This window comes from Haloferax sp. AS1, assembly GCF_014530665.1.
Lineage (GTDB): Archaea > Halobacteriota > Halobacteria > Halobacteriales > Haloferacaceae > Haloferax > Haloferax volcanii.
In genome coordinates, this window is record NZ_SPSA01000002.1 from 418,539 (window position 1) to 511,640 (window position 93,102).

Annotated in this window: 69 protein-coding genes and 6 pseudogenes; 46 read left to right on the forward strand and 29 right to left on the reverse strand. The window is 57.7% G+C overall.

What is annotated here, in order from left to right; translation table 11 throughout:
• A pseudogene (locus tag E4P24_RS19390) lies at positions 1 to 98 on the forward strand (SWIM zinc finger family protein); the annotation flags it as partial.
• A gap of 36 nt (positions 99 to 134) precedes the next feature.
• Here the strand turns inward: E4P24_RS19390 and E4P24_RS16645 are convergent.
• Together E4P24_RS16645 and E4P24_RS16650 are read right to left on the reverse strand one after the other, a co-directional pair.
• The gene (locus E4P24_RS16645) at positions 135 to 320 is read right to left on the reverse strand and encodes a hypothetical protein (RefSeq protein WP_188148837.1); all 186 of its coding nucleotides are present in this window, start codon (positions 318 to 320) and stop codon (positions 135 to 137) included.
• Between the two features lie 319 nt (positions 321 to 639).
• Positions 640 to 924 carry a PadR family transcriptional regulator gene (locus tag E4P24_RS16650; RefSeq protein WP_188148838.1) on the reverse strand — a complete coding sequence of 95 codons (285 nt, stop codon included), beginning with the start codon at positions 922 to 924 and terminating at the stop codon, positions 640 to 642.
• A gap of 1,152 nt (positions 925 to 2,076) precedes the next feature.
• Here E4P24_RS16650 and E4P24_RS16655 point away from each other — a divergent pair.
• The 6 genes from E4P24_RS16655 (at position 2,077) to E4P24_RS16680 (ending at position 5,490) form a co-directional block, all read left to right on the forward strand.
• The gene (locus E4P24_RS16655) at positions 2,077 to 2,568 is read left to right on the forward strand and encodes a hypothetical protein (protein ID WP_188148839.1); all 492 of its coding nucleotides are present in this window, start codon (positions 2,077 to 2,079) and stop codon (positions 2,566 to 2,568) included.
• Between the two features lie 16 nt (positions 2,569 to 2,584).
• Entirely contained in the window at positions 2,585 to 2,845 is a 261-nt protein-coding gene (locus tag E4P24_RS16660) for a hypothetical protein (protein ID WP_115891864.1), read from the forward strand.
• Between the two features lie 328 nt (positions 2,846 to 3,173).
• On the forward strand, positions 3,174 to 3,569 hold the full coding sequence (locus tag E4P24_RS16665; RefSeq protein ID WP_188148840.1) for a hypothetical protein: 396 nt from the start codon (positions 3,174 to 3,176) through the stop codon (positions 3,567 to 3,569).
• Between the two features lie 98 nt (positions 3,570 to 3,667).
• The gene (locus tag E4P24_RS16670; RefSeq protein ID WP_188148841.1) at positions 3,668 to 4,006 is read left to right on the forward strand and encodes a hypothetical protein; all 339 of its coding nucleotides are present in this window, start codon (positions 3,668 to 3,670) and stop codon (positions 4,004 to 4,006) included.
• 77 nt (positions 4,007 to 4,083) lie between these two features.
• A complete protein-coding gene (locus E4P24_RS16675) occupies positions 4,084 to 5,013 on the forward strand; it encodes an ArdC-like ssDNA-binding domain-containing protein (protein ID WP_188148842.1) in 930 nt (309 codons plus the stop codon).
• Positions 5,014 to 5,082: 69 nt separating this feature from the next.
• Positions 5,083 to 5,490, forward strand: coding sequence for an SWIM zinc finger family protein (locus E4P24_RS16680; protein ID WP_188148843.1), 408 nt, complete (start codon positions 5,083 to 5,085; stop codon positions 5,488 to 5,490).
• 37 nt (positions 5,491 to 5,527) lie between these two features.
• Here E4P24_RS16680 and E4P24_RS19395 read toward each other — a convergent pair whose 3' ends face one another.
• Entirely contained in the window at positions 5,528 to 5,710 is a 183-nt protein-coding gene (locus tag E4P24_RS19395; RefSeq protein WP_345776378.1) for a hypothetical protein, read from the reverse strand.
• 107 nt (positions 5,711 to 5,817) lie between these two features.
• Between E4P24_RS19395 and E4P24_RS16685 the strand changes: the two genes are divergently transcribed.
• From E4P24_RS16685 to E4P24_RS16735, 11 genes are all read left to right on the forward strand, one after another.
• Positions 5,818 to 6,423 carry a TetR/AcrR family transcriptional regulator gene (locus E4P24_RS16685; RefSeq protein ID WP_188148844.1) on the forward strand — a complete coding sequence of 202 codons (606 nt, stop codon included), beginning with the start codon at positions 5,818 to 5,820 and terminating at the stop codon, positions 6,421 to 6,423.
• A 396-nt stretch (positions 6,424 to 6,819) separates the two neighbouring features.
• On the forward strand, positions 6,820 to 7,596 hold the full coding sequence (locus tag E4P24_RS16690; protein WP_188148845.1) for an SDR family NAD(P)-dependent oxidoreductase: 777 nt from the start codon (positions 6,820 to 6,822) through the stop codon (positions 7,594 to 7,596).
• 135 nt (positions 7,597 to 7,731) lie between these two features.
• Complete coding sequence (locus E4P24_RS16695; protein ID WP_188148846.1) at positions 7,732 to 8,358, forward strand: DUF2269 domain-containing protein; 627 nt, start codon at positions 7,732 to 7,734, stop codon at positions 8,356 to 8,358.
• Positions 8,359 to 8,593: 235 nt separating this feature from the next.
• Complete coding sequence (locus E4P24_RS16700; protein ID WP_188148847.1) at positions 8,594 to 9,658, forward strand: PAS domain-containing sensor histidine kinase; 1,065 nt, start codon at positions 8,594 to 8,596, stop codon at positions 9,656 to 9,658.
• A 273-nt stretch (positions 9,659 to 9,931) separates the two neighbouring features.
• On the forward strand, positions 9,932 to 10,942 hold the full coding sequence (locus E4P24_RS16705; RefSeq protein WP_188148848.1) for an ATP-binding cassette domain-containing protein: 1,011 nt from the start codon (positions 9,932 to 9,934) through the stop codon (positions 10,940 to 10,942).
• On the forward strand, positions 10,939 to 11,826 hold the full coding sequence (locus tag E4P24_RS16710) for an ABC transporter permease (RefSeq protein WP_188148849.1): 888 nt from the start codon (positions 10,939 to 10,941) through the stop codon (positions 11,824 to 11,826). The genes E4P24_RS16705 and E4P24_RS16710 overlap by 4 nt, the downstream gene beginning before the upstream one ends.
• A 60-nt stretch (positions 11,827 to 11,886) precedes the next feature.
• Entirely contained in the window at positions 11,887 to 12,777 is an 891-nt protein-coding gene (locus tag E4P24_RS16715) for an SDR family NAD(P)-dependent oxidoreductase (RefSeq protein ID WP_223174078.1), read from the forward strand.
• 10 nt (positions 12,778 to 12,787) lie between these two features.
• Positions 12,788 to 13,456 (forward strand): NAD(P)-dependent oxidoreductase, encoded by a 669-nt coding sequence (locus E4P24_RS16720; RefSeq protein ID WP_223174079.1) that lies wholly within the window; start codon positions 12,788 to 12,790, stop codon positions 13,454 to 13,456.
• Between the two features lie 469 nt (positions 13,457 to 13,925).
• Entirely contained in the window at positions 13,926 to 15,554 is a 1,629-nt protein-coding gene (locus E4P24_RS16725; protein WP_223174080.1) for a COG1361 S-layer family protein, read from the forward strand.
• Positions 15,555 to 15,558: 4 nt separating this feature from the next.
• Entirely contained in the window at positions 15,559 to 18,087 is a 2,529-nt protein-coding gene (locus E4P24_RS16730) for an RND family transporter (protein WP_188148851.1), read from the forward strand.
• A gap of 239 nt (positions 18,088 to 18,326) precedes the next feature.
• Positions 18,327 to 18,980 (forward strand): bifunctional 4-hydroxy-2-oxoglutarate aldolase/2-dehydro-3-deoxy-phosphogluconate aldolase, encoded by a 654-nt coding sequence (locus E4P24_RS16735; protein WP_188148852.1) that lies wholly within the window; start codon positions 18,327 to 18,329, stop codon positions 18,978 to 18,980.
• Positions 18,981 to 19,027: 47 nt separating this feature from the next.
• Here E4P24_RS16735 and E4P24_RS16740 read toward each other — a convergent pair whose 3' ends face one another.
• The 10 genes from E4P24_RS16740 to dgoD (E4P24_RS16785) form a co-directional block, all read right to left on the reverse strand.
• Positions 19,028 to 19,888 carry an SMP-30/gluconolactonase/LRE family protein gene (locus E4P24_RS16740; protein ID WP_188148853.1) on the reverse strand — a complete coding sequence of 287 codons (861 nt, stop codon included), beginning with the start codon at positions 19,886 to 19,888 and terminating at the stop codon, positions 19,028 to 19,030.
• A 42-nt stretch (positions 19,889 to 19,930) separates the two neighbouring features.
• Entirely contained in the window at positions 19,931 to 20,887 is a 957-nt protein-coding gene (gene kdgK1, locus E4P24_RS16745; RefSeq protein ID WP_188148854.1) for a bifunctional 2-dehydro-3-deoxygluconokinase/2-dehydro-3-deoxygalactonokinase, read from the reverse strand.
• A gap of 106 nt (positions 20,888 to 20,993) precedes the next feature.
• Positions 20,994 to 25,286 (reverse strand): glycoside hydrolase family 2 TIM barrel-domain containing protein, encoded by a 4,293-nt coding sequence (locus tag E4P24_RS16750; RefSeq protein ID WP_188148855.1) that lies wholly within the window; start codon positions 25,284 to 25,286, stop codon positions 20,994 to 20,996.
• Between the two features lie 131 nt (positions 25,287 to 25,417).
• Positions 25,418 to 27,442 (reverse strand): beta-galactosidase, encoded by a 2,025-nt coding sequence (locus E4P24_RS16755; RefSeq protein WP_188148856.1) that lies wholly within the window; start codon positions 27,440 to 27,442, stop codon positions 25,418 to 25,420.
• 71 nt (positions 27,443 to 27,513) lie between these two features.
• Positions 27,514 to 28,638, reverse strand: coding sequence for an ABC transporter ATP-binding protein (locus E4P24_RS16760; protein WP_188148857.1), 1,125 nt, complete (start codon positions 28,636 to 28,638; stop codon positions 27,514 to 27,516).
• Between the two features lie 9 nt (positions 28,639 to 28,647).
• Entirely contained in the window at positions 28,648 to 29,484 is an 837-nt protein-coding gene (locus tag E4P24_RS16765; protein ID WP_188148858.1) for a carbohydrate ABC transporter permease, read from the reverse strand.
• Positions 29,484 to 30,503: a carbohydrate ABC transporter permease gene (locus tag E4P24_RS16770; RefSeq protein ID WP_188148859.1), complete on the reverse strand. Its 1,020-nt coding sequence runs from the start codon at positions 30,501 to 30,503 to the stop codon at positions 29,484 to 29,486. Before E4P24_RS16770 ends, E4P24_RS16765 begins: the two co-directional genes overlap by 1 nt.
• A 251-nt stretch (positions 30,504 to 30,754) precedes the next feature.
• A complete protein-coding gene (locus E4P24_RS16775) occupies positions 30,755 to 31,945 on the reverse strand; it encodes an extracellular solute-binding protein (protein WP_223174081.1) in 1,191 nt (396 codons plus the stop codon).
• 304 nt (positions 31,946 to 32,249) lie between these two features.
• Entirely contained in the window at positions 32,250 to 33,065 is an 816-nt protein-coding gene (locus tag E4P24_RS16780) for an SDR family NAD(P)-dependent oxidoreductase (RefSeq protein ID WP_188148861.1), read from the reverse strand.
• Between the two features lie 56 nt (positions 33,066 to 33,121).
• The gene (dgoD, locus tag E4P24_RS16785; RefSeq protein WP_188148862.1) at positions 33,122 to 34,276 is read right to left on the reverse strand and encodes a galactonate dehydratase; all 1,155 of its coding nucleotides are present in this window, start codon (positions 34,274 to 34,276) and stop codon (positions 33,122 to 33,124) included.
• Between the two features lie 315 nt (positions 34,277 to 34,591).
• On the opposite strand from dgoD (E4P24_RS16785), the gene E4P24_RS16790 reads away from it, so the two are divergent.
• Complete coding sequence (locus E4P24_RS16790; RefSeq protein ID WP_188148863.1) at positions 34,592 to 35,686, forward strand: Gfo/Idh/MocA family protein; 1,095 nt, start codon at positions 34,592 to 34,594, stop codon at positions 35,684 to 35,686.
• 26 nt (positions 35,687 to 35,712) lie between these two features.
• On the forward strand, positions 35,713 to 36,435 hold the full coding sequence (locus E4P24_RS16795; RefSeq protein ID WP_223174082.1) for a hydroxypyruvate isomerase family protein: 723 nt from the start codon (positions 35,713 to 35,715) through the stop codon (positions 36,433 to 36,435).
• Between the two features lie 263 nt (positions 36,436 to 36,698).
• On the opposite strand, the gene E4P24_RS16800 is transcribed toward E4P24_RS16795, so the two are convergent.
• The 3 genes from E4P24_RS16800 to dgoD (E4P24_RS16810) form a co-directional block, all read right to left on the reverse strand.
• Positions 36,699 to 39,836 carry a glycoside hydrolase family 2 TIM barrel-domain containing protein gene (locus E4P24_RS16800; protein WP_188148865.1) on the reverse strand — a complete coding sequence of 1,046 codons (3,138 nt, stop codon included), beginning with the start codon at positions 39,834 to 39,836 and terminating at the stop codon, positions 36,699 to 36,701.
• A gap of 609 nt (positions 39,837 to 40,445) precedes the next feature.
• Positions 40,446 to 41,156 (reverse strand): IclR family transcriptional regulator C-terminal domain-containing protein, encoded by a 711-nt coding sequence (locus tag E4P24_RS16805; RefSeq protein ID WP_188148866.1) that lies wholly within the window; start codon positions 41,154 to 41,156, stop codon positions 40,446 to 40,448.
• 58 nt (positions 41,157 to 41,214) lie between these two features.
• Positions 41,215 to 42,348 carry a galactonate dehydratase gene (gene dgoD / locus E4P24_RS16810; RefSeq protein WP_188148867.1) on the reverse strand — a complete coding sequence of 378 codons (1,134 nt, stop codon included), beginning with the start codon at positions 42,346 to 42,348 and terminating at the stop codon, positions 41,215 to 41,217.
• A 628-nt stretch (positions 42,349 to 42,976) separates the two neighbouring features.
• Between dgoD (E4P24_RS16810) and E4P24_RS16815 the strand changes: the two genes are divergently transcribed.
• Positions 42,977 to 44,176 carry a site-specific integrase gene (locus E4P24_RS16815; RefSeq protein ID WP_188148868.1) on the forward strand — a complete coding sequence of 400 codons (1,200 nt, stop codon included), beginning with the start codon at positions 42,977 to 42,979 and terminating at the stop codon, positions 44,174 to 44,176.
• Positions 44,177 to 44,573: 397 nt separating this feature from the next.
• Here E4P24_RS16815 and E4P24_RS16820 read toward each other — a convergent pair whose 3' ends face one another.
• The 7 genes from E4P24_RS16820 to E4P24_RS16850 form a co-directional block, all read right to left on the reverse strand.
• A complete protein-coding gene (locus E4P24_RS16820) occupies positions 44,574 to 44,981 on the reverse strand; it encodes a hypothetical protein (protein ID WP_163489369.1) in 408 nt (135 codons plus the stop codon).
• Positions 44,978 to 45,796 carry a ParA family protein gene (locus E4P24_RS16825; RefSeq protein ID WP_163489368.1) on the reverse strand — a complete coding sequence of 273 codons (819 nt, stop codon included), beginning with the start codon at positions 45,794 to 45,796 and terminating at the stop codon, positions 44,978 to 44,980. Before E4P24_RS16825 ends, E4P24_RS16820 begins: the two co-directional genes overlap by 4 nt.
• Before the next feature lie 357 nt (positions 45,797 to 46,153).
• Positions 46,154 to 49,789 carry an exodeoxyribonuclease V subunit beta gene (locus E4P24_RS16830; RefSeq protein WP_188148869.1) on the reverse strand — a complete coding sequence of 1,212 codons (3,636 nt, stop codon included), beginning with the start codon at positions 49,787 to 49,789 and terminating at the stop codon, positions 46,154 to 46,156.
• Positions 49,782 to 52,838 (reverse strand): PD-(D/E)XK nuclease family protein, encoded by a 3,057-nt coding sequence (locus tag E4P24_RS16835; protein ID WP_188148870.1) that lies wholly within the window; start codon positions 52,836 to 52,838, stop codon positions 49,782 to 49,784. The genes E4P24_RS16830 and E4P24_RS16835 overlap by 8 nt, the downstream gene beginning before the upstream one ends.
• 364 nt (positions 52,839 to 53,202) lie before the next feature.
• Positions 53,203 to 54,501, reverse strand: a complete 1,299-nt coding sequence (locus tag E4P24_RS16840) for a hypothetical protein (RefSeq protein ID WP_163489365.1) — start codon at positions 54,499 to 54,501, stop codon at positions 53,203 to 53,205.
• Position 54,502: 1 nt separating this feature from the next.
• Positions 54,503 to 56,170 (reverse strand): McrB family protein, encoded by a 1,668-nt coding sequence (locus E4P24_RS16845; RefSeq protein WP_163489364.1) that lies wholly within the window; start codon positions 56,168 to 56,170, stop codon positions 54,503 to 54,505.
• Between the two features lie 46 nt (positions 56,171 to 56,216).
• A complete protein-coding gene (locus tag E4P24_RS16850; RefSeq protein ID WP_163489363.1) occupies positions 56,217 to 57,506 on the reverse strand; it encodes a site-specific DNA-methyltransferase in 1,290 nt (429 codons plus the stop codon).
• Positions 57,507 to 57,809: 303 nt separating this feature from the next.
• Here E4P24_RS16850 and E4P24_RS16855 point away from each other — a divergent pair, with 303 nt between their 5' ends.
• Together E4P24_RS16855 and E4P24_RS16860 are read left to right on the forward strand one after the other, a co-directional pair.
• On the forward strand, positions 57,810 to 58,181 hold the full coding sequence (locus E4P24_RS16855; protein WP_163489362.1) for a hypothetical protein: 372 nt from the start codon (positions 57,810 to 57,812) through the stop codon (positions 58,179 to 58,181).
• Positions 58,182 to 58,417: 236 nt separating this feature from the next.
• Positions 58,418 to 59,444 (forward strand): annotated as a pseudogene (locus E4P24_RS16860) (Cdc6/Cdc18 family protein).
• Between the two features lie 157 nt (positions 59,445 to 59,601).
• Here E4P24_RS16860 and E4P24_RS16865 read toward each other — a convergent pair.
• The 4 genes and pseudogenes from E4P24_RS16865 to E4P24_RS16880 all read right to left on the reverse strand — a co-directional run bounded on the left by E4P24_RS16865 (position 59,602) and on the right by E4P24_RS16880 (position 64,803).
• A complete protein-coding gene (locus tag E4P24_RS16865) occupies positions 59,602 to 60,711 on the reverse strand; it encodes a hypothetical protein (RefSeq protein ID WP_188148871.1) in 1,110 nt (369 codons plus the stop codon).
• Between the two features lie 162 nt (positions 60,712 to 60,873).
• Positions 60,874 to 62,100: pseudogene (locus tag E4P24_RS16870) on the reverse strand (RNA-guided endonuclease InsQ/TnpB family protein).
• Positions 62,101 to 62,304: 204 nt separating this feature from the next.
• Positions 62,305 to 63,032: pseudogene (locus tag E4P24_RS16875) on the reverse strand (SOS response-associated peptidase).
• Positions 63,033 to 63,591: 559 nt separating this feature from the next.
• Complete coding sequence (locus E4P24_RS16880) at positions 63,592 to 64,803, reverse strand: orc1/cdc6 family replication initiation protein (RefSeq protein WP_163489360.1); 1,212 nt, start codon at positions 64,801 to 64,803, stop codon at positions 63,592 to 63,594.
• A 557-nt stretch (positions 64,804 to 65,360) separates the two neighbouring features.
• Here E4P24_RS16880 and E4P24_RS16885 point away from each other — a divergent pair.
• The 18 genes and pseudogenes from E4P24_RS16885 to E4P24_RS16965 all read left to right on the forward strand — a co-directional run bounded on the left by E4P24_RS16885 (position 65,361) and on the right by E4P24_RS16965 (position 86,534).
• Positions 65,361 to 65,726 (forward strand): helix-turn-helix domain-containing protein, encoded by a 366-nt coding sequence (locus E4P24_RS16885; protein WP_163489636.1) that lies wholly within the window; start codon positions 65,361 to 65,363, stop codon positions 65,724 to 65,726.
• A gap of 248 nt (positions 65,727 to 65,974) precedes the next feature.
• Positions 65,975 to 66,565 carry an Rrf2 family transcriptional regulator gene (locus E4P24_RS16890; RefSeq protein WP_049921850.1) on the forward strand — a complete coding sequence of 197 codons (591 nt, stop codon included), beginning with the start codon at positions 65,975 to 65,977 and terminating at the stop codon, positions 66,563 to 66,565.
• A 6-nt stretch (positions 66,566 to 66,571) separates the two neighbouring features.
• Complete coding sequence (locus E4P24_RS19400; RefSeq protein WP_082256228.1) at positions 66,572 to 67,051, forward strand: hypothetical protein; 480 nt, start codon at positions 66,572 to 66,574, stop codon at positions 67,049 to 67,051.
• 362 nt (positions 67,052 to 67,413) lie between these two features.
• Positions 67,414 to 67,662: a hypothetical protein gene (locus E4P24_RS16900; protein WP_008094372.1), complete on the forward strand. Its 249-nt coding sequence runs from the start codon at positions 67,414 to 67,416 to the stop codon at positions 67,660 to 67,662.
• 6 nt (positions 67,663 to 67,668) lie between these two features.
• Complete coding sequence (locus E4P24_RS16905; protein WP_004967631.1) at positions 67,669 to 68,082, forward strand: hypothetical protein; 414 nt, start codon at positions 67,669 to 67,671, stop codon at positions 68,080 to 68,082.
• 29 nt (positions 68,083 to 68,111) lie between these two features.
• Positions 68,112 to 69,843 (forward strand): annotated as a pseudogene (locus E4P24_RS16910) (hypothetical protein).
• Complete coding sequence (locus E4P24_RS16915; RefSeq protein WP_188148873.1) at positions 69,840 to 70,712, forward strand: hypothetical protein; 873 nt, start codon at positions 69,840 to 69,842, stop codon at positions 70,710 to 70,712. Before E4P24_RS16910 ends, E4P24_RS16915 begins: the two are co-directional and overlap by 4 nt.
• Positions 70,705 to 71,766, forward strand: coding sequence for a hypothetical protein (locus E4P24_RS16920; protein WP_188148874.1), 1,062 nt, complete (start codon positions 70,705 to 70,707; stop codon positions 71,764 to 71,766). Before E4P24_RS16915 ends, E4P24_RS16920 begins: the two co-directional genes overlap by 8 nt.
• A gap of 2 nt (positions 71,767 to 71,768) precedes the next feature.
• Entirely contained in the window at positions 71,769 to 72,890 is a 1,122-nt protein-coding gene (locus E4P24_RS16925; RefSeq protein WP_188148875.1) for a hypothetical protein, read from the forward strand.
• On the forward strand, positions 72,883 to 75,087 hold the full coding sequence (locus E4P24_RS16930; RefSeq protein WP_188148876.1) for a VirB4 family type IV secretion system protein: 2,205 nt from the start codon (positions 72,883 to 72,885) through the stop codon (positions 75,085 to 75,087). Before E4P24_RS16925 ends, E4P24_RS16930 begins: the two co-directional genes overlap by 8 nt.
• On the forward strand, positions 75,080 to 79,420 hold the full coding sequence (locus tag E4P24_RS16935) for a type IV secretory system conjugative DNA transfer family protein (RefSeq protein ID WP_188148877.1): 4,341 nt from the start codon (positions 75,080 to 75,082) through the stop codon (positions 79,418 to 79,420). The genes E4P24_RS16930 and E4P24_RS16935 overlap by 8 nt, the downstream gene beginning before the upstream one ends.
• 317 nt (positions 79,421 to 79,737) lie before the next feature.
• Complete coding sequence (locus E4P24_RS16940; protein WP_188148878.1) at positions 79,738 to 80,931, forward strand: hypothetical protein; 1,194 nt, start codon at positions 79,738 to 79,740, stop codon at positions 80,929 to 80,931.
• A 414-nt stretch (positions 80,932 to 81,345) separates the two neighbouring features.
• Entirely contained in the window at positions 81,346 to 83,637 is a 2,292-nt protein-coding gene (locus tag E4P24_RS16945; protein ID WP_188148879.1) for an AAA family ATPase, read from the forward strand.
• Positions 83,638 to 83,810: 173 nt separating this feature from the next.
• Complete coding sequence (locus tag E4P24_RS19470; protein ID WP_188148880.1) at positions 83,811 to 84,071, forward strand: DUF4238 domain-containing protein; 261 nt, start codon at positions 83,811 to 83,813, stop codon at positions 84,069 to 84,071.
• Entirely contained in the window at positions 84,025 to 84,942 is a 918-nt protein-coding gene (locus E4P24_RS16955) for a DUF4238 domain-containing protein (protein WP_188148881.1), read from the forward strand. The genes E4P24_RS19470 and E4P24_RS16955 overlap by 47 nt, the downstream gene beginning before the upstream one ends.
• A 312-nt stretch (positions 84,943 to 85,254) precedes the next feature.
• Positions 85,255 to 85,735 (forward strand): annotated as a pseudogene (locus tag E4P24_RS19110) (hypothetical protein); the annotation flags it as partial.
• 138 nt (positions 85,736 to 85,873) lie between these two features.
• On the forward strand, positions 85,874 to 86,062 hold the full coding sequence (locus E4P24_RS16960) for a hypothetical protein (RefSeq protein WP_049908471.1): 189 nt from the start codon (positions 85,874 to 85,876) through the stop codon (positions 86,060 to 86,062).
• A gap of 91 nt (positions 86,063 to 86,153) precedes the next feature.
• Positions 86,154 to 86,534, forward strand: coding sequence for a hypothetical protein (locus tag E4P24_RS16965; protein ID WP_188148882.1), 381 nt, complete (start codon positions 86,154 to 86,156; stop codon positions 86,532 to 86,534).
• A 138-nt stretch (positions 86,535 to 86,672) separates the two neighbouring features.
• Here the strand turns inward: E4P24_RS16965 and E4P24_RS16970 are convergent, their stop codons facing one another.
• Positions 86,673 to 87,440 carry a DUF1889 family protein gene (locus tag E4P24_RS16970; protein WP_188148883.1) on the reverse strand — a complete coding sequence of 256 codons (768 nt, stop codon included), beginning with the start codon at positions 87,438 to 87,440 and terminating at the stop codon, positions 86,673 to 86,675.
• Positions 87,441 to 87,546: 106 nt separating this feature from the next.
• Here E4P24_RS16970 and E4P24_RS16975 point away from each other — a divergent pair, with 106 nt between their 5' ends.
• Positions 87,547 to 88,386, forward strand: coding sequence for a hypothetical protein (locus tag E4P24_RS16975; protein WP_188148884.1), 840 nt, complete (start codon positions 87,547 to 87,549; stop codon positions 88,384 to 88,386).
• A gap of 6 nt (positions 88,387 to 88,392) precedes the next feature.
• Here E4P24_RS16975 and E4P24_RS16980 read toward each other — a convergent pair whose 3' ends face one another.
• The gene (locus E4P24_RS16980; RefSeq protein WP_188148885.1) at positions 88,393 to 88,710 is read right to left on the reverse strand and encodes a hypothetical protein; all 318 of its coding nucleotides are present in this window, start codon (positions 88,708 to 88,710) and stop codon (positions 88,393 to 88,395) included.
• 182 nt (positions 88,711 to 88,892) lie between these two features.
• On the opposite strand from E4P24_RS16980, the gene E4P24_RS16985 reads away from it, so the two are divergent.
• From E4P24_RS16985 to E4P24_RS17000, 4 genes are all read left to right on the forward strand, one after another.
• A complete protein-coding gene (locus tag E4P24_RS16985; protein WP_188148886.1) occupies positions 88,893 to 89,555 on the forward strand; it encodes a DUF6735 family protein in 663 nt (220 codons plus the stop codon).
• Positions 89,556 to 89,628: 73 nt separating this feature from the next.
• On the forward strand, positions 89,629 to 90,045 hold the full coding sequence (locus E4P24_RS16990) for a hypothetical protein (RefSeq protein WP_188148887.1): 417 nt from the start codon (positions 89,629 to 89,631) through the stop codon (positions 90,043 to 90,045).
• A gap of 107 nt (positions 90,046 to 90,152) precedes the next feature.
• On the forward strand, positions 90,153 to 91,178 hold the full coding sequence (locus E4P24_RS16995; RefSeq protein ID WP_188148888.1) for a nitrogen regulation protein NR(II): 1,026 nt from the start codon (positions 90,153 to 90,155) through the stop codon (positions 91,176 to 91,178).
• A 1,171-nt stretch (positions 91,179 to 92,349) separates the two neighbouring features.
• Positions 92,350 to 93,102, forward strand: a 753-nt coding sequence (locus E4P24_RS17000; RefSeq protein ID WP_188148889.1) for a DNA-binding protein, incomplete at its 3' end; no start/stop codon positions are given.

Sequence of the window (93,102 nt, forward strand, 5' to 3'; positions counted from 1 at the left end):
ATGACACACCAGACCTGCCCTGCGAGTGTGAACAACTGTCTGAAGCTCTTCCCTGTTGGAACTGTGTCGACGCTGGGCGGCGTGACCTGTCTGAGTAGTCATTGGTGAGAGTTTCGTACGTCACCAAGTACTCGTCAGTCGTCGGACTGCTGGGACGCAGCGTACGCACCAGCAAACTGCTCGCGCATCTCTCGCCGGAGCAGTTCACTCATGACTTCGTAGACGACCGGCTGCGGGTACTTCTCGAGGAGGCGTTGGACATCGGCCGCACATTTGCTTTTTTCAGTCGCAAAGTTCGCAGTCCATGGTGTACTACTCATACAAGACAGTCACTTGTTGTCTCAGTTAACTGTTTGCCTGGTGAGGATTCCTACTAACGGGCACTGTCTAGTTAAGCCAGTTTGAGGAACGAGCAGGTCGTTGAGTTAGTTGGTCAAGATGCTCGCAGACCTGCTCCCCCACCCTCCGCTCCGTGCTCGCAGCCGCTGCGCGCGCAGCCACGACCTCTGTTACTGGAGAGAACGTGGTCCCGTCTCCGATGGCAAATTGAATCGAGGAAATAGAGAAAAACACCGTTGTGAGATGTCTGAGTGCCAGTTGCTCATCTCGTTTGTAAGTCTCATTCTGATCTGACTCTGGTTATCCTGTGAGTTCGCTGGTATACTGTTGTTCCCAGTCGTCGCGGGCTTCGATTTCTCGGCGACCGCGAGCGGTGATTGCGTAGACGTTCGTTCGGCGGTCTTTTTCGCCCTTGTCGAGGAGACCCTTTTCGACGAGCGTATCGAGGTTGGGATACAGCCGACCGTGGTGGATCTCGGTTTCGTAGTAGTCCTCGAGTTGGTCTTTGATTGCGAGTCCGTGCGGTTCGTCCAAGCCGGCGGTGACGTATAGCAGGTCGCGTTGGAACCCGGTCAAGTCGTACATTTTGCTGTCCGCAGCTAGTTTAAGAATACATATACGTTTGTTGGCCACCGGCCGTGTTTCAGAGTGACTTCGCTGGACGAACGTTTATATCCGAACGTACAGCCACGACGCGGTATGCCGCCCTACCGTGACCGGACCGCTGAATTTCGACCGTATGGCGAAGCGACGCAGGTTCCGGACCCACAGTTGGAGACTGACCATGCCGAGTACGGCGACGGAATCCCGGAGCGTGATTATCCCGCCGGCGGCGAGCGGGACACGGTCATCTGTCAGTCCTGCGAGCGAGCTGTTCCCCCCACTCAGAGCCAGTGTCGATTCTGCCTCGAGCAAGATGTCTCGGTCCCAGACAGCACCTCTGCGCCCCACGAGCAATCACTCCACGGCATCATCTGTCTGCTCGTTCCGTCACAGTCATCGCGGGGTGCACTCGCAAAAGGAACTGCAGCAGCACGATTACTGGAGCGGTCCCACTCGTCTGCTATTGATGAGTGTACACTCATTGCAGCGCTCGAACAGCCGATCGCGGCGCCACTTCGAGCGCGGTGGGGTCACTTCCCGGACGTCGTTCCAGCGACTAGCTCACGGGAGGATGGATTCGTGGCGAAAGCACGGTCAGTCTCGTTGTGGTCCACTTCTCCTTTGACGGAGGGTTCTGCTTCCCGGTGGTACGACGCTGCTGGGACGCAGATTACTCAGGAACCCCGTCGTGAGCAGTTGCTCTCGGACTCGGAGACGTGGGTTGTCCCGGCGATTGCACTTCGGCGAGCGTCTGTTGATATCTCGCCGTCACAATCGTCGTCATCATCGCCAACACGGCAACGGCTCCGCTGTCAGTCCTGTGGTGAGCAAACACCGCATCGGTTCGACTCACGCGACGACAACCCACCCGCAGCGTGGGCTGGAGAGCCTGTCTGGCGGTGTTCCGTGTGTCGAACGCCGCAGTACGGACCTGACCCGGGTGCTTGACGTTGACACGAGTGGCAGGTCATTCCAATGGTACCTGATTGTGAGGGGTTCACCAACCACCTCGGGTGCAACTGTACTCGTGATTTCTGGTGTGTCGTAGTGGGTTGTGTTTGTGTGCGCCGGCGATGGGCGCCGGCGCAGGGGGTCGGACAGACTTCGACTCCTGAGTTGGCGAGGTGACGACGAATGCACCAGGTAATCTACGCTCTCGTGACTGCATCGACAACAGACAAAGCCCTCTCGCGGGCCGCTGACGTATTCGACCAACTGGTGGGTGCTGCCCCGCACGCCGAGGCGGTGTTCGACTACTATGTGACGTTCGATGACGACTCGACAACGGTCGCCGGCAGCGCCCGGTGGGGCAACCTCCCGGTTGCAGTGCCCGTTGGCTCGGAGGACGGCCAAGAACTCCTCGAGCGTGGGTGGCAGGCGACGACACGCGAGTTCGAGCGGAATCTCGAGCGTGTTCGAGAGGGTGTTGACGAACTTGACGCCGCAGCGATTATGCGCGATGAGGACCTCGTCAGGCATGCGTGCCACAATCTCGGGGCGTACCGCGGACCGGCGGTGTACCTCTACGACGAGTTTGCTGACGGGGTTCGGCATCGCGAGCGGCTTGAGCAACTCGTCGGATCGAACGACCATCTGTGGATCGTTCCCGCTGATGTCCATTACTGAGTCGACGCTGTGTCCAATGGTACTCCTGAGTGAGTCGTTTCCTGATCGTGGTATTGCTGTTCGAATCGTCGTCGACGACGCGGCTGATAGCTATCGTGTTGAGTACACTTCACTGTCCGGCGGTGTGGTAACTGACGAGTGGACTATGTTCGGTGGCTCCGTCGGCTACGATGCGTCGGTGTTTGCGACTGACACTGCTGCACATGCGTTTGTCGAGCGCGTTCGAACGACCTCACACGATGATGTCCTCGCGGAGTTAGCAGTAGACACAGAGTAAGTCCTCCTGTGGTGTGTCGAACCGGGCACATATTGGGTTACTACTTCTCAATCTCCACAGGAAGACAGACGAAATGTACTCTCACTCTGCCACTTTCAGATTGTATTCGTGAACTCGCAACCTCACAGTCGGCGGATTACCGAACTCCTATGACAGGGTACCTCATTCAGCTCTATTGCGCGTTCAGAAGGTCTACACTACGGCGTTGTTTTTGCGCCGCCCAAAGGGCGGAGGCGCAGTAACAGATGTTGATTCCAACGTCAGTAGCCGAGTTGTCTCACTCCCCACACCACCCGCTCGTAATACCTGCTCCGGTGGTGAGTAATCGATGAGTCTCGACCGCGTGTTCCGTCACGACGACGCGCTGTTCGAGTTTTTGTGGTGTCCGGTGTGTGGCACGGAAGCGTTCACGCACATTCCCTTTGAGGGAGTGTTCTGTACGGAGTGCAATACTAGCGTGACGTGCCGTGAGTCGCCTGAGTCGCGTGGTTACGATGATGCGGTCATCATCACATTCGACGCGACGACGGCGTGGAATCTCCACGTTGACGAAAAACTTCGCCGGCCGCTTCCCGACGACGAAGCGCAAGTCAAGATTCTCGGTTCTCCCGGTGACTATCACGTCGATTGGTGGGCACCAACCACGACTGAAGACTGGACGCCAGTCGAACGTAACGAGTTCGCTGATGAGTCCGAACCCGAGGAGGTGTCGCATCTCGCATAGCGTCGGTCAAGAGGCCCGTCAGAACTAGCGCGCCGTCGTGATTTTTTGCGCCCGTGATGGGTGCGGGCTGAAGACACAGTCCGTGTGACGTGATTTCCATGAGTCACCAACAAACAGAGTCAGATGTCTCGATCGACCAGATTCCGGTCGACCTCGAAATCGTGCATAGCACCGACCTCTCCCAAGCAGATGTCCCTGAAAAAATCGAGTTGATTACGTGGTCCCTTCTGAGTGAACAACCGCCGACGAACCCGCTCGTCGTGCTCAAAGCCGCTCGCTGGTGGTATATCCACGGCACAGGTGAGTCCGATCCCGTGTACTGCTGGGCGATTGAGTGGGTTCGACACCTCACGACCGGCGAGGCAACTGCGAGCGGCCTGTTCGGCGAGTGTCGACAGTATCTTCGTAGCCTCGAGTGCGAGGACACTGACCAGTAGTTCGCTCCGCCTGTTTTTGTGCGCCCCAGAGGGGTGCGGCGCGTCATAGAGTGACGTGTCACCGTGAACTGAAACCAATGGCAACAACGAGTTCTCCGTCGGTGTCGTTCGACGAGACCGACACGCGACACGATGAGATGCATCGTACGATCGAACAATGGCTTGCAGACCTCGCTGCCGACGTCGACGACGCTCGGGCGAGCGAGCAGTTCCAAGCGTGGCTGGACGTCCAGAGCCGGTTCCACGACTACTCCCACCGCAACACACTCCTCATCACCCACCAGTGCCCTGAGGCGACGAAAGTCGCTGGCTACCGGACGTGGCAAGCGGAGTTCGATCGCCACGTCACGGAGGGCGAGTCGGCCATCTGGATTTGGGCGCCGATCATCACGACCCAATGCCCCGAGTGTGGGAACGCACCGAGCTATCACGAAAACAGCGAGTGTGAGTACGACGAGACGCCGCCCGAAGAGTGGTCGGAGGGCCTCGTGGGCTTCAAGCCCGCGCCCGTCTTCGACATTTCGCAGACCGAGGGCGAGCCACTCCCAGAACTGGATACGGCGGCGACCGGTGAGGCTGACACACTCGTTGAGGATCTCACTAACATCGCGTCGGACCTCGGTGTGACCGTCCGCATCGTCGATCCCGGCGAGTGGCGGCATGGCGAAGCGAAGGGTGTCTGCCAGTCACGAAGTGTCCAAGACCTCACCCCACTCGTTGAAGTGAAGAATCGCCCGAACCGCGCGGACCTCGCGTCGACGATCATCCACGAGTACGCCCACGCGATTCTGCACTTCGACATTACTGACGCAATTGAGCGGGCGAAACGCGAGGTCGAAGCGGAGGCCGTCGCGTACGTCGTTGGTCGCTATCTCGGCTTGGATACGAGTGGGTCGGCGTTCTACCTCGCGGCGTGGCAGGGCGACGAGACAGACGTCCTCCAAGAGCGACTAGGTCGGATTAGCGGGACGGCCGAAGAGATTCTATCGACACTCGACGCGGTCTAACCCCGTCTGCCGTCCGGCGCAGTTTTTTCCATGCGCTCGAAGGGGTGCGCGCATTGCGCGCTGACCACCATGACTCCAGTAATACTAGAGTTCGACCCACCTGTACGCGTCCTCAAGCGGGCGCAGTACGAGGCGTTCGCGTTCGAACTCCTCGACGGCGATGTCCGTGTTCGCAACGAGAGCTATGCCGACCCGACCGCTCACGAGTACCGCGTTCGAATTCGGAATGGCGTGCCCGATTCGTGTTCGTGTCCCGCCGATACAAGCGGTGACGGCCCGTGTAAACATCGGGTTGCGGTCGCGATTCGCCCACGAATACTCGAACTTGCGGTCCAGATGCGTGTCGTTGCTGACGGTGGTAGCCCACCAAACGGCGATGATGACACACCAGACCTGCCCTGCGAGTGTGAACAACTGTCTGAAGCTCTTCCCTGTTGGAACTGTGTCGACGCTGGGTGGCGTGACCTGTCTGAGTAGCCGTTGGTGAGAGTTTCGTACGTCAACCAGTCACTCGTCAGTCGTCAGACTGCTGGGACGCAGCGTACGCACCAGCAAACTGCTCGCGCATCTCTCGACGGAGCAGTTCACTCATGACCTCGTAGACGACCGGCTGAGGATACTTCTCGAGGAGGTGTTGGACATCAGCTGCACATCTGCTTTTTTCAGTCGCAAAGTCCCGACAACAGGAGTGTTCCACAGAGGTAGACTGGTCCAGGGGGACAACCGGAGGTCTCGCTGAACACAGTTTGGTCGGCGATGGAAGGCATCGAAAGCTTCAATACTGGGGGTGAATGTTTATTCACTATGAAAGAAAAACACTCATTTCTAGAGAATCCGAAAGGCACGGAAGAGGAAATCATTCAGGCAACGTTCAACGCGCTCTGTGAATATGGATATGCAAATCTCACGATTGAGCGCATCGGTGAACACTTCGATAAGAGTAATTCCCTCATCTACAAACACTTTGATGACAAAGATGATTTACTCTTGGAATTCCTGTCGTTGATGATCCAAGAGATGAAACAATCGATACCACCTGGAGGAGATGTGGATCCGGCCCCTCGCCTCAAAGCCGTGTTAAACGGTGCATTTAGCGCTGAACAACCAGGAGATGAGGGCGAGTTCAAAAAGGCGATTGTTGAACTTCGAGCTCAAGCAGCGCACGACCAACGGTATCGAGACAAGCTCTCGTCCTACGATGAATTTATGCAACAACGCCTTAAAGAAGTCATCCAAGCCGGTGTTGAGAAGGGTCAATTTCGAGACGTTGACCCTGACGCCGTTAGTTCGTATATCTACACGGTTTTGCATGGGTTCCAAACTTTACGTTCGACATCAGATACAGACATCCCCAAGATGGCCGAGCCTGAGATAGACGCGTATCTCAATAATACACTTTATGCCGAATGAATCTATATCGACAAGTGCCTACCAACTGGGTCGATATAGTCCAGATTAGACCCTTCGATAGTAGCCAAGGACGACTTATGTGATGTCGAAAGCGTGTCCGCCAAGTAGTCAAGAAGAACAGCTGGCATAGTAAGACCTACCAAGAGTTAGGAAAGAAATTGTGTTCCTCATCGCCGTTGAGTTACTGCTAACTGCGGCAGCAGGGACCTAATTTCCCCATTAGGATTTCTCTATAGTGGAAAATGAGCTCGCTAAAGAGTCGTAATCACTCAGATTTTTACACCTAAATATTCATTGAGTATTTTGGTAGATTCAAACCCCATCAGCTATTCCCGCCGCCTGGTGATTGAATTTTCAATCACAAAGCCTATGAAGTATAGAGACCTCTCCAGAAGTATGGGTACAAGAGAATCTCAACACAACTTCGAAGGTAAGGTTGTTCTCATTACCGGAGCGACCTCCGGTATTGGAAAAGCAACTGCTCTAGCGTTCGCAGAGGCGGGCGCAAAAGTCGTTATAAGTGGCCGTCGCGAAGCCAAAGGCCAGGCCGTCGTAGATGAGGCAGAGGATAGCGGTGGCGAGGCTACGTTTTTCGAAGTAGATGTGACAGAAGAAGCCGCGATCGAGGGGCTCGTCGACGATACGCTCGAGACGTATGGTCGCTTGGACATTGCTTTCAACAACGCGGGCACCGAACACCGAGCACCGGTTGCAGAAGCCAAAGAGGCTGATTATAGGAAAGTGTTCGACACTAATGTGTGGGGTGTACTCGCTGCTATGAAGTACGAGACCCGCGCACTACTTGAGAGCGGTGGCGGAGTGATCATTAATACGAGTAGTGTTGGCGGCCATGTCGGTACACCTGGTTCCTCTATTTATGTTGGCAGCAAACACGCCGTAGAAGGCCTTACTAAGTCTGCGGCGCAGGAACTCGCCGGACAAGGTATCCGAGTGAATGCAGTTTCTCCCGGTGCAATTGAGACCGATATGCTCAATCGGTTTGTCGGCGATGCGGAAAGCGAAGCTGCCGAGCAATTAGCTGACCAGATTCCTCTTCAGCATATCGGCCAACCCACAGACATCGCTCAATCCGTACTCTGGCTCGCCAGTGATGCAGCCAGCTATGTTACTGGACAGAGTGTTATCGTGGACGGAGGACTCACCGGTCGCTAAGGCAACTCCTTCATCAAAATGGGTGGGTGAATATTCAATCACAACTGCTATATTCTATCGGGTCTTCGGGGAGGGTATGAGCGTAATTGGAACTCTACGCGTAGCTCTATCACGATTCTGTGGAGGGAATAGAAGATGGCATACGTAATGCCAAAACGAGTCAGACAACTCGCATTGACGACTCACATCGCGGTTTCAGTTGGCTGGATCGGCGCTGTAATTGCTTATCTTTCGCTAGACATCACTGTCGCGACTAGTCAAGACACGCAAATACTGCGTGCAGCCTATTTGATGATGGAGGTGATCACCAGAGATGCCATTATTCCGCTGGCGATTGCCACACTGCTGACTGGAATCATCATGGGGATCGGCACGAGATGGGGTCTATTTCGACACTACTGGGTCGTGGTCTCCCTGTTACTCACGGTTTTGGCCACAGTCGTATTACTATCTGAAATGCAAGAAATCAGCCATTTCGCTTCCATCGCGGCAGATATGACTACATCTGCAGACGAGCTTCGTGCCCTACCAGGCACGTTAGCCCATTCTGGGATTGGCCTCGTTGTGCTTCTCGTAATCCTGGTAATTAACGTATTCAAGCCACAGGGCTTGACCCCCTACGGACGGCGAAAGCAAAAAGAACAACAGACCGGATTAGATCAGCCAAGAGAGAGACGGGAAACCGTATTCCTCAGCACTGTTGCGTTGCTTCTGGGATTAGGAGGGGTGGTCCTAATCTTACGTGTTGGTATTCCGCTATAGTGGCTCTGTTGAAATCCTTAGGAAATGATATATCCTGGCTTGATTGTGGTCAGTACAGGGGGAACCATGAATCGTTCAGTGCAGGGGACTCACCTAGCGATAGGTCCAGTCAATTATTCACATACCAGTCAAGAATACTGTGCAAGATACAGACTGTCGATTCGGTTGTCACCGAAACTTCTTACGGTCTGTATTCCCCTACAACTGGTAACCCAAATACGTAGGATAGTGAGTCATGACTGATATATCTCCCCAAGTAGATAGGAGGCTTTCTACGCTGTTAAATCGTCTTGATCGAACCGCAATCTGGACCGTGTCAGAACAAGGTGAGTTTGATTACATTAGTGATGGGTTTGATGAAATTTGGGGGATTTCTGCTGACGAGATCCAGAGAAACCCTGAACGGTTGATCGAAACGATCCATCCGGATGATCGTGAATTCATTCATTCACAGATGGAGCAGTCCGGTGAAGAAGTGTTTGACACAGAGTGTGAAGGTCGTATCGTTCGACCAGATGGCGAGATTCGATGGCTAAAAAACCAACAAGTTCCAGTTCGGGACAAGAGTGGGAATTTCAGCTACATAATCGGTATCTCGACAGATATTACGGAACAGAAGCGACGTGAACAGGAACTCTATGTGCTGAATCGTATCCTTCGCCATGACATTCGAAACGACATGGCAGTCATCCTTGGTTGGATGGAAATGCTTGAAGATCACGTTGATGAAGATGGGCAAGAATATTTACGAAAGACGCTATCTTCCGGGGAACATATCGTCGAATTAACTGACCTGGCTCGTGAGTACGTGGAATTGGTCGTCAAAGGCGACGATATGAATGTAAAACCACTCTCACTGGATTCGATACTACGACCGGAGATTGATGCTCGCCGAGAAATGTTCCCAGAAGCGAAGTTTGTTATCGATAGTGACATCCCAAACATTGAGTTATTAACTAATGAACTGCTATCATCAGTGTTTCGGAACTTGCTGAATAATGCGGTACAGCACCATGACAAAAAAGAACCGGAGATATACATCTCAGTTGATGTCCATGAGAAGGATGTAATCGTCCACATCGTGGATAATGGTCCGGGAATTCCGGCCGATCAAAAAGAATCGATATTCGACGACCAAAACAAGGGAATAGACAGTTCAGGCACCGGGGTTGGTTTGTATCTCACGCAAACACTGGTCACTAATCTCGGCGGAGATATATGGATTGAAGATAATGAGCCGAATGGTTCGATATTCAATATACGACTCCCGAGAGTTGACACAACACCGATCACTCAATAAGCAACTCTCACCACCGGATGTTTCAGGCGAGAATCTGTCTGAAGGATGAAATTTCGACAGAGCCTCTGTAATGCATAGTTGGTTATTGAATGGAGCCTTTTAGCGCGATTAGACACCGTTGGCGTGGGCACCCAATCTAAAGAACTGATTCAATTCTCGACCGACATCATTATTCTGGATTATAGAAATTTCTATCGTCAGTCTATGACAGTAATTGCGGTGAATGAATATTCAATCACAAGGGCTATGTGGTCTGGAGTCATTCTCGGAGATATGAGCGCAATAGATGCTCAGCACGTCGCTCTAACGTATTCAGACGGAACACAAGCAGTGAAGGATGTCTCGCTCGACATCCCAGAAGGGGAATTTTTCGGGTTTCTTGGCGCAAACGGAGCCGGGAAAACCACGACTATCAAGATACTCGTCACACTGCTGAAACCATCCGAGGGAACCGTCTCGGTCAATGGCCATGACGTTATAGCTGAACCGAGAGAGGTCCGGAAATCCATCGGCTACATGGCCCAGGAGACGAGTATCGACGAGGAGCTCACAGCGCGCGAAAACATCAGTTTCGCGTGCGAAGCGTACGGTGTCCCCCGGAGTGAACGCGCTAACCGCGTTGACGAGTTACTTGAGTTGGTCGATCTCAAAGACGTCGCAGAAAAGCGGTCGAAGGATTTCTCAGGAGGGATGAAAAAGCGCCTCGACGTCGCCACTGCACTCGCCCACGAGCCTCCCATCGTCTTTCTCGACGAACCAACTACTGGTCTTGACCCAAAAGCTCGGAACCGACTCTGGGATTACTTCAAGCGAATTAACGAGCGGGGCACCACCATCTTCCTCACGACTCAGTACTTGGAAGAAGCAGACCAGCTCTGTGAGCGGATTAGCGTCTTGAAGGATGGCGAAGTCGCCATCAGTGGCTCGCCGAATGAACTCAAATCTCGGGTTGGCGGTGACATCCTCGAAATCGAGCTTGACGATCCTAATGAGAGAGAACTCGATGAAGCATACGACATCGCAGTAAAATCCGGTCTCGCGAACAGCACTGACGCAATCGAGCAAACTGAAGACGGGATCAACGTCACGTCCTCTGAAGCGCGTCGCCACGGAACCGACTTACTCGTCTCACTCCGGAATGCCGGCCTCACTATTACCGGGTTCAACGTTCGGAGGCCTACTCTCGATGATGTGTTCCTCAAGGTCACGGGCGAGGAATACGACGCAGACGGCGACGAGAGAGAGACCGACGACCGAACGTCTGCACCAGAGGTGGTACAATGAGTACTGAACACGGGCAGAAGGCGGTTGGGAACAGCTTCTTGACAGACACGTGGGTGAATCTCAAACGCTGGACGCTACGGACCATCAGAAGCCCGTTCATCCTGATGTTTTCCTTACTAAACCCGATCATCTTCCTCGTGATGTTCTCGGAGGTATTCGGGGGAATAGCAGGTGGTGCTCTCAGCCAAAGTATTGGTGGTGATGTGAGTTATATCGCTTTCCTCGTGCCTGCGATATCGATCCAGGTTGCGCTCGTTTCGGCGTCGACATCCGGTGCTGGGCTCATCGAGGATATTGAGAGTGGAATGTTTGAGAAAGCGATGGTCACGCCCATGTACCGCACCGCGATGTTCCTCGGAAAGTCGCTCTCCGAATTCATTCGCATCATCGTTCAAATCAGCATTATCTTGGGGGTCGGCTATATTCTGCTCTGGCTCGATACGGGTGGCGATCCCGGTCAGTATATCGCTACTGGACTCTTCGGAGTTGTTGGAATAATCCTGATTGGAGTCCTGTTTTCGGTCTGGTTTATGGCCTTCGCGAACATCATGGCGTTGGTCACTCGGGACCAGGAATCGACGATGCTCTCTGTGACCATTCTCCAGTTCCCGCTTCTGTTTATGTCGAGTGCATTCCTGCCGCTCGAATCTCTCCCCGGTTGGATGCAAGCTGTCGGTTCGGTCAATCCCCTCACGTACGGGATCGACGCGGCTCGTGCATTCATGTTCAATCAGGATGTGATGACGGTGATCAACGTGACCGCGTTCGATGGGATCTGGAACACGCTCGTCCCCGCAATTGGAGTCCTCGCGGTTCTAGACGTGATACTTGGAGGAGTCGCCGTCTACTTCATGTCCCGTGCGACAAGCGCTGAAACCCAATAGAAGTCCTTTCAAAACAAATCCATCACCATGACTGAAACTACACCCGACCGAACCGTCGTAATGACTGGCGCCACCTCCGGACTCGGTGAGCACGCAGTACACCGAATTGCAGCACAGCCCAACACGGATATCATCATCGGTGCTCGTGGACATGGGCGAGATGTACCAGAGGGCAGTTCTGTGGTATCGCTGGACCTCTCCTCGCTCAAGAGTGTTCGAAAATTCGCGAATGTAGTCACGCAGCGGCTGGGAGATGACCGTATCGATATGCTCGTGCTCAACGCTGGTATGCAATCTTCTAACGCGAGCCAGCGTAGCGAGGACGGATTCGAAAAAACGTTCGCGGTCAACCATCTCGGCCACTACCTGCTGGCCCGCGAACTCCTGCCACACTTGGCAGAGGGAGCACGGCTAGTGATTACCACGAGCGACACCCACGATCCGGAGCACTTCCCCTTTGCACCAGAAGAGCTCGATATCCAGAAACTCGCACAACCGCGCACAGGTCGCTTCAATTCTGGCGCATATGCAGCATCAAAGCTCTGCAACATCCTAACCGCCCGTGCTTTAGCCGAACTCGACGAGGTAAAAGGAAGAGACATCCACGTAATCGCCTACAATCCGGGACTAACACCTGACACCTCATTAGGCGATGATGGCTCCCTGTTGCGAGGAGTCCTCTCGCGGCTGATGGATTCTCACCCCGTACGGTTAGGACTCAGCTTTGCCAGTAGGTTCAACCCTGATATGTACCCTGGTACATCTGAACGTAGTGGTGAAGTCCTAGCTCAAGTAGTGTTAGGCGAAGTTACCCCACCAAACGATCAGATCTACGTTTCTCTGGTCAAAGGCCAAATAACGTTCCCCGAACCTTCAGAGCTAGCGCGAAGTGACGAAGTCCGGGACCGATTGTGGCGCGAGAGTGCGGAAATGGTTGGAATTGAACACTGAGTAGAAGAACATGAAAAATTCAAAAATGGAAAACGAACCCGAAGAAAACGCTCGCCTGAAAATCGCAATCATTGGTGCAACCCGTGGCATCGGTCTGGCCTTGGTGAAAGCGGCGCTGGCAGACGGGCACGAAGTCACCGCACTCGTCCGTACTCCAGCCGATATGTCGGTCAGTCATTCGCGCTTACATATCATTGAAGGAGACGCTAGAGACCCCGATGCCATCGAGCAGGTCGTGGCTGGACAAGATGTCGTCTGTGATTGCCTCGGCACGAAAAACGTCATTCAAAAAATAACGCTGTTCTCCGAGAGTGCCAAAAACCTCTCAAAAGCCCTTGAGCGTGAGCAACTGCTCATTGCCGTCACCGGCATCGGTACTGGCGATAGCAGAGGTCACGGCAGCTTCCTGTACGACCACCTGTTCATACCGATTGTACTTCGTAGAATATATGCTGACAAGAACCGCCAAGAACGCATCATCAAGAGCGAGATGGACCGCTGGATTATCGTTCGTCCCGGCTTCTTGACCAACGGCCCATGTACCGGAGAGTATCGTGCGCTTACTGATTTGGAGGGCATCAATGGCGGTAGAATTTCGCGCGCCGACGTCGCAGATTTCATGCTCTCACAAGCCAAGTCGCCTGAATTCACGGGGCAGACGCCTCTTCTGATTTATTGAAATATAAAAGCCTCGTATTTAACCTCAGTCGGCCATGAAGAGAGCGTTCTCAACCAAACGCTCGGCTTCTACGTCTTCAATAGACACTCACAACGAAATGCACTGTTCACCACGACTTCACCGGGGTGATTTAGAATCAATTCCCCGTCTCCAGTGCCGAACGGGGAACTGAGATGTGGACTGTGTCCGCCGTGGTGATTACTATGAGTGCTGGGGGCTGGCCCGAAGCGGTAGGTGACATGACATTACGCCAGTCGCAAAACATGGAACTTCGCCCCGTGGCACGCCTAATTACCTCCCCACAAACAGAAAGATTGATGTGATTGAAAATTCATTCACCACATGTCGAGTTACACTACATGGCCCGACTAACCACGAATGAACCAGATAAAAGTCAGCAAGGTAGCTTCTCCATGGCTCGCAGATTTCAAGAACATAAACTGGTCGCGATCCACTATCGGTAAAGAAAATGCTCAATAACATCTCCATGCGGAAGGTAGCTGGAGTGCTTTTGGCACTCCTCATCCTTCTGCCAAGTGCAACACCAGTCGTTGCGCAGACTAGCAATTCCGGGCAGGTAGTCGGCAAGCCGGACATAGACATTTCACCAAGCACGAACGAATTCGAACCGGGCACGACGGCCGAGTTACGTCTCGCAATAACTAACCGCGGGCAAATCGACAAAGGTGGCCCCGCAGAGTACGAAGATAGGGTTACAACAGCGCGAGGGCTTACTATCGACGTGAGAGACGCGGCACCGATCGAGGTGAATACTGGAACCGTGGCTGTTGGGAACGTACCCACCGGAACTGAGTCAGTCGATCCGATCAGCATAACGGTTTCTGACGACGCGGAGCCTGGAACTTACCGAATCCCCGTCGAATACACCTACGCGTACACGCGTATTGCCGAATACGAAACCTACGGAGTGGAGTATCACGACTTTACTGAGCAGGACAACCAGTATATTACGATACGGATTCGTGACCAAGCACGATTCGAGGTCGTGAACCGCTCGTCGACTGCCCAAGTGGGATCGAAGGGTACGTTCACGGTGACCCTCGAAAACACCGGCACCAGCGCAGCAAATGCTGCTAGCGTGACGGCGACGTCCCGGAGCGACGAACTGACGCTCGGGTCTGGGTCGAAGCAGTCGACGGCTCAAGTCGGTTCGTGGAGCCCCGGTGAACGTCGAACTCTCAACTACACCGTCTCAATGGCCGACGACGCGACGCTCCGAGAATACTCTGTCGACATGGTAGTGGATTATACTGATGTCAACGGCATCGACCGGTCGTCACGAACAGTAAACGTCGGTGTGAACCCGCGTGGCGAACAGAGTTTCGCCTTGGAGAACGTTTCGACAAACCTCCGTATCGGTCGCGAAGGAACGCTTCGGGGAACCATAGTTAATGAAGGGCCGGACCCGATCACCAACCCAGTCGTCAGATTCGCCGCAGATAATCCGAACATCCACGTAGATTCCTCAGAATACGCGATTTCTGACCTTGCTCCCAGCGAGCGGGCAACCTTCGAATACACCGTCAGCGTGAGCGATGCTGCGAGCGCCAGCATCCAGCAGTTCAATCTCACGGTGAAATACCGGAACCAACAAGGCGACGTCCGGTACAGCGACGGCTTAGAAACGAATGCAGAGATCCAGCCACAACAGGACCGGTTTACCGTTTCGGTGGTGAATAGTACGATCCAGGCTGGTGGCGAACGGTCACTGACTGTCCGTGTCAGAAATAATGGGGACGAAAATCTGACAAACGTCGAGGCCAAGGCCTTCGTTCAGGACCCGCTTAGCAGTGACAACGACGAGGGAATCATCCCCCAACTTGAACCGGGCGAATCCGACGAGTTCACGATTGCACTCAGTACCGCCGGAGACACACTGCCAAAGCGGTACCCTGTCTCGTTCGACTTCCAGTACGAGATGCCTGATGGTGACACCGAAATCACCCGCACGTACAAGGTACCCATCGAAGTGATGCCGAGTGAAGGTGGAGGACTGCCCATAGAGATGCTCCTCGGCGGCGTCGCCCTGGTCGGTGTGGTCGCTACTGTCTGGTGGAGACGCAGCCAGCAGGACTGAACTAATGGATATCCAGATCGAGTACCAACGGTATATTGATGTCGTCGACGAGTGGATCGCAGAGCGGCCCAAAGCGATTCTACTAGCGTTCCTGCTACTGTCAGCAGGATTCGCGGTGGGGCTCGGGCAATCCGGAACCTCGTCAGGAACCAGCCAGTTCACCGAAGACGTTCCCGCTCAGGCGGCTCTCGACGACATCAACGACAACTTCGAGCGTGTGACATTCGAGCCAGATACAGGGACCACGCAACTAATCCAATCGGGGACGAACGTCCTCTCGAAACCAGAGCTCCTGCGGATGCTCCGGGCACAGGAACGGTTGCGTGAGAATCCCAAGCTGCAGGTCATACAAACGTCGAGTGTCGCTCGGGCAGTCGCACAAACCATCGACCCGTCAGCCGAAACAATCGACGAGGAGATCAACGCAATCGAGCAGGCGACACCGTCCGAAATCGACAGCGCGGTCAGACAGGCGGTCGAACGCAATCCGGCACTCGAAGCCAGCCTGAGTAAAGACTTCAACGCCAAGTCGGCCTCAGCGACATCCACAATCGGAATCGTCACACACTCGATCACAGCTGAAGTCTCGGACTCTGGCGGAGTCGGTGACTCAAGTCCGCTCACGGACATCCAGCAACACGCAGAGTTCATCGTTTCCTCGGTCGGTGGCGACATCACCGTCTTCGGAAGTGGGATAACAGCCGAGGAGTTCTCGGACGTGATTAATGATTCGCTGGCACTAGTTGTTCCTGCCGCCGTCGTGTTGATTCTCTTCTTCCTGATCATCGCCTATCGAGATCCGATAGACCTCCTCATCGGTGCCGTCTCACTGGGTATGGCGATTCTCTGGACGTTTGGCTTCATGGGGCTCGCCGGAATCGCCTTCTCACAGCTGCTGATCGCTGTCCCACCACTCCTGCTGGCGATCGGTATCGACTTCGGTATCCATGCCATCAACCGGTACCGTGAGGAGCGCGTCGAGGGGTTCGGAATCCGTGATTCGATGCGGACGGCGACCGACCAGTTACTCGTCGCGTTCGCGATCGTGACCGGCACGACGGTCCTCGGCTTCGCCGCCAACGTGAGCAGCCCACTGGGCCCCATTCGTGATTTCGCTCTCATCGCCGCCATCGGCATCGTCTTTACCTTCCTCATCTTCGGTATCTTCCTCCCGGCGGCGAAGGTGTATGCCGACACCCTCCGACAACGTGTCAACTTCCCCGAGTTCGGTTCACAGCCACTCGGGTCGGAGGATTCCGCACTCGGAAAGGTACTTCCGATCGGCGTCCACATCGGCCGGAGAGCACCCAAGCTGTTCCTAATCGTCTTGGTGTTGAGCACCGTGTGGATTGGAAGCTACGGTGCCGGCGTCGAGAGTCAGTTTACCCAAGACGACTTTTTGCCACCTGAGGAGACACCCGAGTATATCGAGTATTTCCCGGAACAGCTCCAGCCCCGGGAGTACACCGTAACCGGGACGACGAACTTCCTCGAGGATAACTTCGAAACTGGCGAAGAAGACGTAACGATGGTGTACGTCGAAGGGTCACTGACGAACGACGGCGCACTGGAATCGATGTGGCGGGCCGGCGAGGACCCACCGGCTAGCTTTGTCGACGACGACGGTCACGCCAGAGAGACGAGTATTGTCACAGTCATTCGTTCGTATGCGCGTCAGGATCAGGAATTCGAAGCGTTGGTCGAGCGTAATGACCGGAACGCGAACGGAATCCCGGACGACAATCTGAAGGTCATCTACGGCGCGTTGCTGGATTCACCAGCCCGCGAGCGCGCACTTAACTATATCACTGAAGATTACACCGCGGCCCGTGTGGAGTACGCCGTTGAGTCCGACGCCTCACAGGCGGAAGTGACTGCTGACACGCGAACCGTCGCTGACCGATACCGGTTCGAGGCGACAGCGACTGGTGGTGTTGTGGTGATGAAGGCGCTTTCGGACGTAGTCGCTGAATCCGCATTCATCAGTCTCGTGATTGCCTTGCTCGGGACTGGCGCCTTCTTGGTCATCATCTACGGACTGCTCGAAGGCAGGGCGTCGCTTGGTATCGTCAATATGCTCCCAATCGCCGTAACGGTAGCCGCCCTCGCGGCGACGATGCGCTACCTCGACATTCCGTTTAACGTCATGACGGGGACAATTCTCTCGATCGGGATCGGTCTGGGGATTGACTATTCGGCACATCTCGTCCACAGGTTCGCCGAGGAGTACGACGACTCGACTGATGTGTTCGAATCGCTGACCAAGACCGTCCGCGGGACCGGTGGCGCGCTCACCGGGAGCATGCTAACGACAGTTACGGGAGTCGGCATCCTCGTCATCGCTATCTCGCCAATTCTCGGACAGTTCGGCCTACTCACGGCTGCATCGATCCTCTATTCGTATCTCGCCTCGCTGATTGTCCTGCCCCCCGCACTCGTCGTCTGGGCTCGTTTCGTTAGCGACAGTACCGCCAAACCATCCACAGAGGAGAACAATCTTCGAGAACTCGCAAAGCAAGACGCCGATCAGTGAATCATTGATTCAGGGTGTTTTGGAAATTGAGGCGACGGCTTTCGCGAACATGGGTCCTCCGGAGTCAGCCTTCTGGACGAGAATCCCTGTGAGGTGGCAAAACTGAGTCCTCGTACGGCACGACCAGCTTAGGCATAGTCCTTTGAGAACACGAGATATGCATCGAGAGCACGTGGATGGATCGACGAGACGTTCACTACGAGGCGAAGATTTTTGATTTATACTGCCACAGTTGATGTATGGCACGCAAGCAAGAAGTCCAGCAACAGCTGTTTGACAGCGGAGTCGTCGCGGTCCTCCGCGGGATCCCCGGCGACCGGATGGTTGATGTCGCTACCGCTATCTACGAAGGCGGCGTGACAGCCCTCGAGATCACCGCCGACACGAAGCGGTGCGCTGAGCAGATCGCGGCCGTTGACAAGGCACTCGCGGATACGGACGCCGTCGTCGGTGCTGGGACGGTACTCGACGCGTCCACCGCCAGCCGCGTGATCGACGCGGGTGCCGAATTCGTTCTCGCGCCGAATCTCGACGAATCGGTCATCAAAGTCTGTAACCGCGCGGGCGTCGTCTCCGCGCCTGGAGTCATGACGCCGACCGAGGCGGTCGAGGCCCTGGAAGCCGGGGCGGACGTGCTGAAACTGTTCCCGGCGTCGACGGTCGGTCCTAGCCACGTCAGCGCGTTGCAGGGCCCACTCGGTGACGTCCCAGTCATGCCGACGGGCGGTATCTCGGCTGACAACCTCGAAGCGTACTTCGCAGCCGGTGCTGACGCCGTCGGCGCTGGCTCCGCGCTCGTCGACTACGACGCCGTCGAGCGTGGTGACATGGACGGCGTCCGAGCACAGGCCGCCGCCTTCGTCGACGCCGTCGACACTGCCTGCAACGAATGAAGCAATCATCCCAGTAGACGACGCACGAGGGTGTCAACAGTGCAGTCTCACGCGGACGGGTCGATGCGCGAACGGAACTCAGTCGTTCCCGTCACACCCGGCCCGAATCGGAACAATGAGCCAGCTAACGCACCCTCCGCTAGCCGGTTGTCACCACCGGCCGTCGTTACGTATAGCTGGTCGAGGGAGGGACCGCCGAACGTTGCGCTCGACACCTTCTCGACGGGGAACTCGACTCGGTCGCGTTCCTTTCCCGTCGGTGTGTACCGGACGAGTGCCCGGCCGTCCCAGCGGGCCGACCAGAGATCACCACTCGCGTCCACGGTCAGGCCGTCGGGAACGCCCGCCTCGTCGGCAGTCGAGACCAGCACACGTTGGTTGGAGATCCCACCCGAATCGGCGTCGTAGTCGTAGGCGTAGATGCTGTTCTCCTCGGAGACAGTGAAGTAGAACGTCTCGCGGTCCGGCGAGAAACCCATGCCGTTGGGGATGTCCGCGTCATCGACGACGCGAGTGAACGTTCCATCGCAGTCGAGCCTGTAGAGCGCGCCCAGCTCGTCGTCCATCGGCATCGTCCCACAGAAGACACGGCCCGCAGGGTCAGCAATCACGTCGTTGAATCTGGTCGCAGCCGCCTCCTTGAGCGTCGCGATCGTCTCCACGTCGGTGCCGTTCCACCGTTCGACTACCCCGCCAGCACCGAACAGCAGGAGACTGCCGTCAGCCTGTACGGTCGTCCCACCGATGGTGTCGCGTTCCAACAAGACCGCGTGTGAGTCGGTGACGGGATTGTACTGGTACAGGATACCGTTAGGGATGTCGGTCCAGTAGAGCTGTGCGTGGTCGGTGTGCCAGATTGGGCCTTCACCAGTCTTTGCTGGATAGTCGGCCACGAGTTCGGGTGCCATCAGCCGAAAGACGCGAGGAGCCGGTATTGGTTTTTTGGGATCCTAGCGGTCGATACCGTCGCCCCGGTTCGCGCAGACGCGCTCGACCTCCGCGGGGGTTACGACCGCGAGGTCGCCCGCGAGCGTCCGCTTGAGGGCCGCCGTCGCCGCGGCGGTTTCGAGCGCGTCGGCGACCGACCCCTCACCCAGTCGGGAGGCGATGTAGCCACCAACGAACGCGTCGCCGGTGCCGACGGGGTCGAGCGTGTCGGTTTTGAACGCCGGTTGTTCGACGACACCCTCAGCGGTGGCGGCGACGGCACCGTCATCACCCCGAGTGACGACGGCGGTCTTGTGACCGTGCGACTCGCGGAGTGTCCGGGCGACGTCGGCCGCCGTCCCGTGACAGTCAAGGACGGCCTCGGCGTCCCGATGGGCGACGACGAGTACGTCGACGGACGGGAGGAGGACTTCGATAGACGCCTTCGCCTCCGTGGGCGACCAGAGCTTCGAGCGGTAGTTCATATCAAAGTAGGTCGTGACACCCTCGGCCTGTGCACAAGCGAGCAGGTCGGCCGTCGTCTCCCGAAGTTGCTCAGAGAGTGCGGGCGTGATACCGCTCGTGTAGAACGCCTCGGCGTCGGCGAACAGCTCGTTGGTGGGGAAGTCGGCTGTCGTTGCTGTCCGAACGGCCGCGTCGCTCCGGTCGTAGACGACGCTGGTGCCACGGGGTTCACCACCCTGTTCGATGTAGTACGTCCCCATCCGTCCGACGTCGCTCCACGCGATTTCGGTGTCGACGCCGTTGGCGGCGAGGTCGCGGATCGCCCGCCACCCCAGCGGCGAGTCGGGGAGCTTCGACAACCAGCGGGTGTCGATGCCAAGCCGCGTGGCCGCGATCGCGACGTTACTCTCCGCGCCCGCCGACCGGAAGTCCAGTTCCTGCGCGGTCTCGATCCGTTCGCCGTCGGGGGGAGAGAGCCGAAGCATCGTCTCCCCGAAGGTCAGCAGTGTTGCCATTGTTGTCTCCTCTGCCGTCGTCGAAGCCGACGACAGAACCCGGCTTAAGTGTTCTGTCTGAACGGGACACGGACGGCTCTCGGGGCATCGTCAGTAGCTCCCCGACTTAGCGTTCCTTCTCGTCTCGCTTCTCGTCCCCGCGCGTTTCGTCCCTCTGACCACGGCCACGGTCTCGGTCACGACCTCGGCCATCGTCGCCGTTGGCAGCCGCCCCAACTCCGGCGGCCTGCACCATGACGCTTCCCGTCAGAAACTCCCCCGCGTCGAGCGTCGGCTGCTGGTCGAGCAACGGCTGGCGATCAAGCCAGTTGTCGGCGTTCGTCCCCGAGATGGAACGGTCGAGGACGAGCAGGTCGACAGTCTCCGAGCGTGCCTGTGCCCGGACGTGCTGGCTGCCGTCCGCCGCCACACGGATTCCCACTCCATCATCGTCGGTGAGTTCAGCACTCGTAACGTTGCGCTTCGTGCTCCGGAAGTCGTTCGAACCGTGGAACGTCGTGTCGTCCGCCCACGGCTGACCCGACTGGATGTAGATGCCGACGTGATCAGGTCGGGAGCCAGACGGGAACGCCGAGGCGGTCCCGACCTGTCGGCCGATGTGGTCTTCGGGGTAGACGCTCCACAGCCCCTCCCGTATCCACGAGAGGGTGGTGTGAGCTGACGTTGTCGGGAGCGCGAGACCGACCTCACGGGCGTCGACAGACTCGGCGAGCGTGAAGTCGTAGTCGACGACGAGTCTGTTCTCGGTCACGTGCAGGGTGAAACTTCCGTGCGCGTCGTCATACGCGACGTCCACGACGACTGACGACTCGTCGAGCCGTCGGACGTCGGTCACCGTCCGGCCCGACAGCCGGTGGTCGATGGCCGTGTCGTAGTCGCGGCCCGTCGCGTCCTGCGTCGGCGTGACCGCGAGTTCCGGGTCGCCGACGAGCGGGTCGCCGTCAGCCGACCGGACGGCAACCGCCCCGGATTCGGTGTCGACGTCGACGGAGAGGCCGCCCGCGGACGCGACGAGACGGCCGTCCCGTGCTTCGAAGCCCTCGGCCGACCGGCCGTTCGTCGCCGCCGAACAGTCGGGCGCGCAGGCCGCGCCGGGGTCGTCGCGCGCGGTGACGAACTCGTTGACCGTGTAGCCCGACGGATGCTCTACTCTGAGTTCCAGTCGGCCGTCGGGCGCGGTGAACGAGAGCTGTCCCGTCTCACCCGGCGGGAGATCGACCGAGACCTCCTCGGCTCGTCGGCCGTCGTCGGCGACGACGATCCGTTCGGAGAGATCGACGAACTCGTGGCGGTTCTCGACCGTCACGGTCACGCGTTTCGCGTTACCGTTGCCGTTCCACTCGGCGTCGGTGAACCGTACCGGCGCGTACGTCTTCCGGAGATGCCAAAACTCCGGGCGGTGTCGACGGTTGCGGTCGACGGTCCCCCAGAGATACCCGCCCCACTGTTCGAGATGGTCGCCTCCGGCCCAGAGCGCCGCACCAGCGACGGCGTCGCCCGCGCGACACTGCTCCCAGATGGTCTCGAAGACGCGGCCCCACTCGTCGCGGAGACCGGGGTCGGTCACCAGCTCTTGGTCGTTGTAACAGTAGGTGTGTCCGTACTCGTCGAACAGGGTCGGCCCGTCGAGGTCGGCGTGTCCGGCGACGGTCGAACCGCTCCGGAGCGCGGGATAGTGGTGCGCCCGGAGGTCGTACTTGTCGTGCCACGGGTCGGCCGCGTCGTACTCGTCGTGATTGAAGATAGTGGGCCGCGTCGGGTCGACTTCCTTCACCAGCCGGGCGACGGTGTCGAAGCACTCGTACCAGTCGGACTCGTTGGCGATCGACCAGATGCACACCGACGCCCGGTTCTTGTCGCGCTCGACCATCTCCAGGGTCTGCTGGACGACGACCTCGGGATAGGGGTCGCCACGGTGGCGGCCGATGAACATATGCGGAGCCTCGACTTCGACGATGATGCCGAGTTCGTCACAGGCGTCGAGGAACGCCTCCGAGGTCGGATGGTGCGCCGTCCGGACGAAGTTGACGTTCGCCTCCTTGAGCCGTCTCGCGTCGGCGCGGGTGACGTCCGCGGGGACGGCGTGGCCGTGGGTCGCTAGGTGGATCTCCTCCCAGTTGACGCCGCGGAGGAGGACCGACTCCCCGTTGAGCCGGAGGTCGGTGCCGTCGACGGTGATCTCGCGGATTCCGACCCGCTTGGTTAGCCGCTCCGTCCGGTCACCGGCGGTCAGTTCGGCGTTGACGGTGTACAACGCTGGCTGCTCGGGGTTCCAGCAGTCGGGGTCGGCGACGTTGATGGCGAGCGCGACCGCCCGGCTCCCAGCGGGCTCGACGGCCGCGAGGTCGGCCTGCGCGGAGCCGACCGTCGACCCGTCTGGCCCGGTCAGCGTCACCTCGACCGACCCCGACTGGAGGGGTTCCTCGCCCGCGTTCCTGACGGCGGTGTCGACGTGGACGGTGGCCGCGTCGCCGCGGTCGGCGAGCGTCGTCATCACGTCGAAGTCTGCGAACTGAACCTCGGGCACCGAGACGAGTGTCACGTCGCGGGTGATACCGCCGGTGACGTTCTGCCAGCCCATGTCGTCGGCCTTCGACTGCTGGGAGACGGCGACGGCGAGTTCGTTCGGTCTGTCAGCGTTGACTGCGTCGGTGACATCCGCCTCGAATGGGGTGTAGCCGCCGACGTGCTCGGCCACCAGGCTACCGTTGAGATACACCCACGCGTGGCTATAGACGCCATCGAACCGGAGCAACAGCCGACCATCGTCCCAGCCGGCCGGGACAGTGAACTCGCGTCGGTACCAGCCGCGGGTCCCGTCCGGTGGATACCAGTCGGACGCACCGCTCGGGAGGTAGTAGCCGTCGTATCCCCACTGACCGGGGACGGACTCGTCGCGCCACTCGACGCCGGTGTCCTCGACGGTGTCGTACGTGAGCCAGAGGACGGCACTGTCGGGTGATGCGAGAACGCCTCGCTCAACCTGACTTGCGGTGAGTGCTGTGTCGAACGCAGCCGTCGACTTGACCGTCACGTCGAGCCCGTCACCGCCGACGACGAACGGGGCGGAGCTGCTCGCAAAGCCGTCGGCACCGTGGACGACCGCGCCGACCTGTGTCCCGTCGACGAAGAGTCGGGACTGGGTCTCGTCGACGACGACGGTGAGCCGGTGCCACGCACCGGTCTCGATGTCGGTCTGGAGGCTGTTCGGGTAGCTCCCGGCTGCGGTCTGGACGTAGAAGGAAACGGTCCCGTCGTAGATACCAAGACCGAACTGTTCGGTGCCGCTGGAGACGGCGCTACTTCCTTTGTCGAGGACGAGTCCGCTCCCACCGTCGTAGCGGACGACCGCCTCCAGCGTGAAGCCCGTGTCGGCGAAGTTCAGACTCGCGTCGGAGCCGGTGGAGACGTAGCCGTCGCCGGCGAGGTCCAGCCCACGTCCGTCCCGGCCGCTGACGGCCGTAGGGTCGCCGACTAGCGTCCCGTCGTTGCCCGCACCCGACTGGTCGGGCGTCGTCCCGCCGCTCGTCGTGTCGAACGGGAGCCACGCGACCGCGCTGGCGGGGACGGTCTCGAAGCCGGTAGCCACCTCGGCGTCGGTGAGTGCCGTGTCGAACACGCGGAACGCGTCGACGACGGGGGTACCGTGCGTGCCATCGCCTGCGTTGTAACCGATGTAGAGCGGGATCTCGGTGCTAGGGAGCGAGGAGAAGCCGTGAGCGGTCGTCCCCACCCGGTCGCCGTCGACATAGACCCGTAGTTCGCTCTCGGCGACGACGAAGGACGCGGTGTACCACTCGCCGGGTGAAAGGTCGCCCCCACGCGCCGTCGGCCAGTTTCCCTCGCCCTGGGTCCAGAACGACAGCTCTCCGCCGTAGACACCGGCGGAGTACTGGCTCCCACCCTTGGAGAACAGCAACGTGTCCTCGGAATACTTGAGCGTCAGCTGAACGGCGAAGCCGGGCGACGTGAAGTTGAGGCTGTTGGCGTCGCCGACGGCGACGTGACTCTCACCGGCGAGGTCGAGTGCCCGTTCGGACGGGTCGGTGACGACCGGCGGGTCACCGACGACGGTGGCGTCGTTCCCCCTCGAAGACCGGTCGGGTGTGACACGCCGCGCGCCTCCGGCCGTCGGTGGTGTTTCGCTTCGCGAGAGAGCGAAATCCCACGTCCCGTTCAGTGATTCGGTCCCACCATCGGCTGACCCGGTCGGCCGTGGCGTGAGCGTCGCGGCCGCCTTTATCGCCTCGTAGTCTTCGCTCGACTGCGCACTCGTTGGTGCGGCACTCGCTCCGACAGGGAGCATCGTACCGAGTGTGATACCGGACATCGCCGATAGCATCGACCGGCGGGTCAGTGCTGCCGCTCCGTCTGCCTGCTGGCTGCTATTGTCTGTCATATATGGCGCGAACATCTATCGACGTTTATCATGTATAACATTTTTGCAACTCTAATACTGGTTTTAGTTCTGGAATCGGGGAGAAATAGGACACGCGGGTCGCAGTCGACTACTCGGCCGTCGTCGCTGGGTCAGTCGTCGACGGAGAGCGCCGCTGGCGGGGTGTCGGTCACAGCCACGTCGAAGGCACCGATGGTCGGCTCGCCCACGTACCACTCGGCGTCGTCCGGCGCGTCGACGGCCACGGCTTCAGCACCGAAGTTCGCGACCCACGTCAGCCCGTCGCGCCGGCATAGTCGGAGCTGACTCGGGAGCGGGTCGGCCGTCTTGACCCCGGCACGTTCGAGAAGGTCCTCGACGAGCACGCCCGCGAACGCCGGTTCCGGCCACGTTCCGACGTAAGTCGCCGAGCCGTCACCGAGGTCGTTGCGAGTGACTGCGGCGGTCCCCTCGGCCGGACCATTGTCGTATCGGCCGACCACCGTCGCGCCGTCCGCCGTCGGCGCGAGCCACTCGTTCCAGACGCGTCCGTCGTACCGCTGGCCGTCGTACTCGACTGTCGCGGCCAATTGCTCGGGGACGCTCTCGTGGTCGTCGACGGTGGTTCCGACCGTCGACGCCAACGGGCCGGGCTGCGGGGCGTCGTGCAGTTTGTTGTACGGGTCTTTCATCCCCGACCGGATCGTCGTCAGGAGTTCGCCGCCCGCCTCGACGTACGCGGTGAGCCGGTTGGCGAGTTCGTTGTCGGCCAGATGCAGTGTCGGTGCGACCACCGCGTTGTACGCGCTGAGGTCGGTCATCGGGGGAACTACGTCGACGGTGACGGCGCGCTCCCGGAGTGCCGTGTAGTAGGTCTCCAGATGCACCCAGTAGTCGAACTCGGGCGTGTTCGGCTCGATGGAGAGTGCCCAGAGGTTGTCGTAGTCGTGCAACAGCGCGACGCTGCCGCCGTGGGTCTCGTCGGCGTCTGTCTCGGAGAGAGAAGCCGTCGCAAGACGGTCGAAGTCGGCCGAGGCCGCGACGGCGTCGTGGAAGCCAGCGTCGGGGGTGCCGTCGCGTTCGAGCAGCCCGCTGTGGTACTGCTCTTGGCCCATCCGGCAGCGTCGCCAGCGGAAGTACGAGACGACGTCCGCGCCGTGGCCCGCGGCGTAGTGCGCCCAGAGCCGCATCGCGCCGTCGCCCGGCTGGGGCGAGTAGGGCGGCCAGTTGATGTCGCCCGGCTGTTGCTCCATCACCCAGTGTGGTTCGTCGGTCACGCAGCGGTAGAGATCGTGGTCCAGCCCGAGGTTATCCGGGTTACCCGCCCGAAACTCGGCGTCCGAGACCGGGCCGTCGCCGGTCTGGACGTGGCCGGTCGGGTAGGAGTCCCACGAGGCGAAGTCGAGATCGTCGCCGAAGGCGTAGGCGTCCAAATCGTCGTGGGACATGAAATTGTGCGTGACGAACCAGTCGTCGTTCACCGCGCGGAGCAGCCGCGTCTGGAGTCGGTTGTACGCGATGGCACTGTCGCTGGCGAAGCGGTAGTAGTCCAACAGCCGCGAGGGATGGTGGTCGGCGGCCGTGTGTCGCGGCGGATCGACCTGCTCGAAAGAGGTCACCTCCTGGCTCCAGAAGGCGGTCCCCCACCGCTCGTTGAGTGTCTCGACGTCGCCGTACGTCTCGCGGAGCCACTCGCGGAACGCGCTTGCACAGTCGTCGCAGTAACAGCGAAGCGTCCCATGACAGCCGTACTCGTTGTCGGTCTGCCAGCCAGCGACCGCCGGGTGGTCAGCGAACCGCTCGGCCAACCGCTCGGTGATACGCTCGCTCTCGCGGCGGTACACCGGAGAGTTGAAACAGTAGTGACGCCGCCCTCCGTAGTGTCTGGTCGTCCCGTCGGCCTCGGTCTGGAGGATCGAGGGCTCCTCGTCGACCAGCCACTTCGGTGGCGACGCCGTCGGCGTACAGAGGACGGCCTCCATGCCGTACTCGCTGACCAGCGAGACAGCGCACTCCAGCCACTCGAAGTCGTAGTCACCGCGCTCGGGTTCGAACCGCGACCACGCAAACTCGCCCATGCGGACGTACTGGAGGCCCGCCTCGGCCATTCGTTCGATATCCGTCTCTACTCGGTCTTCCTCCCAGTGTTCTGGGAAGTAACAGACGCCTGTGTGCATATGTTTCGTCTTGTCTCCGTCTTCGGTCGTTCGTACGATTCCCCGAAATCAGTGCCCTCGGAGCGGTTGGTTCAGCTGTTCTTGACGTACTGCTGGTAGCCCACGTCGACCTCGCCGGTCTTCGTCTTGATCGACTCGCCGGTCGTCGGGTCGAAGAGATACAGGTCCTCCTCGTCGAAGGTGAACACCACCTCGGCTCCCTCGTCGGGATGCATCTTACTGTCGACTCTGGCGGTCAGGGCGACCTCGCCCATATCCGCATAGAGAAAGTTCTCGTTGCCCATGTTCTCGACGACGCTGACGACGCTCGGCAGCTCGCCGTCCTCGGCTGGCCGGATGTCTTCCGGCCGGACGCCGACGCGGACCGTATCACGCCCTTCGACTACCGAACCGTCTTCGACCGTGCACGCGAACCCGTTCGGGCCGCGCAGCGTGTCGCCAGCGACCTCCGCTGTGAAGAGGTTGATACTCGGGCTGCCGATGAAGCCCGCAACGAACTCGTTCGCTGGTGTCCGGTAGACCTCGTTGGCCGTGCCGACCTGCTGGAGCTTGCCGCCGTCGAGGATGGCGATTCGGTCGCCCATCGCCATCGCCTCGACCTGGTCGTGCGTGACGTACGCCGTCGTCACGCCGAGTTCCTGCTGGAGCTCTTGGAGTTCGGTCCGCATCTTCGAGCGGAGCTTGGCGTCGAGGTTCGACAACGGCTCGTCCATCAGGAAGACCTCCGGATCCCGGATGATGGCGCGGCCGAGTGCGACGCGCTGCTGTTGGCCGCCGGACAGCTCCTTCGGCTTGTCGTCGAGCAGGGTTTCGATACCGAGCAGCTCCGCGACGTCATCGACTTTCGCGTCGATCTCGTCGCTCGACTCCTTCGTCGAGAGCCGCAGCGGAAAGCCGATGTTCTTCCGGACGGTCATATGCGGATAGAGCGCGTAGTTCTGGAACACCATCGCGACGTTGCGCTCGCGTGCCCGTTCGTCGGTCACGTCGACGCCGTCGAACTCGATGGTGCCGTCGGTCACGTCTTCGAGTCCGGCGATACACCGAAGCGTCGTCGTCTTGCCGCAGCCAGAGGGTCCGACGAAGACGAGGAACTCCCCGTCTTCGATGTGTAAGTCGACGTCGTCGACCGCAACGATCTGTTCACCGTCGTCTCCGAATTCTTTGCGAAGTTTCGTGATGTCGATTGTAGCCATTGTGTGTACCTACTGTTTGACCGATCCCGAGAGGATGCCTTTGATGAAGTACTGTTGGAGGAAGATGAACATCAGGAAGATGGGGATAATCGACAGCGAGGTCGCGACCATCACCTGGTCGAAGTAGACCCGCTGTTGGCCGACAAGCTGTGCGAGAGCGATGGGGATGGTGAACATCTCCTCTTCTTGCAGGATGACGAGCGGGTAGAGGAACGCCTGCCACTGGTTTAAAAAGAGAATGATAGCGAGTGCCGCGAGCGACGGCGTCATCGTCGGCAGCGCGATCTTGTAGTAGAGCTGGAACTCCGTCGCACCGTCCATCCGCGCGGATTCGAGCAGCGCGTCGGGGATCGCCTTCATGTTCTGTCGCATCAGGAAGATGCCGAGGGGGTTCGCCGCCCACGGCAGGATGACCGCGATGTACGAGTTCGTCCACCCGACCTGCGTCATCAACAGGAACAGCGGGATGATGAGCAGCTGGATCGGGAGGACGAGCGTCGCCAGGATGAAGTAGAACAGCGGCTCCTTGAACTTGAACTCGTACTTCGCGAAGGCGAAGCCCGCCATCGAACAGAGCACGAGCGACAGCAGCGTGTACGCGACCGCGATGAGGAGGCTGTTGCCGATGCTCCGGACAAAGTCGACGTTCGCCTGGAGGTCCTGTAGGTTGCTCAGATAGTTGAGTCCGGGAATCAGCCGCGGCGGCCAGCTGAAGAACTCCTGCTGGGGAATCGTCGCCGCGACGATCATCCAGTAGATGGGTATCAACACGAGTGCCGTGATCGTCAGCAGGAAGATGTAGCCACCGAACTGCCACAGCGCCTCCTTCTTCGTGTCTTGCCGCATTACTCCGTGCCTCCGTATCTGATCTGGATGATGGACATGATGCTCACGAGGACGACGAGCACGACCGAGACAGCACTCGCGTAGCCGAGGTTGAGCTGGATGAACGCCTGTCTGTAAATGTACTGCACGATGGTGATCGTCGCGTTCGACGGACCGCCACCGGTGATGACGAACGGTTCGGCGAAGATCTGGAACGTCCCGATGGTCGAGGAGACGACCACGAACAGCAACACGGGTCGGAGCTGCGGCAGCGTGACGAACCGGAACTTCTGCCAGCGCGACGCACCGTCGACCTCCGCGGCCTCGTACAGCTGTTCGGGGACCGTCTGGAGCCCCGCGAGCAGGATGATCATGTTGTAGCCGAGCCACCGCCAGGTCACGGCGATGACGAGCGTGATGCGTGCCCACCACGCGTCACTCAGCCATGGAATCGCCCCAACGCCGACCGTCTCTAGGATGTAGTTGATCATCCCTATGTCCCCGTTGAACAGGAGAAGGAAGATCGTCGAGTACGCGACGAGCCCCGTCGCGACCGGTAGGGCGATGAGCGTCCGGAACAGTCCCTTCGCCTTGATGAACTTCGCGTCCAGCACCAAGGCCGTCGCCAGTCCGAGGACGACCATGAGTGGCACCTGGACGAAGAAGATGAACGAGGTGTTGAACAGTGACTGGTGGAACAGCGAATCTTGGAATATTAGCCGTGTGTAGTGGTCCAAGCCGACGAACTGTAGGTTGGCGATTTGGGGGATCGTCACCTGAAACAGGAAGAAATCGACCGTCACCAGAATCTCGTTCGACGCCCCGAGATAGCTGAAGAACGAGAGATACACCGTGTACAGCGTCGGGAACAGGAGGAAGAACCCGAACAGGAGGTAGAACGGTGAGACGTACAGATACGGTAACCCCGGAATCTTCGGGATCACTTCGGAGACGTCCTGCCGACGGTACCGGAGCTGGTCGGCGGCCCGCCGGTAGCCAGGAAGCGAGCGAACTCTGGATTGGATGGCACTCAACACCATGGGGTCGGTTCACCTCGCGTTCGCCCGAGGGGAGTCGAGCCTCGGCGAGTGCCGTCGTCTGCGTCGTCTATCGGGGTCACGCCACCGACGGTATCCCGATACACCGCCGGGTGGGACGGACGAGTCGGTCGTCCCCCGGTCCAGTGATAGGCGCGTTTCGTGGTTGATTGGGTCATGTGTGCTTCTATCTGCTGATAGACTGTCTGGGCATTTCTAAAAGGTTGTGACTATGTCGGATATCGCTCGGCGGCTTACGCCAGGTCCCGACCGGTGCGGTCAGCGACGGTCTCTGCGGCCGCTTGCACTGCGGCCTCGGGCGACTTGTTGCCGTTCAGCATCCGGCCGAGTTCGGTGTTGATGGCATCTTGAACCTCCGGTGTATCCGTCGTGTAGCGGTATGGCTCGATTTCCTGGGCAACCTCGGCGAAGAGCCGGAAAATAGCCTGTCCGCCGTAGAAGTCAAGTTCCTCGTCGTAGAGGTCCGCCTCGTACGCCGTCGTCAGCGACGGGAAAAGCCCGTACTCTTCGAGCATCTGGTTTTGGACCTCCGGGGTAGTCATCGCGTATTCGAGGTAGTCCCACGCGCGGTCAACGACCGCTTCGTCCTGTATCTGCGACGGGATGGCCATGTTCGAGCCACCGCGGTTCGACGCACGCGTCCCGCCGGGTTCGAATGCCGGAAGCTTGTACACGCCCCAGTTACCGGCGGTGTCAGGCAGTTCCGCCCGGAGCGTCCCGTCCATCCAGGCCGCTGTCGGCAATGATGCGAGCGACCCCTCGGCGAAGGAGGTGAACCAACCGCCGGACCACATTTCGACACGCTTCGTGATTCCTGCCTCCTGCATATCGAGGATAAGCTGGGCGACGCGGGCACTCTCCTCGCTGTGGATGTTGACCGCGCCATTCTCAGTGAACGCTTGCCCGCCGAGTTGGCGGAAGAGCATCCGCCACAACTGCGGCAGTTCCTGCGATGGGATATTGACCATTGCCACATCGTCAGGGAGTTTCTGTCCCTCTTCAATGAAGTCGTCCCACGTCTCGATGGTACTGGGGTCGATTCCAGCCTCCTCGTAGCGGTCGCGCTTGTAGAAGACACCCGTCGGTCCGATGTCCCACGGGAGCGCGTAGTAGCTCCCGTCGACGCTGACCGTCTCCCACTTGCCGTCTACAATGTCCTCCTCGATACTGTCGGTGATTCGGTCCGTGATGTCGGTGAGTCCGTTGTTGCTCCCGAACACCGTCACGTCGTAGTTCTGAATCGCCGAGAAGTCGGGGGCACCGCTCCCGCTCGTGATGGCCGTCTGGAAACGCTGCTCCCAGGTGTTTCGACCAAGTTCCTCGACAGTGATCTCGGCGTCGTTGTTCTCGTTGTACATCTCGGCGGCACCGGCAAGCGACCGTGCCGCGATGTTCCAAGCCCAGCCGTTGGCCGAAGATGCCATCTCGTTCGACGAACCATCCGTACTTCCGCCGTCGCCGCTTCCGGAACTGTCTGTCTCACTGCCACCAGAGCTGACGCAGCCAGCGAGTCCGGCCGTGCCAGCGAAACCGAGTGCTTGGATGACTCTCCGACGACTGACTGACGAGTCTGACGAGTCTGTCATACTTAACCATTGGAGTGGTTGGACAGGGGGCATATATATCTACTGGTGGAGAGACAACACGTCACATGCCAGCAGCGACGGCAGTCGTGTCGGCGGCTGAGGAAAAAAAACCGACGCGCTACGCCACTTAAGCTACGAGCATCTACTCGACAGTCTGGCGGTACTCTCGGTACAGTTCGTCCTGCATGACGGCGGTCCGGCCGCCGTCGACGAGGATGCTCTCGCCGGTGAGGAACGTCGCATCGTCGCTGGCGAGGAACGCGGCGACGCCCGCGACGTCTGAAGGCGTCCCCAGTCGGCCGACGGGGTGGATGTCCTCCGTGTACTCGTAGTCGTCGCCGAGTTCTTCCTGTGTACGCTCGATCTCGATCCAGCCGGGGTTGATGGTGTTGACCGTGATGCCGAGCGGACCGAGTTCCAGCGCGAGCGCCCGCGTCATCCCGTTGATGCCGGCTTTCACCGCGTTGTACGGGAACAGACCGGGCATCGTCAAATAGGCGTGGTTCGAGGACATGTTGAGAATCGTCCCGCCCTCGGGCATGTGTTCGACCGCGTGCTTGCTACAGAGCCAGAAGGAGCGGAAGTCGGTCTCGACGACGAACTTCCAGTCGTCCATCGTCGCCTCCGACCCTGTCGTCTCGGTCTGGACACCGGCGTTGTTGACGAGCACGTCGACGCGGCCATACGCCTCAACGGTGTGTTCGACGAGCGCTTCGATCTCGGCCGGGTCGCGCATGTCCGCCTGCACGAACGTCGCTTCGCCGCCGTCGTCGCGAATCGAGGTGGCGACGGTCTCGCCACGTTCCCGCGTGCGCCCGGTGACGACCACCGACGCGCCCTCGGCCGCGAACCGCCGGGCGACTTCTGCGCCGATACCGCGGGTCGACCCGGTCACGATGACAACCCGTTCCTCGTGTCGCTGTGCGACTGCGCCGACTGTCGAGTCAGTCTCTGCCATGGACACAGCTTACAATCCGACTGAAAAGTAGATACCGGAAGTGCGGACCCCGCTCGTCACCACTCGGCGACGCTGCCGTCGTCGTGTCGCCAGACCGGGTTGTGCCAGTCGACGTCCCTCTTCGCCTGTTCGCGGACATACGCCTCGTCGATATCGATTCCGAGTCCTGGCGCGTCGGGAATCGCGACGTGGCCGTCCTCGTAGTCGAACACCGACGGGTCGGCGAGATAGTCGAGCACGTCCGTCGTCTCGTTGTAATGGATGTTGATACTCTGTTCTTGGATAAGCGCGTTCGGCGTGCAGGCGTCGACCTGAAGACAGGAGGCGAGTGCGATCGGGCCGAGCGGGCAGTGCGGTGCCATCGCCACGTCGTACGCCTCGGCCATGTTGCCGATCTTCTTCATCTCGGTGATGCCGCCCGCGTGCGAGACGTCCGGCTGGATGACGTCGACGGAGCCGTTCTCAAAGACCTCTTTGTAGTCCCACCGCGAGAACATCCGCTCGCCCGTCGCGATGGGGACGGTGGTGTGGGCCGCGATCTGCGGCATGGCGTCGTTGTGTTCGGGGAGGACGGGTTCCTCGATGAACATCGGCTCGTACGGTTCGAGTGCCTTCGCCAGTCGCTTGGCCATCGGTTTGGTCACGCGACCGTGGAAGTCGACCCCGATGTCGATCTCGTCGCCGACAGCCTCGCGAACGCTCCGAAGACGGTTGACAGCGGCTTCGACCGCCGCTGGACTGTCGACGCGCTGGAGTTCCTCGGTCGCGTTCATCTTCAGTGCGGTGAACCCCTCGGTGACCTGTTTCTCTGCCTTCGCGGCCACGTCCGAGGGACGGTCACCGCCGATCCACTGGTAGACGCGAATACTGGACCGGGCCGCGCCACCGAGCAGTTCGTGAACCGGCACGCCGAGTTGCCTACCCTTGATATCCCAGAGCGCCTGATCGATGCCTGCGATGGCCGACATCAGTATCGGCCCACCACGGTAGAAGCCGCCGCGATACATCGTCTGCCAGTGGTCTTCGATGCGTGCTGAATCTTCACCCAGCAGGTAAGTATCCAGCAGTTCCTCGACGGCGGTCTTCACTGTCCGCGACCGCCCCTCAACGACCGGTTCGCCCCAGCCGACGGTCCCGTCTGCGGTCTCGATCTTCAAGAAGAGCCACCGAGGTGGTACCTCAAACAACTCGTAGTCGACAATTTCGTTCATTGCGTGTCCTCACACTGAATACTACACCACTCTATCTTCATATTCACGGTTCGTCTCGCGCGAGTGGTATACTCAACGGTCACCGTCGGCCACCTCCTTCCGTCCGCTATTGACGGGTACCGTCGGACCGATGTGTACTCACAGTAAACAAACCGATGGTATGGTCGAAGGGAGTTACAAACGTACTCGTGTAATGCCAACGGCAAAGTACACTAATGGTGGACTAGTCGCGAGGAGTCAAATGTATGTCACCATCTCCCAACAATCAGTCGCGGCACAAGAGATATCCCCCCGTCCGAGAGTAGAGTCGTACTGATGACCTACTCAGTAGCACTAATCGGGACTGGCTCCGAGCCAGACCAGCCCAACCGCGACGGCTACGCAATGGCGTACCACCACGCAGCGGGATACGAGAAACAAGCCGGCTGTGAGCTCGTCGCCTGTGCGGACATCGTTCCAGAGAACGCTCGGGCGTTCGCCGATGAGTTCGGGCTGTCGGACGACGCCATCTTCGAGGACTACGCCGAGATGCTCTCTACCGTCAAGCCGGACATGGTCTCGGTCTGTGTGCCGCCGAAGGTCCACGCCAGCATCACGGTCGACTGTATCAGGAGCGGTGTCGTCGACGCTGTCCACTGCGAGAAGCCGATGGCCGAAACCTACGCTGGGGCAAAGCTGATGACACAGGAGGCCGCCCGCCATGGCGTCCAGTTGACCTTCAACCATCAGCGTCGGTTCAGCGACGCCATCCGAACCGCAAAAGAACTGCTCGACGCAGGCGAGATTGGGGCGCTCGAACGCGTCGAGTTCTCCGCGCCGGTCGGCATCTTCGACTACGGCTCGCACTCGTTCGACCTCTGCAACTACTTCAACGACGAGGTGCCCGCGGCGTGGGTACTGGGCCAAATCGACTACTCCGAGGAGAACGTCCTGTTCGGCACGCACAACGAGAATCAGGCGGTTGTCCACTGGGAGTACGAGAACGGCGTCCACGGTATCGGAACGTCCGACAGCACGGGCACTGGTGGCCCAGCCGATGCCATCGCCTGCCACAACCGACTGGTCGGCTCGGAAGGCGTCATCGAGGTCGGACCAGACGGCGAGGAACTCCCACCTCTTCGAATCCGGCGCGACGGAGAGGGCTGGGAGACAGTCGAGACCGACGACGGCCTGCACGGTTGGGCGTTCATCGATCGCGCCATCGCAGAGAATGCCCGCTGTCTACAGACCGGCGAGACGCCGGAGCTCTGCGCGTCAAACGCACTGAACGCGACGGAACTCATCTTCGCGGCGTGGGAGTCCGCGCGCCAACGCGGCCGTATCGACCTCCCGCTGGAGATTGACGACAACCCGCTGCAGTCGATGCTCGACGCAGGCGAACTGAGTCCGGAGCCGAGCGGTGAGAACTGATGATGCCGCTATCGGTCTGTATCGAGATGGTGTACGACGGGCCGTATCCCGAGCGAATCCGGCGCGCCGGGGCGACGGGCGTCGAAGCCGTCGAGTTCTGGGACTGGCGTGAGAAGGACCTCCCAGCACTCGAAGCCGCCGCTGCGGACGCCGGTGTCGACATAGTCAGCTGTACCGCCGGTGGTGTGCTCACTGACCCCGAAGCGGCCAAGGAAGCAGTCGAAACTGTCCGGGAATCCATCGACGCAGCGTCGGATATTGGCTGCCCAACACTCATCTTGACGACTGGACCCGATCAGGACAAATACAGTCGGCGTGCGCAACGAGAGACCGTCGTCAAGATCCTCTCGGCCGTCGCGCCCGTTGCCGAGGAGGCAGACGTGACGCTGGCACTCGAACCGCTAAATACGGCCGTCGACCATCCGGGCTACTTCCTCACGACCACCGCCGAGGGATTCAGTATCGTCGACGACGTCGACTCCTCGCACGTGAAACTCCTTTACGACGTATACCACCAACAGGTGACCGAGGGCAACATCATCGCCACGCTAACTGACCGCATCGACGACATAGGCCACATCCACGTCGCTGACGTCCCTGGCCGGCGTGAGCCCGGAACCGGCGAGATCAACTTCGACAACGTTCTCTCGGCTATCAACGACGCTGGCTACGACGGCTACATCGGCTGCGAGTTCAGACCGTCCGGTGATCCCGACGACGCGGTCGAAGCCATCCTCGATCGACGCTGAGAACTCGGCAAAAACGACTACTCTACCCAGTCCTCGTCGGTGGTGTACTATGAGTAAACATCCATCATAGCCATTACAGCCGCGTTCATGTCAGAAACCAGATACCCACGAGGATTTTGTCTACACATAGTCCACGTGCCGTCGGTACTGTGCACCCGTTCCGGGCAACTGAATCGACACGCTCGGGTCTGAACGTGGTGTGGAGTGAAGACTACGTCGTGTGATGTACGGACAAGGGAGGGGCGGACAGCAGTGATGGAGACTCAGTCGTGGTGCTGTGACTCGAAGGCCCTGTCTTCTCCCGAGACAGTCTCCGGATCGGAGAAGGTGGCTGCTGCGAGTCGTGGGACGCCACGCCGAGCGATGTCTCCAGGATCGTCGGCCGTGGTGTCGTAGGGGTGGACAGCGAACGAGAACGAGACCGGGTTCGGCCGGAGTCGGTATTCGGTGAGCGGGCGGACCGGCGTGCCACCGACGCCGGAGACGGCGGCGTCCACGAACATTGTCGCCCCGTCTTTCGGGGCGAGTTCTTCGAGTCGGGTCGCCGTCGCGAGGTTTTCGAACCCGTCAAAGCGGAGATTGAACGGCTGGTCGCCGTAGACGGCGACACCGACATCGCCGTCGCCAGTCACCGACGCCCACCGCACGTCGGTCTTGTTACCGTTGTCCGACGGCAGTCGGTACGGGACGAACTGGTCGTCGATGTCGCCAGCGTAGCGGCCGACTTCGCTCCCAGTCTTCCGGTCAGGATAGGTCTCCGCGGGACCGCGGCCGAACCACTCGACTGCGGAGGTGGTCACCGGCAGGTCGAACTGGACACCCAGCCGCGGGAGCCAGGAGTCGAGTGACTCCCGGAGCGTCTCAGTCGCGTCGACGTCGATGTCGGTGGCGACGACGCCGTCTCCAAAGACGGTATGGCGGTACCGGATGTCGAACAGTGCGTCGCCATCCGGGTTGCGCACGACAGCAATGCCTGTCAGTCGGACGCAGTCCGTTCCGAGTCGGGTGACGGTGTGGTCGACCACGTCGTGCGTCAGCGCGTCGAGACCGAGTTGTTCCCACTCTGTCTCGTTGTCGTACCCCCACTGAGTCGCGCTGTCGATACGGCCCTCGTTGGCGACGGGAACCCGATAGCAGCCGAAGAGCGGGCCGTCAGTCGCCACGACCGTGTCGTCGTAGCTGAATTCGTCGAACGCACACTGTGTCGTGTCGAACCGGTACCGGAACCGCTCGCCGACAAACTCAATCCACTCCCCTATCTCTTCGACGGTGACCGGCGAGTGCGTATCAGCGGACGGTCGCTCGGGGTCAGAAGCGTCGAACGGAATCTCGAACTGTTCAAAGCCAACCTCGTGGCCCGCCGGTGCCCAGTCGGTTGCGTCGGACAATTCGACCCGCAAGGTCAAGTGACACTCGGCACCCGGGTCAAGCTTCAGCCGTTCAAACGGGACGATAACTCCGCGTGTGTGCGACGGCGGGACGGCGAGGTCGAGTGTCCCTGTCTGGACAACTCGCCCATCGACGGCGAGTTCCCACCGCGTCTCGAACGCGCCTAGGTCGGTGAAGTCATGCTCGTTCGTGACCGTGAACACTCCCTCACGAGGTGCGATTGCATCGAACGAGAACGGCTGCTGTGTCTTCTTGACTTGCCGGAGCTCCGGCTGTGGTGTCAGATCCGAGAAGACGACACCGTCGAGCAGGAAGGGATCGTCATCGAACCACCAGTCGACGCCCTCGCCGCCCACGACGACGTCGCCGGCGAGCGTCTGGTTACACCACTCCCAGATGAATCCACCTTGGATCCCGTCGACCGACCGGACGAGGTCCCAGAAGGCGTCCTGAAACCCCAGACTGTTACACAGCGCGTGGGCGTACTCGCCCATGACAAGCGGGCGTTCCTCGACCGCCTCGTGCTGAACCAGCGTGTACGGGACAGGATACCGCGGACCGGAGATGTCCGCGAAGGGCGCCGTCCCTGTCATGCTCTCGTGGAACTGCTCGTACGGTGCCTCGCCCGAACCTTGGTGGTAGACGAACCGAGTCGGGTCACGCTCGCGGCTGTAGGCCGCCATCTCCTCGTGCGCGGGGCCTTCGCCCGCCTCGTTGCTCGTGCTCCAAGCGAAGATCGAAGCGAAGTTCTTGTGATGTTCGACCATCCGCTCGAACCGTCGGACGTAGGCGTCGTGGAACGCCGGCGCTTCGTTGACGAAGTTCATGTTGAAGTGCGTCTCGACGTTGGCTTCGTCGACGACGTACAGCCCCAGTTCGTCGGCGAGTTCGTACGCGGCGAGGTCGTTCGGATAGTGCGACGCCCGGACAGCGTTGACGTTATTCCGTTTCATCATCCGGAGTTCGGCTCTCGCACGCTCGTAGGAGACGGTCCGTCCCGTCTCCGGGTCGTGCTCGTGGCGGTTGACGCCACGGATCGTGATTGGCTCGCCGTTGAGACGGAGCTGCCCTTCCCGGATGTCAAACTCACGGAAGCCAATCCGTTGGGGGATTGCCTCACGGACGCTGCCGTCGGGTGCGCGGAGTTCCAAGACGAGCAGATACAACGCTGGCTGCTCGGCAGACCACTTATCGGGCCGCTCGACGACCGTTTCCAGTGTCGTCGACGTGTCGTCGACCGGTGTCATCACATCGTCGACCGTCGCCACCGACGCTCTCGCTCCGTCAAAGAGGTGGCCGACGACCTGCCACTCGTCCGTCCGGTCATACTCGCTCAAGTCGAACTCGGCTGCGAGGTCAACATCAATGGACAACGTCGCGTCCTCGTACGTCGCGTCGAACGCCGTCCGGACGAAGAAGTCCCGCAGGTGGACGGCCGGCTTCGAGTAGAGGTAGACGCTCCGAAAGATGCCACTAAACCGGAGCATGTCCTGGGTCTCCAGATAGCTCCCGTCCGAGAAGCGGAACACTTGGACGGTGAGGGTGTGTTCCTCGCCTGGGTCAAGGGCGTCGGTCACGTCGAACTCCGAAGGTGTCATCGACCCCTGGTCGTACCCGACGTACTCGCCGTCGATCCAGACGAAGAAGGCCGACTTGACGCCCTCGAAGTGGAGGTAGGTGCGACGGTCTGGGCCCCACTCTGCGGGTATCTCGGCGGTCCGACGGTAGGTACCGACCGGGTTGAACGACGACGGGACGGTCGGCGGGTCAGGCTCCGTCTCGAGTTCGGGAATATCCTCCCACGTCAGGGCGTGGTTCCGGTAGATCGGTCGGTCATACCCCTCCAGTTGCCAAACGCTCGGCACCGAAATCGTGTCCCAGTTACCCGCAAAACCGAGCCTATCGGGGACGTCGGCAGGTTTCTCGGCCCAACAAAACGACCACTCCCCGTTCAGGAGGCGGAAATATTCTGAGGTCTGCCACCGGTCCTCCGGCTCGGTCGCAGGCTCCATCGCAGCCTTCGCCGACTCGGTTGACCTGTACGGCACGGACGGCACATGAGACGGTACGACATTCTCCCCAAGCTGTGACGGATTTTCGAGATAGTCTGGTAGCTCCGCCAGTTGGTCTGGCTTTCGAGACACGTATACTCAGAAGATATCCACAGTCATCCTATAAAAAAAGACGGGTTTATTCTGATATTTCAAATTGTGAAAAATGTCGCAAGCTGGCGGCTATCCGTCGTTCACGTCGTCGTGAGCGGGATCCACAGTGTTTCGCGACGGGCCCACGGGTCGGTGGGATCCACGGCCCGTGGATCAGGTTGACAGAGACAGCGACCTGCAGTCAGCAATGGTGACGGTGTTTCCACCGTCAGGTTGGCAGTGCTGCAATCCCCACCTACCCACCGAAGGGTCTTTTGTAGGCAGACGGTTCACTTCGCCATGAGATAGATGCACACATATAGCTTTCGCTCAGATGAACAGGTTGGCGACGTTCGGGCGGCGGCACATGGTTCGACGCCGCCAACGATTCACGGTCGTGGTACCAGTCGCGTCGGTTGTGGCGATGTGGAGATGACAGGTTCACCGTCACGAAGAAACGCTTTCTGCCGCAGGGGACTACAGCATCCCGACGCGGATCTGGTTCGCCGCCTCTGTCAGGAGTCCTCGGATGTTGTTCTTCACGTCGATGCTGCTCGCCCTGTCGTTCGGGATGACGACCTCAATGGCGGCCACCGGCTCGTCCGACGGATTCAACACCGGCGTCGATATCGACACCCACTTGGGGGCCTCGGAGAGGCGCTCTTCGAGGAGCTGACGCTCCCTGAGCTGTTCTAGCTGCTCCGGGAGCGACTCGTCGGGTCCGATTAACTCCTCACGTTGCTCTGTCGGAAGGTGGGCCAGCACGGCCTTCCCCGGCGGACTTTCGGTCAGTGACTCGCTGTCACCACGCTGTCGGGGGAATCCCTCACGCCCCTCCGATTGTGAGACGTACGTACAGTTGCACCGTTCGTCCTCGTGAACCCAGAGCGTGATGGGTGCGTCAAGCGACTGTGCCAGCGTCTCGATCCGGTCGGTCTGGTCAACGACAAACTGGGCGTCGTTCGACTGGAGACGATACTGGGTCAGCTTCGGCCCAAGTTCGTAGACACCATCCCGATTCGTGAGAGCGTCAAGTCTGACGAGTGTACGGAGATGTTTGTACACACCGGCTCGGGAGAGACCAGTCGCCTCGGTCAGTTCCTCGGCGGTCGCACCATGCCGCCGGTGAACCTCATCGAGTATCCGAAACGACATCTCGGTCGCCCTGATTCGGTTCTCCTGAGACATGGCTCACGCATACACGAGCCACCAAGATAACGGTACTGGTCAGCGCGACAGGTCCTGTTTACCATTCGACAATGCTTCCATCGTCGTGACGACGTATCGGGGTCCGCCAGTCGCTCGCCTTTCCGGCGTGCTCCCGAACTCCTTCCTCGTTGATGTCGATGCCAAGGCCGGGCTTGTCCGAGAGGGAGACATAGCCGTCCTCACTTCTGAGGTCGTCGACGTTGTCGACGTAAGCGTCGATGTACCGTTCGCTGACCGACGGCTGCTGGACCGCGTTCGCTAGATGATGGCTGAGTTGCGTGCTAGCGGCGTAGGCGATCGGACCGACCGAACAGCTGATCATCAGCTTGGTACCGTAGGTCTCGGCCATCGTCCCGATGTTCTTTATTTCGGTGATGCCGCCAGCGTGGGAGATGTCCGGCTGAGCGATGTCCAACCGTCCCGCTTCGAGATGCGGCTTGAAGCCCCACCGTGAATACAGCCGTTCACCGAAGGCGATGGGAAAGTCGTAGTACGAGGAGTTCTCGATGGTGTGGAGATGTTCGGGACGAATCGGCTCCTCGACAAACATCGGGTCGTACTCTTCCAGCCGTGAGAACAGTCGTGGAGCCATCGTGGCGGAGATGTGTCCATGGAGGTCAATACCGATGTCGATGTCCGGGCCAGCGGCGTCACGTGCAACCGCGAGATACTCTCGGATTGCGTTGAGATCGCGCGTTGATTCGATAGATGACGCCTGATACGCGGTCAGCAGCTTGATCGCCGAGAAGCCATCGCCGACCACGTCGGTAACGAGATCCGCGAGGTCGGAGAGATCGTCGGTGACTATTTTCTTGTGAACCTTCACACGGTCACGGGTACTCCCCCCAAGTAGGTCGTACACGGGCTCACCGGAGTACTTTCCCTTGATGTCCCAGAGTGCCTGGTCGATGCCCGCAATGGCGGACATCAAGATCGGGCCGCCACGGTAAAATCCACCACGATACATCCGTTGCCAGTGGTCTTCGATCCGACTCGAATCCTCGCCCAGTAGGTAGCCGTCCATCAACTCCTTGACGGCGGCCTTGACCGTTTCAGCGCGCCCTTCGAGGATCGGCTCCCCCCAACCGGTCGTCCCATCGCTCGTCTCGATCTTCAAGAAGAGCCACCGAGGCGGTACCTTGAACAGCTCGTAATCGACGATCTGTGCCATGCCGGAGACACGGAAGGTTCGCTGTTAAACATTGTCTCTATACAACCACTCCAAAAGATGCGAAAGTCGGTGCTCACTGCTCACTTGTAATGTCGTCCGAATATGCCAACTACACAACCTCGGAGGATGGAAGTGTTGCGTGCCTTCTATTCTTCGCTCGTAGCTGTGAAATAGGAGCAGCCTGTCGATTTGTATTTTATATCACTCAGAAAATCTTTCCAAAGCCTCTCACCATACTAAATTCGAAAACCGATAGACGAGAGCCTAATCAAACTCAATTGACGTGAAAATAAGACACGCAACAGAACCCATCCTCCGAAACTGTGCAACTATTGCCAACCAGAATTTGTATAGCGACATATGATACATTCATAAGACACACATTAGATTCGTGAGTTTACTAATTGCGGTTGTGTATGAGCCACTCCCGCACAAGCCGAAGTATTATATTACTGTGAGAAAGTCGGTGAGTAATGAAAATCACTGATTCAAAATCATCCCAACACGCAGTGAGAGGGTTACTCCCGGGTGAGCAGGCGTGAATCAGCAGTCCAACTCCCAGGGTTTGGAGGCTGAAGATACGACTTCAGACGAGGGACCGAGAGAAAAGCGCTACAAATGGTCGCAGATGAGTCTCGACGAACTCGTCGACGTCTACTGGCAAGACATCGCACCAAAGCGCTATCGCGACAGGTTCGACGAGGATCGAGACGTTCCGACCTACGAGTGGCTCACCGAACACGGATACAGTGGTATTGCGTATGCGCTCCGCGAGCATCACGACCTGACACCCAAGCAGTTCTTCGTCGACGTCGTCGGCCTCGAAGACGAGGAATCTGAGGAGTGGGAGTGGAACATCGACCACGAGGCTACTGTCAACGCTCTAGAAGTGTACCTTAACTCGATACAAACTCGTGGTGGACGGGCAGAGAGTACCGTCGAGACCCACCGGACGAGGTTGGCAAAGTGGGTTCGGACGTATCGAGAACTGCACGGGACTGATGCGTTGCTCGAACCGCTGTCTGAGTTAGAGCAGCAACCACGGGAGATAGAACGCTGTCTCGCCGTTCTCGACGTCTTCGACGAGGAGTTATCGACAGACCGGTCGAAACTCGAATATCTGCACGTCGCCAGAGCGTGGTACGCCTTCGTGAAGCGCCGGAAATACGCGAAGTACAATCCACTTTCAGAGGCTGGTGAGGAGTTCGGATGGGAGGCCAGGGAACCAGACCCACAGGCATTGTCGGCGTCGCAGGTGCGTCGAATCTACAGTGAGGTTGATTCGCCCGAAGCGGAGTTGCTCGTCGTTGCGCTCGCTGGGTGGGGGTTACGACCTTCCGAGGTTGCCGCGTTGCACGTCGATCAGGTGGTCTTGGATGCAGAGGACCCGCATCTGTCGTTCAGTGATGGAAAACGGAAGAATGGCCCTGGTGAAGTGACGCTTCTGTATGGTGTGGACATCGTTGCTGATCGGATTGATGCGCTTTCTGACCGTGAAACGTGGAACGGCTATCTGTTCCCCTCTCGGTCGTCGTCGACTGGCCACGTATCAGTTAGTACAATACGTCGTCGGTTCAAACAGCTTGCTGACACTGCTGGCGTGGTTGTTGATGGGGATACGCCCACGCCGAAGATGGGACGGCGGTTCTGGTACTCGGCGTATCAGGAAGCTGTTGGAGAAGTTCTCGAGGGATTAGAGGGAGTTGCTGAAGATCAGGGGAGTTCGTCGACGGAGGTTGTGTTACGAAACTATTTGTCGAGGGAGCAAGAGCGGAAGGCTCGGCGAAGGAGGATGTATGAGAAGTTGGAAGCGGCATTTGAAGCTTAAGCCCTCCTCCCTTCGTAAGAACGATTAAATTTGATGTTGATACCGTCTGGAGGTCGTGATCTATGGGTTCGGCTGACCGAGAGGGTCTGCGTAACCCACGCTGTAACAGGCTATAGAATGCACTACACGAATAAACTATATATTGCGAGGTCTATTCTCCAAGAAATCGAGTCCACAGTTTCGAGGATGGTTTTGTTGCGTGTTTTATTTTCACACTTTTTGGGATTGATTAAGCTCTCCCCCTCTCGTTTTTCGAATAAACCACGCTGAGAAAGCTTGGAAAAGTATCTGAGTGACATAAAACCTGAATCAACAGAGTGCTCCAATGTCACTGTTGTTGTACTTGAACAGAAGGCACGCATCAAATCCACCCTCCGAGGTTGTGTTCTCCGCGAGGTCATTCGTTGCCGAGTTTCGAAAGCCGAGCCTGGATTTCCTCGGCATCCGCCTCAGAGATCGCCTCAACACCGAACTGGACGAGTAGCGGGTAGAAGTGACGATTCTTCTTGAACTCATCCTGTCCCGCCTTGCGGAGCTTCAGCTGGGACTCGAGATAAGTATCCTCCATCTCGTCGAGGACCTCGTCGGGAATGTAGATCGTTCGCCCGTTCCACTCGTCCTTGATGTTCGTCTTCGTTTTGCTCGTTTCGTTCGTTTCACTCATTGAAGTCAATTCGGTCGTTTCGGTCGATGAACTGGATTCTAGCGTTTCACTCACCTCACTCGTTTCGCTGGAATCGACCTCATCGTCCTCCTCTTCGTAGTTGCCCTCGATGCCGGAAGCATCACCCCAGCCGTCGCTCATGCTTCCACCTCCTCAGGTGCGGTCTTCTCAAACGTCTCGTCGAACAGGTCGGCGATCTCGTTGAACAGGTCGCGTGCGTCCTCGACACGCTGGTTCTCCTTGCCGAAGCCGAAGACGGACACACCCTCGCCAATCGACTGAGATAGGTCGGTCCGCTTCGGTATCTCGAACACTGGGAGGGAGTACGCCGACTTGATCTCCTCGATGGTATCGCGGTGCTCAGCGTTCTGCTCGACACGGTTACAGACGATGGCGAGCCGATTGATGTCTCCGTACGCCTGTTCGAGGGAACTCAGCTGCTTTGCGAAAATCTGGAGGCTGTTGGCGTTGAGCTTCTCGGGAATGACGGGGATGACGACGTTGCCGGTCGCGACGAGGGCGTTGTCGGTGAGGACGTTCAGGGATGGCGGCGTGTCGACGATGATGTAGTCGTAGTCCTTCTCGAGTTCGTCGAGGGTCATCTCCAACCGCTCGCGACTTTTCGGCGCCTCAAGCAACGTCTGGATGTTCTTGTTGTTCGCCAGCTTCTCGCTGGCGGGAAGGATGTCGAATTCCTGGTGCTCGACGATGATGTCGTTCACCGACTCCATCTGGTCGAAGTCGAGGACGTCGAACAGCGTTGTGCGGTCGGTATCGTAGTACAGATCGTTGTAGCCAAGTGCGCAGGTGAGTCCTCCGTGATAGTCGATATCGACCAGGAGGACGTCGTGGCCTCGGGCGGCGAGTGCGCCGCCAGTATGAATGACGTCGGTTGTCTTCCCCGCGCCTCCCTTCTGATTCGCCACCGTGATTCGTGCGGTATTGGTGTCAGTCATTATCTTCGTTCCGTTCGTTGTATTCGTTTTGTTCGTTATGGTTGTTTAGTTCAGTGCGTTCGGTGAGGGTGTTTCACGCGGTGAGAGGATTACTACGATGTTAAAACCAACTGTTCGTTCCACTCGTTGAGAGGAATGTGTTAGTTACATTCATTCTGTTCGTTTCACTCGTTTCATTCGTTACTGTCATTGAGCTCCCTCTGTTCCAGCTTAGGTTCGGCTCGTTCCGGTATATTCGTTCATTACGCGAAACATCCTCGTTGCGTTCGTTTGGTTCGTTCTATTCGTTTCTAGTGGCAGTCACCCAGAGTCCATCTAGATCTATCGAGAGGTGAGCATATTGGGAAAACGGGGGGCTTAATCTACCAAATCCACCATTGACCGTAGTTCAGATTCAATCTCAGTCATCTGATCCGACACCCAATGGAACCGCTCCTCTATCCCCTCGTCAGTAAACCGGAATGAAGCTCGTACGTCACGAGTCCGGTCATGTTGGAGGAGTGCGAGAGCGTACGCGAGCATCTGCGGTCGATAGTGTTCCGCGAGCTCATCCGGTGTCGTAGCCGAGAGGTCGTTGGTCTTGTAGTCGATAATGTGGAATGTATCCGGGGTGACGAGCAGCCGGTCGATATCACCGACAATCCGCGACTCATCGATTCGAGCGACAACAGAGTACTCGTCGTGAACCTCCTGAAGCTGGGCATCGGACTCGATGTGGTCCACAAATTCGACTGCATCAGCAGCATGGTTGACAGCTTCACGGAGGTCTGCTTCTGTCGGCTCCTCACCGGTCATCCGACTCAAACGGTGGATCAGGGTGGGCCACTCGGCTCTCGGCGGTCGGAGTTCGTTGATTCGGTGGACGACCGTCCCGAACGTCGTAGGGCTCAGACCCGCCGACCCCTCACGTTGAGAGTAACTATGACCGTCCGTAGACGCATCCGCCACCGCATTCACGAGGGTCGTAGCCGCGATCCGTTTCGCCGGCGATAACGACGGCGGTGAAGGAATCGAGATCTCCGGCGCTGAATCAACAGCGTCGTCGTCGGTGTACCAGTCTACTGGGCGCGGCGGCCTGCGAACAGTATAGCTGGCTCCATCTATCTCGCCACGGGCCTGTCCATCCCGAATCGCCTCGACGATGAGTGCTCCATCGAGGAGGGCTGGCTGTAACCAGTCGCGCCACCGGTCTGCATCGTCGAAGGCAGCAGGCTCCCCAAGTTCGATTGCACCGGACTCGTCAACGTCGATGTCGTGCGTGCCGCAGAGAAGGAGGTGGTCCCGCGTTCGTGTACACGCGACGTAGAGGAGCCGTTTCGACTCCGCCCTCTCCTTTGGACGGAACTGTCGGTCAGCGTACTCGTGAACGGCGGTCTTCTCGATGGAGAACGCATCGCCCGGATTCGGCCCGCCGACCGCCGGGACCGGCGGCGCGTCATCAGTTCCGTCCACGAGTCGAACGTAGCCATGGTCGTCGACGGAGCGGCCGAAGTTGAGATCACTCCCGAGATCGGGGACGGCGACGATCGGGAACTCGAGTCCCTTCGCGGAATGGATCGTCATAACCCGGACGCCCTCGGCGTCACCCGGGATATCTGCCTCCCCCTCACGAGGGTCGATCTCGGCTTGGCGGTCGATCCGGTGGAGCAACCCGGCAGCTGTGTGAACACCGTTCTCGCTCCAGGTACGAACCTGGTCGCGGAACTTCTCGACATTCGCGACGGCCTGTCGACCGCGTTCGTCAGCACTTACACTCGCCAGATACCCCGTGTCGTCGATCACCCAGGACAGCAAGCGGTGCCACGGGAGGACGCCATCTTCGGACGGCGTCGCACAGCCGCTGAGGGTCCGCCACGTCGTAAGGAGGTCGAACGCGTCCGCGAGCTGTGGATCGTCCGCCTCGGCGAGCGCATCCCACACTGAATCGGCTTCTGCGACCGCCGGTGCGAGGCGATCATCCGCGAATCCGAACAGCGGCGACCGAAGCACCCCGTAGAGGGAGACATCGTCCTGTGGATCACCGAGAACTCGAAGCAGGTTCGTGAGCGCCTGGACTTCGGGCGTATCGTAGAACCCGACGCCACCGACGACAGTGTAGGGGATGTCGTACTCCTCGAGGGCGCGCTGATACCGGTCGAGATGCGTTCGCCGGCGCAGGAGGATAGCCGTGTCGTCCGGCGTAGCGTCACGATGGGCACCTGTATCGGGGTCTTGGACTGTCGGCGGATCGTCGAACAGGTGGGTCAGTCGAGCAGCGAGCGCTTGCGCCTCGGCCTCGATAGTGTGGTCGAGCGCGCCTTCGGCAACCGGATGGTCGTCGCCGAAGAGCTCCGCTGCCGTATCGGCGTCGTCGGGGACAGCGAGATACTCGACACTCCCGGTCAGTCCCTCGATGTCCTCGATACGGTCGCGTTGTGTGGTCAACTCCTGCGGTGGCGCTTCGTGGGGTTCGTGGCTGTCACCCTCCGGCTGGAATAGGTACTCGAAGAGCTCGTTCAGGAACGACAGCGGCTCGTCCAGCGTCCGGAAGTTCCCGGAGAGTTCGAGCGCGGTCGGACTCGCGGCATCGCTGTCGGGAACGTCGTCAACCCCACGGGCCTCGTTGACGGTCTGGAGTTCTCTGCGCGCATCCCCGAACGTCGTCACGTCGGCCCCACGGAATCCGTAGATGCTCTGTTTCTCGTCGCCGACCAGGAAGACGTTCGACGCCGCCTGCTCGTCAACGCCCGTGAGGAGCTTGATTAACTCCCACTGGCGCGGGTCCGTGTCCTGGAACTCGTCGACCATCACGGCCGCAAACTGCTCTCGAAGCCGCTCCGTGACGGCATCGTTGGCTCGCAGGAACTCAAGGGTCGTCTCGATCACGTCGGGAAAGTCGAGAGTATCCCGGCGGTCCTTCTCGTCGGTGTAGGTTGCGAGGACGTCGTCGAAAACCCGCATCAGAGCCAGCGCGTAGTGAGCGCTATTCTCTTCCAGTCCCCCCGGCGTCGTCTCGACCGCATCCGCGTGCGGTTCGACGGCATCGATGACCGTGTCGATGGCGTCTTTCAGGTCGTCGTAGACGTCACCGTACTCACCCCACTCGTCCCGGTCACCGACGACGTACCCCGAACTGCTGTACAGGCCGCCGTTCTTCTTCTCACAGGCCTCGTAGAGCTTGAGGATTGCCCGCTGACAGTCGCGAGGATCACTTTCCTCCGGATCGTCCGAGAGTGTCGTCGCGACCTCGGTGAAGGTCTGGTAGGCTCGAAGGCCGTCCTCGTCGGCGATAGTGTCCTCACGGTCCACGCGGTTCGCGACCGTTCGTAGCTGCTCAACGAGTCCGTCCGCATACAACGTCTGCCGAGCGTCGGCAACGTCGAGATCGCAGACGACCTCCCAGCAGATATCGACGTAGTCGTCGACATCGGCGTCACGCCACGCCTTGAGGACGGACTCGCTCTGGGGGCGCTCGTCGAGTAATCCAGCGAGTACATCGACCAACTGGTCGCGACCCCAGAGCTGGGCAAGGAGCGCAACATCGTCATCGTCCTGATTACGTTCAAGGAACTCCGTCACGACTTCGCGCTGGAGTGTCGCTGCACCGTCTTCGTCGAGAACATCGAAGCCGAGTGGCACCGGAGCCTCAACGGCTCGTTCTCGCAAGACCCGGGTACAGAACGCGTGAATGGTGTGGACGTAGCCGTCCTCCAGGTCGTCAAGGACGTTTCGCCAGCGGTTGTAGGCCTCTGGAGAGTTGACAGCATTGAGCCGGTCGTACACCTCCTCTCGAACGCGCTCGGTCAGTTCGGCAGCAGCCTTTCGCGTGAAGGTAATTGTGACGATGTTCTCCGGCGTGAGCGACGGGTTGTCGGCCAGTATCGTCACGTACCGCTCGGTGAGCGCGGTCGTCTTCCCCGTCCCGGCGCCGGCAGTGATCGCGACGTTCCGGCCCTGGACGAGCGCGTCCTCCTGTTCATCTGTGAGCTGAATCTCCTCGGGGCCCTCAGTCATCGCTCATCACCGCCTCGATGTCCTCGTTGTCGCGAACACGGAGCGGAACATACGCTGCATCGTCCTTGTGAACCTCGTCGACGAACTCCCGCTTGCGGTGATGGCGGACATCGCACGCCCGACGGTAGTCACAGTATCGGCAGTTCGCTCCGCGGGCGGACAGAAGCGTCGTGTGGAACCGTCCGTTGCCAATCGCCTCGTCGATCTGGCCCAACCACTCCGGAACGACATCGTTCAGGAACCGGCGGAGTTCGACCTCTGAATCGAACTTCGATTCGACGCCACGTGGAACCTTGAGGTCGTTTGGTGGTCGCACCTGATAGTATGTCGCCGAGAGCGAGCCCTGTTCGAACAGATCACCGTCGACGACCTCGGCGGCAGCAAGCAGATAGATGAGGAGCTGGAACTTCGTGCCGCCGGTCGTCTTCGTCATATACGGTGCCCGTCCAGTCTTGTAGTCGTAGAGCGTGAGCGTCGGTTGTTCGCCATCCCGACCCACGTCAACGCGGTCGATGTATCCCCGAATCGAGACAGTCGAGCCGTCCGGTCGCTCAACTGTGAACGGCCCAGCATCCGAGTCGGGAAGTCCCTCGCCGAACGGGGCCTCGAACAAGTGTGGTCGGTCAGCGCCGTCCCGCGAGAGTTCGTTATCGAGGAAGGTAGCGAACAGCCCCTGTTCTGGTGCGTCGTGGGGTTTGCTCCCGGCCTCGTACGGAGCACTCTCGCCGTCACCCAAGCCCGCGAATAGCTCCGCCTTCCACCGTTCGTAGAACAGGCCGTCGTACTCGAAGTCAGCATCCCGGAGTTCCTCAACGGCGATCTCGCGAAGGTGCGTCGCCAGGTCGTCCCGGTCGAAGTCTGTGAGATCGACACCATCCTCCGTCTCGTCCTGCAGATCCGCGAAAAACCGTTCGAGGACGTCGTGGACGTACGATCCGGTTTCGAGGGGCGTAGGGACGACCTCGACGTCGTCGGGATCCTCGATTCCGAGCACTTCGTCGGCGTAGAACTTGAACCCACACTCGACGTATCGCTCGATGCGACTCGCGCTGTAGGGTTCCCGCTCCGACAGAGGGTATACCTCATCGACTGTCTCGGGATCCAACACGCCATCGTGTTCGGAGAGGCCAGCCGTTCCCCTGTTGGCCGCACAGTGGAGTCCCCGATCCGTGCGCTTCGTCTGCTCGGGGGAGAGGTCACCTCGGTCGCCGGCGCGGCTGACTGCCGCACGCCGGTCGGCCGTTGCAGCGACATGCCGCTGAAGGTCCTCGCGGGAGCCCACGCGGTCGTCGACGCCATTTTCGGGTTCGATGCCAGTCACGCGCTGGAGTTCGTCGAGGACCGGCGACCGGACGACGGCGGATTCGTCGTCACCCGTCTCTGGTGTGGTGATCGTGAGTTCGTCGACGTTCGCGAGGAGCGTCGCGAAGAGATAGCGCCCCCGGAGGCGCTCGTCGCCAGTGTCGAACCGCGGGTGGGCGTCGATCATCTCCTCGAAGAAGGCCGGGCGCTCCGGCGTTACCGGGAAGTGCTCGCTCGTCAGGCCCACGAGGAACACCTTCTCGAACGAGCGCATCCGGGCGTCGAGCAGCCCCATCACCTCAACGTGGCCGCCAGCAGCGCGCTGTGGAACCCGAATCGGCACGCCATCGAACGCACGGGTGAACAGTGCCAACGGAGAGAGGTCGCTATTGACTGCCGCCAGCGACTCGAACGAGGAGAGGACCTCGTCTACGAGGTCGTAGGCTCGCTGTTCGACGGCTTGCTCGGCACCGCTGGCGTAGTCCTCCGTCGCCGCCTCCAAGCCGAATCGATCGTCCAACAGTCGACGGAGCGTTTCGGTTGCGGCTTCGATATCCTCCGTTCGCAGCGACTCCAGGGTGGCCAGCAGACCCTCGATCAGAGCCGCCGCCTCGCCGTTGACGTCATCGAGCAGGGGTGACACAGAAACCGTGTCACGCCGGCGAGCAGCTGCCGTGACGGCGTTGGCTTGGTCGGTGTCGACGACGTCAACCAGTGGATTTGCTAACAGGGACGTGAGGTCCTCGGCCCGCGGGTCCGGTTCGGCGAGGTTCAGGAGATCGTGGACGACACTCCCGGTGAACGTCCGGTTCAGCTGTGAGGCGGCGGTCGTGACGTGCGGAATATCGAACGTATCGAACGTGTCCTCGACGTACCCCGAATAGGTCTCGATCCCGGGGATGACGACGGCCATGTCGTCGGGGTCACGGCCATCGACCAACTCGGTGCGGAGCTCGCGAGCGACAAAGCGAATCTCACGCTCGGGCGTCGGGAGTTCCCGCCACCGGAGGCCGTCTGGAACAGGGATAGCATCCGGGGCCGGGCGGTAGAGCGACTCGGTGATCGTTCCAAAGGCCTGCCCTGACTCGTCGACGGGCTCGAGTTCCATTGTCTCAAAATCAAGTACTTCGTAGACATCCAAGGCGTCCTCCGCAACGGCGTCGACTCCGCTCCGGCCATCTTGGTGGAGCGGCAGCAGTGCGATCATTGGAAGTTCGTCGACGAGGCGTTCGATGAGGCGTCGTTCGACAGGACGGAACTCGTGATACCCGGAAAGGATGACGACATCCAGTTCCGGGGAGAACGCCGATAGTGATTGCTCCGCCGTCACCACGGCGTCGAACATTTCTCTCCGGGTACAGATCCACTCATCAACGTAGCCTCCGTGGAGATCCAGGTAGTGTTGGTACGCGTCGACAGTGGCTGTCGCGATACGACCATCGAGGTCTGAGCCCTCGAACTCCGCTTCGAGCGCGTCAGCGGTACCGACGCCGGCGTCGTCGAAGAGTGAGAAGCGGCTACTGAACGAATCAGCGAGGGCGGCAGAGGCCGGTTCGCCAGCAAGAGCGCCATCTGTCTCGGCTGTTGTTCGGTCAAGCGCGTACTCCGCGAGTCGACGGTTCAGCTGCCCGGAGAGCGGTTGGACCGGGCCGTGGAGATGCTCGTACCACTCCCGAACGACCGCGTCGAGCGTCTCAGCACGAAGACGGAGAGGTTCGTGGGAAACGGCCCAGCTGTCCTCGACCATACTCCGGCGAGCGTCGTTCCGCGTTATGTAGAGGATACTCCCCAGAGAGTCGGTTGCCATGTCATCAGCCCGCTGAAATGCCCGTTGTTCCAATCGGGCGTGTTTCGGGCCGGTGAGAAGCGTTGAATCCATCGAACACTCCCTACCAAGATATCGGTCTCACTTCACTCTTGGCGAGGCTGATAGTTTAGGATACGCCTACAGAGCGTGTTTTAATAATGAATGGAGAATATCGTGTGCTGTTACTAAAATCCAGTACCTGTATCAGAGTGACACTGTGGCAGAGTTGGGCGCCACATGATTCCAGAGATATATAGTCTTAATCAATCAGTATTGACACCATCCAGCCAATATTTAGAATGATTCAATAGCCAATCAATTCGTCTAAGAAACCAAATAGAGCAGTTTCTGATTCTTCAAAATCCCCCATCCAGAATCGAAAGTTCGAAATTTTCTCATCGAACTTTTTCCGGTTATAATACTCTTTCCTAGCGCCCTGTTGTGGGGGTTGTGGAATCGAAATGAATGCTGCGTAATCGACGTCGTACTGCCGCTTGTAGGTCCAAAGCTGGTAGTGGTCGTTATTTGAGAGTTCATCTTTATATTTCACATCAATTACTCCGACGTCTTTGGTACCTTTTGAGATGACAATGTCGGGTTCTAACTTACGGACATCCGTGCTGCGGGAATCATAAAGGTCGATGCTATGGGATGTTCCTTCTCCATTGAACACGTTGTATCCCCGCTCGTCGAGGTGGTCTCCGACGATATTCCGGATATAGTCCTCGAACGCCTCATGCATTTTGAACATAAAGCTCTGGAACTCATCTTCAACTTCTTCATCCAGAGTGATATCCGCTTGATCGATGATAAGCAGCGCAAGCTGTAGCGGAGCGAGATAGTATGAGCGAGAAGGAGGTAAATCACGTTCCTCGACCGCTCGACGAATTACATCCTTCACCTCCCGGAAATCTACTGATCGATCGAGTGACTTGACCGGTCTGAAGTAATCCAAGCGATGAGCAATCTCGTCTTGTTCGATATCGACAAAGTGGGCATCAACCAGTTTTCGCAGGGTGAACTTCAGGAACTGGTTAGGGAGATTATTGACTGTCTGAGTGCTTTTGGTTTGAGGGATCGCCCGAGCACGGCCTCGGTAGACGTTGCGAGCATAGTTTCGGGCATTTACACGGCCTTCGACACGGGGGAGGACAACGTCTTCGGAGACCCGTTCTTTCAGCAGACCGTTCCGCTTTACCCGGTCAAGCTGGTTCAGCAGCTGACGGATGAAGAGCTCATGCATCCCGGTCAGTTTGTCGACTATCGTTTGATAAGGGACATCTTCGTCGAAAGGAGAATCCAGTTCATGGGCCATCCGCCCACTCTCCCGGAGAAAGTAGGTCAGATTAGATATCTCTGTCTTTGGCTTGATTGGGAGAAACGTATCGTCCTTACACGGGATGATTCCAACGTACGGGCCTGTATTTGCGACATAGCCGCCTCTGCCATCTAGTTCAAGCGTGAGATAGTTCTGATAATTGTCCGGGAGCACTCCAGGGTTAAACTCCGGGCCCAACCGGTTCTGGTCACCGGAGCTGTTCTCTATTAGTGGTCCGGAGACCCCTTCTGGCAGATCTATCTCACGGGTGTCCAAGACGCTCATATTAGCTGACGTCCGAGAGCTCCATTCGAGCCGCCTGCTGGAACAGATCGTCTACCAGTTCGAGTTGCTCTTCCTGGTACTCTCCGAAGTACTGCTTGATGGAAGGCCTAATCCTCCGTCTATAGGTCTTCAACAGTTCGTCTAGGCCTTTTGTGTCCTTGAAGTAGGTGTGTCCCAAGGGGTACTCACCTTCATCGTTGACCATGTTGAGCAGCAATGCCAATTCGTCGAGTTCCTCCGGATCCCAATCATGACCTTCCTGTTTATCCAGAATATTCCGAAGCTCCCCTGTCGATGGGGGCACCTCGATTTCAGAGAACCGACGGCGAAGTGCGAACTCCATTTCCTCAGTCGACTTGTCGAGGTTGTTCATCGTGCCGATGATCACGAGATTGTTTGGTACGATCAGCTGGTCGTCGGAGTACATCAGCTGCTGATCGACATCCATCTCCTCAATCTCCTCACGGTACTCGATCAGAGAGAATAGCTCTCCGAATACTTCTGAGACGTTTGCACGGTTTATCTCATCAAGGATAACAAACACGTACTCGTCGTCATCGGCGTCGTCCTGAGCGTAACGGCAGGCTTTACGGAAGCCTTTCTCCACTTCGTCAAACTCAATTGTTCCATCTTCAACGACCGGTTCGTAGGATTCGACGAAGTCTTCATAGGAATAGGACTGGTGGAACTGGAAGAAAAACCGCTTCACACCGATATCATTTGAGATATCGAAAGCCTTCCGGGTCTTACCCGTGCCCGGCGGGCCGACAAACAACAGGTTTCTCTCTCCGTCCTCTGTGATCGCTTCCACGGCGTCCTCAGTTGGATCTATGTCTGGGTCAAATAGATCGTAGGTGGTGTCCATGGTGCTCTTGATGATTACATCTTGTTTATCTTCACTGAAGACCGGCTCCGGTTCCATATCTGAAAGGTCGGAGGCAGATGAATCCGATCTCTCCGCAACCATCCGGGCCAACTCATACTCATCGAAATCAGTCGAATAGAACCCAGACATGTCAGTATCGGACTCATCGAACATGAGGCTCAACTCAGTCTCATCGAGATTAAATCTCTCTTTGAACCTGCCCCGCAACTCTGAATACGAGAGTTCCTCGGAAAATGTTTCGTAGCGGAAATACCAAGCCATAATGTCGATCAACGAGATCGACACACGGGAGTCATCATCGTAGGCGAAACCGTCCTGTCCCTGCCCCAAGTGCTCATAGTACTCATCTTGGCAAGAGACGTAGAACCCACCATTATCCTGGGTGAACGACAGCCAAGACCGAGGGTCAGCAGTCGTAACGTTGTTAGTCAGGAATTTCTTCGTGTTCGACTGCCAGAACCAACGGGAGATGTCATTCTTGAGCGCCTGAGAGGTGAACGGATCATAGAACGGACGATCATTCTCATCGATGTACTCCGAGATATGGTCGACGCCGATGACTTCCATCGCCTCTTCTTCAACGTTGTTTGTGTCAACTTTGACGCGTTCACCGCCGTACTCCAGACCTTTGTACTTGAGCAGCAACCAGAATTTGATGTAGTTGACCGGCGCCTGGCGAGAACGAGATATGTACAGGTTCTCTAAGGCCTCCCCGATCCTGTCAAGACTGACGTGGTACGCTTCGCTTCCAGCAGAAGAGGACGATCCCTCGGTGTGCGACATTATCCGGCTATTTATGCCAGGGGTACTTCAAAAGCGAGGTCGTTGTCTACGACTCGTCCATAAACTGGTCGAGCGACGACTCAGAAGCGGGCTGAACAGTAGAGGTCTCGTTCTCCAAGCGTTCGTTGATGATGTCTATGTACTTGTCCGCGATTTCAGATCCTATCCAAGGCCTATCAAGTTTGCTCGCGGCCACAGCAGTAGTACCAGAGCCAAGGAACGGGTCGTAGATAACGTCTCCGTGGTCCGTAGCGAGAGTGATACAGCGCCCAGGCAGGTCGATAGGGAACGGAGCACCGTGAGCGTCCTTCCCTGGTGCGGTATTGAACTTCCAGACAGTACGCAGGTTTTTAGGCTCTTCTCGGCCTCTCTTTCCTACGTTGTTTGAATCTCGCCATGCTTGTTCATCGAACTGGTACCGCTTCGATTTCGAGACCAGCAGAATCGTTTCATGGCCGACCGTAGGTCTGTCTTGGACCGTCTCCGGAACCACGTTCTCCTTCTCCCAAGTGATGACTGAGCGAACCCAGAATCCGCTTCTCTGAAGACCTTTAGCAATCTGATATGGTATCAGGGTCAGATCCTTGTCTCTCAGGTATTCGTGGCCTGCCGAGTGTCGTTTCGCATTACGCTCGGCCCAAGTGATCTCCTCACCGTTCTTCACAGCGTCCATCCGCTCAAGCGAGTCTGCTCGAATCTGTGTTCGAGTGTTGTAGACGTCGCCCACATTCCACCAGATAGTTCCTGTGTCGGTGAGAAGAGGACGCAGCTTCCAGAATGTCTCGATGGTATGCCGGATATAGTCCTCAGGTGTAGACTCGCCGCCAAAAGCAACTTCAGTACCATCCGACCACTGGATATCAAACTCCTCAGAGTAAACCCTCATCCCCCAATATGGCGGGGAAGTGACAACAGTCTGAATGCTTTCAGTCGGGATCTCGTGGAAGTGGTCGTAGGCCGAACCGTGGAGAATCTGATTCTTCTCTAAATCATCTGGAGAACCGTCTTCTCCCTCCCGGGTCTCAACAAAGTCAATCAGGTCCAGCAAACCCTCCTGGCCTTCTTCAGTAGTGAAATGTTTCTGCGAAAGAATGGAAGGGGAAGGCCTCGAACGGGCAAACACTTTCGCAACGGTTTGAAGAGACGTGGTAGATGAGATGGTCTCATCAAATCCCTCCCGTACGACTTTCTTGAAATGAGCGCTACGCATTCCAGACAGATTTGAGGCTAGGTTGGTATCTATAGAGCGATCAGGGACATCCTGAACGATTTCTTCATAGCTAGCAGGGACTTCAGACCGTGGCTTGATCTCCCGCCGAGTTTCTTTCTTCGTCATAAGTCAGTTATTCGCAGAACGTGGCGAGTCTGCCGAGTCAATTTCGGTTCTGTCTTCACGGTTACAACGTTCTTCGTGTTGGTTGTTAAACCGTCGTAACTCTTCTGTGAGTTCCGGCAACGTTTCTGCTATTTTCTTTGTCGACCTTGCAACTTCTAATTTCCATTTTTCTGTCATAGATGTTGATAACCCCCGTTGGTGGAGTTACTAAGGCATATACGTCGGCCCAATATAAATTTTTACCACATCGTGGTAAAGGCAGATGGATAACGGTCTTTGTGTTAGGCAAGACAGGTGGCAGTAATGACTGAGGTGGATCTCCAAAAGCGGGTTCTTGAGACTTTAGAAGCAGATGGGTCTCTCGCAGTCTCAGAGTTGGTCAAAAGGCTAGATGAGGACACAGAAAATATTGAGACTGCTATTTCTGAATTGGAGTCTAAAAACCTAGTTGTGACTTCTACTTCTGGCCAAGTTCGAGGTGAGTCCCCTGTGCCAATTAGTAAACTTGCCTTTCGTGGGGAGTTAACTCCAACACAATCTGTGATTCAATATTTATACGAGGAACAAGGCTATGGACAATCACAGATTGCTCGTATGCTCAACTACTCTCCAGGTAATGTCCAGACTAATCTTGATCGTATTGAGGAAAAGATAGGCCGAGACGTAGAACAGTAGAGAGATGCATTGATTGGGTCCGGCGATGTATACAACCTGTCAGATACGGTGAATAGTTAGATTCAACTGACATATAGGGGTCTGTTTCCAGAAATTTTCTGGCAACCGAATATCCTACAAACAGATCGTATTACAACGCGAGATTAAACACAGCTGATTGCGCTAATTGAGAGGCTTCCGGAAACAACTCGGTCACGCTTTTATGACCTGACCCAAAATTAATCTCTCAGAGACAGATGGTTCGCGATGCTCGCGTCCTCCGTACCGGGTTCGTTCCTCGAGAAGTGAGCATCGCGACGCCGAAGTCAACCATCTCTCTAGCGTTCTTGAGCCCATCACGAACGGCGAACCCGCCGACACCGCTATTGTCACCGGACCCAGCGGCACCGGCAAGACCTGTACTCGCAATTCGTCACCGAACGACTCCGGGAAGAGGTCCTCGACGTCGAGACCACCTACGTCAACTGCTGGCGCAACTACACCCGATTCCGGACGCTCTACCAGATCCTCGACGACCTCGGCGCCACCATCGATATCCACCGGCAGTCGACGCCGCACGACGAACTCGTCGATCGCCTCCAGCAGCATGACGGCCCGCGAACCGTCGTCATTCTCGACGAGGTCGACCAACTGGAGGACCCCAGCGTCATCTACGACCTTCACAGTCTGCCACAGTTCGCGATCATCTGTATCGCGAACAAGGAAGAGGAGCTGTTCGGCCGCGTCGACGACCGCCTCGTGAGCCGCCTGCGCTCCAGCGAACACGTCCGGATGGACAAGTACCACGACGAGCAGCTGTACGACATTCTGAGTGCGCGGGCAAAGTGGGGGCTCGACGAGGACGTCATCACCGACGACCAGCTCTACCGGATCGCCGACGCGGCCGCCGGCGACGCCCGCCTCGCAATCGGCATCCTCCGAACGGCCGCCGGCAAGGCCGATCGCGAGAACCACGAGCGCATCACCGACGACATCCTCCTGGACGCCGCCGAGGATGCTCGGGCCCAGATCAAGCAGAAGAGCCTCGACTCACTCACCCCCTATCAGCGCGTCGTCTACGAGATCGTTCGCGGACACGGCCCACTCGGGCCGAGCGAAATCCACGACCGCTATACGGAGGAGGTCGAAGACCCACGGACGAAGCGGACTGTTCGGGCGTATTTGTCTAAGATGACTCAATACAACCTCCTCAAAGCGGACGGATCCAGCCGAGACCGCGAATACACAGCCATCGACCAGCCATCTCCTACGCTCGCTGAGTAGGTGGGTCGGACAACACACCTTCACCAAGACAGCCTATGATCCGTTGTGATCTCAGGGCGAGGGAAACCGGCCTAAGCCTAGAGAAATCCACCCCGGTATCACGTTTCTAATCTAGTAAGATTCAGGACACAATTTTCAACTTGGTTGTTGAGATTATCTACTCGTAGACGACTTCTAGAATCGTATACAATGTGAACATCAGGAACAGAAGCGATATTGTTGAGATATTTTCATCGAAGTACGCAGTTAGACTGCCGTGCATGATCGCGTTTCGATGATCCCAGAAATCCTCCAGATTAGCTTCAATCTTGTCAGCATCAACTCCGTAGTATCCGTGGTCAATCTCTTCGTATGCTTCCTTCAGTGCCTGGCGTTTCTGAGATGAAGTGTAGTAGCCATTACCATCAGGCGTTTTGCCTTGATCTGAACAGAGAATGTCCATCAAACCATCCTGAACACTGATGAAAATGAAACAGGGAAGCATGAACTCCTCATTCAGATAGGACTCTAATCCTCTATCGATCCGACCGATATAGTCATCTAACTCTGCTTCATCCGACTCCTCCAAATCCTTCAGTAACGAGGCCACAGATTCAACACCAACCTGCTGCGCCCGAGTGTCAATCTCAACTTCGTCAATTTCGTAGTTTTCTGGGTTATCGAAGTTCTGAATGCCGTTCTCTAATGCTTGTTGGACTTCCAGATAGTGTTCTCGAATTGACGCTATTATATCTCCAAAATCAATATCAGCCAATACCCCTTGAAGGGTCCTTTCCAAACGCTGCATACCCTTGTTGATCGGTTCCCAATCAACCCGATTAATTGTCTCAGCCAGCTTTTCTGCTGGTACCCCACCAGTAAATTCTCTGGGAGGGTCTTTCAATTCGATACTACTGAGATCGTGTTCCTGATACAATGCTCCGACAAACTCGCGGACATAATCTTCTGCAGCTTCGACGGACCAATCGCCTTCTTCAGCTACTTCATCTATACTATTTTCCTGGACGAAGAACCGAGTACCGGCCATATAACCCCGGGTTGAAGCAACATCTAAGGGATATGAATAAATCAACTGGAAAAGTTTCAAAGCTTCTCTCGCCCGATCCTCATCTAAACCGAGGTCCTCAACGACTTGGGACACATCCTCCGTCTCCTGATACAGATGGCCCGCCTCGCGAATCCTTTCACACCACCGAAACTCAACCAGACGTTGTTGTTCCTCTCTCTTCTGTCTAAGCGTTTCTAGCAACTCATGAACATCCGACATTATCTTGACCAGTTACTTCTCTGCCGTATAATGGTTTTCCTGCCGTTAGCAGCTATATCATTTCGGGAGCGCGCTTCATCACCAAGAGAGCCAGTGGCCACGCCGGGAGAAACAGATGATCTGAACGTATCTCTCGAAGATGGAGCAGTGAATCGCCCAGAGTCAAGCTCCGAGGCTTCCTGCTTCCACGACGCGCTTTGCAGACACCGAATCGGTGTCCGTAGGGAGCACAGTCTCCACAGGCGTGTCTTCGGGCCATCCCAGCCCTAGCTCAGCAAAGCCGCGTTTAAGCACATTCATCGCTGCGTTCGCGTCCCTGTCGGCCTCGAACCCGCACGACGGACAGGAGTGTTCCCGAACCCAGATGGATTTTGCCGTCTCCACACCACACTTCGCGCATTCTTTCGTCGTCCCAGCAGCTTCCACCTGCACGACGTGCGTGCCATACAGATCGGCTTTGTACTCGAGGAGGGAGATGAACTGTCGCCACGCAGCATCCTGGGTGTTTCGCGTGTTGTGCGAATCTTCCAACAACCCCTTCACGTCCAAATCCTCGACGAAGACGGCGTCGTACTCACGGACAAGCCACGTCGTAATCTTATGCTGGAAGTCCTCGACCTTCCGCTTGATGTGGCGCTTGACTTTCGCTACCTCACGACGCTGCTTCTTGTAGTTGGACGACCTCTTCTGCTTGCGAGACAGCTTACGTTGTTCGCGTCGGAGGCGCTCGTATTCGTCTTCGAGATCGAGCCAATCCACGGTCTTGCCATCAGATGTGTGGATGTAGTTGAGGATGCCGAGGTCGATACCCACGCTGTTGCTTGCGTTCAACGAATCTACGTCGGGCTTGTCGGGAAGATCAGCCTCGTCGGTTGCGAGGGCGAAGGTGACGAACCACTCACCAGTCGTCTCCTTCTTGATTGTGACCTCCTTGATGTCGGCTTCATCAGGAAGGGGACGATGATAGCGGATCGGAATATCTCCGATTTTGGAGAGCCAGAGCGTCGCACGTCGGCCACTCGTGTTTTTGAGTTTGAAGCCGTACTGCGAGTACGTTATACTCTGGAATTCTCTCGGTGATTTCCACTTGAGATTTCCCACTTTGCTCCCGTTCTCTTTCTGCTGAGAGAGGTTCGAAAGGTTGTCGTAGAACCGGGTGACGGTTCATTGAAGGGCTTTTGCGTTCACTTCTGTGAACACGGGGAACTCGTCCTTCCAGTCCGGGAGACGACTGTGGTGTTTGTATGCGGACCCGGTACTGTCAGTATCGAGGTGCGTGTACTCGTATCGGGTGAAGTTGTACGCTTGGCGATGAATGTCGATGTGATGTTCCAGCTCAGCCGCTACCTCTTGTGTCGGGTACGCGGGGTAGCGGTGAGTGTACTCCATCGCTGTCCTTTCATTAGAACGTGTCCGGCAAATGGTTTGTGGGACGGGGCGTCGAATTCATCCCCAGAGTCAAGCTCCAAGGTTAGTCGTCTCAACATCCAGTACAACCTCCTTGAGGCGGAGGGAACGAGTCGGGATCGAGAGTACTCGCTCGTCGATTCAGCAGCTGCGTCGCCGATGCAGTGACCGTAAGCCCGTCAGCTATCAGGAACTGAACTCGCCGAGGCCCGATTGCTCGTGGTCTAGCGGCTCGATGACCTGGGGATCGTCGTTGCCGGGGTTGTTGACCCGCGTCGAGATCTCGTAGGCGTCCAGATCGTCCTTTGGATACGGCTGGCACAGTCTCTTGCGGGTGTCCGGATCTGCGGTGAGCCAGTCGGACTCCAAGTCCTGTGGAAGGACGACCGGCATCCGGTCGTGGATGGGATTCATCAGGTCGTTCGGCTCCGTCGTGAGAATCGTGACGCACGAGATCGTCTCGTCGTCGCCCTCCCAGACGTCCCAGAGCCCGGCCATCGCGAACACGGGGTCGTCCTCGCGGTGAATCCGGTAGGCTGTTTCGACCCGCCGTTCGGCGATTTCCACTCGTAGAACCCTGACGGGGGGACGAGGCAGGGACGTGATTCCCACGCCTGCTCAAAGACGCGTTTCTCGTCGGCAGACTCGGAGCGAGCGTTGATGATGCCCTCCTCGGGTTCGTCCGCCCAGAATGGAATCAACCCCCAGTGGTAGGCGTCGATCTCGTCTGAAGTCTCGTTCGTGATGATGTAGAGGTCGCAGCCAGGCGCGATGTTGTATCGGGGTGTGTACCCGCCGTCTGCGACGACCTCGGCGTCGAAGCGGGCCTCAAGGTCTGCTTGGTCGATTGAAGAGCGAGTTCCGGCCACACAGACCGAGGAGCTCGGAGGGAAGCATCTTGAACGTGGTTGCACATTTCGCTGTTAACCAACAAGTTGCCCCGGTGAGCCTGAGTTGTTGGTTAATGTGGGGTAGCTACAGAATTTGGCTGTATCTACGGTTTGTTCGTAGAGGCCGTCTCCAAGAAGACCCACTAGCATCATCAAAAGAATATCTCCGAGAGACTCGTGAAAGATAGATCTCAAACAACCGAACGGCCGGGGTGCTGTTGTCATCGCTCATCTCTACGGTCACTAGGAGAGTCGTTACAATATGTCGTTTAGAAATGCAAGGAGAATGCCCCGGGCTTGGTCCCGAGTCGATTCACACCCCCCACTACTTCCGGAGTAAATACTGCTTTCAGGGCCCTTAAGCAGAGAATCCACTTCATTCAGGTTTAGCAGCGTTCTACGGAACTAGAGGTTGAAATCAAAAGACATCGACCCGTCTGACGCACGTCATACCATCGGTTCCGATGTTCCCGTAGTTTCCGATGAAGAGATATTATATAAGCGAACACCCCCCACCGCTTCCGATGAAACAAGGTAAACAACCACGGGTTGGGTGACCTGTGGAACTCTCGCTGCCTTCTGTTTAGAGTCGCTTCTGGAGATCAGCGATTACAGGCTCCATTCTTCCATCAGCACGGAGATGAGATACGACAGAATGAGCATCGATTGACACAGAGTACTCCTTGTACCGGCCCTCTTGTCTGCCAGTATTTCTAGTTCGTTCATCAAGAAGTGTTTGCATCGAAAGGTCGCCGAGATGATCGCGAAGTCGACGTTGACTAACAGGCTCTGCATCTGCAAGAGAAGCGTATCGTTTGTACCGAGAGTAGACGTCCTTGTTCCGGGCAGGAGTCTTATTTTCAAGATGGAGTGACAGCGTTGCTGCCAGCACAAGTTTTCCTTGCGTCGTTAATTTAGAGACACTTGTCGTGATGAGATCCTGCTCAAGTTCATCTTGGGCAGTTTGGACATGGTCTTCAGTGACTTGTGTCGCATTTTCTTTTTTCGCGATATTGCCCGCTTCACGGAGTAACGTTAACGCCTGACGGGCATCACCAATATCCTGGGCAGCGAATGCAGCGCACAGTGGGATGACGCCATCAGTCAGGACGCCCTCTTGGAAGGCTTGATCTGCACGTGCATACAGAATTTCACGAAGTTGATTGGCGTCGTATGGTGGAAAGAGGAGTTCCTGCTGAGCAAGACTTGACTTGACCTTCTGGCGGAGATTATCTTTGAACTTGAGATCGTTAGAGATACCAATGACAGTAACTCGGACATTCTCGATCCGTCCGTTTGCTCGTGCTCTCGGGAGTTCGTAGAGGAGCTTGTCGTCTGACTGGAGGTTGTCAACCTCGTCAAGGACAATAACAGTGTGTCCGCCGAGTGCATCTAGCTCTCGATACATCATCTGGTACATATCCTCAGCGGGATAACCCGTTGGACGGATATGGTTTTCCGGCTCTCGAAGAGAGTTGATAATTGATGCAGCCAATTGGTACGATGTATTGGTGTTCTCACACAGTACCCAGACAGTCGTCAAGTCAACATCTCTGTATTTTTTGATGTCTGTCTTGAGGTGGTTGAGCAGATATTTCGTCGAGACCGTTTTGCCGACACCTGTTTTCCCATAGAGAAGAATAGATTTGGTTGGTTGGCCGTCCATTATCGGCTGGAGAGCATTCTTGTAACTCTCGAGTTCACTGTTCCGACCAAGAATATTCTCGGGGACGTACTCCTCAGACAAGACACGGGGGTCATCGAATATCCCTGTCGAGGGGGTGAAGACTGGCATCTATTGACGTGATATGTCTAATGAGTCATAAAACCACAGCTTCCGAAGCTTCCGTAGTTTCCGGAGCTCGGTGTTTGTTTAAATAGTTTAAGTAAACCCCCTCCCCCCACTGTTTCCGGAGAAAAACGACTCGAACGATTGGTCCCTCTCAAGAAGTGTTATTAAAACAAGTTTTATATTGTAGTATGTTAAAACAGATCCGTAGTAAACTAAACTAGTTATATATCACTTGGCTAGGACTAGAAATATACGGGTTCACTAGGGAGGAACTACCCCTCCGTGAATTAGCTTCGGAAATAGTGGGGGGGAGGTAGTATATAAAAAACGGAGCTTCGGAAACGGTGGTCCGAATATAGACCACGAAATTGAGGACACTCTTCGGCTCTTCGTGGACAGTCGTACCGATCAGTTCGAGAATTTTCTTCACTCAGAACACGTGCAAGTGCAGGTCGGCTTGCGCTACAGTTTCGAGTGCACGATCAAAGAACTCGTCGTCCGATTCAACGCGGACGGTGGGTGTGCTTTCGGTTATAGGCTGTTTGTGTAGGTCATCCTTACTGGTCGAAAACTACCAGCTATCGGACTTTCCAGGACCGAATACGAATGGGCGGACCATTCTTCGCTTCCTCGCAGCGACTCCAGAAACAGGCTATCGAGCAGGTGAGATTGCTGAGGCACTCGACATCCCACGAGGAAGTGTTGGGACGACGCTCAGCAGACTCCATAATCAGGGGTTTGTGCGTCACAAGGGCGAGTATTGGGCGATCAATCCCGACGCCTACGATGCACATACTGCGAGCTTGATTGGCCTCTCGGCCGTGAGCGAGCAGTTTGAGGGCGACTACTACGACGAGAATCCGGACTGGGATGCAGATCTCCCTGATTTCGATGAGTATGAAGATGCAGACTCGGGTGCGGAGTAGATCTGATGTATGAGCTGATTATATTCTCTGTAGTCTCAACTTGTCCGTACACCCAGTAGTTGAGACCGTCACTCTCAATGCAAACGATTCGAGTCTACTCTCGAGGTTCCGTCCAGAATGGTCCCGATCGAATCAGCTGCTCAGTAGGAGTTCCTATCTCACTCTCACGGGACCCATTTGAAGCGAGCCAACATCGAAATATAGTATTTTGCCAAAGACCTATACTACTCCAACTTGTTAGTGGAGACATGAGCAATCGAATCCCACCAGACGAGTTCGAGGATATCAACGAAGCAGTTGGCGAGGAATGGGAATCGGAGACGACCCCTTACGAGCGTATTCGCCGTGTTATCGCCCACACGTACACGCCTGCCTCAGCGGATACTGTTGCCGAGGACGCACGAACATCCCCGAAGACGGCACGAAGACATCTGAATACACTCGCTGAAGAAGGGTTCGTTATCACTGCAACCGGCAACCACGGTGGAACGGTCTATCGTCGGTCGCCGGAGTCTCTCGTTGTCGAGCAGGCCGCAGACATCCTTGAGCACGTCTCGACCGACGAACTCGTCACGCGAGTTGCGGAAATGCGCGACCAACTCAACGACTATCGGGCTGAGTACGGTGTCGACTCCCCCGAGGAGTTGACGATCGAGCAGGCAAACCAGACACTCTCCGAACCCACCTCGGAGCAGAGCGAGATCGACGCGGAGACGATTCGAGACTGGCAGACGACACGTCGGAACCTCGCGTTCGCGAACGCAGCACTCTCAATCGCGAACGCCGAGAGATTCGTCGACGGCGACCTCCACTCGACTGATGGTAGTGTCCCCGCCTAACCGACGATGAGGATAGCTGAGACAGACGAGGCCCACTCGCTCCGAGGGCCTATCGACCGGCCAGCGCTACTCACAATTTGTGGGATCATCGAGCGAGAAGAGCCACTCGCAACTCCTGCGCTAGATGACTACCTCAATCCCACCGTTGTCGAAGTCACGCTCGACGATGGTCTCTGTAGTGCCGAATCCGCCCGGATCGACATCCAATGGACAACACATGCAGACTACAAATTTCACTACACGGATTCTGAAGGAGTGAACTTTCGGTGGGGAAAGCATCCTCACGACGGCGACTACATCCACGTTTCCGGACTCGAGCACTACCACCCACCACCTGACGCAACCTCTGATCCCAACGATGTCGAAGAATCCTGTATTAAGCAGTCCCCCGAAGCGCTTGTCACTCGTGCCGTCCTCAAACTCTGGCGGGTCGCCTATCACGCAGACTCCTACGCACCCCTGAACGCCGCGAGTAACCCTCCGTAGCAAAGGCCACTTAACGTCGTGTTGAAGCCCTAGTAGTTCGGCACTTTCGTGGGTGAAATAGCCGCTAGGTGGGTGTGCAAATTGGTCGCCATGAATCCTGCCAATTTTGGATACTATCTGGAGTAACCTGCAAGAGACAGAGTTCACAGATAGCGCTGCTGCTCGACAGACACAATATGTCGAGTGACATCCCTCTGCATCGTTAGGTCCGGGAACGTCGGTGTTCTAATTCGACCAGATAATATAGTACCTAGTTTGGCATGTCATCACACTTCATATCGGCCAGTAAATATATAATATTACACCAATCTGGTTGACATGTACGCACCGCAAGACAATCGGTGCGGAACGATACCGAACCCATGATCTCCCGCTCAGTCACCGTCGAAGACATCGATGAGTTGTTCCTCAGGTGGAACGACCATCTCAACGCATCGGCCCTCTATCGGCAAGCCCTCCGCGACGAGATGCAACTTCGCGACGTTGAGCCGCATAAACTCCGCGCACAACTCTCCGAAGCGCGTGAGTTGGGCTACTCGCTCGATGAGATTGCAACCATGACGAGTCGCTACGCCGACCTCCAAGCGCTCGTGTACGACCATACTGAGTGATTCCCCGTGTCTGACTCACACTCCCCTACTGACGCTCGCTCCACCGACCAGCGACGGCCCTCCCGATCCATCCTCCGACACGTCGCAATCGGGAGCGTCCTGTTCACGATCGCTGCTGTCCAGCCAGTTGCCGCACAAGACAGCGTGGTCTGCAGCGCTGAGAAATTGCCGGGGATGGTCGAGGGCTTCTTCCAGATTACGACGACACTCGGCTTCATTGGGTTAGCAGTCATCTGGCAGGCCGACTCCCTCGCTGAGATCTTCACCGCCAGCCCCGAACAGAAAAAGCGACTCAAAGTCCACAAGCGCGCAGCACTCAAATCCGCCCTCATCTTGGCGGTGCTCGGGCCGCTGTACACCGTCGTAGCGTCGATTATGGGGCTCCCACTCGGGGACTGCGTGAACCTCACTCCCTGGTAAGCGCCCCACCAATCCACCTTTGCCCTCCCATGAAGCATCGAGTACCCTCCGTACTGGTAGCCGCGTTGCTCGTGTCGAGTTCCATTATCGGCCTCGCCACGGCACAGCCCCCGAGACCAGGGACTGAGACAAACGGCCTCACGGAAAACGAGTCGGCAACGCTCTGGTCTCGCGATAGCGACCGCTACGTCAGCCAACAAGACTACCAGCAGCAGTACGGCGACGACCGAACGGCGCTCCACCAACTCGCCAACGGGACTGACATCACGTTCACGCGCCCGCCGGCAACGGCCGCGACGTGGACGCGCAACGACTTCGCTGATCTCGACGCCGGCGGGCCCGACACGTCGACCTACCCACCCCACGCGTCACTCGAAGATGGGACGTTCATCGATGATGCGCACGCGACGATTTTCGCGGTCACCCCATCGACGCGTGGCCATCTCGACGCAGGTGAGACGCCCCTCTATATCGCTCCCAATGGGACGGTTCGCGGGCTCGTCGACTACCGCGTTCGCGTTCCAACTGGGACCGAAACGGGTAATCGGACTACCGACTGGGCACTCGTCTCCCACGAGATTGAGAACATCCGTCTGAAAATCGATGGCATTCCAGTCGCAACTGCGAGTGGCACTCACACGCCAGAATTACAGTATCACACCACTCACTCGTGGGGTGCGAATCTCACGCTCGAAGCGAACATCTCCGTTCGCCTCAAGAAGACCGTTGAGACAACGGTTGGTGGCGAACCCGAGACGACAGTCAACTACCGGACGGAGACACGAACCGTCTCAGATACACTCGATACCGAGATTTACGACCTCGCAGCGTACCCCTACTACGCGCAGTACCCGAACGGGGATACTGGCGTCGCGATTTTCCAGTCCCGCCCGTGGCAGGGCTATACGCTCACCGACGATGAGACCTCCAGAGTCCGTGGTGTCTGGCGGTTCTACACCGCTCGGAACACGAACTGGGACACACTCGTCACATCGACCGGGACGTCGACGACCACGACACAGTCGGATGCGATTCCCGTCCGAGTACACACCTATCCGTCACAGATCGGGCCGCGCGCAGAGCCGGTTCGCGATGGCCCGGATATCATCGACACGTGGGGGGTTGACCGGGCGTCACCCCGTGAGACGATCGGCGAGAACGTGACTGTCGAGGTCGTCAACGAGTCGTACACGCCCACGTACGGGCTGGCCGTCCGTGCAGAGTCCGTCGACCGGGAGGCGCTTCGGGTGGGTGGGATCGTTCGCGGCGTGAATGCCACGATTGTCGACCCCCAAGTCGGGTCGGCGCGACAGCTTCGCGAGAGTAACCTCTCTGTCGAGCTCGTTTCGCAGACGACGTCGAACGCGACGCTCCGAGTCGAGTTGCGCGATAACCAGACGGGTGCGCCAATCGCGTCGAATGGGAGTGACCGACAGTACCCGATTGGCGGGTCGTCACATAGCGGCTACATCACGGTGGGTGACCAGCGCGTTGCGACCAACGAGAGTGGCATCGCAATCGTCACGCTGGACGAGCCGGGGATCTACACCGCCCGTTACCACCCCGGCACGTGGCTTGGCCACGACCCGGCGTATGTGGGTGATACGGCCTCCGTTCGCTGGCATCCACTCGGGACTCTCGAGGGCTGGGTTGCATTCGTGTTCGAAGTCGGCTGGCAGGCGATTCCGTTCGTCGTGACGTTCTACGCCGGTCGCCGGCTCCTCCGTATGACCGACAGATAGCGACTACCGAAACCAATGATTCCAACCGATTCACCGATTGATAGACGTACCGTCCTCCGAACCGTTGGCGGGGCCGCCCTCGCCAGCGTTGCCGGCTGCCTCGATGGTAGCCGTAACTCGGGCACAACGACGCCCGACCAGACATCGGCGACGACCGAGCGTGCTGGCCCGCTTTCACGCATCGCTGTTGAGGGGCAAGCCATCGTTGTGGAGGTTGATGCTGACGCACCCGTCGAACAGGTGAACCTCATTCAGCCGAATGGGGAACTGTTCGGGAAGCGTGGGCTTGCCGCCGGCGCACGACAGGTTTCGTTCGAAATCGGGACTGCCTACGAGCCCGGTGAGTACCGTATCGTCGCGTTAGATGGTGAGGAGACTGTTGCTGAGGGTTCTCTTTCGATTCAACCGGACCTCAGAATCGTTGAGATGGGAATCGGCAAAAACCAGCCAGAGGAGATGTGGACCTCCTCGAGCGACGAGGTTACTGATGAGGCGTTTGTGACTGTTGAGAACCGTGGAACGGGGCCAAACGCAGTCACGAAATTACTCTTCATCGGAGACGTTCCGTATCCCTCCGATGAAGAGGGGACGAACTACGCCAACCATGACGATGTTAGTGGGATCTATGACCCCGAGTCTGACTCTGAAGTAGCTGAAGTTGTTATTCCAGCCGGGAAGCAACTCACGATTTACAGCTTCCGGTCTCCGTTCGCTTTTGTTCCCGGTTCAGATATCTCGTGTCAAGACGGGGAGCAGAGTGGTGAGTTCAACCTCATCCTCAAAACACGTGTAGCTGCTTCTGAGGTGTCTAAGACCTACAACGTTCAGTATACAGACTCGACTAGTACTGAGGGTTGCAGTATCTCCATCGGAGAGCACGATGGTTGATCTAATTGACGTTGTACTTGAGGGATTCAAAGAGGCGCTTAGCTGGTTGACTGGCCTGTTCATGCGGGGTCTGAGAACTGGATATCAGTCTCTCACGGAGGGTATGTTTGGAACTCCGACTCCACGTACTGATGGGCCGATTGTGTTTGGAACAGCGTCTAATGGGCCGTGGCCTGCGATACAAGACGCTTTAGTTGGCGGTGAGATTATGCTGATCTCACTGTTGTTGTTGGTGATGTGTGTTCAGGGGCGTCATGCGCTCCGAATTTTCAATATCGGGAGTGCGTACGAGGCAAGACGCACTAAGAAAACTGCGTGGGTTGGTGCGCTCCTCATCGTCTCTTGGTACTGGGTTAGTATTCTGTCCCTCTACCTCGTTGACGGTTTCACGATCGCCTTGATGCCGAGTCTGAGTTCACTTGGAGACACGATGTTCGAACTCCTAGAAGTGTCGCTAACAAACCCGGTTCTTGCCTTTTTATTCGGTGTTGCAGGCGGGATCTCAATGTGGTCGCTTGAAGCGTTCTATTTCATTCGCGAAGTTCTCCTCTATGTCTACGTATACGGGATGCCGATTGCGTTTGCCCTCGGTTACGGCAACCTTCCGGTCATCTCTGACATCGCAATCGGGTTCAGTAAACGATTTGTTCCTCTTGCAGTACTCCCTCTCCCTGCAGCAGTCGTATTCAAGGGGTATGACCTACTGTTCTCACAGGATGCTCTCGCTCCAAGTAGTCCATTCTTGAGATATCTTGTCGCGACATCACTCCCGCTAATCGCGCTCTATCTCACGTGGAAGACGTTCACGTACGCGACGCCCCTCACCGCAAAGGTCATCGGCGGTGCAACGCGAGGCGCAGCCCTCGTCGGCGGCGTCGCAGCTGGTGCGTACGTTGGTGGCGCTGGCGTTGCGACGACTGCCGCCCGCTGGGGGCCGAAAGCCGCCGCCGGCCAAGCCCTCGCCCAGCGAGCAGCCGCACAGCGTGACTCGACTGATGACAGCGACGGACTGCCATCGTACCGGCGGACCGAAAACGAACCTCGAACCCGCTAACTATGTCGACAGACCAAGACACAGCCGCACGGCGCATCATGGACCAGTTCGGCGAAGCGAGTCGCATCCCCTACCTCAACATCGAAGAGGGCGACGTCGGCATCCTCATCGCTCTCCCCATCTGTGGATTGCTCCTCGCCGGCCTCACGGGCATCGAATCACTTGCCGTCCCGTTTATTGCAAGCGGCCTCGGGATGGGGGCAGCCATTGTCTACGTCACCCCCGACCATCTGAACGCGTGGACGTGGACGAAAGACGTCTATCGGTACGCCAAACGCCCCCGGATTACGTTGAGCGCGCCGGAGCACTCGGACAGCCAAGCGAACGAGACCGTGCGCAACGAAGGCGGGCTCGCGAACTACACGCCATTCACACCAGACGAGCGAACCCAAGACCTCACGAATATCGAGCGAGCGTGGCCTGGCGCCGGCGCGATTCAGCGGACTGACGGCGCGATGGAGGCGTTCATCGAAATCGACCCGGGGAACATGGACTTCGCGATGGCCGACGACTGGGCCCAACTCCAGGATGCCGGCGCCGAGTTCGCCAACAAAGAACTCGACTCGAAGCTCAAATTCCACGCAACAACCCGGTCATTCCCGGTCGAACAGATCACCGAGACAATCGAGGAGCGACTCACCGACGAGGACGTCACACAGAACCCGATCTTCCGGGAACTCCTCGAGGAGTATCGGGAGACGCGGCCCAAAGAAATGCGTGACCGCGGCATTCAGCAAGTTCGGTACTACATCGGCGTGGAAGTCTCGCCACTCGAAGTCTACGACCGATACCGCGACGAGGGAACGCCGGCTGAAAAGCTGACGCAGTTCCCTGTGATTGGCATCCTGTTCAACCCGTTCGTCACCCGGCGTGCGGACCTCTCTGACGTCGAACGCCGCGCCCAGATGTTCGAGAAACTGGACGACCGTATCGCAGATGTCCGCTCTGAGTTTATCCAGCAGGCATCCGGCTGGTCTGCCCACCGACTCAGCACGGTCGAGTTGTTCGTTCTGAACATGGACTTCTGGAACGGCGAGGAACACGACTTCGAGACCGAAGCAGACGTAATTCGCGAACAGCCGATTCTCGGTCGCTCACGCCGGGAGGAGGCGTTCGATGCGTAACCTCCCGCTGCAGGCGAGTCGTAATATTCTCACGCAACTCACCCAGTGGGCTCAACAGCCGACATCCCCCGAAGGTGCAGCGCTCTATCTGGGCACCATCATGCTCCTCGGCGTCGGTGGGACAGTCCTCTGGCAGCGGTACCGCACCGACGATGAGCCGGAAGTCGACTTCTCGGATGTCCTTGACGAGGAAACTCTCGAAGCCGGCGAGGCAGAAGGCCAACTTCTCGACGATATCTCGGAGTCACACAAGACGGCGACAGCACCGGCGACAATCGAATGGGAGACGCGTGCTGCCCGTGTCGGTGAGCAATGGACGACGACGCTGTACATCGCTGATTACGCGGACTATCCGAACGACGGCTACCTGAGTGACCTCTTCGAGTTGACCGACGTCGAGTTCGACCTCACGGCGCACATCACGCCGAAGAACCAACAGCGCGCGCGAAACGAACTACAGGATATCGCGGACGACCTGCAGGTCGACGCTGACTTAGAACAGAGCGTCCGGAGTGAGTACCTCCAAGAGCGAGCCAACGAGGCAGCGGCGACGTACAAGGCCGTCGAGAGTGGGGCGAGCGTGTTCGACCAAGGCCTGTTCGTCACCGTCCGTGCCGACGACAGGGACGAGCTCCAGGACGCCGTCAGAGCAGTCAAAAGCGCGCTCCGTGACGAACCAGCGAACCTCACACCGAAGACGGCTATTTGTCGACAGGACCTCGCGCTCCAGTCCGCCGCCCCAATCGGCGACAACGTCTTTGGTCGGGAGTCGATTGCCCTCGGCGGTGCTGTTGGTTCCCTCTTAGCGTCGCCACACAACGCGACGATTCTCGAAGAAGGGGGCGTCGAGTTCGGGATTCACAAAGACAACCAGAGCCCGGTCGTTATCGACCCGTTCGCCCGCGATAACGGCTATGCGATGTTTACGGTGGGAGATACCGGCTCTGGCAAATCGTTCGGTGCGAAAGAGAACTTCATCCGGTCGATCGAACAGAGCAAGGACCGCATCGGGATCATTCTCGAACCGCTCAACAACTGGGCGGGCGTCTCCGAAGCGCTCGATGCCAAGCGAATTACCGTCGGTGGGACGCTCGGACTAAACCCGCTCGAAATCCGCCAGACGCCCGAACACGTCCAACGGGCAATGGGTGAAGACGCGAGTCCGTTCAACGAGAAACTCGACGACGCGATGAGCTTCCTGACGAATTTCTTCGCCCTCCGTGGCATCTCACTCGGCGACCGGCGAACGACACTCGAACTCGGTCTCAGACAGGCCTACGAGCGTCATGGCATTACGGATGATATCACGACGCACGGAACCCCGAGCCCGACGATTCGAGAGATGCTGGATGTCTTCGAAGAGATGGTCGACGACCCCGAGTCGTTCGTGGTTCGGTCGGACGCAGAAGCCGAGAAACTTAGCGACGATGCGACGTGGTTGATCGACCAACTGCGGCCCTTCGAAGAAGCGGGCCGCTACGCGAACCTCGGAAAAGAATCGGAGTTCGACATCCGCGACGAGAAAGTCATCTACCTCGATCTCGCCCAGCAAGAAGGCAGCGTCGACAGCAGTACGGCGCTGACGATGCAGTTGCTTATCTCGCTCGTCTACGAGCGGGCGAAGGAGACGGACAAGGAGGTCGTATTCGTCATCGACGAGGCGCGGTACATCATGCAGGACGCCGCGAGTCTGGCGTTCCTCGAGACGGTGTTCCGACACCACCGCCATCACGATCTCTCGATTCGGCTGGTCACGCAGACCGTCGACGAGTTCTTCGAGCACGCTGAAAGTGAGGCTATCCTCGACCAGTGTGCCGTCAAGCAGTTCCATCGCTTGGATGGGATGGACAAGGAATGGGCCGACGAGTTCGGGCTGAACCACGCCCAGATGCGGTATGTGCAAGACGCGGTTCCTGGGAACGAGGACGCTGGCTTTTCAGAAGCCTTGGTCGGCGTCGACGGCGAGTGGCGCGGTATTAGAGTCGAAGCAATGCCCAAAGAGAAGGAAGTCATCGACTTCGACCCGACCGAGCAGCGGCGGGCGTCGCTGCCCGGTGCTGGTGAGAGAGCGGTCTCACCCGAGATTGAGACCTTTCGGACGGAGTTAGCGCAGCAAGCAAACGGAGAGTCACAGGACATGCAGACTGATTCAACAGCAACTGACACTGGCCAGCTTGGAGGTAACGACGATGCGTGAGCGTGAGTATCTCCGCGTGACACCCACTTCAGAGGAACTCACGGCTCGTGGTATCCCGCAGACGCTCGAGAGTCTCCACAAACTGACCCCTGACAGCTCGGGTCTGCGGTCGAAACTCAACCCGTTTACATCCGCGACCCCACCGCGCTTTGAGTTCCTTGCGCTTAGCACGGGACAAGATGCGCCGGTTGAGTTCTACTATGGCGCTGACGACTATCTCGGAACACTCGAAGAGCGGCTTCGATCGATCTATCCGAAGACGTTCGACATCGAGCGTGTCGAAGTGGACGTCGCGTCGAAGCTGATTCACCCGGTTGCATTGTCTCACGAGGAGTTCGTCGAGCGGTACCAGCAGGATGACCTCCAGTACGAGTTCTCCGACGACGAGCAGTACTCGGCTGCAGATGGCGACGCGGACGCGACGCCGGACGGCAGTGCAATGGAGGGAACGAAGTCTGAGGTTTCACCCACGGCTGCTGAGGACGTGGGTGGAAGAACGGCGGACGGACTGGTGTCGGTTGGAGAGACAGTTGTCGAACTCGAAACGACTGAGTCGGTCGCAGACGAGGTTTCGCCCACGTCGGTCGAGAAACCGACGGTGGCCGCAGACGGGACGATTCTCGCCCGCCCCGCGGTCGACACCGTTTCACCACAGGGCGTGCGGTGGTGTGGGTCGGCAGTTCGGAAGCAGGATTGGATGTCGTCGTTGACACCGCTAACGGCGACGCCTGACGAGAGCACGCTGCCGGCGGTCGACGAGCCGGGAGCTGTGCTTGCGTCGCTGATCGACCACCTGAACGATGCGCGCGAACCGCTCGCGTTCCAAGTCGTGTTTCAGCGCCGGGAGAGCTGGCAAGCGGATGCGGAACTCCGCAAAGAGGACTTGAATGATGGACGGGATACGCTGTCGCAGAAGATCCTTGGCGACCTGCTTGACCCCGAACTAGAGTACGAACGTCGAACCCGTGACGAGTTGAGTGACATCGTCGTCAAGCGGCTTGACGCGATTGATGCGGTCAACCCCAAGCGCTCGTACACGACGAATATCCGGGCGATTGGCGTGCCAACGAGCGAGGCCGGTTGCGACGCCCTTGATGACCGCCTGTCGTCACTCGCGCCGGTCTTTGACCCACTCGACGGCCCGTTCTACGAGATCGAAGCGACGCGACTTCGAGATCGTGGCTTCCGACAATCGAAGAAAGAACAAAACGCGCGAGCAGCGCTCCAGCGACTCCTCTCGCGAGAGGTAACGACTGGACGTGGTAAGACCCGGCCGGAGTTGGTTCTCTGTGGGGCTGAGCTTGCGAACTTCGTGGTTGTCCCTTCGTCGGAACGATTGACAATGGAGGGTTCTCGTGGGACGCGTGCTGAGCAACAGAGCCGGAACCCGCTTGCCCGTCCGAATCCGGATCTCATGAGCGAGTTCCGTGAGGGCATGGCAATCGGCTACGCGCTTGATGAGACTGGTGAAGCGGAGAAGCAACCGACTCGAATACCTCCCGGACTGTTACCGACACACTATGGTCGGTTTGGGACGACCGGGGCCGGTAAGTCCAAGGCACAGATCAATGAACTCCTCTCACTCTACGAGACGACGACTGGGCCGTCGATTCTCATCGAACCGAAGGGCGACGGCATGGCGGAAAATTACATGCGTGCGCATGCTGCGCGTTTCGGGTTGGACGACCTCAGAGAGAATGTTATCTACTTCTCTCTCCCAGACGTCCTCCCCGGCTTCTCGTTTTTCAATCTCGAGCCGTCGCTTGAAAACGGACTCCGGCGGGAAGACGCTGTCCAGCGCAAGGCCGACCACTACGAGGAAATTCTGAAACTCGTTATGGGGGTTGACCGCTACGAGCGGGCGACAGTCGCACCGGGGTTGATTAAGTCGCTGATCAAAGTGTTGTTCGATGAGACGCATGGTCGCGAAAACGGCCAGTATCGCGAGTCAGCGGACTACTTCGCTCATCGGCAGTTAGAGTATGCGCTTGATCAACTTTGGCAGGCAGGGCCACCCCAGCCAGATCTGAGTGCTGCCCCGCAATCGAGTGACGAGGCTGTCTCGCGGTCACTCCGACGACAGTTACAGGCAGACAAGACGACCTTCTCGAATGTGTTGGGTGGTGTCGGTAATCGTCTCTCAGTCATCTCGGACGACACACACCTGCGTCGAATCTTCAACAACACCGAGCCGCAGTTTGATTTCCGCGATGTCATCGACGACGATACGGTGATCCTCTTTGATCTGGGTGATCTCCGTGAGGATGCTGCTCGCGTCATGACCGGTGTGATTCTGACCAATCTCGAGGACGCCCTGAAAGAAGAGAACCAGGATGTCGGTAAGCGGCCGGACGATTACGTGGTTAATCTCCTGATTGATGAGGCAGCGTCGGTTGCTGTTTCGGATGTCATGAATACACTACTCGAGCAAGGGCGGAGTTTCCGGCTGTCAGTCGGGCTCTCGATGCAGTTCCCCGAGCAAATGAAAGCGGAAGGGGGGCGGCGCGCCTATCTCAACGTCCTCAACAATATCGGGAGTCCGATTGTAGGGAAGATCAACGTTGACCGTGAACTCGCTAGGGCGATGGCTCACGAGGAAATGGACCCAACAGCGTTCGCGAACCGAATCCGGTCACTTCCGCGTGGTGAGTGGATTGCGAATCTTCCAAGTCCGATCTTCGGTGAGACTGGGCCGTATCCGTTCAGTCTCGCTCCCCTGCCGATTCCAGATGGGCACCCTGAGAGCGACCGCCCTCTAACCGAGAGTGAAGAGTCTCGGTTTAGTGAGACGCTCAGTCGGATGCAGGGCCGCGTTGACGAGACGTACGGCGTGACCACGACTGAGGCACCGGCGACAGAACTCCCCGACGAACTCAGTACCACGCTTGACATTACTGATGGGGAACTCGACACGGCTCTTGCGAAAGTCGTTCGAGCGGTGCAACTTCGGCTGTCCGAACGTGAGGCAAACGGCTGGGTTTCAGTCGAAACCGTTGATGATGAACTCCGCCGTCTGTGCGACGAATCAGGTGGTGATGCACCGACGTACGACGAACTATCGACGATTCGCCAGCGCTCTCGCTTCCTTGAAACGACGGTTCATCTCGATCAAGACGAACTCGTGATTCGTCTCACTGAAGCGGGCGAATCGGTTGCTACCCCTAATACTGGGACAGTCCAATCTGCTGGTAGTTCGAAGCATGACGCTGCTCTCGCGCAAATCGAAGCAGAACTGACGACCCATGGCTGTACAGTATCTGTCCTCAGCCAAGACGGGAGTGAGAAACCTGATGGGCGTGCAACACACCCAGCGTTTGACGCTCCGTTTGCCATCGAGGTCGAGACGACAACGCCGGGGAAGCCTGCAAAAGTTCTCACGAATCTCCGCAAAGCACAGGAGGCTGGGGAAATCCCGATGTTTGTCGTTCGGGCTGGTGAGCCGGAACCCTACTGGGCAGAACGTGTCGAACAGGTGCTGTCGTCACCGCTTCGTGAACTCCAGTCAGGAGACACGCGGTTCTATACGACTGACACAACGATCTCGTTCAATGGTGGTGCGAGCGAGGAGGGCGGTCTGACGGCACTTCGACCCGTGTCGCCTGAGCGCGCACAGACGGTCTGGTCGCGAGTCGATGGAAATCTTGTTTTGGAAGACGATGCTGGGGGTGAACTGCTTCGAGTAGAGTCGTTAGACGACCTCTCGAAGAGCCGGCTCCCTGCGGTTTACAGCTATGATTCGGTGGCCGATGAGTACGTCGTCTACGCGGAGGGCGAGCAGTATGTCTACGACTCGAAAGAGGCGTTTACTGCTGACTGGACTAAGCTCAAGCGGCCATTCGTCCCTGAAGTCGAACTGCCGTATCCAGGATTCAGTAGTGAGCAGTATCTCATCGTCATTCTTCGGAACGACGGTGACGCAGTAATCTATCGGGACGGCACAGTACGGCCCTTGAGTGAACTCTCGGAGCTGGATCTCGTCGCACAGCCAACCCAATCCAATACCGAAGCGGCCGAAAGAGCTGTAGCCCCCGGATCAGACGAGACTCTGGTTGATGTGTCGGAGCTTGCAGACGACCCTGATGCTGTTGTGGGCCGCTTCGCAGAGGTGTTCCTCCGTGAGACAGCCCACGGATCTGTCTCCTCTGAACGGGTTTACAACTGCTATCAGTCGTGGGTGACTGACCAAGGGATTTCACCGGACTCGAAGCGGTGGTTCACACGCCGGCTGAGACAGCACGTTGAGTTCGATAGTACGGTCAAGAAAGAAGGGGATGCGACAACTCGCCATTACGACGGGATCGCCCTCACTCTGGAGGAATTGTCTAATGACTGATACTGGTCTATCAACGTTTGTCCCCGGTCAGACGAACAACAGCCGATTTAGCCAGAAACCGTCTGAAGAGGTGTTCAGACGGATGGTTACGACAGGTTACGATAGTCTCGCCCAGAGTTACGACAGTCGTTACGATAGAGTTCGGATAATAGCGGAACTGAACGGCGTAGTTTGGAGAGATTCGGATTGTTGGTTACGACAGAATCCGACTAGTATAGACAGGGGGGACCCCGTCGGAACTGGGTATCGTCCAAGTGAGCAGATGACGCAGACTCATTTGGAATCTGAAATGACTGCGAGTCAGCGAGGAACAACGAATGTGTGATGAGATTGACCTCGATATAGACCAGTTGCCACCCGAACTTCGCGAGCGTGAGCAGTGGGTTTGCTGGCGGAGTGAGATGCGAGCTGACAAAGCGACGAAGGTCCCCGTCAACCCTGCGACTGGCGGCTTCGGTTCGGCAACCGATTCCGTGACATGGTCTGATCTCGATACTGCGGTTGCGGCCGTTGAGTCAGAAGACGCTGATGGGATTGGGTTTGTGTTTACTGAGGACGACCCGTTTGTCGGTGTGGATTTAGACGATTGCCGAGACCCCGAGACAGGTACGATTAACGACGATGCACAGGAGATTATCACACGATTAGATTCCTACACGGAGGTATCGCCCTCAGGCACGGGGTTCCACATCCTCGTTGCAGGAGAACTCCCTGCAGGGCGGAATCGCCGTGGTGGAGTCGAATGCTACGACATGGCGCGCTTCTTTACAGTAACCGGTGCTCACGTTGCGGGGACACCGACAGAGATCGCACACCGGCAGGATGCACTTGTCGACGTCCATCGTGAATTCGTCCAGCCCGACACCGAGCCAACAACGGAGCCACCGAATTCAACACCATCCGAAGAACGTGATGACGCGAGTGAGTCTGCTCTCAACGACGAGGTTGTGTTGACAAAGGCGAGGGAGGCAGCGAACGGTGAGAAGTTCGACCGGTTGTGGCGCGGCCAGACGAGTGGATATGAGAGCCACTCGGAGGCAGATATGGCACTTTGCTGTCTGCTCGCGTTCTGGACGGGCGGGAATCATCAACAGATGGATCGCCTCTTTCGGGAATCGGGGCTGTATCGCGAGAAATGGGACGAAGTCCACTATGCAGACGGGTCGACGTACGGTGAGAAGACACTTGAACGAGCAGTCCAGCAGACGTCGGAGTTTTACGACCCAGACACGCAGCCCCGTGAGGATCACGAGACTACGATGGAACAGAGTGTGGGAACGCAGCCAACGCAGAACACGGCGTATCTCGCCGAAAAGAACCGGGTGTTGACTGAGCGAGTTGAAACACTCGAGACGACCCTCGAGGAAAAACAGGCGTACATCGAGGAGTTGGAATCGACTGTTGACCGACTTGAGCAGCGTGTCGAGGCAGCAGCATCCCGTGAACGGGATGAGGATAGTGACACGGAATCTGCGTCAATGTGGGAGCGAACACGATCGTGGTTGAAGTGAGACCATGTCGTCGCAAGATGGGTTGATACTGAGATACTGCTGCTGACGACGCGGCCCTGTTGAAATCTTCCAGCGTTGATATCGAGGAGAGCAACGTTCCCCGGTTTTCGCGGAACTGATGTGAAAATAGTATTTTGCCGAATCGCAAGGCGGAAAGAGGGTTTCAACAGAGCCAATTATCTCTCTCTTGCAACAGCAGGTGGCTCAGTCAAAACCAAGACAGACAAGGTGGAAGGCCCTACGCCTCCCCCGGTAGCGCTGCTGTTGGTTGAGAGAAGACATCTGTCCCATTGCTCGGCGTCCGGGACTACGTGGGTCATCACCTCGCTCCCCGACGTGTACAACCTGAGTGACGGACTGTGGGGGGGTTCCACTCAGCACAGATTTATATCTCGTGAACAGAAAATGCCGCTGATGAATGACGCTCCATTCGTCGGCCGTGGAGACGAACTGGAGACTCTGACTACTGCTGTTGCAGATGATGATCGAGTATCTCTGCTCCCTGTCATTGGACCAACTGGCATCGGCAAGTCGACATTACTCTCACAGTTTGTGGGGAAATGCCGAGACCGTGACTACAGAGTTCTCCGCTACGATTTGAAAGAACCGTCGTCAGTAGACCAGTTCCTTTCTCGGCTTCTCGATCATTGGGGCGATGTGCACCCGAGCGTCGTTCCTAGCAACAACTCCAATACGCTTCGAGACCTGACCGGGAATATCGGTCGCTCACTTTCGAAAACGTCCGGAGTTGAAACCAGCCTCCTTGGAGCAGTGCTCAACTCATTCGCTGATGAAGGCGATGACGGCAACCCAGACATCACATCGAAGCTGCTTGAACTTGCCATCAACACTCGCGACGCATCACCGACAACCCAATTTATCCTCGTCATCGACCAGCTTGACGAAACGCGAATCGACCAAGTAGTGTACGATGAAATTGCCAGACTACTTCGAGAAATTGCATCCGACGCACCGTACGGTGTCACCTGCTGTGTCGGAACTCGAGAGCGATTCTACGATCTTACTGATCCAGATATCTCAGAACTGGAACTCCAGCCGTTCGACGTTAGCAACGTTCGATCCTATCTGAATGCACTGGGACTGGATGCAACTGCCGCCGCCCGCGTACACGATGCCGCATCAGGATCACCATACTTTGTTGAGCGGATTGGCCAGATCGCGGCCGACACTAGGAGTGTAGCTTCGGTACTTGATGATCTCTCAACAATTGATTCGGAGCGCCGCCTGATGCTCGAAGAACGCTTCTTAGCGACCCTCAATGATTTCACTCAACGGCTACTTCGAGAGACGTGCTTCCTTCCAGAGTTGCGGCCACGACCAGTCGCCCACGTACTTGAGGAAGATATCACGGAAGTCGAGGCAACGCTCCGTGATTTGCAACGTCGGTCGATTCTGACACGGCTTGGATCCAGCAAAGGAAACCCAGTGTATCGGCTTCACGGTCTCCAACGAGATTTCCTCCGTGAACGGCTTGCAGAGACTGACAGGACAGCGCAGCACGCGCGTGCAGCGGGCTATTTTGCGCTCGAGTTGGCAAACACGAGAACCGGCAGTTCCAAAGAGTTGCTTACAGAGGATGGGATCAAACGACACCGCGAATACATGACTGCCGGGGTGATGTTTGAATATCATCTGCAGCAACTCCCGTCATATCTCGATGCTGAGGAGCGGGTTGAAACGATTTTTGAATCCGTGCCAGAGCAGGATCCGTCACCGAAAGACGCCGTCAGAGGTTATTTCGCAAATTATCGTCACTATTCCATTACCGCAGACGAACTTGGGATCACACCTGCTGTCGATGCCGACAGTATCCGCTCCGCACTTGACACCCGTCCCGAAGCGACAGAGCACGCGCAACCCCTAACAGGGGCAGCAATCCGTGGGTTACGGGCCGAGAATTCACTTAATCACGACCAGACAGAGGTTCTTATTCACCTAGCCAGTGCAGCATATGCCGCGCAGGTTGTGTCCAGTACTGCTGAGAGAGAAGAACTAGTTAAGGAGCTTGCGACTCAACGTGAACGACTGACGATTGAACAGTTCCCAGATGCGCCCGAACTGTGTAAGCTCGGACGCGTCGTGATTGATTTCTTTACTGGAACTGTAGTCGATGACGAAGACAGCGGGTCTACTGACGTCTGGGAGACTATCGAACATGAGTACGGTGTGACATATAATGAGAGTCACGTGCTGCTCGATGCTGTCAGACAGACAATAACGTGCCTCTTTGATTGGGCCGTTATTGAGGGAGCGATGGAGGAACGCGATGGGCGGTCAGTCGCTGTTGGCTCACATCTCGACGAGGATGCTTCGATTGAAGAATATGGGATCGAGGGAAGTTTGCTCCAGAATCTCAATTCGCCATTGTTTCTCGCATATCGTGCTCTTCAACCACCCACTACTGAAGAACTCGACGAACTGTCTCACCTGTGGTCCAAGCTCGAAGCCCGGTTCGCGGATAATGGAGTGTACTTCCTCGCCGCCCTCTGCCGAGACATCAGGAAAATGGTTGTCGACCCAATCACAGGAGAGACAACGAAAGAACACGTCGGTCTCCAACTGATGAACGCGATCAGCTTCGAGAAGCTGGATGTAGTCAACCATGAACCGGCTGCGACGCTCGTGACTATTGTGAAAGCACTGGAGGGCGTCGCAGCGCACGATCCAGAGTCTAAAGAGGAATAGTAACCACGCCCGCCACCGGGCACTCTCGACTCCTCGCGTTGTGAGTACCAGAGTAGTGATCCTCACGAACTAGAGCTGACTCCCGAAGGAGAATCACTGGATATCACCCCCCACCCAAACTATATGATTCATGTGGCTGAGTGAGTCACCTGTATTAACGCTCGACGTTGACAATGCCACCATACAAGAACCAACATTACGTCCCTCAATCCTATCTCCGTGGCTGGGCCACCGACTCAACAGTCCCCATTTACCACCTCGAAAACGAGCGTGAGATCCCGGGCCAACAGATCGCAAATCTCTGTTCGAGGTCGTATTTCAATAGCGAAGATACGACCATCGAAAAAGTGTTGAGCCGTCTCGAAGCCGCCCATGCTGACGTCTTCAATGTACTCCGAGACGGGGCAACCCTTCGATCCCTTTCCCCCTGGTGAGCAACGTCTTCTCCTGTCGTTCGTGTTTACTCAGCGCCAGCGGACTCGCTTGATGCGCGACGAAATCCGGGCTTCTGCAGAGGACTATTTTCGATCGAAACTTCGTGAAATCGTTACTAAGGCAGGCTCTGATCCCGCCAATCACACCGACCTCGAAGACACAGTCTTCGAGCAAACTGTACAGGATGTCCACCACTTTATGATGCTCCACGGCATCCTCGCTCCAATCGGAATGTACGGACTCGACTGTGTAGTCCTGGAAAACGAGACAGAAATCGAACTTATCACTTCAGAAGCGCCAGTTGTTTTTGCAAATCCATGCTTCAAAGACACACGTAGGTTAACCTATACTGGGATGGGTGATGCAGGATTACAGGTTTATTGTCCACTTTCACCGCGGCTGTGTCTGCTGTTCTATGATCCCAAGACCTACCTTGTACAGGATAATCGCGAATGGCATGCGTCCTTGGCTGATGAACAAGATGTGAGGGTGTTGAATCTCCTCCAGATACTCAGTACAGATACGTTCGTACTTTACGAATCACTAGGTCAAGAGACGATGATGAAGGCGTTGACTCGCAAGGCACGTGAGGTTGGGGACTGGCAGACGGTCCCCCAGCCACCGCTGGCCAGTGACGATGAAGATGCACAGTACCCGTATGAGCCCCCACACCAACTCCACAATATCACGCCGTCTCCGGCACCAGTGTCGATACGAGCGGGTGTGGAGTTCCACCGGCGAACGCGCGCAGAAATGAAACAGCGAAGGGCCGTTTGGCGGCTTATGGAATGCTCGGAGACAACTGAAAAAGCGATCCTAAAGGCGGTTAAAATACTGTTTGAAGATACAAAAAGGGATTTCCGAACGTAATGGATTGGGCTCTCAGCACGACAGTAGAGGACTGTCCTGTGGCCCCGCCCAGCGGCCCTGTTTCAGCTTCGTAAGTGCTGTAATCTGATTCCTCGAAATTGTCATTCCACCAACTGTTGTCGCAGCGTCGCCAGCGTATCTGAGCAGGGTTTGTGTCTCTAGTGGTGTCGCGTTGGCCACCCAGTATAAAAGTAATCTAATGCCGTCTGTTGAATTCAAACCGGTACGAAGCGAGACGGACCCGACGATGTTTGAACCCCCGACATCGGTACGAAATAAGGTCTAATCGAAGGACAAAAGAACCTTCTCCAACTCATCTACGAGCTCGACGAGGCGCCGGTGCGCCAATTGGTCGAGCAATGGCTCTCACTCCCAGACGCGGTACAGGTGTCGTCAGCGGAGGGAGAGCGGCTTCATAGTGCCGCCCGTAACCCGACAGGGTGGCTCGCAGGGCGCGTCGGAGCGTCAGGAGCAGGCCCCAACGCAGTTCTACGACCAGCGTGGGAACGGCATCCGCGACGCGTCACGGCTTACTGAGATCCTCGACGACGCCGACGAGGCGGTGTGGCTGGTTCCAGCGATAGGGCTGACCGAATCCACCGGCGAGGTCGCGACTGATCGCCAAGTGTCGTCGGTACCGACGACGCAGGAACTCGATTGTCAAACCTGTGGACGGGCGACCGGCCATCGGTTCAAGACCCAGGAGTCGATCCCGGATGAAGCGTGGACGGGACAACCAATCTGGCAGTGCCGGGTGTGTGGCTCGGTTCGCTACGGCCCCAGTCTCGAGTAGTGCCAGTGCTGGGCGTCGATTAACCAACACACTGCGATTAGTTTCGAGGTTCGTTGGTTAAGACCGCGAGCTCTCACAAGCCCGACGCCAGTCTCGGTGGGGAGTCGTTTCGCGCCGGCGAGCGGTGAGGCGCTTCCGATGGAGCAAGAGTTCAAACAAGGGTACCGGATGCATCGTATACTCAGCAATCTCAACCGACTCGACGTCGACCGATTGGACGACGCGGATCGAGAGCGAGTCGAGACCGCGAGAGACCTCCTGGAAGAGGTGAGCCTTCTCACGCGGCCGGGCGACGGAGCCGGGGCGGACGCTCACGCAGACTCCTAACTGGCGTCGCCGACCACGCCTCGGGAGGCACCTCTCGCGTCTGTTTTTCGCCCCCGAAAGGGGTACGGGGGCGACCCCGTGAAGTCCAGACATGGCGACACTGCAAGCTGCGACGATGTCAACCGGCGCGATCGTATCGGATCCACAGGCAGCCCGTGAACTCTGTGAGAGCTACTGCTTCGGGACGCTCGATTGGGAGGTGACCGAAGAGGGAGAGCTCACTATCTGGGGGTACGATGACTTCGAGGTGTACGCGGCGCGGGAGAACGGCCTCCCGGACTACGAGGGCGGTATCGTGACCCACGAGTTCTTGCGAGAACTCGCCGACCTCCTCGAAACCGACGAAGAGTTCGATATCCAGACGGCGGGGTTCACCAAGTGCCGCTTCCCAGTCCTGGCGAAGCGGTACGTCGTTCGCGACGGCGAAGTCCTTCACGCGGACCTCAGTTCCCCCGGCCTGATCGACGAGTAGCAGTAGTTTCCGATACTGTTTCTTTATTTAGAGTGAGAGCTGAAACAGCTGGTCAGTACAGAGCATAGATGCATCAGAGCGGTCACTACAGGGACGTGAGCAAACGGAGTGAAAACGATCTCCGGCAGTTATATTGGATTAATTAACATTTGCGGCGTCTTTCCACTGGTTCATAATGTCGTTGCTAAGACGGCCAGAGTCGTACTGGAAGCGTTTCCCCGTTTGGACGCCTTCGGCGACCTCTTTTACGTCATCGGCATAATCCGGGTCCCAGCCTTTTTCAGCGACTAACCAGGCTCTGATTGCTTCAGGATCGAAGCTGATGCCGTTGCTATGGAGGGTTTTGAAGATCTCGATACAGGTAGCACGATCTGACGAATGCGTGATCCCAGTCGAGGTGTTAACCAATGCATCGAGCGTGTCGACAGCTTCCTTGGCGACCGGATTATCGATTTCTGGTGCATCGCCACTCGCATCTGATTGGAGTGCTGACGCGCCCCAGGTATCGATCCAGAACTGGACGGTGTCCTTCGACCAAGGCACGACGAGCACATCGGTCACACCATACATTCCGTCAATCTTGTCCAGCAGGTCTTTGTCTGGGTAGATAGCAAGGACAGGACCGCTTTGCCACCCCGATGGATCAATCCGTTTCGTCATCAGCTGGATCTCTGCTTCACCGACGCCGACCGGCTTCTTTTTATTCAACGCCTTTGCTGCCTGGTCACCGATCACAGTAGATACGACACCGTCCAGCTGCTTTTTCGTGTTTACTGCTAAGACAGCATCTCGTTTCTCTTCATGCTGCTCACCGAGCTGTTGCACCCACGCGAAGGCCAGTTCGACAGCCTCCTCATTTGGCCCCTCGGAATTGATGAACCAAGATGTCCTGTCGTTTTGACTCATAATTCGGTACTTCTCAGCAACTCTTGAAAAATCAGGTGGGTATGTCTGATTGAGGCTGCTCTCCTACGACTTATAATACTGGTCTGTGAATACTTGCAGTGATAGGATGTCGGTTGGGAAGTACGTGACTGAGCGGTTCATCGGGAAGCTCATCCTTGCCTGGCTTGCTGCCTTGATTCTCGCAGGGATCGGAACCGTCTACACACCTTTTTCGCTCGTGGAGATTGCTGGTGTGATCGGTATGTTAGGCACTCTGGGTATTCTAGCGATCCAAGTCCACAACACGTCGAACAATAGAGTCGAGCCGGAGGACGCTGGCGAGTACGTGGACGGGACTGATCGGTCCGATACCAGTGACGATGTGGTGAATGGGGATGGAGATGGGGCATCGACGGAGCATGACGTAGGTGCGACAGAGGGGTTATCGGCGACTGAGCGGCGGGTCCAGAATGAATTGATCCGTGAGTCATATCGTAGGTTTACAGAGCAGCCGTTTACGTTCTGGCCGAGTCCACAAGGTGAACGGCTACGCAGCTATCTCAACGATGAATTCGAGGACGTTGATGAGGACGTGATCGATAAGGTGTGGCGGTTCTCAAAGGATGATGGGTTCTTCAAGCGGCGGCCAGGGAAGCGGTCACTGGCGATTACACCGACGACGCTGTGGCGAGCAAAAGAGTTGGGTGAGGAACTCCAGTTGGATGACGCGGTTCAGGATGAAATCCTGGACGTGTTACTCCAGTCATACCGATCGGATCCTACCTATCCACGGGTTGATCGTGACGAGTTGATTGAGGCAGTGGGCCGGTCGTCAGACGTCGTGGATCATAACCTCTGGTTGCTCCGAGAGAAAGGATACGTTGAGACACAAGCCTACATCAATTCGAGTGACGGCGGGTACAGTGAGGCGGAGATCACCAAGCTCGGGCGGCAGGTCAGTCAGTAACCCACTTCAGTTGAAGTGACGTTCAAGGAACCGCTGAGCCGCAGTCTGAGACATAACTTCCCACGATGGGAAATCCGTGTGCTCGTCGACATCGGTATCGAACTCACCCTCCGGGATGGCCTCGAAATCGTCCTCGTCCTCAACATCCCATTGACTTGCCTCAAGCAACGCTTCGAAAGAGTCGAATTCTGTGTACAGCTGCATGAACTCCTCTGTGAACAATTGCTCGAACGGGATCTCATTCTGCTCGTTCATCCGGAGCCCTGACTGCTCCTCTAACGCCTTCTCTATGTTCTTCTTGAACTCGCCGGCGTCAATATCCATACACGCATTTACACTGACTTCGTTCAAATAACTAAGCAATTCTACTTACCGATTTAGCCGCCCCGATTTCACTACTCATCCCGAATAAAGAAGCCTCGATAGCAACTACTGGTAGCGTTGTTCGTCCTCCGGGAGGGGTGCGGGGCGATCCAGTCGCGGTCGCCCCGTGAGGTGATTGCTCGATGGGACATCGCGCACTCGTTGCGTATGAACGCACAGACGGACAGTACACGCTCCACTACAGCCATTGGGGTGCAGCGAACCTGAAGCTCAAGCACCGAATCTCGGCTGAGTCGCCGTTCGGTGGCGACGACACCGACTCCAAGTGGGCGAAACAGCTGCTGGCGGAGCTGGCCGATGGCCTCGAGGCAGATTCGGTCGACAGCTACCTCGCCGACGAGGATCGACCGTCGACGGTCGTCGAGCCGAAGCCCCGCGCCACCGGGCTCCCCCTCGACGAGATCGTCGCTGACCATCTCGACTACCTCCACCACGAGGCGTTCTTCGTGGTGTCGACGACGTTCGAGGTAACCGCCTACCGGACGCTGTGGTTCGGCCTGCAGTACGAGTCGGAGACAGTCGAACAGGGGGAGACGGTCGGGAACGGCGCGCTCGCGACGGTGCGCTGGTACGACGGCGAGCCGGTTGGCGACGGCCACCTGCAGGGACAGTTCGCGGCCCTCAAAGATGTCGTCGGCGATATGCTCGACAAAGGCGTCTTCACGCCGTCGACGGCGAGACAGTACCTGAAACGGAAGCTGGCCGAGCGAGTCGGAGACCGACAGAAGCTGCTCATTCCGACCGGGAAATCACCCTTCGAGAAGGCGAGCCTGAACCACTCCTAGTTCGATTTGCTTCGTGGCAGCTGCTGTTTTTCAGGGGCCTGAATGGGTGAGCCCTACGTAGGCTCGTGATTCGATGACCACAGAGGACGGCCCGTTTCACGACTGCGAGTTGGATCCCGAGGCAATCCTCGGGACACACACCTTCGAAGACGTCCTGTTCACCGACGACACGGAAACCCCGGTAAACGTGCTAACCGGCGAGACACCGGCACATTCGCAAGCAACCGTCGAGGAAGCGAAGGCGTTCGCTGCGAGTATCGACTCGGGGACGCCCCAGATCGCCCTTCCGGCTTCTGTCGAGTCGCAGGTCGAAACACAGAGCAAACCCTACACGGCGGCCGCGTTCTTCCACTTCAAGGCGACTGGCTCACTTAAGCGTCATCGGGCCTACCACGCAGCCCACAACTCGGACACGTTCACCGTTGATTTCGAGGCCGACTACGAATCGGGCGAGTTGACCATTACAGTCGAACAAGCGGGCGAATTCTGAGAACTGACCGCCATGATGTGTGCTGCTAGAGTTTGATAGGTATACAGTCAGTCCCGCAGCAACATCCTGAAGAACCCGTGACTACTGACTAGTACTACTGATCTTCTATGACGGACGCTCAGCCACCTCCAATTTCTGCCGACGAGTTCTACCAGACACTTGTCGAAAATGCCGCAGAGGGGATGTTGACAATTGATTCGGACAGCAACATCGTGTATGCCAATCCAGCCGTTGAAGACATCCTCGGCTATGCACCCGCTGAGTTAATTGGGAGTTCAAAGATGAAAATCATCCCAGAGCGCTTAGAGCCAGTCCACGTGGCTGCATTAGCCTCGTATGTGGCGACAGGAGAGCGCAATATCGACTGGGATGGGATCGAGCTCCCGGCGCTGCACAAGGACGGACACGAAGTTCCGACGCTTATCAGCCTTCGTGAGCACGAACACAATGGCGAACAGTATTTTACTGGCATCATCCGGGACATCACCGAGCAGCGACAGCGCGAATCCCAGCTTCAAGAACAGAAGGATCGGCTGAATGAGTTCGCCGATATCTTAACACATGATATCCGGAACCCACTTTCTATCGCGTACGGATATACTGAGATTGCCCATGAACAGTCCGAAAGCCCTGAACTGGAGCGGGTCTTAGCGTCACTCAGTCGGATCGATACTCTCGTCAGCGATATTCTTGCCCTCTCAAAAAAGGGCGAAGTCGTTGGTGAGGCTGAGTCGGTTGATGTCCGCGAATGTCTCCATGCGTCGTGGAGTAGCGTTGAGACACAGCAAGCGACGCTCCAACTAGAAGATGAACTCGGAGTGATCGCCGCGGATAAGAGTCGTTTTCAGGAACTACTAGAGAACTTGTTTCGCAATGCCGTTGAACATGCTGGTGCTGGGGCGACTGTGACTGTTGGTAGTCTCTCTGACGATGCGGGACTCTATATCGAAGATGATGGCCCTGGAATCGCTGAGCCAGTTCGGTCAGAGATATTCAACCACGGATATTCGACAACTGCTGACGGAACTGGCTATGGACTCTCAATTGTCTCTCAAATTGTGGAGGGTCATGGTTGGGAAATCGCCGTTACAACGGGTTCCGAAGGTGGAGCACGATTTGAGATTACGTGGTGAGAGTCGGACGATGACTGCTGAGTTGGTTTTTGGAGAGCATACCTGACGGCCTCGTCCTGCTGCCATGTTCGAAGCAAGCGTGAGATACTCCGTGCTTGTGTTTCATTTGGGGTGGAGACGAGCCCCACGTCCTCAACGATCTTGATAGCAAGCTAGGGCGCTAAAATAGCAATCAAACGTGTTTGGGAGGTGAGCTCTGTCGGTACGTTTGGGGGCGACTGCTCGGGTTGTGCGCGCTCCGGCGGGCAGACCGTTCCTGCCGGGCCCGGGCGTTTCGCGCTGCCGTTGCGTCTGCGACGGACGGGGCACGGTCGCGGGGCCGGGTCGGGCCGTGTGCAGCCACCCGATACCGGTCAGCCCCGAGGGCGGGCCTGCGAGCGCTCGGCCCGCGTCCGGGCCCTGACCGAGACCGGGCTGACTGCATCTTCACCAGCCGTTGCGGTGGCGCTCCCTCGATGCGGTCGCGCCGCCGGCCGGCTGGCTCAGACGTGGCCGCTTGCGCGGTCCGGGCGGGCTGCTCGCCGTTCGGGCGCTTGCCCTCACCCCTCGTTCGCCCGGGCTGCGGTGGCTATTGGGGGTTCGCCGTGCTCACCCCCAGTATGCCACGGTCCGGGGCTCACTCAGGGCTGGCTGTGCGGCCTGCCGGGCGTGCGCTCAAACTCGGCTGCGACGAGCTGTGGGTCCGCGGGCGTCCAGCCCGCACCGGGCTGCCGCACGAGGCGTTTCCGTTGCGTCTGCGACGGACGGGACAGGCTCGTGCGGGTCCGGGCGCGGTGCTGGTCCAGCGGGGTCCTCGCTCTCTGCGGCCTCGCTGTGGCCGTATGCGACGCCGTTCACCACCGTATACCCCCCGGCCGTGCCGCCTCGGCGCCGTGGCCGCTTCCGTTGCGTCTGCCGACGGACGGGTGTCGGCGAGGCGCCGACCCGCGGTGACCGGCTGGGTATATGGTGGTGACCGCGCGCTCACCTCGAGGTTCACCCCCCGCACTTGTCTGTGGGGGCGCCGTCGGTGCCGCGCCGCGCCGGACAGGGTCCGGCGTGAAGGCGCGGCGCGGGCACCTCGGTGACGGCGTCATCGGTCGACGTCGGAGCCGTGGCTCAAGTGTTGGTTCGTGAGAATCCCGCGAGTGGAGTCGCGGGCGTTGGCGCGTCAGCGCCTTCAGGAACTACAATGTCTAGTAACAACTCCAGTCGAAAGGTAGTTTCGGTGGCTGAACAGGCGTTCGAGCAAGCGGATGACAAGACAGTCGACGAAGACGGGTTTGAGGTCGTCGACGAGACGCCACAGTTCCAGGCGACGGTGCAACAGGAGATCCAAGCAAAGGTGGATGCGAACCACCCTGACGGGATTGCAGACACGAGCGACGAGCGGATTGACGGGGTGACGTTGGCCCAAGAAGAGCGCATTCGAGCGCGGGAAGCCGAACTCGAACGGATTAGTGCCCGTGCGGAACTGGGGTCGCAAGAGGGTCGTGAGGCTCGGTCGCGGGTGATTGCGGCCGAGCGGAGCGCTGCGCGACGGCGGCAGTTCCAGAAGCGCGCAGCGAGTCTGAATCCGATGGCTGACCCCGACCGGGAAGATCCCCGGACGGAGTTGACCCAAGCACAGTTGGGCGCAGTACACAAGCAGGCAACACGGTTAGCGGAGAAGCTGGATGGCTGGTCGCGAGCGGCGATCAGTCGGCGGCTGAGCGAGGCGGTGTTGGGTGGCAAGGACATGATGTCGGCAACTGTGAGCGTGTTCGAGGAACTCGAAGGCGCACCGGGGACGATGGTGCCGATCGGGAAACTGGAGGGCGTGTCGCGACGCGAAGTGTGCGTTGAAGGGACGCTGACGACGGTGTGGAAGTCGGAGTCGCCGGCGATTCAGCAAGCGGGGCTCCTCGAAGACGAAAGCGGGCAGGTGAAGCTGACGAGTTGGAAG

What these genes read in the sequence shown, in the direction of transcription:
- E4P24_RS16880 (WP_163489360.1), bottom strand. Translation starts at nt 64,803, where the DNA reads ATGCCAGTCTTCACCCCCTCGACAGGGATATTCGATGACCCCCGTGTC.
- E4P24_RS16705 (WP_188148848.1), top strand. Translation starts at nt 9,932, where the DNA reads ATGAGCGCAATAGATGCTCAGCACGTCGCTCTAACGTATTCAGACGGA.
- E4P24_RS16940 (WP_188148878.1), top strand. Translation starts at nt 79,738, where the DNA reads ATGTGTGATGAGATTGACCTCGATATAGACCAGTTGCCACCCGAACTT.
- E4P24_RS16930 (WP_188148876.1), top strand. Translation starts at nt 72,883, where the DNA reads ATGCGTAACCTCCCGCTGCAGGCGAGTCGTAATATTCTCACGCAACTC.
- E4P24_RS16665 (WP_188148840.1), top strand. Translation starts at nt 3,174, where the DNA reads ATGAGTCTCGACCGCGTGTTCCGTCACGACGACGCGCTGTTCGAGTTT.
- E4P24_RS16750 (WP_188148855.1), bottom strand. Translation starts at nt 25,286, where the DNA reads ATGACAGACAATAGCAGCCAGCAGGCAGACGGAGCGGCAGCACTGACC.
- E4P24_RS16990 (WP_188148887.1), top strand. Translation starts at nt 89,629, where the DNA reads ATGACCACAGAGGACGGCCCGTTTCACGACTGCGAGTTGGATCCCGAG.
- E4P24_RS19400 (WP_082256228.1), top strand. Translation starts at nt 66,572, where the DNA reads ATGAGGATAGCTGAGACAGACGAGGCCCACTCGCTCCGAGGGCCTATC.
- E4P24_RS16920 (WP_188148874.1), top strand. Translation starts at nt 70,705, where the DNA reads ATGGTTGATCTAATTGACGTTGTACTTGAGGGATTCAAAGAGGCGCTT.
- dgoD (WP_188148862.1), bottom strand. Translation starts at nt 34,276, where the DNA reads ATGAACGAAATTGTCGACTACGAGTTGTTTGAGGTACCACCTCGGTGG.
- E4P24_RS16770 (WP_188148859.1), bottom strand. Translation starts at nt 30,503, where the DNA reads ATGGTGTTGAGTGCCATCCAATCCAGAGTTCGCTCGCTTCCTGGCTAC.
- E4P24_RS16730 (WP_188148851.1), top strand. Translation starts at nt 15,559, where the DNA reads ATGGATATCCAGATCGAGTACCAACGGTATATTGATGTCGTCGACGAG.
- dgoD (WP_188148867.1), bottom strand. Translation starts at nt 42,348, where the DNA reads ATGGCACAGATCGTCGATTACGAGCTGTTCAAGGTACCGCCTCGGTGG.
- E4P24_RS16995 (WP_188148888.1), top strand. Translation starts at nt 90,153, where the DNA reads ATGACGGACGCTCAGCCACCTCCAATTTCTGCCGACGAGTTCTACCAG.
- E4P24_RS16825 (WP_163489368.1), bottom strand. Translation starts at nt 45,796, where the DNA reads ATGACTGACACCAATACCGCACGAATCACGGTGGCGAATCAGAAGGGA.
- E4P24_RS16695 (WP_188148846.1), top strand. Translation starts at nt 7,732, where the DNA reads ATGGCATACGTAATGCCAAAACGAGTCAGACAACTCGCATTGACGACT.
- E4P24_RS16975 (WP_188148884.1), top strand. Translation starts at nt 87,547, where the DNA reads ATGTCGGTTGGGAAGTACGTGACTGAGCGGTTCATCGGGAAGCTCATC.
- E4P24_RS16960 (WP_049908471.1), top strand. Translation starts at nt 85,874, where the DNA reads ATGGAGCAAGAGTTCAAACAAGGGTACCGGATGCATCGTATACTCAGC.
- E4P24_RS19470 (WP_188148880.1), top strand. Translation starts at nt 83,811, where the DNA reads ATGCCACCATACAAGAACCAACATTACGTCCCTCAATCCTATCTCCGT.
- E4P24_RS16760 (WP_188148857.1), bottom strand. Translation starts at nt 28,638, where the DNA reads ATGGCTACAATCGACATCACGAAACTTCGCAAAGAATTCGGAGACGAC.
- E4P24_RS16660 (WP_115891864.1), top strand. Translation starts at nt 2,585, where the DNA reads ATGGTACTCCTGAGTGAGTCGTTTCCTGATCGTGGTATTGCTGTTCGA.
- E4P24_RS16915 (WP_188148873.1), top strand. Translation starts at nt 69,840, where the DNA reads ATGATTCCAACCGATTCACCGATTGATAGACGTACCGTCCTCCGAACC.
- E4P24_RS16700 (WP_188148847.1), top strand. Translation starts at nt 8,594, where the DNA reads ATGACTGATATATCTCCCCAAGTAGATAGGAGGCTTTCTACGCTGTTA.
- E4P24_RS16765 (WP_188148858.1), bottom strand. Translation starts at nt 29,484, where the DNA reads ATGCGGCAAGACACGAAGAAGGAGGCGCTGTGGCAGTTCGGTGGCTAC.
- E4P24_RS16945 (WP_188148879.1), top strand. Translation starts at nt 81,346, where the DNA reads ATGAATGACGCTCCATTCGTCGGCCGTGGAGACGAACTGGAGACTCTG.
- E4P24_RS16685 (WP_188148844.1), top strand. Translation starts at nt 5,818, where the DNA reads ATGAAAGAAAAACACTCATTTCTAGAGAATCCGAAAGGCACGGAAGAG.
- E4P24_RS16835 (WP_188148870.1), bottom strand. Translation starts at nt 52,838, where the DNA reads ATGGTCGAGGACAGCTGGGCCGTTTCCCACGAACCTCTCCGTCTTCGT.
- E4P24_RS16970 (WP_188148883.1), bottom strand. Translation starts at nt 87,440, where the DNA reads ATGAGTCAAAACGACAGGACATCTTGGTTCATCAATTCCGAGGGGCCA.
- E4P24_RS16855 (WP_163489362.1), top strand. Translation starts at nt 57,810, where the DNA reads ATGACTGAGGTGGATCTCCAAAAGCGGGTTCTTGAGACTTTAGAAGCA.
- E4P24_RS16780 (WP_188148861.1), bottom strand. Translation starts at nt 33,065, where the DNA reads ATGGCAGAGACTGACTCGACAGTCGGCGCAGTCGCACAGCGACACGAG.
- E4P24_RS16985 (WP_188148886.1), top strand. Translation starts at nt 88,893, where the DNA reads ATGGGACATCGCGCACTCGTTGCGTATGAACGCACAGACGGACAGTAC.
- E4P24_RS16775 (WP_223174081.1), bottom strand. Translation starts at nt 31,945, where the DNA reads ATGGCATCTTCGGCCAACGGCTGGGCTTGGAACATCGCGGCACGGTCG.
- E4P24_RS16955 (WP_188148881.1), top strand. Translation starts at nt 84,025, where the DNA reads ATGTACTCCGAGACGGGGCAACCCTTCGATCCCTTTCCCCCTGGTGAG.
- E4P24_RS16850 (WP_163489363.1), bottom strand. Translation starts at nt 57,506, where the DNA reads ATGACGAAGAAAGAAACTCGGCGGGAGATCAAGCCACGGTCTGAAGTC.
- E4P24_RS16865 (WP_188148871.1), bottom strand. Translation starts at nt 60,711, where the DNA reads ATGTCGGATGTTCATGAGTTGCTAGAAACGCTTAGACAGAAGAGAGAG.
- E4P24_RS16845 (WP_163489364.1), bottom strand. Translation starts at nt 56,170, where the DNA reads ATGTCGCACACCGAGGGATCGTCCTCTTCTGCTGGAAGCGAAGCGTAC.
- E4P24_RS16645 (WP_188148837.1), bottom strand. Translation starts at nt 320, where the DNA reads ATGAGTAGTACACCATGGACTGCGAACTTTGCGACTGAAAAAAGCAAA.
- E4P24_RS16690 (WP_188148845.1), top strand. Translation starts at nt 6,820, where the DNA reads ATGGGTACAAGAGAATCTCAACACAACTTCGAAGGTAAGGTTGTTCTC.
- E4P24_RS16790 (WP_188148863.1), top strand. Translation starts at nt 34,592, where the DNA reads ATGACCTACTCAGTAGCACTAATCGGGACTGGCTCCGAGCCAGACCAG.
- E4P24_RS16815 (WP_188148868.1), top strand. Translation starts at nt 42,977, where the DNA reads ATGAGTCTCGACGAACTCGTCGACGTCTACTGGCAAGACATCGCACCA.
- E4P24_RS16925 (WP_188148875.1), top strand. Translation starts at nt 71,769, where the DNA reads ATGTCGACAGACCAAGACACAGCCGCACGGCGCATCATGGACCAGTTC.
- kdgK1 (WP_188148854.1), bottom strand. Translation starts at nt 20,887, where the DNA reads ATGGCAACACTGCTGACCTTCGGGGAGACGATGCTTCGGCTCTCTCCC.
- E4P24_RS16675 (WP_188148842.1), top strand. Translation starts at nt 4,084, where the DNA reads ATGGCAACAACGAGTTCTCCGTCGGTGTCGTTCGACGAGACCGACACG.
- E4P24_RS16900 (WP_008094372.1), top strand. Translation starts at nt 67,414, where the DNA reads ATGATCTCCCGCTCAGTCACCGTCGAAGACATCGATGAGTTGTTCCTC.
- E4P24_RS16715 (WP_223174078.1), top strand. Translation starts at nt 11,887, where the DNA reads ATGACTGGCGCCACCTCCGGACTCGGTGAGCACGCAGTACACCGAATT.
- E4P24_RS16755 (WP_188148856.1), bottom strand. Translation starts at nt 27,442, where the DNA reads ATGCACACAGGCGTCTGTTACTTCCCAGAACACTGGGAGGAAGACCGA.
- E4P24_RS16935 (WP_188148877.1), top strand. Translation starts at nt 75,080, where the DNA reads ATGCGTGAGCGTGAGTATCTCCGCGTGACACCCACTTCAGAGGAACTC.
- E4P24_RS16840 (WP_163489365.1), bottom strand. Translation starts at nt 54,501, where the DNA reads ATGAGCGTCTTGGACACCCGTGAGATAGATCTGCCAGAAGGGGTCTCC.
- E4P24_RS16980 (WP_188148885.1), bottom strand. Translation starts at nt 88,710, where the DNA reads ATGGATATTGACGCCGGCGAGTTCAAGAAGAACATAGAGAAGGCGTTA.
- E4P24_RS16820 (WP_163489369.1), bottom strand. Translation starts at nt 44,981, where the DNA reads ATGAGCGACGGCTGGGGTGATGCTTCCGGCATCGAGGGCAACTACGAA.
- E4P24_RS16735 (WP_188148852.1), top strand. Translation starts at nt 18,327, where the DNA reads ATGGCACGCAAGCAAGAAGTCCAGCAACAGCTGTTTGACAGCGGAGTC.
- E4P24_RS16720 (WP_223174079.1), top strand. Translation starts at nt 12,788, where the DNA reads ATGAAAAATTCAAAAATGGAAAACGAACCCGAAGAAAACGCTCGCCTG.
- E4P24_RS16805 (WP_188148866.1), bottom strand. Translation starts at nt 41,156, where the DNA reads ATGTCTCAGGAGAACCGAATCAGGGCGACCGAGATGTCGTTTCGGATA.
- E4P24_RS16725 (WP_223174080.1), top strand. Translation starts at nt 13,926, where the DNA reads ATGCTCAATAACATCTCCATGCGGAAGGTAGCTGGAGTGCTTTTGGCA.
- E4P24_RS16655 (WP_188148839.1), top strand. Translation starts at nt 2,077, where the DNA reads ATGCACCAGGTAATCTACGCTCTCGTGACTGCATCGACAACAGACAAA.
- E4P24_RS16830 (WP_188148869.1), bottom strand. Translation starts at nt 49,789, where the DNA reads ATGACTGAGGGCCCCGAGGAGATTCAGCTCACAGATGAACAGGAGGAC.
- E4P24_RS16795 (WP_223174082.1), top strand. Translation starts at nt 35,713, where the DNA reads ATGGTGTACGACGGGCCGTATCCCGAGCGAATCCGGCGCGCCGGGGCG.
- E4P24_RS16890 (WP_049921850.1), top strand. Translation starts at nt 65,975, where the DNA reads ATGAGCAATCGAATCCCACCAGACGAGTTCGAGGATATCAACGAAGCA.
- E4P24_RS16680 (WP_188148843.1), top strand. Translation starts at nt 5,083, where the DNA reads ATGACTCCAGTAATACTAGAGTTCGACCCACCTGTACGCGTCCTCAAG.
- E4P24_RS16650 (WP_188148838.1), bottom strand. Translation starts at nt 924, where the DNA reads ATGTACGACTTGACCGGGTTCCAACGCGACCTGCTATACGTCACCGCC.
- E4P24_RS16740 (WP_188148853.1), bottom strand. Translation starts at nt 19,888, where the DNA reads ATGGCACCCGAACTCGTGGCCGACTATCCAGCAAAGACTGGTGAAGGC.
- E4P24_RS16800 (WP_188148865.1), bottom strand. Translation starts at nt 39,836, where the DNA reads ATGGAGCCTGCGACCGAGCCGGAGGACCGGTGGCAGACCTCAGAATAT.
- E4P24_RS16965 (WP_188148882.1), top strand. Translation starts at nt 86,154, where the DNA reads ATGGCGACACTGCAAGCTGCGACGATGTCAACCGGCGCGATCGTATCG.
- E4P24_RS16670 (WP_188148841.1), top strand. Translation starts at nt 3,668, where the DNA reads ATGAGTCACCAACAAACAGAGTCAGATGTCTCGATCGACCAGATTCCG.
- E4P24_RS16710 (WP_188148849.1), top strand. Translation starts at nt 10,939, where the DNA reads ATGAGTACTGAACACGGGCAGAAGGCGGTTGGGAACAGCTTCTTGACA.